Annotated in this window: 113 protein-coding genes, 2 tRNA genes and 2 pseudogenes (1 of these 117 cut by a window edge); 70 read left to right on the forward strand and 47 right to left on the reverse strand. The window is 66.4% G+C overall.

What is annotated here, in order from left to right:
- Positions 1-187: DNA translocase FtsK (locus AC1DEZ_RS23365; RefSeq protein ID WP_476780879.1), on the forward strand; the 187-nt coding region annotated here is incomplete at its 5' end.
- A gap of 21 nt (positions 188-208) precedes the next feature.
- Here the strand turns inward: AC1DEZ_RS23365 and AC1DEZ_RS23370 are convergent.
- Positions 209-979 (reverse strand): DUF899 domain-containing protein, encoded by a 771-nt coding sequence (locus AC1DEZ_RS23370; RefSeq protein ID WP_476780915.1) that lies wholly within the window; start codon positions 977-979, stop codon positions 209-211.
- A 109-nt stretch (positions 980-1088) separates the two neighbouring features.
- On the opposite strand from AC1DEZ_RS23370, the pseudogene AC1DEZ_RS23375 reads away from it, so the two are divergent.
- Both AC1DEZ_RS23375 and AC1DEZ_RS23380 read left to right on the forward strand, forming a co-directional pair.
- A pseudogene (locus AC1DEZ_RS23375) lies at positions 1089-2309 on the forward strand (helix-turn-helix domain-containing protein).
- A gap of 34 nt (positions 2310-2343) precedes the next feature.
- The gene (locus AC1DEZ_RS23380; protein WP_476780880.1) at positions 2344-2982 is read left to right on the forward strand and encodes a Vgb family protein; all 639 of its coding nucleotides are present in this window, start codon (positions 2344-2346) and stop codon (positions 2980-2982) included.
- A gap of 7 nt (positions 2983-2989) precedes the next feature.
- Here AC1DEZ_RS23380 and AC1DEZ_RS23385 read toward each other — a convergent pair whose 3' ends face one another.
- Entirely contained in the window at positions 2990-4153 is a 1164-nt protein-coding gene (locus AC1DEZ_RS23385; RefSeq protein WP_476780881.1) for an amidohydrolase, read from the reverse strand.
- A gap of 100 nt (positions 4154-4253) precedes the next feature.
- Positions 4254-5147 carry a LysR substrate-binding domain-containing protein gene (locus tag AC1DEZ_RS23390; protein ID WP_476780882.1) on the reverse strand — a complete coding sequence of 298 codons (894 nt, stop codon included), beginning with the start codon at positions 5145-5147 and terminating at the stop codon, positions 4254-4256.
- Between the two features lie 128 nt (positions 5148-5275).
- On the opposite strand from AC1DEZ_RS23390, the gene AC1DEZ_RS23395 reads away from it, so the two are divergent.
- Complete coding sequence (locus tag AC1DEZ_RS23395) at positions 5276-5980, forward strand: SDR family oxidoreductase (RefSeq protein ID WP_476780883.1); 705 nt, start codon at positions 5276-5278, stop codon at positions 5978-5980.
- 39 nt (positions 5981-6019) lie between these two features.
- On the opposite strand, the gene AC1DEZ_RS23400 is transcribed toward AC1DEZ_RS23395, so the two are convergent.
- The 9 genes from AC1DEZ_RS23400 to AC1DEZ_RS23440 all read right to left on the reverse strand — a co-directional run bounded on the left by AC1DEZ_RS23400 (position 6020) and on the right by AC1DEZ_RS23440 (position 18356).
- A complete protein-coding gene (locus AC1DEZ_RS23400; RefSeq protein ID WP_476780884.1) occupies positions 6020-7048 on the reverse strand; it encodes a diguanylate cyclase in 1029 nt (342 codons plus the stop codon).
- Between the two features lie 10 nt (positions 7049-7058).
- On the reverse strand, positions 7059-8081 hold the full coding sequence (gene cheB / locus AC1DEZ_RS23405) for a chemotaxis-specific protein-glutamate methyltransferase CheB (RefSeq protein WP_476780885.1): 1023 nt from the start codon (positions 8079-8081) through the stop codon (positions 7059-7061).
- 22 nt (positions 8082-8103) lie between these two features.
- Entirely contained in the window at positions 8104-10368 is a 2265-nt protein-coding gene (locus AC1DEZ_RS23410) for a hybrid sensor histidine kinase/response regulator (RefSeq protein ID WP_476780886.1), read from the reverse strand.
- On the reverse strand, positions 10365-11066 hold the full coding sequence (locus tag AC1DEZ_RS23415) for a chemotaxis protein CheW (protein WP_441513572.1): 702 nt from the start codon (positions 11064-11066) through the stop codon (positions 10365-10367). The genes AC1DEZ_RS23410 and AC1DEZ_RS23415 overlap by 4 nt, the downstream gene beginning before the upstream one ends.
- Positions 11066-12340: a CheR family methyltransferase gene (locus AC1DEZ_RS23420; protein WP_441513573.1), complete on the reverse strand. Its 1275-nt coding sequence runs from the start codon at positions 12338-12340 to the stop codon at positions 11066-11068. The genes AC1DEZ_RS23415 and AC1DEZ_RS23420 overlap by 1 nt, the downstream gene beginning before the upstream one ends.
- Positions 12340-12804, reverse strand: a complete 465-nt coding sequence (locus AC1DEZ_RS23425; RefSeq protein WP_441513574.1) for a chemotaxis protein CheW — start codon at positions 12802-12804, stop codon at positions 12340-12342. The genes AC1DEZ_RS23420 and AC1DEZ_RS23425 overlap by 1 nt, the downstream gene beginning before the upstream one ends.
- Positions 12805-12828: 24 nt before the next feature.
- Entirely contained in the window at positions 12829-14466 is a 1638-nt protein-coding gene (locus tag AC1DEZ_RS23430; RefSeq protein ID WP_441513575.1) for a methyl-accepting chemotaxis protein, read from the reverse strand.
- Positions 14467-14620: 154 nt separating this feature from the next.
- Positions 14621-15907, reverse strand: coding sequence for an NAD(P)/FAD-dependent oxidoreductase (locus AC1DEZ_RS23435; protein ID WP_441513576.1), 1287 nt, complete (start codon positions 15905-15907; stop codon positions 14621-14623).
- Positions 15908-16007: 100 nt separating this feature from the next.
- Positions 16008-18356 (reverse strand): molybdopterin guanine dinucleotide-containing S/N-oxide reductase, encoded by a 2349-nt coding sequence (locus tag AC1DEZ_RS23440; RefSeq protein WP_441513577.1) that lies wholly within the window; start codon positions 18354-18356, stop codon positions 16008-16010.
- A gap of 141 nt (positions 18357-18497) precedes the next feature.
- Here AC1DEZ_RS23440 and AC1DEZ_RS23445 point away from each other — a divergent pair, with 141 nt between their 5' ends.
- The gene (locus AC1DEZ_RS23445; protein WP_441513578.1) at positions 18498-19319 is read left to right on the forward strand and encodes an enoyl-CoA hydratase/isomerase family protein; all 822 of its coding nucleotides are present in this window, start codon (positions 18498-18500) and stop codon (positions 19317-19319) included.
- Here AC1DEZ_RS23445 and AC1DEZ_RS23450 read toward each other — a convergent pair.
- Positions 19283-19762, reverse strand: a complete 480-nt coding sequence (locus tag AC1DEZ_RS23450) for a MarR family winged helix-turn-helix transcriptional regulator (RefSeq protein WP_441513579.1) — start codon at positions 19760-19762, stop codon at positions 19283-19285. The genes AC1DEZ_RS23445 and AC1DEZ_RS23450 overlap by 37 nt on opposite strands.
- Positions 19763-19879: 117 nt before the next feature.
- Here AC1DEZ_RS23450 and hmgA point away from each other — a divergent pair, with 117 nt between their 5' ends.
- Positions 19880-21238: a homogentisate 1,2-dioxygenase gene (hmgA, locus tag AC1DEZ_RS23455; protein ID WP_441513580.1), complete on the forward strand. Its 1359-nt coding sequence runs from the start codon at positions 19880-19882 to the stop codon at positions 21236-21238.
- Positions 21239-21278: 40 nt separating this feature from the next.
- On the opposite strand, the gene AC1DEZ_RS23460 is transcribed toward hmgA, so the two are convergent.
- From AC1DEZ_RS23460 to AC1DEZ_RS23480, 5 genes and pseudogenes are all read right to left on the reverse strand, one after another.
- On the reverse strand, positions 21279-22733 hold the full coding sequence (locus tag AC1DEZ_RS23460; RefSeq protein WP_441513581.1) for an FAD/NAD(P)-dependent oxidoreductase: 1455 nt from the start codon (positions 22731-22733) through the stop codon (positions 21279-21281).
- On the reverse strand, positions 22730-23050 hold the full coding sequence (locus AC1DEZ_RS23465) for a (2Fe-2S)-binding protein (protein WP_441513582.1): 321 nt from the start codon (positions 23048-23050) through the stop codon (positions 22730-22732). The genes AC1DEZ_RS23460 and AC1DEZ_RS23465 overlap by 4 nt, the downstream gene beginning before the upstream one ends.
- Positions 23031-24158, reverse strand: a complete 1128-nt coding sequence (locus AC1DEZ_RS23470) for an NAD(P)/FAD-dependent oxidoreductase (protein ID WP_441513583.1) — start codon at positions 24156-24158, stop codon at positions 23031-23033. The genes AC1DEZ_RS23465 and AC1DEZ_RS23470 overlap by 20 nt, the downstream gene beginning before the upstream one ends.
- Positions 24159-24162: 4 nt before the next feature.
- A pseudogene (locus AC1DEZ_RS23475) lies at positions 24163-24484 on the reverse strand (hypothetical protein); the annotation flags it as partial.
- A 254-nt stretch (positions 24485-24738) separates the two neighbouring features.
- Positions 24739-24825, reverse strand: a tRNA-Leu gene (locus tag AC1DEZ_RS23480).
- A gap of 277 nt (positions 24826-25102) precedes the next feature.
- Between AC1DEZ_RS23480 and AC1DEZ_RS23485 the strand changes: the two genes are divergently transcribed.
- Both AC1DEZ_RS23485 and AC1DEZ_RS23490 read left to right on the forward strand, forming a co-directional pair.
- Positions 25103-26107 (forward strand): complex I NDUFA9 subunit family protein, encoded by a 1005-nt coding sequence (locus AC1DEZ_RS23485; protein ID WP_476780887.1) that lies wholly within the window; start codon positions 25103-25105, stop codon positions 26105-26107.
- 22 nt (positions 26108-26129) lie between these two features.
- Entirely contained in the window at positions 26130-26810 is a 681-nt protein-coding gene (locus AC1DEZ_RS23490) for an HAD family hydrolase (RefSeq protein WP_441513585.1), read from the forward strand.
- Positions 26811-26948: 138 nt separating this feature from the next.
- On the opposite strand, the gene AC1DEZ_RS23495 is transcribed toward AC1DEZ_RS23490, so the two are convergent.
- Positions 26949-27944, reverse strand: a complete 996-nt coding sequence (locus AC1DEZ_RS23495) for a 2-hydroxyacid dehydrogenase (protein ID WP_265058007.1) — start codon at positions 27942-27944, stop codon at positions 26949-26951.
- A 188-nt stretch (positions 27945-28132) separates the two neighbouring features.
- Here AC1DEZ_RS23495 and AC1DEZ_RS23500 point away from each other — a divergent pair, with 188 nt between their 5' ends.
- Positions 28133-28648: an SH3 domain-containing protein gene (locus AC1DEZ_RS23500; protein WP_476780888.1), complete on the forward strand. Its 516-nt coding sequence runs from the start codon at positions 28133-28135 to the stop codon at positions 28646-28648.
- Between the two features lie 18 nt (positions 28649-28666).
- Here the strand turns inward: AC1DEZ_RS23500 and AC1DEZ_RS23505 are convergent, their stop codons facing one another.
- Together AC1DEZ_RS23505 and irr are read right to left on the reverse strand one after the other, a co-directional pair.
- Complete coding sequence (locus AC1DEZ_RS23505) at positions 28667-29437, reverse strand: YbaY family lipoprotein (protein WP_441513587.1); 771 nt, start codon at positions 29435-29437, stop codon at positions 28667-28669.
- Positions 29438-29450: 13 nt separating this feature from the next.
- Entirely contained in the window at positions 29451-29915 is a 465-nt protein-coding gene (irr, locus tag AC1DEZ_RS23510) for a Fur family transcriptional regulator Irr (RefSeq protein WP_441513588.1), read from the reverse strand.
- A 292-nt stretch (positions 29916-30207) separates the two neighbouring features.
- Here irr and fabA point away from each other — a divergent pair, with 292 nt between their 5' ends.
- The 5 genes from fabA (at position 30208) to AC1DEZ_RS23535 (ending at position 33611) form a co-directional block, all read left to right on the forward strand.
- Positions 30208-30720 (forward strand): 3-hydroxyacyl-[acyl-carrier-protein] dehydratase FabA, encoded by a 513-nt coding sequence (fabA, locus tag AC1DEZ_RS23515; protein WP_441513589.1) that lies wholly within the window; start codon positions 30208-30210, stop codon positions 30718-30720.
- A gap of 111 nt (positions 30721-30831) precedes the next feature.
- A complete protein-coding gene (gene fabB, locus AC1DEZ_RS23520; RefSeq protein WP_441513590.1) occupies positions 30832-32058 on the forward strand; it encodes a beta-ketoacyl-ACP synthase I in 1227 nt (408 codons plus the stop codon).
- Between the two features lie 7 nt (positions 32059-32065).
- A complete protein-coding gene (locus tag AC1DEZ_RS23525) occupies positions 32066-32335 on the forward strand; it encodes a DUF3303 domain-containing protein (protein ID WP_441513591.1) in 270 nt (89 codons plus the stop codon).
- 142 nt (positions 32336-32477) lie between these two features.
- Positions 32478-33311 carry an enoyl-ACP reductase FabI gene (gene fabI / locus AC1DEZ_RS23530; RefSeq protein WP_441513592.1) on the forward strand — a complete coding sequence of 278 codons (834 nt, stop codon included), beginning with the start codon at positions 32478-32480 and terminating at the stop codon, positions 33309-33311.
- Positions 33312-33365: 54 nt separating this feature from the next.
- A complete protein-coding gene (locus tag AC1DEZ_RS23535; protein WP_441513593.1) occupies positions 33366-33611 on the forward strand; it encodes a DUF2188 domain-containing protein in 246 nt (81 codons plus the stop codon).
- A gap of 64 nt (positions 33612-33675) precedes the next feature.
- Here the strand turns inward: AC1DEZ_RS23535 and AC1DEZ_RS23540 are convergent, their stop codons facing one another.
- Both AC1DEZ_RS23540 and AC1DEZ_RS23545 read right to left on the reverse strand, forming a co-directional pair.
- On the reverse strand, positions 33676-34026 hold the full coding sequence (locus AC1DEZ_RS23540; protein WP_476780889.1) for a hypothetical protein: 351 nt from the start codon (positions 34024-34026) through the stop codon (positions 33676-33678).
- Between the two features lie 101 nt (positions 34027-34127).
- Positions 34128-35360 carry an argininosuccinate synthase gene (locus AC1DEZ_RS23545; protein ID WP_441471549.1) on the reverse strand — a complete coding sequence of 411 codons (1233 nt, stop codon included), beginning with the start codon at positions 35358-35360 and terminating at the stop codon, positions 34128-34130.
- A gap of 246 nt (positions 35361-35606) precedes the next feature.
- On the opposite strand from AC1DEZ_RS23545, the gene AC1DEZ_RS23550 reads away from it, so the two are divergent.
- Together AC1DEZ_RS23550 and AC1DEZ_RS23555 are read left to right on the forward strand one after the other, a co-directional pair.
- On the forward strand, positions 35607-36215 hold the full coding sequence (locus tag AC1DEZ_RS23550; RefSeq protein WP_441513595.1) for a 2-hydroxychromene-2-carboxylate isomerase: 609 nt from the start codon (positions 35607-35609) through the stop codon (positions 36213-36215).
- Positions 36216-36219: 4 nt separating this feature from the next.
- Positions 36220-37128, forward strand: a complete 909-nt coding sequence (locus AC1DEZ_RS23555; RefSeq protein WP_441513596.1) for an NHL repeat-containing protein — start codon at positions 36220-36222, stop codon at positions 37126-37128.
- On the opposite strand, the gene AC1DEZ_RS23560 is transcribed toward AC1DEZ_RS23555, so the two are convergent.
- Positions 37129-38202, reverse strand: a complete 1074-nt coding sequence (locus AC1DEZ_RS23560; RefSeq protein ID WP_441513597.1) for a M48 family metallopeptidase — start codon at positions 38200-38202, stop codon at positions 37129-37131.
- Between the two features lie 34 nt (positions 38203-38236).
- Positions 38237-38794, reverse strand: coding sequence for a LemA family protein (locus tag AC1DEZ_RS23565; protein WP_441513598.1), 558 nt, complete (start codon positions 38792-38794; stop codon positions 38237-38239).
- A 351-nt stretch (positions 38795-39145) separates the two neighbouring features.
- On the opposite strand from AC1DEZ_RS23565, the gene rpsA reads away from it, so the two are divergent.
- From rpsA to lhpI, 6 genes are all read left to right on the forward strand, one after another.
- The gene (rpsA, locus tag AC1DEZ_RS23570; RefSeq protein WP_441513599.1) at positions 39146-40849 is read left to right on the forward strand and encodes a 30S ribosomal protein S1; all 1704 of its coding nucleotides are present in this window, start codon (positions 39146-39148) and stop codon (positions 40847-40849) included.
- 192 nt (positions 40850-41041) lie between these two features.
- The gene (locus tag AC1DEZ_RS23575) at positions 41042-42331 is read left to right on the forward strand and encodes an Hsp70 family protein (protein ID WP_476780890.1); all 1290 of its coding nucleotides are present in this window, start codon (positions 41042-41044) and stop codon (positions 42329-42331) included.
- Positions 42332-42404: 73 nt separating this feature from the next.
- Positions 42405-43376, forward strand: a complete 972-nt coding sequence (gene sppA, locus AC1DEZ_RS23580; RefSeq protein ID WP_441513601.1) for a signal peptide peptidase SppA — start codon at positions 42405-42407, stop codon at positions 43374-43376.
- 28 nt (positions 43377-43404) lie between these two features.
- On the forward strand, positions 43405-43689 hold the full coding sequence (gene ihfB, locus AC1DEZ_RS23585; RefSeq protein WP_441513707.1) for an integration host factor subunit beta: 285 nt from the start codon (positions 43405-43407) through the stop codon (positions 43687-43689).
- 37 nt (positions 43690-43726) lie between these two features.
- A complete protein-coding gene (locus AC1DEZ_RS23590; protein WP_441513602.1) occupies positions 43727-44065 on the forward strand; it encodes a LapA family protein in 339 nt (112 codons plus the stop codon).
- The gene (gene lhpI / locus AC1DEZ_RS23595; protein ID WP_441513603.1) at positions 44065-45012 is read left to right on the forward strand and encodes a bifunctional Delta(1)-pyrroline-2-carboxylate/Delta(1)-piperideine-2-carboxylate reductase; all 948 of its coding nucleotides are present in this window, start codon (positions 44065-44067) and stop codon (positions 45010-45012) included. Before AC1DEZ_RS23590 ends, lhpI begins: the two co-directional genes overlap by 1 nt.
- A 39-nt stretch (positions 45013-45051) precedes the next feature.
- On the opposite strand, the gene AC1DEZ_RS23600 is transcribed toward lhpI, so the two are convergent.
- Positions 45052-45222: a DUF3309 family protein gene (locus tag AC1DEZ_RS23600; protein WP_441513604.1), complete on the reverse strand. Its 171-nt coding sequence runs from the start codon at positions 45220-45222 to the stop codon at positions 45052-45054.
- 483 nt (positions 45223-45705) lie between these two features.
- Between AC1DEZ_RS23600 and mepA the strand changes: the two genes are divergently transcribed.
- Positions 45706-46644 carry a penicillin-insensitive murein endopeptidase gene (mepA, locus tag AC1DEZ_RS23605; protein ID WP_441513605.1) on the forward strand — a complete coding sequence of 313 codons (939 nt, stop codon included), beginning with the start codon at positions 45706-45708 and terminating at the stop codon, positions 46642-46644.
- An 8-nt stretch (positions 46645-46652) separates the two neighbouring features.
- On the opposite strand, the gene AC1DEZ_RS23610 is transcribed toward mepA, so the two are convergent.
- Positions 46653-47798 (reverse strand): extensin-like domain-containing protein, encoded by a 1146-nt coding sequence (locus tag AC1DEZ_RS23610; protein WP_441513606.1) that lies wholly within the window; start codon positions 47796-47798, stop codon positions 46653-46655.
- A gap of 590 nt (positions 47799-48388) precedes the next feature.
- Complete coding sequence (locus AC1DEZ_RS23615) at positions 48389-48688, reverse strand: hypothetical protein (protein WP_441513607.1); 300 nt, start codon at positions 48686-48688, stop codon at positions 48389-48391.
- Positions 48689-48874: 186 nt separating this feature from the next.
- On the opposite strand from AC1DEZ_RS23615, the gene AC1DEZ_RS23620 reads away from it, so the two are divergent.
- From AC1DEZ_RS23620 to AC1DEZ_RS23630, 3 genes are all read left to right on the forward strand, one after another.
- Positions 48875-49858, forward strand: coding sequence for a Tim44 domain-containing protein (locus AC1DEZ_RS23620; protein WP_441513608.1), 984 nt, complete (start codon positions 48875-48877; stop codon positions 49856-49858).
- Between the two features lie 162 nt (positions 49859-50020).
- Positions 50021-50827 carry a 4-hydroxy-tetrahydrodipicolinate reductase gene (gene dapB, locus AC1DEZ_RS23625; protein WP_441513708.1) on the forward strand — a complete coding sequence of 269 codons (807 nt, stop codon included), beginning with the start codon at positions 50021-50023 and terminating at the stop codon, positions 50825-50827.
- 2 nt (positions 50828-50829) lie between these two features.
- Positions 50830-51447, forward strand: a complete 618-nt coding sequence (locus AC1DEZ_RS23630; protein ID WP_441513609.1) for an alpha-ketoglutarate-dependent dioxygenase AlkB family protein — start codon at positions 50830-50832, stop codon at positions 51445-51447.
- 63 nt (positions 51448-51510) lie between these two features.
- Here AC1DEZ_RS23630 and AC1DEZ_RS23635 read toward each other — a convergent pair whose 3' ends face one another.
- The 3 genes from AC1DEZ_RS23635 to AC1DEZ_RS23645 form a co-directional block, all read right to left on the reverse strand.
- Entirely contained in the window at positions 51511-52125 is a 615-nt protein-coding gene (locus AC1DEZ_RS23635; protein ID WP_441513610.1) for a trimeric intracellular cation channel family protein, read from the reverse strand.
- Between the two features lie 4 nt (positions 52126-52129).
- Entirely contained in the window at positions 52130-52729 is a 600-nt protein-coding gene (grpE, locus tag AC1DEZ_RS23640) for a nucleotide exchange factor GrpE (RefSeq protein WP_441513611.1), read from the reverse strand.
- Between the two features lie 114 nt (positions 52730-52843).
- Positions 52844-55612, reverse strand: coding sequence for a [protein-PII] uridylyltransferase (locus tag AC1DEZ_RS23645; RefSeq protein WP_441513709.1), 2769 nt, complete (start codon positions 55610-55612; stop codon positions 52844-52846).
- Positions 55613-56033: 421 nt separating this feature from the next.
- Here AC1DEZ_RS23645 and AC1DEZ_RS23650 point away from each other — a divergent pair, with 421 nt between their 5' ends.
- A complete protein-coding gene (locus tag AC1DEZ_RS23650) occupies positions 56034-56747 on the forward strand; it encodes an ATP-binding cassette domain-containing protein (RefSeq protein ID WP_441513612.1) in 714 nt (237 codons plus the stop codon).
- Between the two features lie 42 nt (positions 56748-56789).
- Positions 56790-57299, forward strand: coding sequence for an OsmC family protein (locus AC1DEZ_RS23655; RefSeq protein WP_441513710.1), 510 nt, complete (start codon positions 56790-56792; stop codon positions 57297-57299).
- Here AC1DEZ_RS23655 and AC1DEZ_RS23660 read toward each other — a convergent pair whose 3' ends face one another.
- Entirely contained in the window at positions 57300-58484 is a 1185-nt protein-coding gene (locus tag AC1DEZ_RS23660; RefSeq protein WP_441513613.1) for a DNA recombination protein RmuC, read from the reverse strand.
- A gap of 113 nt (positions 58485-58597) precedes the next feature.
- Between AC1DEZ_RS23660 and def the strand changes: the two genes are divergently transcribed.
- The 3 genes from def to truA are packed head-to-tail and all read left to right on the forward strand — an operon-like array spanning position 58598 to position 60918.
- Entirely contained in the window at positions 58598-59137 is a 540-nt protein-coding gene (gene def / locus AC1DEZ_RS23665; protein ID WP_441513614.1) for a peptide deformylase, read from the forward strand.
- Between the two features lie 57 nt (positions 59138-59194).
- Positions 59195-60124: a methionyl-tRNA formyltransferase gene (fmt, locus tag AC1DEZ_RS23670; RefSeq protein WP_441513615.1), complete on the forward strand. Its 930-nt coding sequence runs from the start codon at positions 59195-59197 to the stop codon at positions 60122-60124.
- A 53-nt stretch (positions 60125-60177) separates the two neighbouring features.
- Positions 60178-60918 carry a tRNA pseudouridine(38-40) synthase TruA gene (gene truA / locus AC1DEZ_RS23675; RefSeq protein WP_441513616.1) on the forward strand — a complete coding sequence of 247 codons (741 nt, stop codon included), beginning with the start codon at positions 60178-60180 and terminating at the stop codon, positions 60916-60918.
- A 7-nt stretch (positions 60919-60925) separates the two neighbouring features.
- Here the strand turns inward: truA and AC1DEZ_RS23680 are convergent, their stop codons facing one another.
- The 3 genes from AC1DEZ_RS23680 to AC1DEZ_RS23690 all read right to left on the reverse strand — a co-directional run bounded on the left by AC1DEZ_RS23680 (position 60926) and on the right by AC1DEZ_RS23690 (position 63342).
- Positions 60926-61510 carry a hypothetical protein gene (locus tag AC1DEZ_RS23680; RefSeq protein ID WP_441513617.1) on the reverse strand — a complete coding sequence of 195 codons (585 nt, stop codon included), beginning with the start codon at positions 61508-61510 and terminating at the stop codon, positions 60926-60928.
- A gap of 68 nt (positions 61511-61578) precedes the next feature.
- A complete protein-coding gene (gene dapE, locus AC1DEZ_RS23685; RefSeq protein ID WP_441513618.1) occupies positions 61579-62790 on the reverse strand; it encodes a succinyl-diaminopimelate desuccinylase in 1212 nt (403 codons plus the stop codon).
- A gap of 120 nt (positions 62791-62910) precedes the next feature.
- Positions 62911-63342, reverse strand: a complete 432-nt coding sequence (locus tag AC1DEZ_RS23690; protein WP_441513619.1) for a DUF805 domain-containing protein — start codon at positions 63340-63342, stop codon at positions 62911-62913.
- Positions 63343-63576: 234 nt separating this feature from the next.
- Here AC1DEZ_RS23690 and AC1DEZ_RS23695 point away from each other — a divergent pair, with 234 nt between their 5' ends.
- The 11 genes from AC1DEZ_RS23695 (at position 63577) to AC1DEZ_RS23745 (ending at position 72972) form a co-directional block, all read left to right on the forward strand.
- Positions 63577-64191, forward strand: coding sequence for a ribonuclease D (locus AC1DEZ_RS23695; protein WP_441513620.1), 615 nt, complete (start codon positions 63577-63579; stop codon positions 64189-64191).
- A 158-nt stretch (positions 64192-64349) separates the two neighbouring features.
- Positions 64350-65126: an LPS export ABC transporter periplasmic protein LptC gene (gene lptC, locus AC1DEZ_RS23700; protein WP_441513621.1), complete on the forward strand. Its 777-nt coding sequence runs from the start codon at positions 64350-64352 to the stop codon at positions 65124-65126.
- A 1-nt stretch (position 65127) separates the two neighbouring features.
- Complete coding sequence (locus tag AC1DEZ_RS23705) at positions 65128-65826, forward strand: LptA/OstA family protein (RefSeq protein ID WP_441513622.1); 699 nt, start codon at positions 65128-65130, stop codon at positions 65824-65826.
- 57 nt (positions 65827-65883) lie between these two features.
- Positions 65884-66732, forward strand: coding sequence for an LPS export ABC transporter ATP-binding protein (lptB, locus tag AC1DEZ_RS23710; protein ID WP_441513711.1), 849 nt, complete (start codon positions 65884-65886; stop codon positions 66730-66732).
- 162 nt (positions 66733-66894) lie between these two features.
- Positions 66895-68427, forward strand: a complete 1533-nt coding sequence (rpoN, locus tag AC1DEZ_RS23715; RefSeq protein WP_441513712.1) for an RNA polymerase factor sigma-54 — start codon at positions 66895-66897, stop codon at positions 68425-68427.
- Positions 68428-68557: 130 nt separating this feature from the next.
- Positions 68558-69142 carry a ribosome hibernation-promoting factor, HPF/YfiA family gene (gene hpf / locus AC1DEZ_RS23720; protein WP_441513623.1) on the forward strand — a complete coding sequence of 195 codons (585 nt, stop codon included), beginning with the start codon at positions 68558-68560 and terminating at the stop codon, positions 69140-69142.
- Positions 69143-69226: 84 nt separating this feature from the next.
- The gene (gene ptsN / locus AC1DEZ_RS23725; protein ID WP_441513624.1) at positions 69227-69694 is read left to right on the forward strand and encodes a PTS IIA-like nitrogen regulatory protein PtsN; all 468 of its coding nucleotides are present in this window, start codon (positions 69227-69229) and stop codon (positions 69692-69694) included.
- 167 nt (positions 69695-69861) lie between these two features.
- Positions 69862-71478 carry a fumarate hydratase gene (locus tag AC1DEZ_RS23730; protein ID WP_441513625.1) on the forward strand — a complete coding sequence of 539 codons (1617 nt, stop codon included), beginning with the start codon at positions 69862-69864 and terminating at the stop codon, positions 71476-71478.
- Positions 71475-71801 carry a hypothetical protein gene (locus AC1DEZ_RS23735; protein WP_476780891.1) on the forward strand — a complete coding sequence of 109 codons (327 nt, stop codon included), beginning with the start codon at positions 71475-71477 and terminating at the stop codon, positions 71799-71801. Before AC1DEZ_RS23730 ends, AC1DEZ_RS23735 begins: the two co-directional genes overlap by 4 nt.
- 35 nt (positions 71802-71836) lie before the next feature.
- Positions 71837-72493 (forward strand): MBL fold metallo-hydrolase, encoded by a 657-nt coding sequence (locus AC1DEZ_RS23740; protein WP_441513627.1) that lies wholly within the window; start codon positions 71837-71839, stop codon positions 72491-72493.
- Positions 72494-72636: 143 nt separating this feature from the next.
- On the forward strand, positions 72637-72972 hold the full coding sequence (locus tag AC1DEZ_RS23745; RefSeq protein ID WP_441513628.1) for a hypothetical protein: 336 nt from the start codon (positions 72637-72639) through the stop codon (positions 72970-72972).
- On the opposite strand, the gene AC1DEZ_RS23750 is transcribed toward AC1DEZ_RS23745, so the two are convergent.
- The 4 genes from AC1DEZ_RS23750 to efp all read right to left on the reverse strand — a co-directional run bounded on the left by AC1DEZ_RS23750 (position 72936) and on the right by efp (position 75374).
- Positions 72936-73415, reverse strand: coding sequence for a hypothetical protein (locus tag AC1DEZ_RS23750; RefSeq protein ID WP_441513629.1), 480 nt, complete (start codon positions 73413-73415; stop codon positions 72936-72938). The genes AC1DEZ_RS23745 and AC1DEZ_RS23750 overlap by 37 nt on opposite strands.
- Positions 73416-73661: 246 nt before the next feature.
- A complete protein-coding gene (locus tag AC1DEZ_RS23755; protein WP_441513630.1) occupies positions 73662-74177 on the reverse strand; it encodes a GNAT family N-acetyltransferase in 516 nt (171 codons plus the stop codon).
- A gap of 18 nt (positions 74178-74195) precedes the next feature.
- Positions 74196-74714, reverse strand: coding sequence for a DUF1993 domain-containing protein (locus tag AC1DEZ_RS23760; RefSeq protein WP_441513631.1), 519 nt, complete (start codon positions 74712-74714; stop codon positions 74196-74198).
- A gap of 90 nt (positions 74715-74804) precedes the next feature.
- Positions 74805-75374: an elongation factor P gene (gene efp / locus AC1DEZ_RS23765; RefSeq protein ID WP_441513632.1), complete on the reverse strand. Its 570-nt coding sequence runs from the start codon at positions 75372-75374 to the stop codon at positions 74805-74807.
- Positions 75375-75490: 116 nt separating this feature from the next.
- Here efp and epmA point away from each other — a divergent pair, with 116 nt between their 5' ends.
- From epmA to AC1DEZ_RS23780, 3 genes are read left to right on the forward strand one after another with little or no spacing between them, the layout of a single operon-like run.
- Positions 75491-76555 (forward strand): EF-P lysine aminoacylase EpmA, encoded by a 1065-nt coding sequence (gene epmA, locus AC1DEZ_RS23770; protein WP_441513633.1) that lies wholly within the window; start codon positions 75491-75493, stop codon positions 76553-76555.
- Positions 76552-77616, forward strand: a complete 1065-nt coding sequence (locus AC1DEZ_RS23775; RefSeq protein WP_441513634.1) for a lysine-2,3-aminomutase-like protein — start codon at positions 76552-76554, stop codon at positions 77614-77616. The genes epmA and AC1DEZ_RS23775 overlap by 4 nt, the downstream gene beginning before the upstream one ends.
- On the forward strand, positions 77588-78298 hold the full coding sequence (locus AC1DEZ_RS23780) for a DsbA family oxidoreductase (RefSeq protein WP_441513635.1): 711 nt from the start codon (positions 77588-77590) through the stop codon (positions 78296-78298). Before AC1DEZ_RS23775 ends, AC1DEZ_RS23780 begins: the two co-directional genes overlap by 29 nt.
- 28 nt (positions 78299-78326) lie before the next feature.
- On the opposite strand, the gene AC1DEZ_RS23785 is transcribed toward AC1DEZ_RS23780, so the two are convergent.
- From AC1DEZ_RS23785 to AC1DEZ_RS23795, 3 genes are all read right to left on the reverse strand, one after another.
- Positions 78327-79091 carry a TSUP family transporter gene (locus tag AC1DEZ_RS23785; RefSeq protein WP_441513636.1) on the reverse strand — a complete coding sequence of 255 codons (765 nt, stop codon included), beginning with the start codon at positions 79089-79091 and terminating at the stop codon, positions 78327-78329.
- Positions 79092-79305: 214 nt separating this feature from the next.
- Positions 79306-79674 (reverse strand): hypothetical protein, encoded by a 369-nt coding sequence (locus AC1DEZ_RS23790; RefSeq protein WP_441513637.1) that lies wholly within the window; start codon positions 79672-79674, stop codon positions 79306-79308.
- A 421-nt stretch (positions 79675-80095) separates the two neighbouring features.
- Entirely contained in the window at positions 80096-80311 is a 216-nt protein-coding gene (locus AC1DEZ_RS23795) for a hypothetical protein (protein WP_476780892.1), read from the reverse strand.
- 274 nt (positions 80312-80585) lie between these two features.
- Here AC1DEZ_RS23795 and AC1DEZ_RS23800 point away from each other — a divergent pair, with 274 nt between their 5' ends.
- Positions 80586-80927, forward strand: coding sequence for a hypothetical protein (locus tag AC1DEZ_RS23800; protein ID WP_476780893.1), 342 nt, complete (start codon positions 80586-80588; stop codon positions 80925-80927).
- Between the two features lie 174 nt (positions 80928-81101).
- Here the strand turns inward: AC1DEZ_RS23800 and AC1DEZ_RS23805 are convergent, their stop codons facing one another.
- Positions 81102-82889 (reverse strand): peptide ABC transporter substrate-binding protein, encoded by a 1788-nt coding sequence (locus AC1DEZ_RS23805; protein ID WP_441513640.1) that lies wholly within the window; start codon positions 82887-82889, stop codon positions 81102-81104.
- Between the two features lie 666 nt (positions 82890-83555).
- Between AC1DEZ_RS23805 and AC1DEZ_RS23810 the strand changes: the two genes are divergently transcribed.
- The 5 genes from AC1DEZ_RS23810 to AC1DEZ_RS23830 all read left to right on the forward strand — a co-directional run bounded on the left by AC1DEZ_RS23810 (position 83556) and on the right by AC1DEZ_RS23830 (position 86504).
- Positions 83556-83891 (forward strand): hypothetical protein, encoded by a 336-nt coding sequence (locus tag AC1DEZ_RS23810; protein ID WP_441513641.1) that lies wholly within the window; start codon positions 83556-83558, stop codon positions 83889-83891.
- A 143-nt stretch (positions 83892-84034) separates the two neighbouring features.
- The gene (pyrF, locus tag AC1DEZ_RS23815; RefSeq protein ID WP_441513642.1) at positions 84035-84742 is read left to right on the forward strand and encodes an orotidine-5'-phosphate decarboxylase; all 708 of its coding nucleotides are present in this window, start codon (positions 84035-84037) and stop codon (positions 84740-84742) included.
- Positions 84743-84780: 38 nt separating this feature from the next.
- Positions 84781-85068, forward strand: a complete 288-nt coding sequence (locus AC1DEZ_RS23820; protein WP_441513643.1) for a DUF1330 domain-containing protein — start codon at positions 84781-84783, stop codon at positions 85066-85068.
- 3 nt (positions 85069-85071) lie between these two features.
- Entirely contained in the window at positions 85072-85383 is a 312-nt protein-coding gene (locus tag AC1DEZ_RS23825) for a DUF1330 domain-containing protein (RefSeq protein ID WP_441513644.1), read from the forward strand.
- A complete protein-coding gene (locus AC1DEZ_RS23830; RefSeq protein WP_441513645.1) occupies positions 85380-86504 on the forward strand; it encodes an anhydro-N-acetylmuramic acid kinase in 1125 nt (374 codons plus the stop codon). Before AC1DEZ_RS23825 ends, AC1DEZ_RS23830 begins: the two co-directional genes overlap by 4 nt.
- Positions 86505-86646: 142 nt before the next feature.
- On the opposite strand, the gene AC1DEZ_RS23835 is transcribed toward AC1DEZ_RS23830, so the two are convergent.
- Positions 86647-87786, reverse strand: a complete 1140-nt coding sequence (locus tag AC1DEZ_RS23835) for a helix-turn-helix transcriptional regulator (protein WP_441513646.1) — start codon at positions 87784-87786, stop codon at positions 86647-86649.
- A gap of 97 nt (positions 87787-87883) precedes the next feature.
- Positions 87884-88855: a PfkB family carbohydrate kinase gene (locus AC1DEZ_RS23840; protein ID WP_476780894.1), complete on the reverse strand. Its 972-nt coding sequence runs from the start codon at positions 88853-88855 to the stop codon at positions 87884-87886.
- Positions 88856-88905: 50 nt separating this feature from the next.
- On the opposite strand from AC1DEZ_RS23840, the gene AC1DEZ_RS23845 reads away from it, so the two are divergent.
- From AC1DEZ_RS23845 to AC1DEZ_RS23895, 11 genes are all read left to right on the forward strand, one after another.
- Positions 88906-89688, forward strand: a complete 783-nt coding sequence (locus AC1DEZ_RS23845) for a GntR family transcriptional regulator (protein WP_441513648.1) — start codon at positions 88906-88908, stop codon at positions 89686-89688.
- 154 nt (positions 89689-89842) lie between these two features.
- Positions 89843-90448, forward strand: coding sequence for a helix-turn-helix transcriptional regulator (locus AC1DEZ_RS23850; protein ID WP_441513649.1), 606 nt, complete (start codon positions 89843-89845; stop codon positions 90446-90448).
- A gap of 116 nt (positions 90449-90564) precedes the next feature.
- The gene (locus AC1DEZ_RS23855; protein ID WP_476780895.1) at positions 90565-91359 is read left to right on the forward strand and encodes a bestrophin-like domain; all 795 of its coding nucleotides are present in this window, start codon (positions 90565-90567) and stop codon (positions 91357-91359) included.
- Positions 91360-91500: 141 nt separating this feature from the next.
- Positions 91501-93057 carry an ABC transporter substrate-binding protein gene (locus tag AC1DEZ_RS23860; protein WP_476780896.1) on the forward strand — a complete coding sequence of 519 codons (1557 nt, stop codon included), beginning with the start codon at positions 91501-91503 and terminating at the stop codon, positions 93055-93057.
- Between the two features lie 167 nt (positions 93058-93224).
- Positions 93225-94202: an ABC transporter permease gene (locus tag AC1DEZ_RS23865; RefSeq protein ID WP_441513652.1), complete on the forward strand. Its 978-nt coding sequence runs from the start codon at positions 93225-93227 to the stop codon at positions 94200-94202.
- A 136-nt stretch (positions 94203-94338) separates the two neighbouring features.
- Positions 94339-95175: an ABC transporter permease gene (locus AC1DEZ_RS23870; protein ID WP_441513653.1), complete on the forward strand. Its 837-nt coding sequence runs from the start codon at positions 94339-94341 to the stop codon at positions 95173-95175.
- 8 nt (positions 95176-95183) lie between these two features.
- Positions 95184-96791: an ABC transporter ATP-binding protein gene (locus tag AC1DEZ_RS23875; protein ID WP_441513654.1), complete on the forward strand. Its 1608-nt coding sequence runs from the start codon at positions 95184-95186 to the stop codon at positions 96789-96791.
- A gap of 119 nt (positions 96792-96910) precedes the next feature.
- Positions 96911-98200 carry an ArgE/DapE family deacylase gene (locus AC1DEZ_RS23880; RefSeq protein WP_441513655.1) on the forward strand — a complete coding sequence of 430 codons (1290 nt, stop codon included), beginning with the start codon at positions 96911-96913 and terminating at the stop codon, positions 98198-98200.
- 52 nt (positions 98201-98252) lie between these two features.
- Positions 98253-99173 carry a DMT family transporter gene (locus tag AC1DEZ_RS23885; protein WP_476780897.1) on the forward strand — a complete coding sequence of 307 codons (921 nt, stop codon included), beginning with the start codon at positions 98253-98255 and terminating at the stop codon, positions 99171-99173.
- 244 nt (positions 99174-99417) lie between these two features.
- Positions 99418-100011, forward strand: a complete 594-nt coding sequence (locus AC1DEZ_RS23890) for an ankyrin repeat domain-containing protein (RefSeq protein WP_441513657.1) — start codon at positions 99418-99420, stop codon at positions 100009-100011.
- A gap of 10 nt (positions 100012-100021) precedes the next feature.
- The gene (locus AC1DEZ_RS23895; RefSeq protein ID WP_441513713.1) at positions 100022-100495 is read left to right on the forward strand and encodes a nucleoside deaminase; all 474 of its coding nucleotides are present in this window, start codon (positions 100022-100024) and stop codon (positions 100493-100495) included.
- Positions 100496-100604: 109 nt separating this feature from the next.
- On the opposite strand, the gene AC1DEZ_RS23900 is transcribed toward AC1DEZ_RS23895, so the two are convergent.
- Positions 100605-100679: transfer RNA gene (locus tag AC1DEZ_RS23900), tRNA-Gly, on the reverse strand.
- Between the two features lie 405 nt (positions 100680-101084).
- Here AC1DEZ_RS23900 and AC1DEZ_RS23905 point away from each other — a divergent pair.
- The 3 genes from AC1DEZ_RS23905 to AC1DEZ_RS23915 all read left to right on the forward strand — a co-directional run bounded on the left by AC1DEZ_RS23905 (position 101085) and on the right by AC1DEZ_RS23915 (position 104420).
- The gene (locus AC1DEZ_RS23905) at positions 101085-102020 is read left to right on the forward strand and encodes a VOC family protein (protein WP_441513658.1); all 936 of its coding nucleotides are present in this window, start codon (positions 101085-101087) and stop codon (positions 102018-102020) included.
- A 269-nt stretch (positions 102021-102289) separates the two neighbouring features.
- The gene (locus AC1DEZ_RS23910; RefSeq protein WP_441513659.1) at positions 102290-102586 is read left to right on the forward strand and encodes a PilZ domain-containing protein; all 297 of its coding nucleotides are present in this window, start codon (positions 102290-102292) and stop codon (positions 102584-102586) included.
- 190 nt (positions 102587-102776) lie between these two features.
- Complete coding sequence (locus AC1DEZ_RS23915) at positions 102777-104420, forward strand: HAL/PAL/TAL family ammonia-lyase (protein ID WP_476780898.1); 1644 nt, start codon at positions 102777-102779, stop codon at positions 104418-104420.
- A 108-nt stretch (positions 104421-104528) separates the two neighbouring features.
- Here the strand turns inward: AC1DEZ_RS23915 and AC1DEZ_RS23920 are convergent, their stop codons facing one another.
- On the reverse strand, positions 104529-105434 hold the full coding sequence (locus AC1DEZ_RS23920; RefSeq protein ID WP_441513660.1) for a LysR substrate-binding domain-containing protein: 906 nt from the start codon (positions 105432-105434) through the stop codon (positions 104529-104531).
- 80 nt (positions 105435-105514) lie between these two features.
- Between AC1DEZ_RS23920 and AC1DEZ_RS23925 the strand changes: the two genes are divergently transcribed.
- The 5 genes from AC1DEZ_RS23925 to AC1DEZ_RS23945 form a co-directional block, all read left to right on the forward strand.
- On the forward strand, positions 105515-107041 hold the full coding sequence (locus AC1DEZ_RS23925; RefSeq protein WP_441513661.1) for an ABC transporter substrate-binding protein: 1527 nt from the start codon (positions 105515-105517) through the stop codon (positions 107039-107041).
- A 99-nt stretch (positions 107042-107140) separates the two neighbouring features.
- Entirely contained in the window at positions 107141-107785 is a 645-nt protein-coding gene (locus tag AC1DEZ_RS23930) for a dimethylsulfonioproprionate lyase family protein (RefSeq protein ID WP_441513662.1), read from the forward strand.
- Positions 107782-108735, forward strand: a complete 954-nt coding sequence (locus AC1DEZ_RS23935; RefSeq protein WP_476780899.1) for an ABC transporter permease — start codon at positions 107782-107784, stop codon at positions 108733-108735. Before AC1DEZ_RS23930 ends, AC1DEZ_RS23935 begins: the two co-directional genes overlap by 4 nt.
- Positions 108732-109625, forward strand: coding sequence for an ABC transporter permease (locus AC1DEZ_RS23940; protein WP_441513664.1), 894 nt, complete (start codon positions 108732-108734; stop codon positions 109623-109625). Before AC1DEZ_RS23935 ends, AC1DEZ_RS23940 begins: the two co-directional genes overlap by 4 nt.
- A gap of 3 nt (positions 109626-109628) precedes the next feature.
- Positions 109629-109642: the beginning of a dipeptide ABC transporter ATP-binding protein gene (locus AC1DEZ_RS23945; protein ID WP_441513665.1), read on the forward strand. 1978 nt of this gene lie beyond the right edge of the window; only the first 14 of its 1992 coding nucleotides appear in the window; the start codon lies at positions 109629-109631; the stop codon falls past the right edge of the window.

A 109642-nucleotide genomic window follows, 5' to 3' on the forward strand; every position in this document is an offset into this window, starting at 1 on the left:
AGTCGTGCTGCGCGACAAGAAGGCCTCGACCTCCTACATCCAGCGCCGCCTCCAGATCGGCTACAACCGCGCCGCCTCGATCATGGAGCGCATGGAGAACGAGGGCATCGTCGGCCCCGCAAACCACGCCGGAAAACGCGAAATCCTCGGGGAGGGCGCCCGGCCGCCGCGCGACGACGAGGATTGATCGGACAGCGCCGATCCGCGCTTACGAAGCTGTTTCGTAGCGATCGTGGTGACGCCACCAGGGACCGTCTGCCTCGTTGCGCCCCTTCGGGGCGCGATCGAGCCAGGCATACATAGCCCAGATGCCGTCCACGCCGCGCGCATAGGCGGAGTAGCTGTGGTAGATCGCGCCGTTCTCGCGGATGAAGGCGCTCATGCCGGGGCGCTCGCGGTGATAGGTCGGGACATCGGTGCCGGCCATCTCCGCGAAGCTGCGCTCAACCGGATTGCCGCCGGAGCGCCATTCGAATTTCGGCTTGTGCCGGAAGTTGTAGTCGATCCCCGTGGTGCGCTCCTGCTCCTCCGTGAAGGAGACGTTGAAGTCGAAATTGAAGCCGCTGTCGCTCGATGAGGCCCAGGGGAAGCTCCAGCCCATCCGTTCGCGAAAGGCGAGGAGTTTTGCGAGCGGCGCCCGCGATACCGCCCACAGCATCACGTCGTGGTTGGCCAGATGCGCGGTACTGCCGTTGAACCCGTCGGCGATGGCCGAGCAGGACGGGCAGCCCGCCTGATAGTCCGGGCCGAACATGAAATGATAGACGAGGAGCTGCGAGCGTCCTCGGAAGAGATCGGCGAGCGATGCCTCGCCCTCCTCGGTGTCGAAGCGGTAGTCGCGGTCGATCCTGACCCAGGGCAGTGCTTGCCGTTGCTGCGCCAGTGCGTCGCCCTGCCGCGTGTAGTGCTTCTCGGCTTCGAGCAGTTCGAGCCGGGCCGCCAGCCATTCCTCGCGCGTTCCGATACGATGTGTCGTCATCATGCTTCCCTTCTGTCGCCGGATGTCCTGCGCCGCTCGCCGCGGCGCGCCGATTGGTGCTACTGCGGAGAGAACGCGGGAAGGGAGTGACAAGTTTGGCGGGATTCCGATGGACTCGCTGATCACCGCCGCCGGCCGGGCACTCGCCTCGGGCGATCCATTGGGCGCCCTGAACCGCGTTGCCTTGCGCGACGATCCGCCCGCGCTGGCCCTACGTGGCATCGCCATGGCGCAGCTCGGCGATTTTCCGCGCGCCAAGCTCCTGTTGCGCCGGGCTACACGCGGCTTCGGGGCGCGCGAGGTCGTCGCGCGGGCTCGCTGTGTCGTCGCCGAGGCCGAGATCGCCCTGGCGTAGCGTGACCTGATCTGGCCGCCCCGCAGGCTCTCGGCGGCGGCGGCGGTGCTGGAGGCCCATGGCGACCGGATCAATGCCGCGCATGCCCGTTATCTCGACATCCGTCGCCTCGTGCTGATCGGCCGGCTCGACGCGGCCGAACAGGCGCTCGCTGCGATGGACCCCGTGCCGCTGCCTTCGCCGCTCCAGGCCGTGCATGGGCTCGCGACCGCAGGCATCGCCTTGCGCAGATTGCGTGCGGGCGCAGCCCGGGAAGCTCTGGATGACGCGCGCGAAGCGGCCGGCAGAGGCGGCATCCCGGCGCTGCTGGCCGAGGTGGAGGCAGCATCCGCGGCCCTTGAGGCACCGGCGGCGCGGCTGATCGCGAACGGCAAAGAGTGCAATCTCCGCCTTCGCGACGTCGAAGCTTTGCACTCCTCGCCCGCCCTGATCGTCGATGCTTGCCGCTTCGCCGTGCGCGACAGGCAGGTTTCGGTCTCCCTCGCGACCCGTCCGGTGCTCTTTGCTCTGGCGCGGGCTCTTGCCGAAGTGTGGCCCTCCGATGCGTCGCGCGAAGTGCTGATTGCGCGGGCGTTCGGGGCGAAATTCACCGATGAATCGCACCGCGCCCGCCTGCGTGTCGAGATCGGGCGTTTGCGAGCGGCGTTGCGGCCGGTTGCGAGGCTGGCTGCCACGCGCGGCGGTTTCGCGATGGCGCCGCGCCATGCACCCGAGTTGGTCGTGCTGGCACGCCCTGTCGAGGAGAAGCACGCGGCGGTGCTCGCCTTTCTCGCCGATGGCGAGAGCTGGTCTAGTTCGGCGCTCGCTCTGGCCCTCAGTGCCAGCCAGCGCAATGTCCAGCGCGCGCTCGAGGAACTGGCTTCGGCCGGCAAGGTGCAGTCTTACGGGCAGGCGCGCGCGCGGCGCTGGACGATGCCGGCCATCCCCGGTTTCGCGACGAGCTTGTTACTCACGGCGCCTTGGCGCGGTGGCTAGGGTCGCACCGTCGCCATCCCCACGGAGCAGAACCATGACGGTATCCAAGGCAGAGATCATCCGCGAATACGGCCCATTTCCGGGCGTCGACAAGATCCATGGCGTGAGCTTCGACGGCGAGCGGGTCTGGTTCGCCTCAGGCGACCGGTTGAACGCGCTCGATCCCGCGAGCGGGAAGGTGGAGCGCGCCCTCGACGTGTCCGCCCATGCGGGCACGGCCTTTGACGGCAGCCATCTGTTCCAGATCGCCGAGGACCGCATCCAGAAGATCGACCCTCGTACAGGCGCCGTGCTGTCGACGATTCCCGCGCCCGGCGGCGGCGGCGATTCCGGGCTGGCCTGGGCCGAGGGAGCGCTCTGGGTCGGCGCGTACCGGGATCGCAAGATCCACCAGATCGATCCGGAGACCGGCAAGACGCTGCGCACCATCGAGTCCAACCGCTTCGTCACCGGTGTCACCTGGGTCGACGGTGAGCTCTGGCACGGAACCTGGGAAGGCGAGGAAAGCGAGCTGCGCCGGGTCGATCCCGCCACGGGCAAGGTGCTGGACAGCCTCGCCATGCCGGCGGGCGAGGGCGTCTCGGGCATCGAGTCGAACGGCGACGACCTCTTCTTCTGCGGCAGCACCTCGAAGAGTACGGTCCGGGCCGTCCGCCGGCCGAAGCGGAACTGAGACCTCCTCAGCCGGGGGAGAGCCTGCGGCGGGCGATGGCGGCGTGATAGCGTGCGCCGTGGATCAGCCCGCGATCGTCGAAATCGTAGCGGGGATTGTGGAGCGGCGCAGAATCCTCGCCGTTCCCGACATAGGCGAAGCAGCCCGGCACATGGTCGAGGAAGCGGGCGAAGTCCTCCGACCCTGTCATCGGCTCGCGCGCGACTGAGACGTCGCCATCGTCGAACACCGTGCGCGCCGCGGCGAATGCCTCCTGCACCATCGTCTCGTCGTTCACCAGCGGCACGAATTCGCGGGTGTAATGCAGCTCGGCGCTGAGATTGTAGCTCTGCGCCGTGCCCTGAGCGATGATCCCCATCTGCCGCTCGATCTCGGCGCTGACCTCGGGGCGGAAGCTGCGGGCGTCGCCGAGGATGCGCGCGGTCCCGGGCAGGACGTTCCGGGTGCCGTCGGTCAGGAGTTCCGTCACCGAGACCACGGCGATGTCCGCCGGGCTCAGCCGCCGCGAGACGATGGTCTGCAGGTTGGTGACGAGCGCGCAGGCCGCGACCAGAACCTCGTTGCCGGAATGCGGCCTTGCGGCGTGCCCGCCCACGCCCTTCAGCACGATCTCGAAATTGTCCTCCGCCGACATGAACGACCCGGTGCGGGTCTGGAACTGTCCGACGGCGAGGCCGGGCATGTTGTGCAGGCCATGGACCTCGTCGAAGGGAAAGCGTTCCATCAGGCCGTCGGCGAGCATGGCGAGCGCGCCCTTGCCCCATTCTTCTGCGGGCTGGAACAGGAAGCGCACCGTGCCATCGAAGCCGCCCTCGGCCGCGAGCAGCTTGGCTGCGCCGAGCAGCATCGCCGTGTGCCCGTCATGGCCGCAGGCATGCATCACGCCGGGCGTCTGCGAGCGGTAGGGATGATCGCCCTGTTCGGCGATGCGCAGCGCGTCCATGTCGGCGCGCAACGCGATCGCGCGGTTTCCCGTGCCGCGCTTCAGCGTGCCGACGACGCCGGTGCCGCCCACGCCCTCGGCCACCTCGTCGAACCCGAATTCGCGCAGCTTCGCGGCGACGAAGGCGGCYGTCCCCGCCTCCTCGAAGCCGAATTCGGGATGGGCATGCAGATGCCGCCGCCATGACGTCATCTCGGCCTGAAGCGTCTCAAGATCGAGTTCGGGCATGGTCGCGGCCTCGCAGGTCAGTCGGTTCCATCGTTAGGGCAGGCGGCGCGAAAGAGGCGCTCCAATCCGCCTCGCGGGATGCAAGTTTCTTGCGCTGCCGTCAGCCCATTCCGGCGGCCTCGGTCAGCCAGCCGCGTACGGCTGCGACCGGCTCCGGATGCCGGGGCCGGCGCGGCGACAGGATGTAGAAGCCGGCCTCGATCGGCAGCTCGGCACCGAAGAGAGGGACGAGCCGCCCGCGCGCGATATCGTCGTCGACGAGGAAGCGGCTCGTCAGCGCCAGTCCCTGGCCGGCAATGGCGGCATCCAGCGCAAGCGCCGTCTGGTTGAAGCGGATGTTCTGGGCGGACTTCGGTGCGGCGGCGGGGAAAACGGCCCCCAGAAACGCCGGCCAGAAATCATGGCCATCATGCAGCAAGGGATAGCGCGCGAAGGTGCCGGGATCTGCCGGATCGCCGAGCTTTTCCAACAGGAGCGGGCTGCCGACGGCGATGATCCTCTGCTCATAGAGCAGTTCGGCGCTGAGCCCCGCTCCGAAGGGCGGCCGCCCGAGCCGGACGGCGAGGTCGACCGCATCGGTTCGGAAATCGGAGAGGCGGTCGGTGGCGACGATGCGCAGGTCGATGCCGGGATGGGCGTCGGTGAAATCCGGCAGGCGCGGGATGAGCCAACGCGAGGCGAAGCTCGGCGTCACGCTGATGGTCAGGTGCAGCGGCGCGGGCCGGAGTTCCTCGGTTGCGTCCGAAATCAGCTCGAAGGCCCGCCGCACGGAGGCGACGTAGCTTCGCCCGGCCTCAGTGGGCGCCAGCGTCCGCGGCAGCCGTTCGAAGAGCTTGAGGCCGAGCTCCGTTTCGAGCTGGCGGATCTGCTGGGCGACGGCGCCTTGCGTGACCCCGAGCTCCTCGGCAGCGAGGCGAAAATTGAGATGGCGCGAGGCGACCTCGAAGACGCGCAGGCCGTTGAGCGAGGGCAGGCGATGGATGCGGCCGGTCATGCGATAGTTTTTCTACAGGCCGATGCGAGTGAAACTGGTTCGTCAGGCACGGAGCGGAGTGGTAGGAAATTCGCCGGCTCGTGGAATGCGCTGCCCGATAGTGCTGCGCAGCGACAGTGGAGACAAGCATGGCGACAGAAAAAGTGGCTCTCGTCACCGCAGGCGGCAGCGGCATGGGCGCCGCCGCGGCGAAGCGCCTGGCGGCGGACGGCTTCCGGGTCGCCATCCTGTCTTCGTCCGGCAAGGGCGAAGCGCTGGCGCAGGAACTTGGAGGGATCGGCGTTACCGGCTCCAACCAGTCGAACGACGATCTGCGCCGCCTCGTCGATCTCGCGATGGAGCGCTGGGGCCGCATCGACGCACTCGTCAACAGTGCCGGCCATGGGCCGCGCGCTCCGATCCTCGAGATCACCGACGAGGACTGGCATCGCGGGCTCGACGTCTATCTGATGAACGTCATCCGCCCGGTGCGGTTGGTGGCGCCGATCATGCAGGCGCAGAAGGCTGGCGCGATCGTCAACATCTCGACGGCCTGGGCCTTCGAGCCGAGCGCGATGTTCCCGACCTCGGCCGTGTTCCGGGCCGGGCTGGCATCCTTCACCAAGATCTTCGTCGACACCTACGCGGCCGACAATGTCCGCATGAACAACGTTCTGCCGGGCTGGATCGACAGCCTGCCTGCGACGGAGGAGCGGCGCCAGAGCGTGCCGATGAAACGCTACGGGACGAGCGCCGAGATCGCCGGGGCCATCGCCTTCCTGGTCTCGCCGGATGCGGGCTACATCACCGGCCAGAACCTGCGCGTCGACGGCGGCATCACCCGGTCGATCTGAGACAGGGCGATTGCAAACCCGGCACCAGGGCTGCGCCGGCTAGCCTCCCTCGGCCGGCGCCGCCTCAGAGAATACCGCGCGGTCGCGCCCGCCGTTCTTCGCCCGGAACAGTGCGAGATCGGCCGCATTGACGAGGCCGCCAGGGCCGGTCTCGGCGCTCGGCCAGGCTGTCGCCACGCCGACGCTGATCGTCACGCGCCCGGAGCCATGGGGAATGTTCAGGTCGCGCACGCCCTGGACCATGGCCTCCGCCACATGGGCCGCGCCCTCGGGCGGCACATCGGTCAGGATCACGACGAATTCCTCGCCGCCGAACCGGGCGGCGAGGTCGGTCGAGCGGCACGCACCGTTCTGGATCACGCCGGCCACCTGCTTCAGCACGTCGTCGCCTGCGAGATGGCCATAGGCATCGTTGTAGCGCTTGAAATGATCGACATCGATCATCAGCACGGAGAGCGGGTTGCCGGTCCGCACGCCCCGTTTCCACTCGGCTGCGAGATACTCGTCGAAGTAGCGGCGGTTGCCGAGCCCGGTCAGCCCGTCGATCCGTGTCAGTCGCTCAAGCTCGAGATTGGCGCGCATGAGCTCGCGCTGGCTCTCGCGCAGCGCCCGGTATGCCTCGTCGCGCTGGAGGTGATCGATATAGGCCCGGGTGTGGTAACGGATGCGCGCGATCAGCTCGATCTTGTCCGGGAGCTTCACCAGATAGTCGTTGGCGCCGGCCTGGAAGGCCTCGCTTTTGATCGCCGGGTCTTCCTTGGTCGACAGCACGATGACCGGCACGCTGTGGAGCGCAGGGTGCTTGCGATAGCGCCGCACCAGATCGAGCCCATCCACACCGGGCATCACCAGATCCTGCAGGATAACGGTCGGTTTGACGCGCTGGGCTACTTCGATCGCGTCCAGCGGGTCCGTGCAATAGTGGAAGTCCACGTCGCCCTGATGCGTCAGCGCCCGCCGGACCGCCTCGCAGACCATGACCTGATCGTCCACGAGCAGCACCATCGCCAGATAATTGTCGACGGGGAGGTGGGCATCGGGGGAGGAGGTGGTGGGTTCGCCTGCCATGGTAAGCCTTCTAGAGCGCCGGCTGGCCGCAGACCTCGGCGAGGCGCGGCGCGATTGCGGTCAGGGGCAGAATTTCGGTGGCGGCGCCGATGGCCGCAGCTGCCTTGGGCATGCCGTAGACGGCGCTGGTCGCCTGATCCTGCGCGATTGTCAAATGGTGCTTGTCGCGCAGCAGCTTCAATCCACGGGCGCCATCCCGCCCCATGCCGGTGAGCAGCACGCCGACCGCGCTTCCGCGCCATTGTTGTGCGACACTCTCGAAGAAGGCATCGACCGAGGGGCGATAGGCGTAGTCGCGCGGTTCCGCCCGGTAGCCGAGCTCATCGGCCGAGGTGAAGACGAGATGGTCCGCGCTGGCGGCGATCAGCACGTTGCCCGGTACGGGGCGGTCTCCTTGCAGGGCAGCGCGCACCGTGATCCCGCTTTGCTGTTCGAGCCAGCTCGCGAAGCCCGGGACGAACTGCGCGTCGAGGTGCTGGACGAGAACGATCGCTGCCGAGAAGCCCTGCGGCAGCCCGGCGAGCAGGGTAGCGACGGCCGCGGGGCCCCCGGCGGAGGCTCCGATGGCGACGAGCTGCTGCGTCGAAGCGCTGCGCGGCGCCGGCGGGCGCGATTTGCGCAGCGTTCGCGGCAGGTCGCTGGCGAGGCGGCCGACCGCCGACATGCGCGCCAGCAGCGCGCCGCCTTGAGTCGAAGCGATGCCATTCGCGCCGATGACGGGGATGTCGACGGCGTCGAGCGCGCCATAGCCCATGGCCTCGTAGACGCCCGAGACATTGGCATCCACGCTGGCCGTGACGAGCAGGATCGGGCAGGGGGTCTCGGCCATGATTTGCCGGGTGGCCTCGACGCCGTCCATGACCGGCATGTTCAGGTCCATCAGGATGAGATCGGGAAGGTCGCGCCGGGCGGCCGCCACGGCTTCCGACCCGTCCATGGCGATCCAGGCGACCTTGTGCTCCGCGGTCGACGTCACGATCCGTCGCAGGACTTCGACGGCCATGGGCAGATCGTTGACCAGGCCGACTCTCATGGGAGGTCCTTCATGCAGGCGCTCATGGCTCGCCGATGAGATCTTCGACGGCGTGGAGCAAAGTCTCGTCGTGGAAGCTGCTCTTGGTCAAATAGTAATCGGCGCCAGCGTCGAGGCCTCGGCGCCGATCCTCCTCGCGGTCCTTGTAGGAAACGATCATCACCGGGATGTTCCGCAGGCCGTTGTCTTTCTTGAGCAGGGTCACGAGCTCGATTCCGTCCATGCGGGGCATATCGATATCGGTCACGACGAGGTCGAACGCGCCTGAACGGACGGCATTCCACCCATCCATCCCGTCGACTGCGACCTCGACCTCGAAGCCGCGATAGGCGAGCAGCTTCCGTTCCAGCTCGCGCACGGTGAGCGAATCGTCGACGACCAGGATGCGCTTGCGCTGCCTCTGCGCGGTGCGTTCCGCCCGGTGCTCCAGCGGCTTCAGGCGACCGCTCGAAACCAGCTTCTCCATCGAGCGGATCAGATCCTCGACATCGAGAATCAGCACGGGGGAACCGTCCTCCATGAGGGCGGCGGCGCTGACGTCCTTGACCTTGGCCAGCCGTGGATCGAGCGGACGCACCACGAGTTCGTGCTCGCCGAGGAAACGATCGACAACCATGGCATAGATGTCGTTGCCCTGGCCGACGACCACGGCCGCAAGTTCGGCCCCGGCCGAGCTGGGCTCGCCGTGACCGAGAACCTCATGCGCGGTGACGAGCCCGACCTGCCGGCCGTCGAATTGGAAATGCGGCCTGCCTTCGAGCGAGGCGATCCGTTCCAGCGGCAGTCGCAGCGCCTGCGTGATCGCGGCAAGGGGGAGGGCGTAGGGCTCCCCAGCGATCTCGACGAGCAAGGCCCGGATGACGGACAGCGTAAGCGGCAGCTGTAGCTGAAAGCGGGTGCCATGGCCGAGCCGCGAGGTGATCTCGACCTGTCCACGCGTCTGGCGCACCATTGCCTGGACTGCGTCGAGGCCAACGCCACGCCCGGAGATGTCGCTGATCGTCGGCTTCATCGAGAAGCCGGGCAGGAAGAGAAACTCCAGCAGCTCCGCCTCGCTGAGGTGGTGGACCGTCTCAGTCGTGCTGAAGCCACGTTCGAGCGTCGCTTGCCGTAAAGCGTCGAGATCGATGCCGCGGCCGTCATCCGAGACGATGATCTGCAGGAGGCCGGCATGATGCCGTGCTTCGAGGCGGATGACGCCTTCGGCCGGCTTGCCGGCTGCGCGCCGTTCCTCTGGCGTTTCGAGCCCGTGATCGACCGCGTTGCGCAAGAGATGGCCGAGCGGGGCGTCGAGCTGCTCCAGGATATCGCGATCGATGCTCGTCGTGCCGCCGACGATGTCGAGGCGAACCGTCTTGCCGAGCGCCCGCCCGATGTCCCGGACCGTGCGGGAGAAGTGCCGGACGCCGTCGTCGAAGGGCCGCATGCGGCTTGCCAGCGTCTCGTCGTAGAGCCGGCTGGCAAGATCGGTGGCCTGCCGGTCGACCACGTCGAACTCGTCGAGTCGCTCGCTCAGGATCGCCTGGCTTTCCTGCAGCCTGATCTGCACGGCCTCCAGCGCCTGCAGCGCGTGCGGATCGGTCGTCGCGGCCGGCAGCGCGGTCTGGAGGGCGTCGACGCTCCGGGCGAGCTCGGCCTGCGCTCGCCGCAGCCGTAATAGCCCGTCGTTGAAAGGTCGCAGGCGCCGGGATGCCATCAACGACTCGCCGGCGAGGCCGAGCAGGCGATTGAGGCTCTCCGCCGTGACCCGGACCATGCGGCCGCCCTGCCCGTCGTCGGACAGGGGGGGCGAGCCGGTCTCGGCAGACGTCGACAGCGTGCTGCTTTCGGTGAGCGGGGCGGTATTCTGTTCGGGCGCCGGTCCGGCGCTCTCGGGGCCATCCGGTACGCCGCCGGCGGAAGCCTGCTGTAGCGCCGCTATGAAGCTGCCGATCCGCCGCTCCGCCTCGGCTGCATCGGGGCCCTCGTCGGAGGACAGGGTTGCCAGAAGATCGATGCCCTTGAGCAGGGTATCTATGTGGCCGTGGTTAAGCCGCAGCTTTCCGTGCTGCGCTGCGACCAGGCACTCCTCCATCTCATGGGCGATCCGTACAGCTGGAGTCAGGTCGATGATCCGCGCTGCGCCCTTGAGGGAATGCGCGGCCCGCATGCAGGCTTCCAGATGCGTGGCCGCCACCGGATCGCGCTCCAGTGCCAGAAGCCCGGTCGTCAGCGCCTGAGACTGCGTGGAGAGTTCGGCGCGGAACAGCTCGAGCAGGGAGAACTCGCTGAAATCCTCGCCGCTCATGCGATGCTCCGGTCGATCAGCCCGGCCAGCCTTCCGTCGTGGAGACAGCCCACTGCCCGCCCATTCCAGGCGATGACGCCAGCGACGGCGCTCGCGGCGGCCTTGCCGATCGTGGCGGGGGCCATGCCAAGGTCATTCCGGTCGAAGCTGTAGAGCCCGTGGACCTCGTCGACTTCGAAGGCCGAGCGCCTGCCTTCGGCGCCGACCACCACGAGACGGCGGAAGGCCGTGATCCGCTCGCTTGTCCGGGGCACCGCGTCGGCATCGATCCCAAGCAGTTCGGACAGGGCGACGCAGACGAGCAACTCGCCACGGACGTTGACGATGCCGCGAACGGCGCTGCTGCGGCGGTGGGGCAGCGAATGGATTGCGCGCGGTTCGGCGATCTCCTGGCAGGCGGTGGCTGGCAGGGCGAGCCATTCCGCTCCGATCCTGAAGATCAGGACGGTCTCGAGCGCGTCCCGTTTCGCGCCGTCGCCCGCCGGCTGAGCGAAGAAGCGGGTCCATTCCTCGCGGTAGCCCTGCGGCACCGCCCGATCGAGCAGCTGGCGGGCGATCTGCGCATGGGTCGGGCAGTTGCGGCAATGCAGATGCGCCTCGAGCTCGGGGCAGGACTGGTCGCCCCGGACGCCGATCTTTCGCCAGCATTCGTTGATGCCGCTCGCGGGCTCCGGCGTGATCTCGACTGCGACGGACATCAGGTTCCGCTCCTCTTCGTCAGCCGATCGAGCCGGTTGGCGAGCGCCCTGGCGCCCGTCTCGTCACCGCGGCGTTGCAGCAGCAGCTTGAGATGCGCCAGCGCCTGGCGGTGGTCCGGCGCAAGATAGAGCGCCTTGCGGTAATTGCCCGCGGCGGCCTCCTCGGCGTTGTCGGCATCCTGGGCGAGGCCGAGCAGGTAGAAGACCTGCGCCGATGGGCCGAATGCGGCGATGTGGCGCTCCGCCGCGATACGCGCTTCGGCCAGGCGCCCGGCATTGGCGGCATTCTCGATGGCGGCAAGTCCCGTAGCCTCGCCATCGGGCGGCACGGCCGAGGCCTGCGATGCGGTCCGCAGCGGAGCCGTGAAGGGCCGATGTTTCTGTGGCGGGGCAGCGCCGGAGAGGATGGAAACCGGCGGCTTGTGGCGCGCCTGCGGTGCCGGCGCGGGGCGCGCCATGGTTTCGATGCTCGGCGGGGTAGGGGCCTTCGTAAAGGCGAATGCGCGCGGCAGGCGCGCGCCCGTGAAGCCGTACAGGGAGGGCAGGCCGGACTCTCCCGGTCCGACGAGCAGCAACCCCTCCGGGGCCAAGGCCTGACGCAGCACCGCAAGGGCGACGGCCTGCGTCTCGCGATCGAAATAGATCAGGAGATTGCGGCAGAAGATGATGTCGTACGCGTCGCGCCCGGGCGCATGCGCCGGATCGAGGACGTTGCCGAGCGAAAACCGGACCTGCCGCCGCACGAGCTCATGCGGCCGAAATTCGCCGTCGAGCGCCTCGAAGTAAAGTGCCCGGAACGCGAGGTCGCTGCCCCGGAAGGAGTTGCGCCCATAAACGGCCCGCTCGGCCAGCAGGAGGTTGCGGCTGCTGACGTCGATGGCGTCGATCGCGAAATCCTTCGGCTCGAATCCGGCATCGAACAGCGCCATCGCCATGGAATAGGGCTCTTCGCCCGTCGAGCAGGGCAGGCTCAGCAGCCGGATCGGGCGCTCCGCGCGCCGCAACTCGCGTGCCTTGCGCGCCATCGCGGCGAAGGCCTCGCGATCGCGAAAGAACCAGGTCTCCGGCACGACGACGCAGTCGACCAGTTCCTGGCGCTCGCTCTCGTTCTCGGCGAAGTATCGCCGATAGGCCTCGAGGTCAGGCTGCCCGCAAGCCGTCATGCGCCGCGTCAGGGCGTGACGGATGACGGAGGGGCCGACTGTCTCGATGCTCAGCCCGATCATCTCCCGAAGGATACGCTCGAAGTCGCCGGTGGCCGCGCCCTTCTCCATCACGGCTCTGCCGTCATCTGCCGGAACAGGATGTCGCGGATCTCCGGTGGCAGCAGCGCTTCCGCCCTGATCCACTGAATGAGGCCCTCCTCGTCGGCCGCGACCGGTCCGAGATAGGCCGGCGTCCCGGCCTCGACGCCGGAGGCGGTGAAATCGGCGGGATCGCGCGCGACGGTCTCGATGGCCCGCTCGGCGATCAGCCCGAGGAGCCTGGGATCTCCCTGTTCCGTCGGATAGTGCAGCAGGATGATCCGGGTGCTCAGCACCGGCGCGGCCGGGCGGCCGAGCGCGAGCAGGGAGAGGTCGATCAGCGGCACGGGCGTGCCGCGATAGCTGATCGCGCCGGCGACACCGGCTGGAGCGGCCGGTAGCTGCTTCACGGACAGCAGCGGCAGCACGGTCTCGACCTGCGCGGTGTCGAGCACGTAGCGATCCGCCCCGAGCTGGAACATCAGGAACAGCATCTGTCGCTCCCGTTCGGGCCTCCGTCAGGCCCGGAGCTTGAAGCGCGAGATGCTGCTGCGCAGCCCGCTCGACACCTGGTTCAGCTCGTCGATCGCCAGGGTGGATTGCTGCAGGGATTCGACGGTCTGTTGCGCGGCTTCGCTGAGCTGCGCCAGCGCCTCGCTGATCTGGCCAGCGCCGGTCGCCTGCGCCTGCATGCCGTCGTTCGCGACCTCGAAGCGCGGCACCAACCCCTGCACCTGCTCGATGATCTCCGACAGTTGCCCGCCGACCTGCTGGACATCCTGCATGCCGCGCCGGACCTCCTCGGAGAACTTGTCCATGCCCATCACACCGGCGGCGACGGCCGACTGGATGTCCTTGACGATCTGCTCGATGTCGTAGGTCGAGACGGCAGTCTGGTCGGCGAGGCGGCGAATCTCGGTCGCCACGACGGCGAAGCCGCGCCCGTATTGCCCCGCCTTCTCCGCCTCGATCGCGGCGTTCAGCGACAGCAGGTTGGTCTGGTCGGCGACCTTGGTGATGGTGGTGACGACCTGATTGATGTTGCCGGCCTTCTCGCTGAGGATCGCGAGCTTGGCGTTGATCGCGCCGGCCGCCTCCATCACCTGATGCATCGTGGCCTCCATCCGCGCGAGGCCCGCCTGGCCGCCGCCGGCGAGCGTCGCGGTCTGCTCGGCCACGGCGGAGACCTCGTCCATCGTCCGCACGAGCTCGTTCGAGGTCGCGGAAATCTCCTTGGACGTCGCGCCGATCTCCGTCGTGGTCGCGGCGATCTCGCTCGCCGTTGCCTGTTGCTCCTTCGATGTCGCGGCGACTTCCGTGATCGAGGTGTTGACCTGGATGCTCGACTTCTGGATCTGCCCGATCAGCCCGGCCAGGTCGTCGGCCATGGCGTTGACGCCATCCGCCAGCGTGCTGAATTCGTCGCGCCGCGCGAGGGCGAGCCTCTCGCTGAAATCGCCGCGCCGCATCACCTCGACAATGCCCAGCAGCTTGCCGAGCGGCACGGTGATCGCCCGGAACAGCAGATAGCCGCAGAGGATCGCGAGGCCGAGCGCGACGACGAAAGCGATGATCAGCCCGAACTCGGCGGCGCGGACGATGCGGACGATGTTGCGGGTCGAGTCGTCGGCCTCGGTCTTGTTGAACTCCATCATGGTCCGGAGGGCGCTGCCGAGCCGGGTCGCGAGCGGTTCGATCTGGTCCTTCACGATGGCGCTCTGATCGATCGCCTGCCCATTGGTGGCCGCGAGCTTCGAGGACGCGAGCATCGCGTCCTCGATCGGGACATATTGCTCGAACAGCCGCTGCGCCTCGGCGTAGTTCTTGCGATCCTCCTCGGAGTCGATGGTGGGTTGATACGCCTTCAGCAGGGAGCGCATCGTCTCCCTGCTCGCGAGGATGGCATCGCTTGCGCGGGTCCTTTCCGCCGCCGTGTCCGAAAGCTGGAATTCGCGGATGAGGCCGCGGGCTCCGGTCCAGGCCGTGGTCAGCTGCGCGCTGTAGTAGAGGCCGGGCACCGTATTGGTTTCGACGGTCAGCGCCTCGCGCTCGGTCTGCAGGAACCAGACATAGCAGAGCGCCGCGATGGCAGACATCACTGCCATCACGGCGGCGAAGCTGAGCAGGATACGGCGGCGTATCGTCAGGCTCTTCATGGTTCAATCTCTCATCGACGCGCAGTGGGCCCCGATCGCGGTCGAGCAGACGCGCGGACGGAACGCCCCGAATCATCGTTAGCGTGGAGTTATTTCCCGACTGTTGAAGAGCACCGCTACGATTCGAAGAACCGCCCTGGCGCCGATCCGGCCGTTACTGCCGGCGTTCCCGCAGGAAATCGGCTGCCTGGTAGCGCCAATAGGTCAGCTGGACCGCGGCGGTGCCGAACGGCCCGCCGTTCCAGGCGAGGCCGAATGGGGCAAACAGCTTGAACCGATCGCTCGCGCCTCGGATCGCCTCCGCGATGACGGCGCCGCCAACCGCCGTCGTGTTCATGCCGTGGCCGCCGAAGGCGGTGCAGTACCAGACACCCGGGCGATACTGACCGATCTGCGGCATCAGATGACGCGCATAGGACATCAGGCCCGACCAGGCGAGCTCGACCTTGAGTTCCGAGAGCTGCGGATAGGTTGTGACCATCTCGCGGCGCAGGAGCGCGGCGACATCGCGCGGCTCGGTCGTGCGCGTCGTGATGCGGCCGCCCCAGAGGATGCGGGAGCCGCCTTCGACCAATCGGTAGTAATCACCGGCGCGCCGGTCGTCGCCAACGCCTGCGCTGGTCCGGATGGCCTCGCGGATCAACTCCGGCGCCGTCTCGGTCAGCAGCACATAGGTCGCGATCGGCAGAAAGGCGCGCTTCAACGGCGCGAACAGGCCGCCGGTATAGCCGCCCGTGGTGAACAGCAGTTGCTCTGCCTCGATTGTGGCCTGCGCCGTGCGCAGATGCTTCACCGGTCCCTCCAGCTCGCAGGAGAGGACCGGCGAGCCTTCATGGATCACGCCGCCGCTCCGCACGAGCTCGCGAGCAAGGCCGTGCGCATAGTTCAGCGGATGGAAGTGGAAGGCGTCGTCGTCTGCCAGCGCGGCGTGGTATTTCGGCGAGCGCAGCAGCCCGCGCGTTTCCTCCCGCCCGAGATAGCGCAGTTTGCGCCCGAAGCGCTTTTCCTGCGCGTCCCGCTCCTGTTGCAGCGCCGCGCCGCCATCATGGCGCACGACCCGCATGATGCCGGGCGAGGGCGCGGCGTCGGCGATGCCGAGGCTTTCGATATTGCGCCGGACGATGCCGACGCCTTCGAGGGTCAGGCGATAGAGTTCTTCGGCCTGCTGACGCCCTGCCTGGCGCTCGATGGCCGAGAGCGAGGTCGCATAGCCAGCGCTGACGAAGCCGCCATTGCGCCCCGAGGCGCCCCAGGCGACACGCTGCGCTTCCAGCAGCACGACCGACCGTCCGGCGCGGGCCAGTTCGAGCGCGGCGGTGAGCCCTGCCAGCCCGCCGCCGACGATGCAGATCTCCGCTTTGATCTGCCCCTCGGCAGGCGGGTAGCCGTCGGCCGAAGCGAGTGTGCGGCGGTAGTAGGTATCGATATAGGTCGGGGACATCGGGGCTCGCGGCAGGCGGAAGACGATTTCGGTGGAGCGCTGTCGCGCGACCCGCTAACACCTTTCGGCACAACGGATCCGCGCTTCAAGCCGCGATGGCCTATTCCGCCGCTTCGGCGGCCGATCCGCCCGGCGGATCATAGGCCTGGATCGGCGGCAGATTGCCGTCGAAGCGCTCGACCTGCACCGTCGTCAACTGCCCGGTGCAGCCCTGCGCCAGCGCCGAGGTGCCGATATCGCGGGTCAGGACGTTCGGATTGCCGTGGACGCAGAGCGGCTTGTCCTCGGTCGGGTCGGCCGGATCGTACCAGGCGCCGGTCGGCAGCTGGACGACGCCCTTGCGAATGCCGTCGGTGAGGATGACGCCGGCAAGGCAGGCGCCGCGCTCATTCGAGATGCGGATGATGTCGCCATCGACGATGCCGCGTGTGGCAGCATCTTCCGGATGCATGCGCGCGACCTCGCGGCCGCGAAGCTTGCCCTCGCCGCTATGACCGCCGAAATCGAATTGGCTGTGTAGCCGGGTCCGCGGCTGGTTGGCGACGAGGACGTAAGGGGCAGCCGCATCGGGGATGTTCGTCGCGCCGAGCCAGGCCGGGTGCCCGAGGCAGTCCGTTTCGCCGAAGCTTGCAATGGTCTCGGAGAAGACCTCCAGCTTGCCGCTTGGGGTCCGCAGTGGCGAGCCCGCCGGATCCTGCCTGAAGGCGCGCAGATTGCCGCCATCGTCGGGTTGCTGCGGCAGCTCATAGCCTTCGCTCGCCCAGAACTCGGCGAAGCTCGGCGCCGGCAGTCCCTTCTCCGCGAGGCCAATGCGCGTGGGCTCGTAGAGATGCTCCAGCCATTGCCGCACGCTGCGGCCTTCGGTGAAGGCCTCGGCCGTGCCCAACCGCTCGGCCAGTCCGGCGAAGATGGCGTAGTCGTCGCGCGCCTCGCCATAGGGCGCGACGACCGGATGCATCGGCACCAGCAGCGGGTCGTTGGAATTGCCGCCGATATCCTCGCGCTCGAGCGTCATCGTGCAGGGCAACACGATGTCGGCATGGCGCGCCGTCGCCGTCCAGGCGAGTTCGTGGACGACGAGAGTATCGAGCCGGGCGAAGGCCTGCCGCAACCGGTTCAGGTCCTGATGATGATGGAACGGATTGCCTCCGGCCCAGTAGACCAGCTTGATCTCGGGGTAGGTCCGGGTTTGGCCGTTATAGCGATAGGTCGAGCCCGGATTGAGCAGCATGTCGGAAATGCGCGCGACCGGGATGAAATCGCTGACCGGGTTCTTCCCTTGCGAGAATGTCGGCATCGGCACGGCATTGTAGCGCCGCCCGTAATAGGCGATGGCGCCGAGCCCATAGCCATAGCCGCCGCCGGGGAGGCCGATCTGCCCGAGCGCCGCCGCGAGCACCATGCCCATCCAGACCGGCTGCTCGCCATGTGTCGCGCGCTGCAGGGCATGGGCCACGACGATCAGCGCGCGCTTGCCGTGCAGGCGCTTGGCCAGCGCCACGATCTCCTCGGCCGGCATGCCGGTGATGGGAGCGGCCCAGGCCGCATCCTTGGGCTGACCGTCGCTCTCGCCGGTGAGATAGCGCTCGAAGACCGGCCATCCGGCCGTGTAGCGCTCCAGGAAGGCGCGGTCGTGCAGTCCGTTGACGACGAGCGCGTGGACGAGCGCCAGCATCAGCGCGGTGTCACTGCCGGGGATGTTCGCAACCCACTCGGCGCCGGCCTCCGTCGGCAGGTCGCCGCGCAGCGGGCTGACCAGCACGAATTCGCAGCCGCGTTCCTGGGCGCGCTCCATCGCGCCGCGCTCGACATGGCGGCTGATGCTGCCGCCGGCCACCATGCTGTTCTTGAGCGCCATGCCGCCGAAGGCGAGCACGATCTCGCTGTGCTCGGCGATCTGCTCCCAGGAGACGTTACGTTTCACCAGATCCTCGTAGTCGCCGATGATGTGCGGCACGAGGACGGAGGAAGCGCCCGAAGAGTAGCTGTTGACCGACTTCACATAGCCGCCGGTCGAGGTGTTGAGGAAGCGGTGGATCTGGCTCTGGGCATGATGAAAGCGCCCCGCGCTCGCCCAGCCATAGGAGCCGCCGAAGATCGCGCCGGGGCCGTGGTCGTCCCGCACGCGGCGCAGTTCCCCCGCGAGTTTGTCGAGCACCGCCGACCAGGACATCGGCACGTACTCGTCACGCCCGCGGCGGTCGTCGGGACCCGGCCCATTCTCCAGCCAGCCGCGTCGCACCATCGGCCGGGCGATGCGGGCGCGGTGGCGCAGCGCCCCCGGAAAGTTCTGGATGATGTCGTTCGGGTCGGGGTCGCCCGGATGCGGCCGAACCTCGAGCTGTCCGTCCTTCATCCGCGCCGAAAACACGCCCCAATGCGAGGTATGCGGACGAAAGGCTTCGTTGTCGGTCAAAGCCTCGGGTGCCTGGCCGGCGGGGCTGGTCATCGCCGCGATCCTCGGATTGTTAGCTGGGAACGACGATCCGTCTTCGGTCGTGCCAGAACGGAGCGCAAGAAAAATCCGCCATCGAGCGATGCGCTGGGAGCAGACCCCTTCTGCTGGTCTTCATGAGCCCGGAGCGGCAGAGTGGCGGCGCATCATCTGAAAGGCGTCGGGACAATGGAGAATTCCTCGGGCGACGTGGTCGTCATCGAAAGACACGGCACCGTGCTGACGGTGACGATGAACCGGCCGAAGGTGCTGAATGTGCTCGACGAGACGCTGGCGGATGCGCTGATCGCGGCATTTGAGCCGGTCGCCGCGGATTCGGACATCCGAGCGGTGGTTCTCGCCGGCGCCGGCCGCTCCTTCATGGCGGGCGGGGATCTCTCCCGCTTCCATGCCGATCTTGCTGGGGCGCCTGCAACCGCGGGCCTGCTCATCGATCGCTTTCATGCCCTGATGCGTCTGATCAAAGCCCTGCCGCAGCCCGTTGTCGCCGCAGTGCAGGGGCCTGTCGCTGGCGGCGGCGTCGGTCTCGCGCTCGCTTGCGACATGGTCGTCGCGGCTCAGGGCGCGAGCTTTCTGTCGGCCTACACCAAACTGGGAACCAACCCGGATGGCGGCACGACATGGTCGCTCGCGCGGCTGCTCGGCCCGCGCCGCGCGCTCGAATTCGTGCTGTTCAACGAGCCGATCGATGCCGACACCGCGTTGCGCCTCGGCCTCGTCAACCGGGTGGTGCCGGATGGCGAGCTGGCGGGCGCGGCGCAGGCGCTGGCCGGGCGCCTGAGCCAGTGCAGCGTCGGCGCCAACAGGGCGAGCAAGGCCCTCATTCAGGCCGCGATGGAAGGCTCCTTCGACGCGCAGCTCGATCTGGAGAAGCGGGCCTTCATGGCCAATGCGGCTACGGCTGATTTCAGGGAAGGGATTCAGGCCTTCTTCGACAAGCGTCCGCCACGGTTCTGACGGGGCGCATCCGGGGCCCACAAGCGCGCCTCCAGCCGATCCAGTCCTCGTAGCAGCCGGGTGGCGTCCGGGCCGAGCGCCGCCAGGATCTCTTGTTCGAAGGCGAGTGCGCGCGGCACGATCTCGCCATAGGCGCGCAGCCCCGCCGCCGTCAGCATCAGGCTCTCCTCGCGTCGGTCGGCCTCGTTTTCGCGGCGGGAGAGCCAGCGGCGCTCCTCGAGCGCGCGCACTGCCCGGCTGACCTTGGTCTTGTGCATGGCGGAATGGGCGCCGACGGCCTTCGCGGTCACCGCGCCGAACTGGCCGAGCGTGGCCAGGACGCGCCATTCCGGCACCGTCAGATCGTGATGCGGCCCATAGACAGCGCGGAATTTCAGCGAGAGCGCGCTGCTGAGCCGGTTGAAGCGATAGGGCAGGAAGCGTTCAAGCGCGAGCGTCGTCATGCCTTGTTGGTTACAAAATCAACCGTTACGAAAGCAACTTATTTGACGCGCGGGTACCGGCGAACACACCGGCCCTTGTCCCTGCCGCGCCGCGAGCCACCATCGGGAGGTCGCACCATGAACGTTCAGGATCCCGCTCGGCCGCCCGCAGGCGTGCGCAAGGTCGAGAGCGCCATCCGGGCGGGCTACATGTCCGGCTTCGGCAACGGCTTCGAGACCGAGGCGCTGCCGGGCGCACTGCCGCTCGGCCGCAACTCGCCCCAGCGCTGCGCCTATGGCCTTTATGCAGAGCAGCTCTCGGGCTCGCCCTTCACTGCGCCGCGCACCACCAATGAGCGCTCCTGGCTCTACCGCATCCGGCCGACGGTGGCGCATTGGAACCAGTTCCGAAAGGCCGATATCGGGCTGTGGCGCACCGCGCCGGCCCGCGAGGTCGATCTGCCGCTCGCCCCGCTGCGCTGGAGCCCGCTGCCGATACCGTCGCAGCCGCTATCCTTCATCGAGGGCATGCACAGCATGACCACGGCCGGCGATGCCGGCAGCCAGGGCGGCATGGGGGCGCATGTCTATCTGGTCACGCGGTCGATGGTGGATGAGTATTTCTACAATGCCGATGGCGAGATGCTGTTCGTGCCGCAGCAGGGGAGTTTAAGACTCTGGACCGAATTCGGCATCATCGACATCGAGCCGGGCGAGATCGCGGTGATCCCGCGTGGCGTGAAGATCCGCGTCGAGCTGCCCGGCGAGCCGGCACGCGGCTACATTTGCGAGAACTATGGCGGCGCCTTCTCCTTGCCGGAGAGGGGACCGATCGGCGCCAACTGCCTCGCCAACCCCCGCGACTTCCTGACGCCGGTCGCCGCCTATGAGGATCGCGACGCGCTTTCCAAGATGTTCGTGAAGTGGGGCGGCAATCTCTGGGTTGCCGACATCGACCATTCACCGCTCGACGTCGTCGCCTGGCACGGCAACTACGCGCCCTACAAATACGACCTGCGCAAATATTCTCCGGTCGGGCCGGTGCTCTATGACCATGCCGACCCGTCGATCTTCACGGTGCTGACCTCGCCCTCCGAGACGCCCGGCACCGCCAATATCGACTTCGTCATCTTCTCCGACCGGTGGCTGGTGGCGGAAAATACCTTCCGCCCGCCCTGGTACCACATGAACGTGATGAGCGAGTTCATGGGGCTGGTCTATGGAGTCTACGACGCCAAGACCGGCGGCGGCTTCATGCCCGGCGGCGTCTCGCTGCACAATATGATGCTGCCGCACGGCCCGGATGTGGACGCCTTCGAGCGGGCGAGCAATGTCGAATTGAAGCCGCACAAGCTGGAGGGAACGCTCGCCTTCATGTTCGAGACGCGGTTTCCGCAGCAGGTCACCGCCTTCGCCGCTGGTTCCAATGCCTTTCAGAAGGACTATGGAGGGTACGGACACAAGCTTGCGAAGCACTTCGATCCGGACCGGCCATAGCGGGCTGGCGCGTGGCGCGCGCCGGCATGCCGGGCAGATCTCATCGCGCGACCGCCTTCACCGCAGCCTCGGTCTGCGGCAGCGCCGCCAGCTCCGCCAACGTCACCGGCTTGACCGGCGGGCGCAGGCGGTAATAGCCGACCTCGGCCGGCGTTGTTCCGCGCGTCCGGGCGATCAGCTCGACGACCGTGGGCCCGCAGAGCCGGCCCTGACACGGCCCCATGCCGCAGCGCAGGAACGCCTTCATCTGATTGGGGCCGGTGACGCCGAGGCGCGCCGCCGCATCGCGCACCTGTCCTGCGGTGACCTCTTCGCAGCGGCAGATGATGGTCTCGTCCTGCGGCGGCGCCAGAAACTGCGGTGCCGGCTTGTAGAGCAGGTCAAGGAAACGGCGGCCATGCAGCAGGCGCGCGAGTGCGGTGCGGATCGGCGTCGCCTGCCGGTCGCGCTCGGCCTCGCTCAGCTTGCCCAGCCGCGACGCTGCGCCCAAGGCCGCGATCTCGCCGCGCAGGGCCGCGCTCTCCGCCCCGCCGATGCCGGCTCCGTCGCCCGCGATGGCGATGCCCGGTACGCTGGAGGCGAACCAGGCATCGACGCGAGGCACCCAGGCATGCTGCTCTTCGTCGAAGTCATGGGCGCAGCCGGCCGCGTTGGAGAGGTTGACGCTTGGGATCACGCCCTGATGCAGCAGCAGCGTGTCACAGGCGATCGCGCCCTGTCGTCCGCCTTGCTCGAACTCGACTTGCCGTAGCTTGCCTTCGCCTTTCGCCGAAAGGCCGGTCACATCGCGCACGAATCGCAGCTTCCGCCGCGTCGCAGCCATCAGCTTGAGCCCCTTGGCCAGATAGGGCGAGCGCAGGAAGTCCGGCAGCGCGGCGAGCGCCTTCGGCCAGTTGGTGCGCGAGGTCGTGTCGAGCACGGCGACGATCTCGCAGCCGGCCGCCGAAAGCTGGCTCGCCAGCAGATAGAGCAGGGGGCCGCAGCCGGCGATGACGGTGCGTCCTGCCGGCACGATGCCGGCGCCCTTCAGGGCGATCTGCGCGGCGCCGGCGGTCATCACGCCGGGCAGCGTCCACCCCGGAATCGGGAAGGGGCGTTCCAGCGCGCCGGTGGCGAGGATGACCTGCCGGGCGCCGATCATGCGGGCCTTGCCGTCGAGCGAGAGGCCGAGCTCGAACGAGTCGGGTGCCGTTTCGTCCGGGCCGAGCGACCAGACGGTGCAGCGTGCCGCATAGGTGGCCTGCGAGCGCTCACAACGCTCGATGATCTCGGCGCCGCGCCAATAGTCCGCGCCGAGGACCGTGCGGTCCTTGACCGGCGTCGTGGTGACGGCGCGGTAGATCTGGCCGCCGGGCGCCGGATTTTCGTCGGCGAGCAGGACGGTGAGGCCGAGCCCCGCGGCGCGCGCCGCGGCGGAGAGGCCGGCCGGGCCGGCGCCGACCACCACGACATCATAGCTCTCGGCGAGTCGTTCGATGGTTTCGGCCGGAGTCATTGGCCGACCTCCGCGAGATGGCGGCGGCCATGCTGGGTCTCGATCCGCATGCCCTCAGTCAGCGTTACCAGGCAGCCCTGCCGGTTGCCGATGCCGTCGATGACGACGAGGCAGTCGAAGCACACGCCCATCAGGCAATAGGGCGCGCGCGGCGTGTCGGAGACCGGGGTCTCGCGGCATGCGACGATGCCGTTGGCGAGCAGAGCGGCGGCGACGGTGTCGCCGGAGCGGCCGGTAAGCGGCGTGCCGTCGAAGGTGAAGCTGAGTCTCGCGGCGCCGATCGCCCCCTCTCTCGCCTCAGCTATGGGCCGGAACATGGAACCTCCGCGCGGTAAAGGACGCCACCGCCTCCGGCAGCGCGCCGGAGAGGATCGCGGGGGCGAGGGTCGAGACGTGATTGGCGGCCAGCGTCACGCCGGAATGGCAGGTGACGACGAAGGCGCCGGGGCACGTTTCGGACTGGTCGTAGATCGGGAAGCCGTCGGGGCTCATCACCCGCAGGGCCGACCATGTCCGCACGACGTTGAGGCCGGCGAGTCGCGGAAACATCCTGACCGCGCGCTCGGCCATCGCCGACAGGACCGGCTGGCCGACCACAGTGTCGAAGCCGCGATCCTCGTGGCTGTCGCCGATCATGACGCCGCCCTCGTCGGTCTGGCGCACCGTGACCATGGGGTTGCTCAGGAAGGGCTCGGTCTTCTCGGTGACGATGATCTGGCCCTTGCTCGGCTTCACCGGCGCGTCGAGCCCGACCATCGGGGCGAGCCGCGCATTGCCGAGCCCGGCGCAGAGGACGATCCTGCCGGCGCGCATCTCTCCCCACGGCCCCGAAATCGCGAAGCCGCCTTCCTTCGGCAGGATACGCTCGACCGGGCTGTTAGGGCGATAGTCGACGCCGCACCGGACCGTCGCCTCGCGCAACGCCCGGAACAGCTTCAGCGAATTCACATGGCCGTCGAGCGGGGAGTAGATCGAGCCGACGACACCCTTGCCGATGGCGGGCAGGCGTCGCCTCGTTTCGGCATGGTCGAGCACCTCATAGGGGAAATCGGTCAGCGGCCGGCTGTTGTGGAGACGCCGCATCGCGTCGATGCGCTTGTCGAGTTCGGCCTCGGAGAGGCAGAGCATGAAGCCGCCGGGCTGGCTGTGCGCGACATCGATACCGGCCTCCTGGCGCAGGATGCCGGCAAGCTCGTGCCAGCTATCGGCCGAGCGGCGCGACCAGAGCGCATAGTCCGGCATGCCGAAGCCTTTGGACTGTACCCAGACCAGCGCGAAATTACCGCGCGAGGCCCGGAAGGCCGTATCGCCCTCGTCGAGGATGGCGACACGGGCGCCGCGGCGGGCGAGCCCGAGCGCGATGGCGCCGCCGACCACCCCGCCGCCGATCACGGCAACATCGGGTTCTGTGGATTTGCTGGGCACGGGATCAGCCTCTTCCGGTTCCGACGAACAGCTGGTCGAGGCCGAACAGCCTGTCCAGCGCGATCAGAGGAGCCGCGGTCAGGGCGATCAGGCAGGCGCAGACGGCTGCGATGAGCGGGTCGATATTGTCCTGGATATAGAGGAGCATCCGAACGGGCAGGATCACGATGACATGGCTCAGCACAAGCCCGAGGAATGTTCCGGAGAGGCCAATCTGCGTGAAGAAGTGCAGGAAGGCGATGCCGAGCACGACATGCAGCACCATCGATGGAGACATGAACAGCACCGTCATGGCGTCGCGGCCGGGGGAAGCGGTAGCGCGCGATGTCTGGGTCACCTCGGTGCGGCAAGCCAAGCCGACCTTGCTCATGAAGGGAGCATGCGCAGCTTGCGTTCCACCGCCCCGGTCATCCGGTCTGACGGGATGGGCTGGGCGACGTAGGCGATGGAAAAGGAATTCTGCCTAATGGGGACGCCGAAGCGCAACGAAATCAACGCTCGCCATTGTTCACGACAACGGCGAGGCATAGCCCCATAATGTCAGCTAAGGCGCTGACAAACCACCACTCTGGTAGATGAGTGGTGCCCAGGAGAGGACTCGAACCTCCACGCCCTTGCAGGCGCCAGCACCTGAAGCTGGTGCGTCTACCAATTCCGCCACCTGGGCAACGGCGGTTCGTTTACGGGGGGCGAGTCGTCCTGTCAACGGGCCCGCATCAACGAAATGCATTCGGCCGTCCGCAGCCTGTGGAAAGAGTTCCGGCCCGGAATATCGGAGTGGACGGAAAGCCGCGCGGAAAGGGGAAGGAATGCCCGAATAGCCGAGCCGTCCTCGGGCGAAAGGCCGCATGCTCAGGCCAGGTGCGCATTCGGCGCAAAAGAGATTTCCACTTTCGCGGAACATGATCTAGGAGGGCAGAAGCATTCTAAACGGAGCTCCCGCGATGGCCCTTCAAGCCCCGGCTCAGCAACTCGTCACGGTTTTCGGTGGTTCCGGATTCGTCGGCCGCCATGTCGTGCGGGCGCTCGTCAAGCGCGGCTATCGGGTGCGCGTCGCGGTGCGCCGCCCGGATCTCGCAGGCTTCCTGCAGCCGATCGGCACTGTCGGCCAGATCCATGCCGTGCAGGCCAATCTGCGTTATCCCGCCTCGGTCGCCGCCGCCGTGAAGGGGGCCGACGCCGTCATCAATCTCGTCGGCATCATGCAGGAGCAGGGGCGCCAGAGCTTTTCTGCCGTGCAGGCGAATGGCGCGCGCGCCATAGCCCAGGCCTGCGCCGCCGCCGGCATCACCCGGCTCGTCCATGTCTCGGCGCTCGGTGCCACCGCCGAATCGGCATCGGCCTATGCCCGCACCAAGGCCGAGGGCGAGGCCGCAGTGTTCGCCTCCGTACCGGGCGCGGTCGTGCTGCGGCCTTCGGTGATGTTCGGGCCGGAGGACACCTTCTTCAACCGCTTCGCCTCGATGGCGCGGATGCTGCCGGTGCTGCCGTTGGTCGGCGGCGGGAAGACGAAGTTTCAGCCTGCCTTCGTCGGCGATGTCGCCGTGGTGGCCGCGCGTGCGGTCGACGGCACGGTGCAGGGCGGGCGCGTCTACGAGCTCGGCGGCCCGGAGGTCATGAGCCTGCGCCAGATCCTCGAAGAGGTCTGCCGCGTGACCGGCCGCAAGCGCCTGCTGGCGCCGCTGCCTTTCCCGCTGGCGCGGATCATGGGCAGCGTGCTGCAGGTAGTGGACACGCTGACGCTCGGGCTGATTCCCGACGAACTGGTCCTGACCCGCGATCAGGTGACGCTGCTCCAAAGCGACAATGTCGTTTCCGCGGCTGCGGCCGAGGAAGGTCGGGACTTCGCCGGGATCGGCGTTGCGCCGACCTCCGTCGAGGCGATCATCTCCTCCTATCTCTGGCGCTTCCGCAAAACCGGCCAATTCGATACCGCCCGGGCGAACTGAGCGCCAACGCCGGGAGGCGAGGATGCCGTTCGAACTCGTCATCTACGATTGCGACGGCACGCTGATCGACAGCGAGACGCTCTACAGCGAGGTCAGCCTCGTGCTTTGCCACGAGATCGGCCTGACGCAGTGGACGATCGAGGATTACAACGCGCATCTCGTCGGGATTCCGCTTGCCGACGGCTTCAAGGTGATCGAAGCGGCGCTCGGCCGCCGGCTGCCACCTGATTTCGAGCGCAGAATCGAGGACGGCGTGGCTGCCCGGCTCGAATGCGAGCTGCGGGCGCTGCCGGGAGTACGGGAGGCGTTGCCGTTGCTCGCCGGACGCCGCTGCGTCGCATCCTCGACGAGCCTCGAGCCGCTCAGGCGCAATCTCGGCCTGGCCGGCCTCCTCGACCTGTTCGATCCGCATGTCTTCTCGGCCTCGCAGGTCGCGCGTGGCAAGCCGGCGCCCGACGTCTTCCTCTTCGCCGCCGGGCAGATGGTTGTTGAGCCGGCAAATTGCCTTGTCCTGGAGGATTCCGTGCCGGGCGTGCAGGCCGCCCGGGCGGCGGGCATGCCGGTGGTGGGCTTCACCGGAACGGCCCATGACAAGCCGCGCATGCGCGAACGCCTGCTGGCGGCAGGGGCCGCCGGCGTGATCGACACCTATCGGGACTGGCCGGGCGAGGCGGCGCGGGTCGCGGAACTCCACGCCGCCTGAGGACTTGCCTCGCAGGCTACCGGACGTCTGAGCCCTCATCGCAAGGAGGCCCGCAGGGCCGTCTCGCAGGATGTTCCAGATATCTCGGAACCTCCCGGAGCATCGCGGACGAGGGCTCGGGGAGGAACTGAGTGTGCCTCAGAGCATGCTGGGCAGCACGCGATCCGGCGGCTTGTGCCCGTCCATGAAGGTCTTGATGTTGACGATGACCTTCTCGCCCATGTCGGCGCGGCCCTCATGGGTGGCGGAGCCCATATGCGGCAGCACGACGACCTTGTGCTGGCGGGCGAGCTTGAGCAGGCGCGGATTGACTGCTGGCTCGCTCTCGAACACGTCGAGCCCGGCGCCGGCGAGTTCTCCGGCTTCCAGCATGCGCGCGAGGGCGGTTTCGTCGACGACCTCGCCGCGGGCGGTGTTCACCAGAATGGCGTCCGGCTTCATCAGCTTGAGGCGCCGCGCCGAGAGCAGGTGATAGGTCGCCGGCGTATGCGGGCAGTTGACCGAGACGATGTCCATCCGCGCCAGCATCTGGTCGAGTGAATCCCAGTAGGTCGCATCGAGCTTCTCCTCAATGCGCGGGTCGACCCGGCGGCGGTTGTGATAGTGGATCGACAGGCCGAAGGCGGCGGCGCGCTTCGCCAGCGCCTGGCCGATGCGCCCCATGCCGACGATGCCGAGGCGCTTGCCGGTGATGCGCCGGCCAAGCATCCATGTGGGGGACCAGCCGGCCCAGTCGTCGTCTGGGATGACGCGGGCACCCTCGGCGATCCGACGGGCGACGGCGAGGATCAGAGCGATCGTCATGTCGGCGGTGTCGTCGGTCAGCACGCCCGGCGTGTTGGTGACGGTGATGCCGCGCTGCACGGCGCTGGCGACGTCGATGTTGTCGACGCCGTTGCCGAAATTGGCGATGAGCCGGAGCTGGTCCCCGGCCTGCGCGATGATGGCGGCGTCGATCTTGTCGGTTACCGTCGGGACCAGGACGTCGGCGGTCTTCACGGCTTCGACGAGGGCGGCCTGCGACATCGGCTTGTCGTCGATATTGAGCCTGGCGTCGAACAGCTCGCGCATTCGGGTTTCCACCACCGCGGGCAGCTTGCGCGTCACCACGACCAGGGGTTTCTTCTTCGACATGGCGGTCACCCTTCCGTCATCCGTATTCGCCTCGGCCTTCAACCAGCCATTAACCCTGCTGGCCCAGGAATGGAGCGGTTGCGCGACCCCGTATGAGTTGTCTATGCGGCGGCGCAGCGGAACACAACTTGACCCTTCGCCGGGGGCAAGGTGCCGAGTAGAGAGAACGGCGGATGAAGGTTACGACGATGCGCCAAATCGCCCTGATCGGCGCTCTCTTCATCGGCTCGTCGCTCACCGCCGCCGCGCAGGACATGCAGGCGGGCTCCGTCACCGGGCTGCCGGTGCCGCGCTATGTCAGTCTGAAGACGGATCGGGTGAATCTGCGCGAGGGGCCGTCGAAGGAGCATCGGACACGCTGGGTCTATCAGCGCGCCGGTCTGCCGGTCGAGGTGACGGCGGAGTTCGAGACCTGGCGCCGTGTGCGCGATGCGGATGGCACGGAGGGGTGGGTGCTGCACAGCCTGTTGTCCGGGCGCCGCACAGCCCTTGTGGCGCCATGGTCTCGCAACAAGGACGAGGTGTTCCCGATGCGCGCCAGCGCTTCGGAAGATGCGAATGTCGTTGCCCGGTTGCAGGCGGGGGTCGTCACGAATGTCGCGTCCTGCGCCAACGCCTGGTGCCGCGTCAGCGTCGGCAACATCATCGGCTTTATCCGGCAGGACCGGCTCTGGGGTGTCTATCCGAACGAAAAGGTCGACTGACGCTGTTGGCTGCCGGGACTACTGCCGGGTCAGCGTCATCAACGACCGGCCGCCCCGGTCGAGCAAAGCGAGCCGCCCCGTGCGACGCTCGATGCTCCAGCGGTGAACCCGCTCCAACGTCTTCAGGAAGCGCTGCTCCTGATCCATCACATCGGGTGCGCAGGCCATCATCGTCGAGACCATGCGGGAGAACCGGATTATCCGGCCCTTGACCGTCGCGTTTCCGCCGAAGCCGTTGCAGCCGCCGCGGCCCGACACCCTGCCATCGTCAGCGATGGTGATGACGGTGGTGATCGATCCCGGTGTCTCGGTGCCACCGAGACTGGCGAGGCGCCAGCTCCCGATGGGGGATGAGGCCGGCGCGGCGGGCTGATCCTGCGTCGCCGCGCGCTGGACCCAGATTGCGGTGTCGTCCTGGCCGCCCGTGAAGACGCTGTGCCGTTCGGTCGTGATGAACAGCAGCTGTCCGCGATCGAGGATGCGCGCCTGTAGCGCGTAGCTGTGCCGCGGCTCGATCTGCCGCGAATCGAAATGCAGGGTCCACGGCGCCGGGATGCGCCGCCCGGAGACGCGGGTTTCGGCGATGGTGCGCGCCGGTGCGTCGGCCAGGGAGACGTCGAGAAGCTTGACCTCGATGATCGCACCCGGCGGCAGCAGCATGCGCTCGCGATAGGATACGGTTCCGCTCAGCGTCCGCGGCGCGGCGGCTGCGGGAAGGGCGGGAAGAGCCGCGGCGAAAGCCAGCCCCGCGAAAATCCGCCGCGAGATCAGGGGGCGGGGAGGGCGCATTTTGCTCGCCCGCTCAGCCGTCGATCTTGCGGAGCCGGACCACGACGTCGACGCGGGCGATCTCATAGCCCGCGGGCGGTGTCGGCAGGCTGGCGACGTCGATCTCCTGGGCAGGGATGTCGATCACCCGGTTCTCGCCTTCCACGACGAAATGGTGATGCTCGTGATCGGCGGTGTCGAAATAGGCCTTGGCGCCGTCGAGCGTCAGCTCGCGCAGCAGGCCCGCCTCGGTGAACTGGCGCAGTGTGTTGTAGATCGTCGCCAGCGAGACCGGGATCCGCTCCTTCATCGCCTCTTCATAGAGCATCTCGGCGCTGACATGGCGCTGACCCTTGGCGAAGAGCACCCAGCCGAGCGAAACGCGCTGACGCGTTGGCCGCAGGCCGACGCGTCTCAACTTCTGCCGGACGTCGTGGAAGGGGCAACCTTGCCGCACAACCGACCCGTCGCCCTGGTTTTGCGAAGTCAGATCGCTCATGCTAATTCTCGTTCTCATGTCTTCGTTCGCAACGGGCGCCCGCAGCTCCGCCGATTGATTGCAATCATTCCAAGGAAATGTAGGGCCTCGGCTCCACCCCCGCAAGCATGACGCAGGCTTCCTAGCAGATGATGGGCGTGCCGGCTTTGATCTGGCGCATGTCGAACGCTGTTTTTGACGTTGGCGTGTGGGTCGACGCGCCTGTGCCCTTTCGTTTCCGCTTCCCGCCGTGTTAGGCACGGCGCAGAATACGCCTTGCCGAATCCGGCCGGCGCAAAGGAGCGGAACGGGAATGCAGCGTCAGTCGTCTTTCAGCTACGAGGAGATCCTCGCCTGTGGTCGCGGGGAGCTGTTCGGGCCGGGCAACGCGCAGCTGCCGCTGCCGCCGATGCTGATGTTCGACCGCATCACCGAGATCGCCGAGGAGGGCGGTGAGCACGGCAAGGGCCTCGTCCGCGCCGAATTCGACATCAAGCCCGACCTCTGGTTCTTCGACTGCCATTTCAAGGGCGATCCGGTGATGCCGGGCTGCCTCGGGCTCGATGCGCTCTGGCAGCTCACCGGCTTCTTCCTCGGCTGGCTCGGCCTGCAGGGCCGCGGCCGTGCGCTCGGCGTCGGCGAGGTCAAGTTCGCCGACCAGGTGCTGCCTTCGGTCAAGAAGGTCGTCTACGGCGTCGACTTCAAGCGTGTCTTCAAGTCGAAGCTCGTGCTCGGCATTGCCGATGGCTGGCTAGAGGCGGACGGCAAGCGCATCTACACGGTCAGCGACATGCGCGTCGGCCTGTTCAAGCCGGAAGCGGCCTGAGGAAAAACGCGCCGCGACCTTGCGCGCAGCTGCTGCTCGGTCCATTTGCGCGGTATGAATCCAGAGCGGCGGGCCAGCCCGCCGTGCGCTGACAGCTGGAGTGAAGCGAGCATGAGACGCGTCGTCGTCACCGGGATGGGCATCGTCTCGTCCATCGGCAACAACACGCAGGAGGTCCTGGCCTCGCTGCACGAAGCGAAATCGGGCATCTCCCATGTCGCGGAATTCGCCGCGCACGGCTTCCGCAGCCAGGTTGCCGGCGTTCCCACGCTGGATCCCGCGAGCGTGCTCGACCGGCGTGCCATGCGCTTTCACGGTGGCGGTTCCGCCTGGAATCAGGTCGCGATGGAACAGGCGATCGTGGATGCGGGCTTGGAGCCGGCCGAGGTCAGCAACGAACGCGCCGGAATCATCATGGGTTCGGGCGGACCCTCGACCCGCGCGCTGATCGACGCCTACGACAAGGCCCGTGAGAGCGGTTCGTCCAAGAAGGTCGGCCCCTTCGCCGTGCCGAAAGGCATGTCCTCGACCGCCTCGGCGACGCTCGCCACCTGGTTCAAGATCAAGGGCGTCAACTATTCGATTTCCTCGGCCTGCGCGACCTCGAACCACTGCATCGGGAATGCCTACGAGCTGATCCAGTGGGGCAAGCAGGACATGATCTTCGCCGGCGGCTGCGAGGAGCTCGACTGGACGCTCTCCGTTCTCTTCGACGCCATGGGCGCGATGTCCTCCGACTTCAACGACCGCCCCGCCGTCGCTTCGCGCGCTTATGACGTGGCCCGCGACGGCTTCGTCATCGCCGGCGGCGCCGGCGTCGTCGTGCTTGAGGAACTGGAGCACGCCAAGGCGCGCGGCGCCAAGATCTATGGCGAGATCGTCGGCTATGGCGCGACTTCGGACGGCTACGACATGGTCGCTCCCTCGGGCGAGGGTGCGGAGCGCTGCATGCGCATGGCGCTGCAGGGCGTGAAGGCCAAGGTCGACTACATCAACCCGCACGGCACCTCGACCCCGGTCGGCGACGGCAAGGAGATCGAGGCGATCCGCGCCGTGTTCGGCGCCGGCGACAAGGCGCCGCCGATTTCGGCGACCAAGTCGCTCACCGGCCATTCGCTCGGCGCGACCGGCGTGCAGGAGGCGATCTACTCGCTGCTGATGCTGAACAACGATTTCATTTGCGAAAGCGCCCATATCGAGGAACTCGACCCGGCCTTCGCCGACATGCCGATCGTGCGCAAGCGCATCGACAACGCCGGCCTCGGCTGCGTGCTCTCGAACTCCTTCGGTTTCGGCGGCACCAACGCCACCATCGTGATGAAGCGCCTGGAGGCCTGAGGCCGCCATGCTCTTCATGGTGATCGAGCATTTCGATCAGGCCCGAGTGAAGGATGTCTATGCCCGCTTCCAGGAGCGCGGGCGTATGGCGCCGGAGGGTTTGCGCTACGTTGAAAGCTGGGTTGCCGCCGATCTAGGCCGCTGCTTCCAGATCATGGAATGCGACGATGTCGCTCTGTTGCAGGAGTGGGTCCTGCAGTGGGGCGACCTTGCCCGCTTCGAGATCGTGCCCGTCGCGACGTCGAAGGCGGCGGCGGGCGCGGTGCTGAAATCCTAGTTGCGCGGCGTCGCGGTTGCCGCCCGTGCAACGGGCGTGCAATCACCAGCTGCCGTTCAGGCTTGATGAGCCAGAGTTGCCGAGCGTTTTCCACTTCTCCCGCCATCCGACCAGTTCCTGAAGATCCCTTCCAGAGTGTGCCATGCTCCCGCTGATGCATAACAAGCGCGGCCTCATCATGGGCGTCGCCAACCAGAACTCGATTGCCTGGGGCATTGCCCGCACCCTTCACGCGCATGGTGCCGAGGTCGCTTTCACCTATCAGGGCGATGCGCTCGGCAAGCGCGTCCGGCCGCTGGCGGAGAGCCTCGGTTCCAACCTCGTCATCCCCTGCGATGTCGAGGACATTGCCTCTGTCGATGCGACCTTTGCCGCTCTCGACGAGGCCTGGGGCGGTGATCCCGAGCGCAACACGCTCGACTTCGTCGTCCACGCCATCGGCTTCTCCGACAAGAACGAGCTCAAGGGTCTCTATGCCGACACCTCGCGCGAGAACTTCTCGCGCACCATGGTGATCTCCTGCTTCTCCTTCACCGAGATCGCCAGACGGGCCGCAGATCGCATGCCGAAGGGCGGCAGCATGATCACGCTGACCTATGGCGGCTCGACCCGGATCATGCCGAACTACAACGTCATGGGCGTGGCCAAGGCGGCGCTCGAGGCGAGCGTGCGCTATCTCGCCGGCGACTACGGCCCGCGCGGCATCCGCGTGAACGCTCTCTCGCCCGGCCCGGTGCGGACGCTGGCCGGTGCCGGCATCTCTGATGCGCGCGCCATGCTGTCCTGGCAGCGGGCCAACTCGCCGCTGCGCAAATCGGTCTCGCTCGATGAGATCGGCGGCTCGGCGCTATACTATCTTTCTGACCTGTCGGGTGGTGTCACAGGCGACATCCACCACATCGACGCCGGCTATCACATCACTTCGATGCCGACGCTCGAAAGCCTGCGTGCCGCCGACAGCGGCAACGGGGAGTAGACGGAACCCTGCGACGGGACCATCGTTCTTTCCGGATCGGTAGGAGGACATGCGATGGCCCTGGTCAGGTACCAGATCGTCGAGCACGATGGCGGGTGGGCCTATAAGGTCGGCGACGTGTTGTCGGAAACATTCCGTTCGCATGAGGCGGCGCTGAAGGCCGCCACGCGAGCAGCGGCACGCCAGACGGTCGCTGGCCACACGGATGGCATCGTCTATCAGGACAAGGATGGCCAGTGGCGTCAGGAGTTGGCTGACGGCCATGATCGCCCTGCGACCGAAGTCATCGACGAGCCCTAGGGGCGGCGCGCTTTGCCTCCGATCCAAGCCGATCGATCGAACCGCGACGCGATCGGATGCGGCTTCAGCGCGCGGTGAAGAAGGTCAGCAGCACCTTGCTGTTCTCGCCTAGAAGGCAGAGGAAGCGGCGGGGTTTGTCGGTGCGGTCGGTCCGGAGATAGGCCTCGCCCATCACGATACGCGTAACCGGAATGGTCTCGATCTTCGATTCCGATACCGCGACCGTGGTGCCGTCGTCATCGATATAGATGTCCTTGATCGCCGGTTCCCTGGCATGCAGCGTCTGGAGCGCCGCTGCCTTGCAGGTCGCGATTTCCGGCGTCGCCGGCTTCTCGCTCTTCGGAGGGACTTCTTGTGCGAAGGCGGAAGCCGATAGTGCGGTGGAGATCAGAACGGCGGCGAGGCAGCGGAGCATGCAGGAGCACTCACATCGACAATGGAGAGTGCTGAACGCTTCAGGAGGCCGCCGGTTCAAAAGAAGAAGCCCGCCGTTGGGCGGGCTTCCGTGGGCAGGGCTCAGAGACCGAGCTTCTTCTTGCGTTGGCCCAGCGTGCGCAGGCGCAGCGCGTTGAGCTTGATGAAGCCCGCAGCGTCGCGGTGGTCATAGGCCACGGCGCCTTCCTCGAAGGTGACGAGGTCCTGATCGTAGAGCGAGTAGTCGCTGGAGCGGCCGATGACGTGGACGCCGCCCTTGTAGAGCTTGAGGCGCACGTCGCCGGTGACGAATTCCTGGCTCTTGTCGATCAGCGCCTGCAGCATCTCGCGCTCCGGCGAGAACCAGAAGCCGTTATAGATCAGCTCGGCATATTGCGGCATGATCTGGTCCTTGAGATGCGCCGCGCCGCGGTCGAGCGTGATCGACTCGATCGCGCGATGCGCCGCGTGCAGGATCGTGCCGCCGGGCGTCTCGTACATGCCGCGGCTCTTCATGCCGACGAAGCGGTTCTCGACGAGGTCCAGCCGGCCGATGCCGTTGTCGCGGCCGAGATCGTTGAGCTTGGCGAGCAGCGTCGCGGGCGAGAGCTTCTCGCCGTCGATCGCGACCGCGTCGCCCTTCTCGAACGAGACGGTGACGATCGTCGGGGTGTCCGGCGCGTCTTCCGGCGAGATCGTGCGCGAATAGACATAATCGGGAACCTCGACCGCCGGATCTTCCAGCACGCGGCCTTCCGAGGAGGCGTGCAGCAGGTTGGCGTCGACCGAGAAGGGCGCTTCGCCGCGCTTGTTCTTGGCGATCGGGATCTGGTGCTGCTCGGCGAAGGCGATCAACTGCTCGCGCGAGCGCAGGTCCCATTCGCGCCAGGGCGCGATCACCACGACGTCGGGCTTGAGCGCATAGGCGGTGAGCTCGAAGCGGACCTGGTCGTTGCCCTTGCCGGTGGCGCCGTGGGAGACGGCGTCGGCGCCGGTCTTCTCGGCGATCTCGATCAGCTTCTTGGCGATCAGCGGCCGCGCGATCGAGGTGCCCAGGAGATAGACGCCCTCATAGGCGGCGTTGGCGCGGAACATCGGGAAGACGTAGTCGCGCACGAATTCCTCGCGCAGGTCTTCGATGTAGATGTTCTCGGGCTTGATGCCGAGCAGCAGCGCCTTGTCGCGCGCCGGCCCGAGCTCCTCGCCCTGGCCGAGATCGGCGGTGAAGGTCACGACCTCGCATCGATAGGTGGTCTGCAGCCATTTGAGGATGATCGAGGTGTCGAGACCGCCGGAATAGGCGAGGACGACCTTTTTCACGCTGCTGTCAGCCATCTGTTCAATTTCCTTCTGGCAGCCCCATGGGCCGCGTTTCGGACGCAATGGCGCACTATCGCAGGGTTCGGGGCGAAGCAATCGGAACCTTCTGATCGATCCCGCGTCGTCCGGTGATGGATCGACGTGGGCGAGCGCGTCGTCCCTCCATTCCACAGGCGCCCATTCGCGGCGCTTGCGGTCGTGCTTCGGAGGGCGCAGGCTCGCCGGTGCGCGACACGAGATGACGACTTGTTCGGAGGCTGAATGCCGAATCGTCCCGTTCTGGACTTCTGGTATGAGTTCGCGTCGCCCTATTCCTGCCTGAGCGCCCTCAGAATCGAAAAGCTGGCCGAGCAGGCCGGCGTGATGTTGCGCTGGCGGCCTTTCCTGTTGGGGCCGATCTTTGCTGCGCAAGGCTTGAACACCTCACCCTTCGCTCTTTATCCCAGCAAGGGCCGCTATATGTGGCGCGACACGGCTCGGCGCGCTCGGCGGCAGGGGCTCGGCTTCGTCAAGCCCGACAATTTTCCCCAGAATTCGCTGGCCGCGACGCGGTTGGCTCTGGCTGGCCGCGATGCGGGGTGGACGCCGGCCTTCTCCAAGGCGCTGTTCCGGGCCCAGTTTTGCGAAGGAAAGAACATCTCCGAGGAGGGGGTGCTTGCGGCGGCATTGAAGGAAGCGGGCAGCGAGCCCGGCGTCGCCATGCCGCTTTCCCGCAGTGAGGAGACCAAGGGGCGCCTGCGGGCCGAGATCGAATATGCCAAGTCGATCGGCATCTTCGGCGCGCCCTTCTTCGTCGCTGGCGATGGCGAGCTGTTCTGGGGCGACGATCGGCTGGAGGAAGCGCTCGAATGGGCGCAGGACGGGCGCTGAAACCGTGATCGTCGATCGCCGCCGTCTCTTGGCGGCGGGGGCAGGTCTATGCCTGGCTCCCGCTGCGCTGGCGCGTCCGTCTTTGCCGGGCGATGCGCCGGGTTACGACACGCGCGAACTCAGCGCCGTGCCCAACGAGCCTGCCATCGGTCGCCGTTATTGGTCTCCGGGGCTGAACGAAGGCTACATTCCCCAGGGGCTGACGGTTTATCGGGACGAGATCCTGATCGCCGCCTATCGCAGCAGCGAGCGTGATCAGGAGAATGGTCCGTCCCGGCTCTTTCGCCTGTCGCGTACCGATGGGCGCTTGCTCGGTAGCTTCGCCTTGCCGGCGACTTATGGCCATCCGGGCGGCCTCGCCATGGTCAAGGACACGCTGTTCGTTGCCAATTCGGGGCGCCTGCTCGCACTCGATTTCAGGGAATCCTGTCGCACCGGGGAATGCGTTCCGCTGAAGGAGGCGCGCGTCGACAAGGCGATGGGCCCTTCGTTCCTTGCCGCATCCGGCGACAGGCTCTGGTTCGGCCCCTTCCGCCGGGAGGGCACGCCCAGCCTCCATGCCGTGCCGGTCGCGCGGGTGTTGTCCGGGAGCGAGGCGGCGATCGGCCTGGCGGATGCGGATGCGACCGTCCCGCTGCCGCTCTTCGCGCAGGGCGCAACTTTCGACGATGACGGGAGCATCTGGATAGCGCAGAGCGCCGGCAATCGACCCGCATTCCTCTCGAGGCTCGACAGCCGCACCGGCGCGGTTCTGGCGCGTTACGCGGCCCCTGGCGGCATCGAAGACCTCGGCCGCGCGCCGGATGGCAAGCTCTGTGCGGTCAGCGAGGCCGGGACGCAGCGCTGGAACCGCTGGAGCACCTTCTTCCCCGTCGTTTTCGAAGTCGACCCCGCGAAGCTGGTCGTCGCCTGATCAGCCTTGGCCGGGCGCTTGCGGCGGGCGGGACCAGGGGCCGCGTGCCACCGTCTCCTCGACCATGGTCGGCAGGTCCTGACGCTCGGCGAGCTTGGGCGGGTGCGGCGGCATCTCCGGCATGCGCCCGCCCGCTGTCTCGATCAACGCCTGCACGCGCTTGGTGACGGAAGGGTGGGTCGAGAACAGGTCGGCGAAATCGTCCGGATCGTTCTCGAAGCACATGTCCATCACGCCGGAGGGAACGCCCTCGATATCGGCCCGGCCGGAGATCTTGAGCAGGGCGGAGATCATCGCATCCGGATTCTTGGTCAGCTCGACCGCTCCGGCATCGGCCAGATATTCGCGCGAGCGCGACAGAGACAGCCGGATCAGAATGGCCAGGAACCAGGAGATCGCGATCACCGCGACACCGACGACGATCGCCAACCCGTTGCCCTTCTTGGAATCGTCCGACGAAACCCTGATCCTGCTGCGGCCGAAACCGCGGAAAACGATCTCGCCGATGAAGGAGACGACGCCGGCGATCACCACGGCGACCACCATCAACCGGACATCGCCGTTGCGGATATGGGTCAGCTCATGGGCGAGAACCGCCTCGACCTCGGCGTCGTTGAGCTGGGCGAGGAGCCCGCTGGTGACGCTGACCGTGAATTGCTTGTCGTTGACGCCGCTGGCGAAGGCGTTGAGCGCGTCGCTCTCGACGATCGCGAGCTTCGGCATCGGCAGGCCACGCGAGATGCAGAGATTCTCCAGCATCCGGTAGAGCTTGGGGTTGTCCTCGCGCCCGATGCCCCTGGCGCCGGTCACCGCGCCGATCAGCGCGACGTTGATGCGGAAGCCGACGAAGATCCAGAGGATCGTCGTCAGCGTGACGAAGGGAAACCAGGAGCGGAAGATGCGGTTCGCCTCGCCGAAGACGGTTTGTCCGCGCGGCACGCCGCCATAGCCATAGGCGATCAGCAACAGCCCCCAGGCGGTGAGATAGACGAGCAGGAAAAGCCCGGCGATCAGGAGGTTGGACCTGATCCGGTTGTTGCGCTGGTGGGTATAGAGCCCGAAGGCCTGGGCCATCGCAGCCGCTCCCCCTGCCGCCGGCAGTCTTGCGCTAGAACTTCACGCTCGGCGCGACCTCGATCTGGGCGCGTGCGGTCTCGCCGACATCGAAGAATTCGCGTTGCGTGAAGCCCATCTGCGGCGCAAAGAGCATGGCCGGGAAGGCCTGGATCGCCGCGTTGAACTCGCCCACCGCATTGTTGAAGAATCGCCGCGCCGCGGCCAGCTTGTCCTCGACATTGCCGAGATCGACCTGGAGTTGCTGGAAGTTCGCGCTGGCCTTGAGGTCGGGATAGGCCTCTCCCAGCGCCAGCAGCCGCCCGACGGCGCCGGAAAGCTGCTGCTCGGCGGCAGCCTTGTCGTGCACGCCGCTTGCGCCCTGTGCCGCGTTGCGCGCGGCGATCACCGCGTCGAGTGTCGACTTCTCGTGCGTTGCGTAGCCCTTCACCGTCTCGACGAGGTTGGGGATCAGGTCGTGGCGCTGCTTGAGCTGGACGTCGATGTCGGCGAAGGCCTGGTTGACGCGCTGCCGCATCGTGACGAGCCCGTTATAGGTCATGATCGCATAGGCGACGACGGCCACGATCAGCCCCAGAATGACCCAGCCCATGCAAAGCTCCCCTTGTGCCGGCCCCGGAGCATGCACACTGGCACGGCCGGGGACCTCGGAAAAGCGGCAGAAAGCTTGCTCTGACGGCTGGAGTGGATTACATCGCCCTTGTCCGAAGGGCCGTGATCGATCATGCGCCGGGGGCGGTCTTCGAGACCTGCTCCCGTTTCGTGCTGGAAGCGGGCTCTTTGGATACGGATCGAACCGGCGGCACGGCGCCTCCGGCCCCGATATGTCGGGGCGGGATTCCTCCGAAAGGAGAAGCTGACGGTCGCGGTCCGGAACGCAACACTAGCCCAGGCGCCCAAGCCGGACATCCGCGGGATACGCGGCCGGCTCCCAGGAGATTACATGTCTGCAGTTGAGAGCTACAGCGCGGGTCGCGAGGATTTCGCCGCCCTTCTCGAAGAGTCCTTCGCCCGCAACGAGGCGATGGAAGGTACCGTCATCAAGGGCAAGGTTGTTGCCATTGAGAAGGACATGGCGATCATCGACGTCGGTCTGAAGACCGAAGGTCGCGTCGCGCTCAAGGAATTCACCGGCCCCGGCCGTGAGCAGGAGATCGGCGTCGGCGACGAGGTCGAGGTTTATCTCGACCGGATCGAGAACGCGCTCGGCGAAGCCGTCATCTCGCGCGACAAGGCTCGCCGCGAAGAGAGCTGGGTCAAGCTCGAGAAGGCCTTCGAGGCCCGCGAGAAGGTCACCGGCATGATCTTCAACACCGTCAAGGGCGGTTACACCGTCGATCTCGACGGCGCCGTGGCCTTCCTGCCGCGCAGCCAAGTCGACATCCGTCCGATCCGCGACGTCGGCCCGCTGATGGGCCAGCCGCAGCCCTTCGAGATCCTCAAGATGGATCGCCGCCGCGGCAACATCGTCGTGTCGCGCCGCACCGTCCTCGAAGAGACCCGCGCCGAGGCTCGTTCCGAGCTCGTCGCCTCGCTCGAAGAGGGCCAGGTCATCGACGGCGTCGTCAAGAACATCACCGAATACGGTGCGTTCGTTGACCTCGGCGGCATTGACGGCCTGCTGCACGTCACCGACATGGCGTGGCGCCGCGTGAACCACCCGTCCGAGGTCGTGACCATCGGCCAGACGGTCAAGGTCAAGATCATCAAGATCAACCAGGACACGCACCGCATCTCGCTCGGCATCAAGCAGCTGCTGGCCGATCCGTGGGATGGCATCGCCGAGCGTTACCCGGTCGGCACCCGCCTCAAGGGCCGCGTGACCAACATCACGGACTACGGCGCGTTCGTCGAAGTGGAGCCGGGCATCGAAGGCCTGATCCACGTCTCCGAGATGTCCTGGACCAAGAAGAACGTCCACCCCGGCAAGATCGTCTCGACCTCGCAGGAAGTCGACGTTGCGATCCTCGAGGTCGATCCCGTCAAGCGCCGCATCTCGCTCGGCCTCAAGCAGACCCTGCGCAATCCGTGGGAGCTCTTCGCGGAGCAGCACCCGGCCGGTTCGACGGTCGAGGGCGAGGTCAAGAACAAGACCGAGTTCGGTCTGTTCCTGGGCCTGGAAGGCGACATCGACGGCATGATCCACCTCTCGGATCTCGACTGGAACCGTCCGGGCGAGCAGGTCATCGAGGAATACAAGAAGGGCGACGTCCTGCAGGCCGTCGTTCTCGATGTGGACGTCGAGAAGGAGCGTATCTCGCTCGGCCTGAAGCAGCTTGGCGGCGATCCCTTCGTGGATGCCGGCGAGTTCAAGAAGGGCCAGATCGTCACCTGTGAGGTGGTCGAGGTGAAGGAGTCGGGTCTCGACGTCAAGATCGCCGACACCGACATGATGACCTTCATCAAGCGTGCCGAGCTGGCGCGTGATCGCTCCGAGCAGCGCCCCGAGCGCTTCGCGGCCGGCGAGCGCATCGACGCCCGCGTCGTGCTCTTCGACAAGAAGGCCCGCAAGATCCAGGTCTCGATCAAGGCCCTGGAGATGGCCGAGGAGAAGGAGGCGATGGCCCAGTACGGCTCCGCCGATTCCGGCGCCTCGCTCGGCGACATCCTCGGCGCGGCCCTCAAGAAGGCCACCGACAAGAAGTGAGGTTTCGGCTGCGCAAGCGGCCGGACATTCAAGACAGCCCGCGCGGAGCGATCCGCGCGGGCTTTTGTTTCGGTCCTGCCCGTCATTCTCGGGCGGAGCGAAGCGCAGACCCGAGAATCTCGTGACCAGAGTCCGCTGGTTTCCGAGATGGTCGGGTCAAGCCCGACCATGACGCAACACGAGGAACTCGCCATGCCCCCCGCCGCCATCGGCATCGACTTCGGCACCACCAACAGCGTCGTCGCGCTGGCGGGAGCGGACGGCTCGGTCATGACGCGCTCCTTCGCCACCAAGCAGGGCGCGGTCGACGCTTACCGCTCGGCGCTGATGTTCTGGCGCGAGGGCCGTCCCCCTGAGACCCGCATCACCCATGTCAGCGGCCCCGATGCGCTCGACATGGCCCTGGGCATGACGACCGAGCATCGCTTCCTGCAGTCGCTCAAGACCCATCTTTCGAGCCGCGCCTTTCAGGAGACGCGGCTGTTCGGCAAGCTCTTCCGGCTGGAGGATCTGATCGGCGTCTTCCTGTCCGACCTGACGACGGACCTGCCCGGCCATGACGAATTGCCGCTGGTTTCCGGCCGCCCGGTCGTCTTCGCCGGCGAGCGCCCCGACGAGGAACTGGCGGTCGGCCGCCTGAAGGCCTCCTACGGCAAGGCCGGCATGGAGCAGGTCGATTTCGCCTATGAGCCGCTCGGCGCCGCCTATTGGTACGCCCGTGACCTCAAGACGCCGCAGACCATGCTGGTCGCGGATTTCGGCGGCGGCACCAGCGACTTCTCGGTGATGCGCTTCGAGCCCGGCCGCAATGGCGGTCTGGAGGCGATCCCGCTCTCCCACGCCGGCGTCGGCGTCGCCGGCGATACCTTCGACTACCGCATCATCGAGCATGCGGTCTCGCCGGCGCTGGGCAAGGGCACGGAGTACCGCTCCTTCGACAAGCTCCTGCCGGTGCCCGCGCATTACCACGCCGCCTTCGCGCAATGGCACAAGCTCTCGCTGATGAAGAGCCGCGAGACCATGGCCGAGCTCAACGCCCTGATCCGCGAGGCGGTCGAGCCGGCCAAGCTCGAGGACCTGCTGACGGTGATCGAATACGATCTCGGCTACGAGCTCTACCGCGCTGTCTCCGCAACCAAGGTCGCGCTTTCCGACAACGAGATGACGACGCTGAGCTTCAGCCAGATGGGCGTCGTCATCGAGAAGGCGATCCGCCGGACCGATTTCGAGCGCTGGATCGCCGAGGATGTCGGTGCGATCGAAGCTGCGCTTGACCGCGCGCTGGCCGAGGCAGGGCTTGGCGGAGATCGGATCGAGGCGGTCTTCATGACCGGCGGCACCTCCTATGTCCCGGCGGTGCGCCGCCTGTTCGATCGCCGCTTCGGCGCCGGGAAAGTCCATATCGGCGATGCCTTCCGCTCGGTCGCGAGCGGCCTCGCATTGCTGGCGCTCGACCGGGCGCGCGCCTCGGTCGCGGCCTAAAGGCCAAGCTCGCGCCTTGCCCGCCCGGCATGGCGGGTCTACATCACGGACCCACAGCCGCCAGGAGTGCCCGATGTCGTCCGACGCAGATCTGCTCGCAGATCGCCGCAGCCTGCGGCGCAAGCTGACGCTTTGGCGCGTGCTCGCCGTGCTCGGCGTGATCGTCGCCGCGGTGGTCGGCGGCCTCGCCTGGAGGGGCGATAGCCCTGCGAGTCTGTCGAGCGCGCATATCGCGCGCATCACCGTCTCCGGCTTCATCTCCGGCGATCGCCGCACGCTCGATCTGATCAAGTCTGTCGAGGACAGCAGCGCCGTCTCCGCCGTCGTGCTCAGGGTCGACAGCCCCGGCGGCACCACCTCCGGCTCGGAGGCATTACATACGGCGCTGCGCCAGCTTGCGGCCAAGAAGCCGATGATCGCCGTGGTCGATGGCGTCGCTGCGTCGGGTGGCTATATCGCCGCCATGGGTGCCGACCGCATCGTCGCACGCCAGACCTCGCTCGTCGGCTCGATCGGCGTCCTCTTCCAGTTCCCCAATGTCTCGCATCTGCTGGACACGGTCGGCGTCAAGGTCGAGTCGATCAAATCGAGCCCGCTCAAGGCGGCGCCGAGCGGCTTCGAGCCGACCTCTCCGGAGGCGCGCGAGGCGCTCCAGCGCGTCGTCGACGACAATTACGCCTGGTTCAAGCAGATGGTCCGCGACCGCCGCCACCTCGCCGATGCCGAATTGGCGACCGTCTCGGATGGACGGGTCCATTCTGGCCGTCAGGCGCTGGGGCTGAAGCTGGTCGACCAGATCGGCGGTGAGGCCGAAGCGATCACATGGCTCGAGCGCGAAAAGGGCGTCGCCAAGGATCTCAAGGTGCGGGACTGGCGTCGCCGCAGCGAATCCTCGTCCTTTGGGCTCTGGAGCCTGGCCGAGGCGATGGCACGTGGTGCGGGGCTGGAGGCTCTGGCGGCGACGATTGCACGGGCAGCCGACCAGCCGGTCGGCTTGCGGCTTGACGCGCCCTTGGCGCTCTGGCAGCCTGCCGCTGAAAAGTGATGTTGATACAAATGGTTATACTCCGGCGATGATTAAGTCTGAACTCGTTCAGCGGATTGCTGATCAGAACACCCACCTTTATCAGCGCGACATCGAGAACATCGTCTCGGCCATCCTGGACGAGGTTGTGAAGGCTCTCGCACGTGGCGACAGGGTGGAGTTGCGTGGCTTCGGCGCTTTTTCGCGCAAGGCGCGCTCCGCCCGCGTCGGCCGCAACCCCCGCACGGGCGATGCGGTGGAGGTCGAGGAGAAGTTCGTCCCCGTCTTCAAGACGGGCAAGGAGCTGCGGCTGCGCCTCAACGGCAAAGATTGAGCCTTAGGCCGGCCGTTCCTGTCGCACGGAGATCGCGATGAAAGCCTTCCTCAAGGCATTGGTGCTCGTTCCGGTCGCGCTGCTGATCGTGCTGTTTTCGGTGGCGAACCGTGCCCCGGTGCGGGTTTCGCTCGACCCCTTCAGCCGTGACCTGCCGGCGCTTTCCTATGAGCTGCCGCTCTTTGCCGTGGTGCTGGCGGCGATCGCCGTCGGCGTCCTCGTCGGCGGACTGGCGTCCTGGATTGCCCAGCGCAAGCACCGCAAGGCCGCGCGCCGCAACCGGCGCGAGGTCGAGGCCCTGCGCTCCGAGACGCAGGCCCTGCGCTCCGCCGTTCCCGATTCTGCCCTGCCGGCCCTGACCAGCGGACGTAATTGATGCGCCTTTTCGATGCGGCCGAGATCGACGCGGCCCTGAGCTATCCCGCACTGATCGACATTCTCGACGATGCCTTCCGCAGCGAGGTCATTGCGCCCAAGCGTGGCCAGTACGCGATCGAGCGGCCGGAAGAAGAGAATGCCATCCTGCTGACCATGCCGGCCTGGAGCGGGCCGGAGGTCGACAAGCCCTATATCGGCACGAAGATCGTCTCGGTCTTCTTCGGCAACGGCCGCCGCAACCTGCCGGGCGTGATGGGCGCCTATCTGCTGATGAACGGCGAAACCGGCGCGCCGCTTGCGGTGATGGACGGCAACCGCCTGACGACCTGGCGTACCGCCGCGGCCTCGGCCCTGGCTTCGCGCTATATGTCCAATCCGGAAGCCAGCCGCATGCTGATGGTCGGCGCCGGCGCGCTTTCGCCCTTCATCGTCAAGGCGCATCGCGCGGTCCGGCCCCTTACGGAGATCGCGATCTGGGCGCGCCGCCCTGAAGCCGCCGAGGCTGTCGTCGCCGAGCTGGCGAAGGACGGCATCGAGGCCCGCGCCACCGCCGACCTTGAAGGCGAGGCCCGCATGGCGGACATTATCTCCTGCGCCACCAACGCGACCGAACCGCTGATCCATGGCCATTGGCTGAAGCGCGAGGCGCATCTCGACCTCATCGGCGGCTTCACCATGCAGATGCGCGAGGCCGATGCGGACGCGCTGCATCGCGCGCGCGTCATCGTCGATTCCAGCAAGGCGATCGACGAGGGCGGTGATGTCGCCGTGGCGATTGCCGAGGGCAGCTACAGCGCCGACAAAGTCGCCGGCACCCTCGCCGATCTCTGCCATGGGCGGATCGCCGGCCAGATCGAGGGTGGCGGCATCACGTTGTTCAAATCGGTCGGCGTCGCGCTGGAGGATCTGGCCGCTGCCGTCGCCGTCTGGGACAACCGCGCCTGACGCCTGGGTCGTCGCGTTCCCTGCCGAACACAGGCGTACCTACGCTATCGGCGCACCGCCAATGGCTCCGAGCAGCCACAGGATCAGCACGATGACGAGCACGAGGCCGAGCACGCCGCCGAGGCCGGCGGTGCCGTAGCTGCGGTGGCCATAATACCCGCCGCCGCCGAGCAGCAGGATGACGAGCAGGACGATCAGAAGGGTGGACATGGCAATCTCCCGTAAATCGGCGCCCCTGCGGGGCGCGGTCTAGCGGGAAACGCTGTCCGGAAACCGCCGGTTCCGAAGAGATGCCCCAGGGATTATTCGGCCTTGATGCCGGCATCCCGGATCAGGCCGCCCCATTTTCTTCATTTCGGATTGCGGGGAGCTGGCCGTTTCCGCCTGGCTCCGGTCGGCGCGTTCGGGGAGCAGATCCATCTTCGACCTGGCGGCGGGGTCGGCGATCGCAGATTGGTGTCAGCCTGGATCGTCGCAATGATCGACGGCGGCGTCTTCGCTGGGCGAACAGCGCGAGCCAGGAGAATGCGTCGAAGCCCGGCACCGTCTCCGCGTCGGGCGTAAATTCCGGCGCGGTCGGCGCGCGCCTGAGAGCGTGCTCTGCGCCGCGTTGCCCCAAGGCTGCAATCCGTCGCGCCGCTTGTCCAGCTATCGTGCTTGACCGCCGTCGAAGGTCGCGGCGATTCTGCAGCCATGCACAACACCTCCCGAATCGCTGCCCTGCTTGCGTCGTTGGTTCTCCTGCCGGCCGCCAGCCTTGCACAGTCGACCGCCGATCAGGAGGCGAAGACGCGGGCCGCCAACATCGCCGCCTATCCTGACGCTGCTCGCGCGCTCTTCGGCCAGAAGACCACGCCGGCCAGCATGCAGGCGCGCGCCATTGGCTCCTATGCCCGCGGCTGCCTCGCGGGCGCCGAATCTTTGCCGGTCGATGGGCCGAGCTGGCAGGTGATGCGGCTCAACCGCAACCGCAACTGGGGCCATCCGGTCCTGATCGATTATCTCGAAAAGCTCGCCCGCGACGTGCCTCGCATCGCCGGCTGGCCGGGCCTTCTCGTCGGCGATATGTCACAGCCGCGCGGTGGTCCGATGCTCACCGGCCATGCCTCGCACCAGATCGGGCTCGATGCCGATGTCTGGCTGACGCCGATGCCGAAGGGCCGGCTCGATCGGGAGGAGCGCGAGAACATGCCGGCGGTCAACATGGCCCGTTCCGACTGGCGCGACGTCGATCCGCGCAACTGGACCCCGGCGCATACCCGCCTGATCAAAGCCGTTGCGGCCGAGCCCCGGGTCGAGCGCATCTTCGTCAATCCGGCGCTCAAGGTCGCGCTTTGCCGCGAGGCTGGAGCCGACAAAACATGGCTCGAGAAGGTCCGGCCGATCTGGGGCCACAACTATCACTTCCACATCCGCATGGCCTGCCCGGCCGGCATGGCGAGTTGCCAGGGGCAGGAGCCGCCGAATTTCGGCGATGGCTGCGGGGCGGAGCTGAGCGGCTGGGTCGAGCGCCAGCGCCAGGCGATCTTCAACCCGCCCAAGCCCAAGCCGGGTCCGAAACCCAAACCCAAGCCGCCCATGTCGCTCGATGCCCTGCCGCCGGAGTGCCGGCAGGTGCTCGTCTCGCCCTAGGTCTGGCCTCAGCGCCTCGCCGTGGTGCGCCCGGAGCTGTAGGCGAAGGGGTCGCGCTCGGGGCTGATCGGCAGAGCCTCCTCGGAGCCCTGCTGGTCGACGACGCCCCCGCCGCCGCCATCGCCGAGAACGGCCTCCTCCTCCGAGGGCTCGACCGCACCGGGCAGCGTGAGCGGCCCGCGCGCCTCGCTCGGTAAGGGCTGGGGCTGAAAGCGCCCTTGCCGCTGCCGCGCGTCGTATTGGTCCAGGAAGCGCTGCTGTGCGTCGAGGCTGTGGTCCTGGCCCCGCCCGTTGTTCGCGACCGGGTAGCCACCCTGCACGGCTCCGGGCGGCCGCAGGCCGTCGCTCGGCTGGCGCAGCAGAGGCCCGGCGGCATAGGCAGTGGCGGCCGGTGCGTTGCCGCGCTGAGACGCCGGAGCGTTCTGCGCCGAGGAGTAGGGCCTGGCCGGGTCCGGCGGCGGCAGGTTGTAGTTCGGGGTGTACTTGATGATCGGCTTGCAGATGTGCCGGCCCTTGGCGTGGCGGGCGAGGTCGATGTGGAGGTGGTCATAGTGCATCGGATCGGCGCCAGGGCCGAGTACCGTGCCGAAATAGGTGCAGGCGCCGACGAAGATCTCGCGCAGGAAGTTCTGTTCCTCGGGCGAGCCGCGCCAGCCATCCTTGACGGTGACGACGCGGCTGTCGTTCAGCCGGAAGGAGAAGACGTCGACGGCATTGCCATAGGCGTGCTCCGACGTGCGCGTCGTATAGGTTCCGTTGTTCATCGCGCGACAGGAATAGGAGCCGGCGCGGATCTCGATGACCTGCGCGCCGAGGATGTTCATGGCGGCGGGCTGCACGATCTCGGCGAACCATTGGTCGGTGGTCGCCACGACAGGGCAGGCGAGCAGGGCAGGGCTCGTCAGGCTGACGCTGCCGCTCTGCAGGGCCGTCACCTTCAGCGGCTGTTGCATGCCGCAGATTCCGGGGCCGTCGATCGCCTTGCCACGCAGGCTGACATAGCTCGAAATCTGCACCTGGCCGGCGGCCATGCAGGTTGCTTCCGCCTGGTCGCGCCAGGGAGCGCGCTGCGGCTTCTGGAATTTGCCGCAGCCGGCCAGGCCGGCTGCGGCGGCCAGTCCCAGTGCGATGAGGGCGAGTTTTGCGCGTCGCATGACCTATCAAATGCGAAGCGTTTGGTGAACGGTTTCTCAACCGGCTGCGCCCCGGCCGCCACAGCCCGATTAACTTTGGCGGGGTGGTGAATCGGTCCTTAATTCGGGCTGCGCGCGCGTTAACTATGGGCTCCCTGTGCCGCCCGGCCGAGGTTCTCAGTTGCCGTGAAGATCAGCCGGCTAGGCCCGGTGGACAAACGTGGCGCCGGCAAGGCGAGGGGCATGGCAAGACGTTTCCGTGACGTTTTGTCTTGCGAAATATCCCCAAATCTAATCAACGCTTTAAGTAAGTTTTAAGGGTGATCTAGCCTCCGCCGTCGCGCGGCCACGGTCTCGCCCCCTTGCGGCCCCCGTCAGTTCTGCTAGCTTCCGCGACAGGTCAATGACAGGAGGAGGGTGTGATGAGTATCACGCTACGTCTCGACCGATGGATCATGGGTGCGGCCTTCGTGTTCATGATGGCGATCGTTCTGGGAGCGTTCTGACGAGGTCAGTCTCGAAGTCGCTAGGACCACAAGAGCCATGAGAAGCGACGCCGCCGGGAAATCCCGGCGGCGTTTTTGTTTCGATGCCGCTGTCCCGCCCGCGCGTCAGCTTTCGGGGCAGGGGGTCTCGGTGATCTGCCAGGACATCATGTTGACCACCCTTCCGCAGGTCGCCAGCCGGCTGCCCTGGGTCGTCCGAATGCAGGAGTTCGATCCTTCCGCGATCTTGCGGCCGTTGTTCCAGCAGAAGCAGAGCGGTTCCGGCGCCTGCGCGAGGCGTGGCGGATCGAGCGCTATGGCCGGCTCGGCGGCGGCGGCCGCCTCGCTGATCAGAAGCAGCACAGCGAGGGCGAGCAGCCAGCTCAACGCCCTGTGTCGGTGAGGCCTCGGTCCGGATCCGGTCATGGCACTCTCCCTGCTTGGCGGGATGGCGCTGGAGTTTACCACGCAGGCCCGATCACGACGAATAATTATGCACTGATTTGAAAGAGTAAGAGATTTCAGTCTGTTAGCCGGGCGAGGGCTTGCGTGGATCGCGATCGCTCTCCATATTCGGAGCCGGTGGGCCCATGGAGGGCTCCGGGAGGAACAATGTCTCTGATTTCGCTCGCCCGTCGTGGACGTGCCGTCGCCCTGGTAGTCGGGGCCCTGATGCTCGTGCCGCTCGTTGCCGAAGCCCGTCCGGGCGGCGGCCGCAGTTCGGGCGGCCGGGGGTCGTTCACCAACAGCGCGCCGCCTGCGACGAATACGACGCCGGGTGGCGCCCAGCCGTTCCAGCGTACCGCTCCTCCGTCCTCGCCGGCGTCGCCCTCTATGGCTGGCCCCTCTGCCGGTGCGGCTGCGGCGCAGGCCGCCCGTCCGTCCTTCGCCCGCAACATGATGATGGGCATCGGCGCCGGCCTGCTCGGCGCCGGCCTGTTCGGCCTGCTCTCCGGCTCCGGCTTCTTCGGCGGTCTGGCCTCGCTGGCCGGCATGCTCGGCTTCCTGCTGCAGATCGCGCTGGTCGCCGGCATCATCATGCTCGCCATCCGCTTCTTCCGTCGCCGCTCCGAGCCGCAGCTCGCCGGCGCGGGCGCGCCCTATGCCCGTCAGGGCTATGATGCGCCCCAGCCTGCCGCGGCCCGCATGGGCGGCTTCGGCGGAGGCGCTGCCGCGGCGCAGCCCCAGCCGATCGAACTTACCGGCGAGGACTTCAACAGCTTCGAGCGTCTGCTCGGGGAGATCAACACCGCCTATTCGAACGAAGATGAGGCTGGCCTGCGCCAGCGCACCACGCCGGAAATGTTCGGCTATTTCGACGAAGACCTGACGGCGAATGCCCGCCGCGGCGTCGCCGACCGCGTCTCCGACGTCAAGCTGCTGCAGGGCGACCTGTCGCAGGCCTGGCACGAGGGCGATGCCGACTATGCCACCGTCGCGATGCGCTTCAGCCTGGTCAACGCGCTCTACGATCGCAAGAGCGGCCAGGTCGTCGAGGGCAACCCGGCGCAGACCCAGGAGGTCAAGGAATACTGGACCTTCCTGCGCGAGCGTGGCGGCGCGTGGAAGCTCTCGGGCATCCAGCAGGCGGCCTGATCCGCTATCGCGCGAGAAACCAGAGCGGCCGGGGCAACCCGGCCGTTTTGCTTTGCGCGGCTTTCGGGTGTTGCGCTGGCGGAGGTCGGCTTATTGCGATACTGGCCAAGTCATGGCGTCTTTGCCGTCGAAGGAGCCCGGAGCCTGCCTGCCATGAGTGACATGCGTCTCGTTGTCGTCGGAGCCGCCGGGCGCATGGGGCGGATGTTGATCCGTACCATCGCGCAGGCCGAAGGCTGCCGGCTGGTGGCGGCCATCGAGCGGCCGGGCTCCGCTGCCCTTGGAACGGATGCGGGCGTGCTCGCCGGTCTGCCTCCGCTCGGCATTGCCGTGACGAGCGATGCCGCCGCCGCCTTCGCCGCTGCGGATGGCGTGCTCGATTTCACAGCGCCGGAAGCGACAATGGCCTTCGCCGATCTCGCTGCCGAGGCCGGCATCCTGCATGTCGTCGGCACGACCGGGCTGGAGCCTGCGCATCTTGCCCGGCTGGCCGATGTCGCGCGCCGCACCCCGATCATCCGCTCCGGCAATATGAGCCTCGGCGTCAACCTGCTGGCGGCGCTGGTGCGCAAGGTCGCGGCGACCCTGGGCACGGACTGGGACATCGAGATCCTCGAGATGCATCACCGCATGAAGGTCGATGCGCCCTCAGGTACGGCGGTGCTCCTTGGCGAGGCGGCCGCGGAAGGCCGCGCCGTCGATCTGGCGCAGCATCGCGTCGCCGTGCGCGACGGCATCACCGGCGCACGCGAGCCCGGCACGATCGGCTTTGCCGCCCTGCGCGGCGGCACGGTGGTCGGCGATCACAAGGTGATCTTCGCCGGCGCGGGCGAGCGGCTCGAACTTGCCCATGTCGCCGAGGATCGCAGCCTGTTCGCACAGGGGGCGGTCAAGGCCGCGCTCTGGGGGCGAGGGAGGGCGCCCGGTCTCTACTCCATGGCCGACGTGCTCGGCCTCGATACGCTCTGACCATGACCCGCCTCGTCGTAGCGCCGGGCGTCGTCCATTGGCCGGACAAGCTCGCGCCGGTGGAGCAGGCGGCGCTGCTGGCGGAGCTGCGCGCGGTAGCCCGCAAGGCACCGTTCTTCCAGCCGCGCATGCCGAAGACGGGCAAACCCTTCTCGGTGCGGATGACCAATTGCGGCCCGCTCGGCTGGGTTTCCGACAGCAGCGGCTATCGCTATCAGCCGGAACACCCGGAGACCGGTGAGCCCTGGCCGATCATGCCGGCGCCTTTGCTGGATCTGTGGAGCGAACTCTCCGGCTATCCTCATCCGCCGGAGGCCTGTCTCGTCAATTTCTATGCGAGCAACGCGAAGATGGGGCTGCATCAGGATCGCGACGAGCAGGAGTTCGATGCCCCGGTCCTCTCGGTCTCGCTCGGCGACGCCGCGATCTTTCGCATCGGCGGCACGGAGCGCGGCGGCAAGACCACCTCGCTCAAGCTGTCCTCCGGGGATGTGCTGCTCTTCGGCGGCGAGGCGCGGCTCGCCTATCACGGCATCGACCGCATCCTCTCCGGCTCCTCGACGCTTCTGCCGGAAGGCGGGCGGATCAATCTGACGCTCAGGCGCGTGACGAAGCCCTGACCCGGAGCGTTTCGCGTGAGGCGGATGCCGGGACGTGCGAAGAAAACACGATAAAACAAAGGCCTAGAGTTTTCCGGGCAGGCCCGGGAATGCCCAGCCCCACAGCAGCGAACCGGCCCTGAGCCCGAATCCGGCTGTCAGGCCGCCCAGCATGACGACCGCGGTCGGAACGCCGAGCCCCACCAGCAGGGCAGTGACGGCCGCTCCGGCTGTCGCCGCGGTGACATAGAAATCGCGGCTCCAGAGCACCATCGGCCTGTCGCCGGCCAGAATGTCGCGCAGGATGCCGCCGAAACTGGCGGTCATGGCCCCGAGCGCCACGGCTGACAGGACCGGCGCGCCGGCCGAAAGTCCCTTGAAGGTGCCGATGACGGCGAAAAGGGAAAGCCCGGCCGCGTCGGCCCAGATCAGCACCTTGCGGCCGGCCCAGCCCTCGAGGAGCCCGGGCCGGAAATAGGCCGTCGTCCAGGCGCTGAGCGCCACCACGACGCAGACCGCGACATCGGACGGGTCGTTCACCCAGAACGCGCTGTTCCCGAGCAGGACGTCCCGCAACGTGCCGCCGCCGGCGCCGGTCACGGTCGCCAGCAGGATGAAGCCGAAGGGGTCCATCCCCTTGCGGGCCGCGACGATCGCGCCGGTCAGCGCGAAGATGGCGACGCCGGCAGCCTCGAACACGGCGTCAGTGCTTGGGTGCGTCGCCGGCCGGCGGTTCCGCAGCCTTCGGCGCGCCGGCCGAGACGCCGACCAGCGCCGGGCGCAGGACGCGCTCGCCGATCTTGTAGCCGACCTGCACCACCTTCGAGACGAGGCCCTTGGCGATCGCGGCGTCGGGCGCCTCGAACATAGCCTGGTGCAGGTGCGGGTCGAACTTCTCGCCCTGCGGGTCGATACGGCGCACGCCGTGACGTTCCAGCGTTTTCAGCAACTCGCGCTCGGTCAGCTCGACGCCTTCATGCAGTGCCTTGGTGGCGGCGTCGGCCGTCGTCAGGGCTCCCTCCGGCATGCTTTCCAGGGCGCGCCGCAGATTGTCCGAGGAGCCGAGCATGTCGCGCGCGAAGCTCGTCACCGCATAGGCCTTCGCATCGGCGATCTCGCGCTCGGTGCGGCGGCGCAGATTCTCCATCTCGGCCAGGGTGCGCAGCAGCTTGTCCTTGAGGTCGTCGCGCTCGGCCTGGAGCTTCGCGACCAGGGCTTCGGTGCCCTCGGTGGCCGCGGCCTGCTCGGGGGCATCGGCCGCGGCTTCGAGATTGGGGTCTTGCGTCGCAGGGTTCTGCGTCATTGTGTCTTCAGGTCCCTTTGTCTGGCTGGCTGCGCCGCTCCTTGCCGAGCCGGGGCCGGTCACGTCGGGGCGCTGCCGCGTTCGTGCCGGATATCGGCCTTATAGCCCGTTAAATCAAGCGCGAGCTGGCATTTTGACCTTGGTGGGTGCCGGCTTCTCGGCCTCGAGCGTGAAGACGTCGAGCAGCGCCTTGCGGATCGAGAGCTGCCGTCCTGTCGAGACGATCTTTGCATGGGTCAGGTCGGTGACGTAGAACACGTCGACCGCCTTCTCGCCGAAGGTCGCGATATGGGCCGAGGCGATATTAAGGTTGAGCTTTCCGATTGCGGTGGTGAGATCGTAGAGCAGCCCCGGTCGGTCGAGGCCGGAGACCTCCAGCACGGTGTGGCGCGTCGAGAGCACGTTGTCGATGATGACCTCGGGCTGCACCTGGAAGGTCTGGCCGCGGGGCGGCGGCGCCCGGCGCTGGGCCACCAGATCGGCGATCTTGATCTCGCCCTTCAGCGCCCGCTCGATCGCAGCCGCGATCCGCTCGGCGCGGCGCAGTTCGTCGTCATCGCGATCGAAGGCGCGCGAAACCGAGATGGTATCGAGCACGAGCCCGTCGCTGGTGGTGAAGATCTGGGCGTCGACGATGTTGCCGCCGGCCGCCGCGCAAGCCCCGGTGACGATGGCGAGCAGCCGCGGATGGTCGGGCGCGAGAACGGTAAGCTCGGTGACGCCGCGGAACTGGTCGGTCTCGACGATGGTCGCGGTGGTCCGCCCTGCCTGCTCGGCCTCGCGCAGGAAGCGGGCGTGCTTCTCCTGGCGGTCGGGATCGACCTTGATCCAGTAGGCCGGGTAATGGCGCGCAATATAGGCGTCGCGCTCCTCGCTGCTCCAATCCGCCAGGCGCTGGCGCAGCGCGTCCTGCTTCACGGTGACCCGTGCCTTGCGCTCGACGGCCGAATGGCCGCCGGCCAGCACGAGCTCGGTCTCGTAATAGAGCGTGCGCAGCAACTGGCCCTTCCAGCCGTTCCAGACGCCGGGGCCGACTGCCTTGATGTCCGCCACGGTGAGAACGAGCAACAGCTTCAGCCGCTCCAGGGTCTGCACCGTCGCCGCGAAGCTCTCGATCGTCTTGGGGTCGCCGAGGTCGCGGCTCTGCGCCACGGTCGACATGTCGAGATGGTGCTCGACGAGCCACGCCACCGTCTCGGTCTGGGCGCTGGTCAGGCCGAAGCGCGGGCCGAGCTTGCGCGCGATGCGGGCACCGGCAAGCGAATGGTCGTCCGGCCGCCCCTTGGCGATGTCGTGCAGGAACAGCGCGACATAAAGCGCGCGCCGGTTGGCGATGGTCGGCATGATCTCGTTGGCGAGCGGGTGCTCCGCCTCGAGCGCGCCGGCATCGATCTCGGCGAGAACGCCGATCGCCCGGATCAGATGCTCGTCCACCGTATAGTGGTGGTACATGTTGAACTGCATCATCGCCACGACGCGTCCGAAATCCGGGATGAAGCGGCCGAGCAGGCCGGATTCGTTCATGCGACGCAGCACAACCTCCGGCGAGCGCCGGGCGGTGAGGATTTCGAGGAAGATGCGGTTGGCTTCCGGGTCGTTGCGCAAGCCCGGCGTCACCAGCCTCAGCGATTGCGTCACCAGACGGCTTGCGCCGGGGTGGATCGCGAGATCCTCGCGGCTGGCGATTTCGTAGAGCCTGAGCAGATTGACCGGATCACGTTCGAAGGCGCTGTCGTCGATGACGTTGAGGCGCTGGCTCGTCAGTTTGAAGTCGCGATGGCCGAGGGAGCGTTCGCGCTTGCGCTTCGCCAGTGTGTCGAACAGCCGCGAGAGCGTCGCGCGCGGCTTCTGCTGGCGCGCTTCCAGCGCGGCGCAGACGATGGCGGTGAGGTCGCCGACATCCTTGGCGATCAGGAAGTAGGCCTTCATGAAGCGCTCGACGGGGGCTTGGCCGCTGCGGCCGACATAGCCGATGGCGGCGGCGACCTGGCGCTGCAGGTCGAAGGAGAGCCGCTCCTCGGCGCGCCCCGTGATGAAATGCAGCCAGCAGCGCACGCGCCAGAGGAATTCCTCCGACCGCTGGAACATCTGCAGCTCGTCCTCGTCGAAGAGCCCGGCCGCGACCAGCTCGCGCACGTCGTCGACGCGGTAGGAGTATTTGGCGATCCAGAACAGCGTGTTGAGATCCCGCAGCCCGCCCTTGCCGTCCTTGACGTTCGGCTCGACCAGATAGCGGGAGGCGCCGGCCCGTTGCACCCGCGTCTCGCGTTCGGCGAGCTTCGCCTCGGTAAAGGCGGCGGCCGTGCCCTCCACCACCTCGGCATTGAAGCGACGAGTCATCTCGTCGAACAGCGCCCGGTCGCCCACCAGGAAGCGCGCTTCCAGCAAGGCCGTGCGGATCGTCATGTCCGCCCGCGCTTCGCGCACGCAATCGTCGATCGAGCGTACGGAATGGCCGACCTTCAGCTTCAGGTCCCAGAGCGGGTAGAGCATGGATTCGACCACGCTCTCGCCCCAGGCCGTCTGCTTGTGCGGGAAGAGGAAGAGCAAATCCACGTCGGAGCCCGGCGCCAGCGTGCCGCGGCCATAGCCGCCGACGGCAACGACCGCGATCCGTTCCGATTGCGAGGGGTTGTCGGCCGGATAGAAATAAGAGGCCGCGGCCTTGTGCAGCCCGATGACGACGGCATCCATCACCGCCGAGAGCCGGTGCGCGCAGGCGAGGCCGCCGCGCGGACCCGTCAGGATTGCCTTGGCCGAAACCCGGCCGTCGTCGAGCAACTGCCGCAGCCCGGCCACGAGCAACTGCCGCTTCTCCGCCTTGTCCTTGCGCCGTGCCGCCTCGAACAGCTTCGCGATGCCCGCCTCCGGGTCGTGCAACATGTCGGAGAGGGCGAGCGTGGGCGTTGTGGAGGAGGCTGTCACGTGGGCACGGTTCCGTCGTCTGGGGCTGTTCTAGCACGCGTGGAAAGGGGACGAGAGGGTTAAAATCCACGGATGCTTCCTGGTGATTGGCCAATTGACGGTCGTGATTGTGTTGTTTGACAAGCAGAACGATCGGACCTGAAAGGCGGATGCGCGTCCTTGCGCGACGAGGCCCCGCATCAGGAAAAGGCGGCCGAAAATGCCGGCATGTGGCGGTGAGTATCGTTTGACAAAAAGGACAATCGGACCTTAGAAGAGGACACGCGCCGATTTGAGCCTCAGCTTGCGGGCGCGAAACAAATGCAGCTAAAGCGCGGGAACGACGGGACGGCCCGATGCCGTCTGCGCTCCTTCCGCCTTGTTATGGATGGAGCCAGCGATGTCGGCCGCTCTTCACGATTTCTCCCGCTCTCCCGAATACGCTCCGCCGCGCCCCAGGGCTGGCGAGGTCGTCGCCCTGCTCGGTGCGCCGGAGGTGCGTGGGGCGGCGCTGCGAGCATTCGCCGGTCTGCGGGGCGATGAGGAAGCGGCGATACCGACGACTGAGATCGGCCTGCTCTGCGCCCGGCCGCGCTTCTTTCCCTGGCTCGATCTGACCGAGAACCTGGCTTTTGTCCTCCCGAATGTGACGCCGTTCGAGCGCGAGGGCCTGATCGCCAATGTGCTGGTTCGCCTCCGCCTCTCCGGGCAGGCGAAGCAGCGGCCCGCTGCGCTCTCGCCCGAGGAGCTGCTTCGGCTCGCCATCGCCCGCCTCTTGCTGGTCAGACCGCGGCAGCTGCTGATCGACGAGCCCTTTGCGGCGCTCGATGCCGATGCGCGCGTTCGGCTCACCGCCTTCCTGCCGGAACTTTGTATGCAAGCGCGCCCCGCCGTCGTCATCGCCACGGGCTCCGTCGAGGAGGCCCTGCGCCTGGCCGATCGCATCCTCGTCCTGCCGCGGCAGCCGGGGCCGGTCGCTTTCAACCTCGACAATCTGCTGGCGCGTCCGCGCGAGGAGGGCTCCGTCGGCTTCGTCACCTTGCGTCGCGAATTGCGCCGGGCGCTCGAAAAGGAAAGCCAGCCCGCCGTGCCGCAGGTGGAGGCGGCGGCCTGAAGCGGCTACAAGCCGGCTGACCGGTTCAGAAGGATCACGATGATGGACGTCACCGCGCTGCGTGCCTTGCAGGCTCCTCTCAAGGACGAATACCGCACCAATCCTGAGGCTGCGGTCATCACGCTCAAGGCCCATGGCGAGCTCGACGATCAGCGCATCGCCTGCAAGGTCGAGACGGGCCGGGCTATCGCGCTCGCCGGCCTGCATCCCGCCTCAGGCGGCTCGGGCGCCGAGCTCTGCTCCGGCGACATGCTGCTGGAGGCGCTGGTCGCCTGCGCCGGTGTGACGCTGAAGGCGGTAGCCACCGCCCTCGAGATCGAGCTGAAGAAGGGCGTCGTCCGGGCCGAGGGCGATCTCGATTTCCGTGGCACGCTCGGCGTCGCCAAGGATGCGCCGGTCGGCTTCCAGGCCATCCGCCTCTTCTTCGACGTCGAGAGCGACGCGCCGCAGGAGAAGCTCGACACGCTGCTCAAGCTCACCGAGCGCTACTGTGTCGTTTTCCAGACGCTGAACGTGAAACCTGAGCTTTCGGCGGTGCTCAGCCGCGGCTGATCACTCCGCCGCGGCCTTCAGCTCCAGCCCCTTGGCGAAGGGCAGCTTGGGCTCGCTTTTCTCGTCCTCGAAATCGAGCGCGCCGATCTTCTCGGCGCGGCTGGTGACCTTGCCGGCCGAGGTTTTGATCTGGCCGACATCGTCCTGCGCCTGGCGGAAATGGGTATCGAGCTTGTCGACCCGCTCGCCCAGCCGGCGGACGTCGTCGAGCAGCTTGCCGACCTCGGTCTGGATGACCTGCGCCTCTTCCCGCATGCGCGCATCGCGCACCAGCGACTGCATCAGCTGGATCGCCAGCGCCAGCAGCGAGGGCGAGACGATCATCACCCGCGCCCGGTGCGCGCGCTGCACGACATCGTCGAAATGCTCGTGCAGGTCGGCATAGATCGATTCCGACGGAACGAAGAGCAGCGCGACATCCTGCGTCTCGCCGGGCAGGAAATAGCGTTCGGCGATATCCTTCACATGCACGCCGACATCGCTGCGCACGCGCTGGCCGGCGGCCTTGCGTGCGTCGTCGCCGCGTGCCTCGCGCAGCAGCGTGAAGCTCTCCAGCGGGAACTTGGCGTCGATGACGAGGCCGCGCCCGTCACCCGGCAGGGTCACGAGGCAGTCCGGCCGGCGCCCGTTCGAAAGCTGCGGCTGGAACGTGAAGAAGGCGGCGGGCAGGCCGTCGCGGACGATCGCTTCCATCCGGCCCTGGCCATAGGCCCCGCGCGCCTGCTTGTTGGCGAGCACGTCCCTGAGCGTCACCACTTCGGAGGTCAGGTCGGTCAGGTTCTTCTGGGCGGTGTCGATGACCGCGAGCCGCTCCTGCAGCTTGCCGAGGCTTTCGGTGGTCTGGCGGACATTTTGTTCGAGGCCCTGGCCAACCTTGTGGCTAAGCCCGTCCATCCGGTCGGCTACGAGCCGGGCAAGATCGCCCTGCCGCGTCGAGAGGATTTCGGCCATGGACTGCATCCGGCCGGCGAGTTCCGCCTGCTGGCGGTTCATCTCCGCGACCTTGTCGTCCATTTCGCGGGCGCGCTCGGCCGCCATCGCGACCTCAATCGCGCGGCTCCTGCCGCCACGCCAGCCGGCGATCACGGCCATGAGCAGGAGCACAAGGCTCAGGGCTGCGAAGCCGAGGGCGGCTTCGGCCCAGCTCACCGGGCGCTCCAGCAGGGTGAAGGCGATCTCGTTCATGCGCCGAGCCTAGCCGATTCGATGAGCAATGGCGAACGAAAGCGGAACAGTTTGACCGCTTGCCCACAAATGCTTATGTCCCGGGCTCAACAGCTCTTTCTCCTTGGAATCCCATGTCCGTTCGCCCGCTCGTCATCCTGCCCGACGCCCAGCTTCGCCTTGTTTCGAAGCCGGTCGCGGCTGTCACGCCCGAAATCAAGGCGCTGGTCGCGGACATGTTTGAGACGATGTACGACGCACCGGGCATCGGGCTCGCCGCCATCCAGATCGGCGTGCCGCTGCGCGTGGTGACGATCGACCTCTCGAAGCCGGAGGCGAAGGAGGGCGAGGAGCCGGAACCGAGAAAGCCGCAGGTCTTCATCAATCCGGAGGTCACCTGGTCCTCGGAGGAATTCAACGTCTATGAGGAAGGCTGCCTCTCGATCCCGGAATATTACGAGGAGGTCGAGCGTCCCGCAGAGGTGAAGGTCCGTTATATGGATCTCGACGGCAAGACGCTGGAGATCGCAGCCGATGGCCTGCTCGCCACCTGCCTGCAGCACGAGATCGACCATCTCGATGGCGTGCTCTTCATCGATCATCTCTCGCGGCTGAAGCGCGAGCGCGTCACCAAGAAATTCGCCAAGGCGGCCAAGCGCGAGCGGGCTGCGTAATCGGCAGGCTGTTTCATTCTTCCGGTGCCATGCCGGAGCTGAGGTAAAGTCGAGCGTATGAGTTTGCGCGTCATTTTCATGGGCACGCCGGATTTCGCCGTGCCGGTCCTGACCGAGATCGTCGGGCAGGGGCATGAGGTCGTCTCCTGCTACACCCGCGCCCCGGCGCAGGCCGGCCGCGGCCTCGATCTCAAGCCCTCGCCTGTGCACAAGGCGGCGGAGCGCTTCGGCATCCCGGTCTTCACGCCCGCGACGCTGAAGACGCCGGAGCAGGCCGAGATCATCGCCTCGCATCAGGCCGATGTCGCCGTCGTTGTCGCCTATGGCATGATCCTGCCCCAGGCGATCCTCGATCTGCCCGAGCTCGGCTGCCTCAACCTCCATGCCTCGCTGCTGCCGCGCTGGCGCGGCGCGGCGCCGCTCCAGCGCGCGATCATGGCCGGCGATGCCGAAACCGGCGTCTGCGTGATGAAGATGGAGGCGGGGCTCGACACCGGCCCTGTCGCCATGGTCGAGACGCTGCCGATCGGGCCCGACCTGACCGCCGGCGAACTGCACGACCAGCTCAGCATCCTCGGTGCCGATCTGATGGTGCGCGCACTCGCGGCGCTGGGCCGCGGCGGCCTGCAGTTCACGCCGCAGCCGGAAGAAGGCGTCACCTATGCCGCCAAGATCACCAATGCCGAGGCCAAGCTGAACTGGACGCTGCCGGCGCAACTGGTGCATGACCGGGTGCGCGGCCTCTCGCCCTTCCCGGGCGCCTTCGCCGAGATCGACCTCGGCAAGGGGCCGGAGCGGCTGAAGATCCTGCGCACGGCGCGCGCTGGCGGCGCGGCCGAGCCGGGCACGCTGCTCGATGACGAGGGCACCGTCGCCTGCGCCGTCGGGGCGGTGAAGCTGCTGCAGGTCCAGCGCGCCGGAAAGGCGCCGATGAGCGGGGCCGAGTTCCTGCGCGGCGCGCGGCTCGGGGCCGGCGACAAGCTTTAACGGAGCGGGCCGTTGTCCAAAAACCGCTTCGCACTTTTTGGCGGCCAGCTCTGATGCCGCGCTATAAGCTCGTCATCGAATATGACGGCACGCCGTTTTCGGGCTGGCAGCGCCAGGCGAGCGACCCGTCCGTGCAGCAGCGCGTCGAGGAGGCGGTCGAGGCCTTCTGCGGCCACCCCGTCCGGCTGCACTGCGCCGGGCGCACGGATGCCGGCGTCCACGCCACGCATCAGGTCGCCCATGTCGATATCGACAGGGAATGGCGGACCGACGTCGTACGCGATGCGAGCAATGCCCGGCTGAAGGCGCGCTTCCCGGTCAGCGTGCTCAGCGCCGAGATCGTCCCCGATGATTTCGACGCCCGCATTTCGGCAAAGCGCCGCTACTACATCTACCGCATTCTCGACAGGCGGGCGCCGCCCGCTCTCGATCGCGGCCGCGTCTGGCACGTTCCGGTGAAGCTCGACCACGAGGCGATGGACCGCGCCGCCAAGTCTCTGCTTGGAAAGCACGATTTCACGACCTTCCGCGCTGCCGAATGCCAGGCCAACAGCCCGATCCGTACGGTCGACCGGCTCGATGTCCGGCGCGAGGGCGCGGAGATCGTGGTCTACGCCCACGCCCGCTCCTTCTTGCATCATCAGGTCCGCTCGATCGTCGGCAGCCTGAAGATGGTCGGGGCGGGACGCTGGCCCGAGGAGAAGCTCGGCCAGATCCTGGCGGCGCGCGACCGTGCGCAATGCGCCGCCCTCGCGCCGTCCTGCGGGCTCTACCTCGCAGGTGTAGACTACTGAGACGGGCTCAGAACAGGCTGAACAGCCGAATCACGCCATAGTCGAGCACGATGCTGGCGATGACCAGCGGCAGCGCGATGCTGTGCCCTTCCGGGCCAAAGGCCGCACGCGCCACGCAATAGCGCAAGCGCAGCACGATCGCCGCGAAGAATGCCGCCTGCACCAGCGCCAGCTCCGGTGTCGACCACCCCAGCGCGAAGACGGCGGCGGGCACCGCCATGAGGCTGGCCGAAACGATGCCGGCCCAGTTCCAGGCGATGACGAAACTGGTGAACCGCGGCGCCTGCGCAAGCTCCGGGCGCAGCGCGATCAGCAGGGCCGGCACGGCGAGGATGGCGAGGCAGAGCGCGCCAATCACCGCCAGCACGAGCTCAGGCACGGTGAAGAGGCCGGCGCTGTTCGGCAGGCCGGCGAACAGGCGGGCCGCGGCGAGGATCGCGACGGTCGCCGGCAACATCAGCGCGAAGGCGAGGAAGGAGCGCCAGAAGCCGTCGCGGCTGAGGTCGAGTTCGGCAAGCGCTTCAGTGCCGCGGGTCATCAGATGCCAGGAACCGCGCAGCGAGCGCGCGATGTCGTCGGCGGCAAGCCTCATCACGATCTCCATTATCTGCGTTCTTAGACTTTCGTCTAACGGCGATAATGGCTCGCAGTTCCGGCGCGTCAAGCTTTATGTTGCGCTGCAAAATAGCTGGCGAGTAACCGATGCGTGATCCGCTCCAGTGCAGCGAGGTCGGCGACGGCCACGCTTTCGTCGATCTGGTGCATCGTCTTGCCGACGACGCCGTACTCGACGACAGGGCAAAAGCTTTTGATGAAGCGCGCGTCGGATGTGCCGCCGGTCGTCGACAGGGCGGGGGGCTTGCCGGTCTCGGCTTCGACGGCATCGCCGACCATCGCCACGAACGGGCCGGGCGCGGTCAGGAAGGCGACGGCGTTGGTCGGCTGGAAGCCGACCTCGTAGCGCACGGTGTTGCCCGCGGCCTCGTGCAGACGCCGCTCGATCTCGGCTGCGAGCGTCTCGGGCGTCCAGACGTCGTTGAAGCGGATGTTGAAGACGGCCCTGGCCTGGGCGGGGATGACGTTCGACGCGGGGTTGCCGACATCGACCGTCGTGACTTCGAGATTGCTCGGGTCGAAATGCTCCGTGCCGGTGTCGAGCGGCCCGGCGTCGAGCGCCGCCAGCAGCCGGACCATGCCGCGGATCGGGTTATCGGCGAGGTGCGGGTAGCCGACATGGCCCTGGATACCATGGACGGTGATCTGGCCGGTCAGCGAGCCGCGCCGGCCGATCTTGATCATGTCGCTCATCGTTGCCGGGTTGGTCGGCTCGCCGAGGATGCAATGGTCGAAGCGCTCGCCACGCTCATGCGCCCAGGCCAGCAGCTTCACCGTGCCGTTGACGGCGGGGCCCTCCTCGTCGCCTGTGACCAGAAAGGCGATGGAGCCGGGCGCATCGGGGTTCTCGCGGCGATAGCGGATCGCCGCCGCAACCATGGCGGCGAGGCCGCCCTTCATGTCGCAGGCGCCGCGCCCGTAGAGGGTCCCGTTCTCGATTGCGCCGTCGAAGGGCGCCCGTGTCCAGGCCGCCTCGTTGCCGACGGGCACGACGTCGGTATGTCCGGCGATGACGAAGACCGGGGCCTCGCTGCCGATGCGGGCATAGAGATTCTCGACATCCGGTGTGCCCGGCTCGCTGAAGACCGGGCGGTGGACTTCATAGCCTTCGGCCGTGAGCACGGCGGCGAGCAGGGCGAGCGCGCCGCCTTCCTGCGGCGTGACGGAGGGACAGCGCACCAGCGCCTGCGTCAGCGCGACCGGATCGGCGGGATCGAAGGAAAGGGCAGGGGCAGAGGCGGAGGGCGTCGTCGTCATGCCGCCGCTTTAAAGCATCGGACCAAAAAGTGGAATCGGCTCTTCGAAGAGATCCGATGCTCCGACAAAGAGTTAGATCGCACTTCCGGGCCGGCAGGACGCGCCGAGATCCGGCGCGCTTCAGGCTGAGCGGGAGCCGGCCTCGACGGCGACCAATGCCTCCGCCGGCCCGTCCTTGGCCGAAGGCATCAGGCCGAGATCGATGAAGGCGACCACCCAGGCGATGGTCGAGATCGCTTCCAGCGAAGGCCGCCAGCCGAGTGGCATGTAGAGACGCAGGTGCTCCGGCAGCACGATCGCGCAGATCAGCAGGATGCCGAAAAGCGGGCTGCCGCCCCGGTCAGTGGCGCGCTTGGCGGCCAGCGCCACCCAGGGAAACATAGCAAAAGCGTTTGTGAAGGCAAGGACGGTTCGCGCGATCTGGGGATCCGTCAGTTGGGGCAGGATCCGCTGCAAGGCAAGCAGAGTGAACGCGACGGCGGCGCTGCCGAGCCAGAAGGCCCGCAGGCCGATGCGGCCATCGAGATCGCAGAAAAGGCGAATCGGGGACATGCGTCGTGCTCCATTGTCACTCTTGTCGCATGCCTCAACGAAAGCTTGAAGCTTATAGTGAATAAAAGGTTAACGATAGGGTCGGCCAGTTGTGCCAAATCAGAAAGGGCTTGAACCAGCCATACGAGGCCGCTAGCTGCGGAAGGCGTGCCGCTCCGGCGCGGTCTGCTGCCGTTCCATTCCCGTGAGTACCGTTTAAGGGCGCCTCAGCGCGGCCCGAGTGAGGTTTCGAGCATGACCATCCGTTTTCATCGCGGCGATCTGCCTGACGGCTACGAGGCCGGTTCGAGCGTTGCGATCGACACCGAGACGCTCGGCCTCAACCCGCATCGCGATCGGCTCTGCGTGGTTCAGCTCTCGCGTGGCGACGGCACGGCGGACGTCGTCCAGATCCTGAAGAGTGGCGAGCGGCCCAAGAACCTGATCCGCCTGCTCGAAGACCCGGCCGTGCTGAAGCTCTTCCACTTCGCGCGCTTCGACGTGGCCGTGTTGCGCCACGCTTTCGGCGTGGTAACGGCCCCGGTCTACTGCACCAAGATCGCCTCGAAGCTGGTCCGCACCTATACGGATCGCCACGGCCTGAAGGATCTGGTGCGGGAGCTACTCGGCGTCGAGCTCTCGAAGCAGCAGCAATCCTCGGATTGGGGTGCGGACACGCTCAGCGAGGCCCAGCTCGCCTACGCCGCCTCCGACGTGCTGCATCTTCACGCGCTCCACGCCAAGCTCGAGGCGATGCTGGCGCGCGAGGGCCGCAGCCATCTCGCCCAGGCCTGCTTCAACTTCCTGCCTTACCGCGCCGAGCTCGATCTGGCCGGCTGGGGCGAGACCGACATTTTCGCTCACACTTGACAATTTCGAAGGGTTCTTGCGTCAGTCTGCGGCGAAGACTGGCGCGAGGGGCGCGCCCGTCCGGTCTGGAGCGGGCGGCGCGGGGGCGCGTTGCGGTTCGCCCTAGCGACACGAAAAAGCCGTGAGCGGCTGCCATTGCGCGGGGCATGACTGTGGCAATGACCTTGAACGACCCGGCGGGAAGGATTTCCGCGCAGGCGCTGAGCCGTCGCGCGGCGTTTGCCGCGGCGCGTCGCCACACCCGGGCCGTTCACATCCTGCGCACGCTTATTCCCCTGACCGCAGTGACGCTGGTGGTCGCGCTGGTCGTCGTCCCCTTTCTCAACCCGCTCCGCGGCAAGCTCGCCAATGTCTCGGTCAGCTCGGTCGGCATCACCGGCGGCAAGGTGCGGATGGAGACGCCCAAGCTCTCCGGCTACCGCAAGAATAACCGGCCCTATCAGGTCACGGCCGAGAATGCCTTTCAGGAGATCAAGAACCCGACCCAGATCGAGCTTCAGATCCTGACCGCACGCATCCAGATGGAGCGGGAGGGCTGGGTGACGGTCAATGCGAAGACAGGCCTGTTCGACACCCAGAAGGAAAAGCTCAAGCTCGTCGACGATGTGAAGGTTCGGACCGAGAGCGGCCACGACATGCAGATGAGGACGGCCGATGTCGACTTCAAATCCGGCGCCGTGACTTCGACGGAACCGGTCAAGGTCTCGCTCGGCGAGACGACTGTGGACGCCAACACGCTTGACGTGAAGAACAATGGCGAGTTGATCGCATTCGAGGGGCGGGTCCGGGTCTTCATCAGGAACGCGCCAGCAGGTACGATCGCCGGGCCCGAGCGCGAGGGCAGCACGCCGATGCCGGAACTGCTGAACGCGAATCGGGCTGCTCCGGCAGGCGACACGCCCGCCAACGATGCTGGCAACGGGAAGAGACAGTGACATGAGCACGGCAAGCCACAGTTTCCGTTTCGCCAAGGGGTTCCGCGGCGCCGCTCTGCTGCTGGCGGCGGGCGTGGTTTTGGCCGCGGCTCCGCAAACGGCGTTTGCGCAGGCCGCGCAGGGCAAGGCGCGCGGCGGCAATGCCTCGTCCCCGCTCGGCGGTCTCGGCGGCGACAGCAAGGAGCCCATCAAGATCGATGCTGACAAGCTCGATGTGCTCGACAAGGAGAACAAGGCCGTCTTCACCGGCAATGTCGTCGCGGTCCAGGGCGAGACCACGGTGCGCTGCACCGTGATGACCGTGCTCTATGAGGGACGCAATGGCGGGCAGGGAGGCGCCGGCGCTGCCAAGCCGGCAGCCGCGACTCCGGCCGCGCCGAACGGCAATGACAGCTCGATCAAGCGCATCCTCTGCAAGGGGCCGGTGACGGTCGTCTCCAAGACCCAGGCTGCGACCTCGGACAATGCCGAGTTCGACCGCGCAAACAATGTCGTGATCATGACGGGCAATGTCGCCTTGAATGACGGACCGAACATCACCCGCGGCGAGAAGCTGACCTACAATACGGTGACCGGCGTCGCGAATGTCGAGACCACCAAGGGCGGACGCGTCCAGGGCTTCTTCGTGCCGAACTCGGAAACGAACAAGCCGGACGCGACCAAGCCTGGCGCCAAGCCGGCCCCCAAGCCCACCAACTGAGCTCAACAAGCGACCGTGCCCGCAGTGACTGTCTCCGAAGCGCCTCGCCCCGCCGCCATGCCCGCACGCACCCAGGCTCCGAGTCCGGGTGGAGTCTTCGGCCGCCTGCGTGGGCTTTTTGGCAGCGGAAGGCGCGCCGCAGGCGAGGGTGCGATGCGCTCGACGGCCGCCGAGATCGGCGGGCCGGGGATTCTCGCAGTCAGCAATCTGCGCAAGAGTTATGGCGGCCGCACCGTGGTGTCGGACGCCAGCCTCTATCTGCGTCAGGGGGAGGCGGTCGGCCTGCTCGGCCCGAACGGCGCCGGCAAGACCACGATCTTCTACATGATCACCGGTCTGGTCGGGGCCGATTTCGGTGTCATTTCGCTCGAGGGCAACGACATCACCGGGCTGCCCATGTACCAGCGCGCCCGGCTCGGCATCGGCTATCTGCCGCAGGAGGCCTCGATCTTCCGCGGGCTCTCCGTTGAGGACAACATCCGCGCCGTGCTCGAGGTGGTCGAGCCTGACCGCAAGGCGCGCGAGCGTCAGCTCGACCAGCTGCTTGAGGAATTCACCATTTCGCGGCTGCGCAAGGCGCCGTCGATCGCGCTCTCCGGCGGCGAGCGCCGCCGCTGCGAGATCGCCCGCGCGCTCGCCGGAAAGCCCTCCTTCATCCTGCTCGACGAGCCCTTCGCGGGCATCGATCCGATCGCGGTGGGGGACATTCAGGCGTTGGTGCGCCAGCTGACCGACCGCGGCATCGGCGTGCTCATCACCGACCACAACGTCCGCGAGACGCTCGGCCTCGTCGACCGCGCCTATATCATCCATTCCGGCCGGGTGCTGACGGAAGGCTCGCCGGCCGAGATTATCGCCAATCCCGATGTCCGCCGTGTCTATCTCGGCGAGGATTTCCGCCTCTGATCGGCGGCGTCTGCCTCGATTTCCGTCGGTTTGTTGCGGTGCATCAAATTTCCTGCCTGCAAACGAGGCATGGGCTTTGACGCGGCGCTGAGCAGGCGCTAGGGTCTTCTCACAAGCAAGAAGCGTGCCGTGTGGCGCGCGATCGAGAAGGGCCTTTCGCGCATGGCGATGATGCCGCGCATGGAGTTGCGTCAGGGCCAGTCCCTGGTGATGACGCCGCAGCTGCTGCAGGCGATCAAGCTCCTGCAGCTCTCGCATCTGGAACTCCAGAACTTCGTCGACGGCGAGCTTGAGCGGAACCCGCTGCTCGAGCGGAACGACGGCCCGGAAGTCCCCCCAGGCGGCGGTGCGGAGGCCGAGAGCCCGCACGCCGCCGATCCCGAGAGCTTTGCCCGCGCCGAAAGCCTGCATACCCAGGAGGGCATGGAAGGCCGGCTCGGCACCGGCCTCGACAATGTCTTTCAGAGCGAGCAGCCGAGCGCGGCGCGCAGCGATTCAGGCGGCGCCGACAGTCTTCCGGTCATCGGCGGAGCCTATGGCTCCCGCGGCGGCTCCTTCGAAGACGGGCCCGAAGGCTTCGAGAGCGGGCTGACGGCGGAAGCCTCGCTGCACGACCATCTCAGTGCCCAGCTCGACCTCGCCGTCACCGACCCGGCAGAGCGCATCATCGGCCGGCACCTCATCGATGCGGTGGATGACAGCGGCTATCTCGCCGAACCCGTTCCGGACATCGCCGAACGTCTCGGCATCGGTATCGAGCGGGTGGAAGCCGTGCTGCGTATCGTCCAGAGCTTCGATCCATCGGGGGTCGCTGCACGCGACGTCGCCGAATGCCTCGCGATCCAGCTGCGAGACCGCGACCGCTTCGATCCGGCGATGCAGGCTCTGGTGGCGAACCTCCATCTCGTCGCCAAGCGCGATTTTGCCGCGCTGAAACGCGTCTGCGGCGTCGATGATGAAGATGTCGCCGACATGGTCGCCGAGATCCGCCGGCTCGATCCCAAGCCCGGTCGGGCCTTCGGCGGCGGGGCGGCGGAGACGGTCGTTCCGGATGTCTTCATCCGCGCCGCGCCCGATGGCTCCTGGCTGATCGATCTCAACCCGGACACCTTGCCGCGCCTGCTCGTCAATCAGACCTATCATGCCCGTGTTTCCAGGGCGGCGCGCAACGACGAGGAGAAGGCCTTCATCGCCGAATGCCTGCAGACCGCGAACTGGCTCACGCGTTCGCTCGAGCAGCGGGCACGCACGATCCTGAAGGTCGCCAGCGAAATCGTGCGCCAGCAGGACGGCTTTTTCGCCTATGGCGTCGAGCATCTGCGCCCGCTCAACCTTAAGACGGTCGCCGATGCCATCGGCATGCACGAATCGACCGTCTCGCGCGTCACCTCGAACAAGTACCTGACCTGCTCGCGCGGCGTCTTCGAGATGAAGTACTTTTTCTCGGCGGCGATCGCGGCGACCGGCTATGGCGAGGCGCATTCGGCCGAGGCCGTGCGCTTCCGCATCAAGCAGATGATCGACGACGAAAGTCCGGGCGACGTGCTTTCCGACGATGCCATTGTCACCAGGCTCAAGGCCACCGGCATCGACATCGCCCGGCGCACCGTCGCGAAATACCGGGAATCGCTGCGCATTCCTTCGTCGATGGAGCGTCGGCGGGAGAAGGTTGCGATGGCGGCCGCAGGGCGTTGAGCAATTTGGTTCCAAAACGCTGGCGCATCGGCGCCATGCTTCCCTTGTCACATTGACATCCCGGACTCGCGGTTCTTAGCTCTGGATGATGGCCAACCACTGGCCATGGCTAAACAAGGGGAAGCAGTCCATGAGCTTGCGAATCTCCGGCAAGAATCTCGATGTCGGCGAGGCCCTGCGCGGCCAGGCCGAAGAGCGGGTCGCTGCAGCCGTCAGCAAATATTACGAGGGCGGCTATCAGGGGCACGTCACGGTCGACAAGGACGGTACGGCCTTCCGCACCGACACCGTCATTCACCTCTCTTCGGGGATCACGCTGGAAGCCTCGGCCACCGCCCATGATGCCTATGCCAGCCTCGATAAGATGGCTGAGCGGATCGAGAAGCGGTTGCGACGCTACAAGCGCCGGCTGAAGGACCGTTCGACGGCCAACGGACGCGACGCCGGAATCGAAATCCCCAGCTATGTGATTGCGGCTCCGGATGACGATATCGAGGAGTTCGACGGTGTTTCCACCGGCGATCACCCGGTGACCGTGGCCGAAACCACCAAATCGCTGCATGTTCTGACGGTCAGCGATGCGGTCGCGGAGCTCGACATGACTGGTTCGCCCGTCATCGTCTTCCGCCATGCTGGCAATGGCCGGATGAACATCGTATACCGCCGCCGCGACGGTAATATCGGCTGGATCGACCCGCCGGCATCGCTGTCCTGAGGCCGGCGGGCGACCGCCCCGGCCCTCGAACCTGACCCATGCCGACGGCGTTTCGGCCGGCATGGGACATGCATGGACGGGCGAATGACGCTGACCGATCTCCTGAGCCCCGCCGCGGTGATTTCGCCACTACGGGCCAATGGCAAGAAGCAGGCTCTGCAGGAGCTTGCCCAGCATGCCGCCGCCCTGACGGGCTTGCCCGACCGCGAGATCTTCGAGGCGCTGCTCCAGCGTGAACGGCTCGGCTCGACCGGCATCGGCGACGGCATCGCCATCCCCCACGGTCGCATGCCGGGCATTGACCGCCTGGTCGGCCTGTTCGCCCGCACCGAAAAGCCGATCGATTTCGACGCGCTCGACGGCCAGCCCGTCGACATCATCTTCGTGCTGATCGCGCCGGAGGGCGCTGGCGCCGACCATCTCAAGGCGCTGGCCCGCGTTGCGCGCGTGCTTCGCAACCAGTCGGTGCTTGAGCAGGTCCGCAAGATTCGTGACCCCGCGGCGATCTACGCCATCCTTGCCGAGTCGGCCACTCAGGCTGCCTGCGCTTAAACTCATTAAAGACTGCTTGGACGACGCCGGTCGACGGGCTATGACGCCGGCCATACGGCGCCGCGCGTCCGGCTGGAGACCGTTCTGATCCACAGCGAGCCTGTCGGTGGAGCAGTCTCTGTCCCAAATCGAGAGCGCGGCGCTTCATCGCTTCGGAGCCGCTGATCATGGCCTATACGCATGTCGATCTCTTCCCGCTCGGGGAGGACAAGACGCCCTATCGCAAGCTCGGAAGCGAAGGCGTCAGCGTCGAGAAAATCGGGGATCGCGAGGTCCTGAGCGTCTCCCGCGAGGCGATCCGCAAGCTCTCCGAACAGGCCTTCATCGACATCAATCATCTGCTGCGCCCGGGCCATCTCGCTCAGCTCGCCAAGATTCTCGTCGATCCCGAGGCGACCTCGAACGACAAGTTCGTCGCCTATGACCTGCTGAAGAACGCCAATATCGCCGCCGGCGGCGTGCTGCCGATGTGTCAGGATACCGGCACCGCCATCATCATGGGCAAGAAGGGCCGCAAGGTCTGGACTGACGGCGACGACGAGTCGGCTCTGGGCGAGGGCGTCCATGACGCCTACCTCAAGCGCAACCTGCGCTATTCCCAGCTCGCGCCGCTCTCGATGTTCGAGGAGAAGAACACCGCCACCAACCTGCCGGCGCAGATCGACATCTACGCCGAGGGTGAGGACGCCTATAAGTTCCTCTTCGTCTGCAAGGGCGGCGGCTCGGCCAACAAGACCTTCCTCTACCAGGTGACGCCGTCGCTTCTCACCAAGGACCGCATGATGGCGTTCCTGAAGGAGAAGATCCTGACGCTAGGCACCGCGGCCTGCCCGCCCTACCACCTTGCCATCGTCATCGGCGGTACCTCGGCCGAGCAGAACCTGAAGACGGTGAAGCTGGCCTCGACCCGCTATCTCGACGCGCTGCCGACGGAGGGCTCGCCCTCGGGCCACGCCTTCCGCGATATCGAGATGGAGGAGGAGGTCCACAAGATGACGCAGGCGCTCGGCGTCGGCGCGCAGTTCGGCGGCAAGTATTTCTGCCACGACGTTCGCATCATCCGCCTGCCGCGTCACGGGGCGTCGCTGCCGATCGGGCTCGGCGTCTCCTGCTCGGCCGACCGTCAGGCCAAGGGCAAGATCACCAAGGACGGGATCTTCCTCGAGGCGCTCGAAGCCGATCCATCGAAGTATCTGCCGGATGTCGACGAGGCGAAGCTCGGCGGCGATGTCGTCAAGATCGATCTCAATCGGCCGATGAGCCAGATCCTGGCGACGCTGTCGAAGCATCCCGTCAAGACGCGCCTGTCGCTGACCGGCACCATCGTCGTCGCCCGCGACCTCGCTCATGCCAAGATCCGTGAACGGCTGGAGCGCGGCGAGGGCATGCCCGACTATTTCAAGAACCACCCGGTCTACTACGCTGGCCCGGCCAAGACGCCGGAAGGCTTCGCCTCGGGCTCCTTCGGCCCGACCACGGCCGGCCGCATGGATTCCTTCGTCGACCAGTTCCAGTCCTTCGGCGGCTCCATGGTGATGCTGGCCAAGGGCAACAGGTCTGCAGCGGTTCGGGAGGCATGCAAAGCCCATGGCGGCTTCTATCTCGGCTCGATCGGCGGCCCGGCGGCGCGCCTCGCGCAGGATTGCATTCGCAAGGTCGAGGTCCTGGAATATCCGGAACTCGGGATGGAAGCCGTGTGGAAGATCGAGGTCGAGGATTTCCCGGCCTTCATCGTCATCGACGACAAGGGCAACGACTTCTTCAAGGAGCTGAACCTCGGATGAGGCTCGCACTGACCGTTGCGACGACGCTGTTGCTGGCCGGCTCCGCGCTCGGCCAGCAGCCGCGCCCGGCGACCTGCTCGCGCGACCTCTTCCAGAACGAGGCCGGCTTCCGCTTGCAGCAGACCCGGCTCTCTGCCGCGGCTAGCGCCGATCAGGCGACTCAGTGCCGGACCTTTCGCGAGCATGTCGGCTACCTGCAGAAGGCGCGCTCGGTTTTCGCCGCCTGCCAGAGCGGGGCGGAGCGCGAACGCAATGTCGCGGAGATGGATTCCGAGCTGACGAACTACCGCGCGCTCATTGCCAATCGCTGCGGCGGGCGGTGAGGCTCTTTCATATTGCTCGAACCAAAGGCAATGGCATGACCGACCAGCCCGAAGCGCCGCTCCAGATCGCCGTCGTGCCGGTGACGCCGTTCCAGCAGAACTGCTCGATCCTCTGGGATCCCGAGACGAAGCAGGCGGCCATCGTCGATCCCGGCGGCGACGCGCCCCGCTTGCAGGAAGCCCTGAAGGAACTCGGCGTCACCCCGGTCGCGATCTGGCTGACGCATGGCCATCTCGACCATGCCGGCGGCGCCACCGAGCTCGCCGAGGCGCTCTCGCTGCCAATCATCGGACCGCATGAAGGCGACAAGTTCCTGCTCGACGGCTTGCCGGAGCAGGGCCTGCGCTTCGACATCCTCGACATGAAGGCGGTGAAGCCGACGCGCTGGCTGAAGGAAGGCGACGAAGTCTCGCTGGGAGGCCTGACCTTCTCGGTTCAGCACGTCCCCGGCCACACGCCCGGCCATGTCACCTTCTTCCAGAAGGATCTACGCTTCCTGCTGGCGGGCGATACCGTCTTCGCCGGTTCCGTGGGGCGGACCGATTTCCCCTATGGCGATCACGAGACGCTGATCTCGGGGATCAAGACGAAGCTGCTGCCGCTCGGCGACGACGTCCAGTTCCTGCCCGGCCATGGCCCGGCCAGCACGCTGGGCGAGGAACGGCGGAACAATCCGTTCCTGCTGGGTTAGCGTCAGTCTGGGAATGTGAGCCCGCATCCTTCGAGATGCCGCTCCTGCTGTAACGGCTCCTCAGGACGGGCGGCATGCGAAGCGCCCGGCCTGTGCGCTTGCCGCCCAGCGAGCAGAGAGCGTCAGCCCTCGACGGCTGTGTCGTGGCTTGGCGGGCCGCTGGCTTACCGATCGTCGGCAACTCCGGCCCGCGCCTGTCGATCTTTCGGCAGGTTCAGCTGATCGACGGAGCCATGGTCGCGCTTCTGGTCCTCGCCGGCTTTGCCTGTTTGACCGTGGCTTTCGCCATTGCCGGGATCATGGGGGCGATGCTGGCCTTTGCCGGTGCAACGGACTGGTGTGGCCTGGCCATGCTGCGCGCTGCCCTGGAACCGCGCGGCGCCATCCTCATGGCGGCGCAGCCGGTCGCTGCTGAAGCTGTCAGGCTCCGTGACGCGACACGTCACTGGCAGACCAGCACACGGCGGGAGACGACATAGCCCCACGGGTCGAAACTGCGCCGCCACACATAGTAGCAGTCATCGCCGTAATAGCTGTTGTAGTAATAGGGCGCGCCTACGCCCAGCGCGAAAGCCGGACCGAAGAAGAAGCGGTTATTGTGGAACCGCCGGTCGTGGAAGAACACCGCTTGGTTGGCAAAGCCTGGCCGGACGAAGCCGGGCCCAACGAATGCCGGGCGGGCGAAACCGGGACGTGCGAATCCGCCGCCCCGGAAGCCGCCCATCGGGACGCCGCCGCCGCGGAAGGCCATGCCGCCGCCATGGAAGCCACCGCCGCCATGGAACGCCATGCCGCCGCCACCGAAGCCGCCACCCCCGAAGCGTGCCTCGGCGGGGGCCGACCATGCGATGACGCCCATCGAGATCGCTGCCGCGGCGAAAGCCGTGGCAACCATCTTATTGCTGCTGAAGGTTGAGATCATGACGAACCTCCCATCACCTGAGCCTCGCCTTGCGCTCAATCTGCGCCTTTTGATATGAACATACAATGAACATTGATTGCGCTTCCGTTGGCCGGGCGCAAAGAAAATGCCCGCAGCGCCAAGGCGCTACGGGCATCGAAAAGCCAACGGCCATGTCCATAACGGGCGCGCGTACATCCGGCGTCACACGTTCGGCTCATGGCCGTCTTCAACGATGATGGAAGGCGGTGGAACGCCCTCGATACATCATCGTGACCCTGAAATGGGAAGCGTGGTCGCCGATTGCAAGCCCTCGGTGGAAACAGATTTGCGCCATTCGTAAAGCGCGTCCGGCTCCCCTTCCTCGTTGCGCGTGCCGTCATTGAGGTCGACGAGACGGAAGTCGTGTCGCTCATAGAAGGCCCGAGCTGCCGTGTTCCGCTGGAAGGTGAACAGGCTGAGGCGGGTGGGGCAGCGCGCCCTGGCTCTGGCGAGCAGCAGCGAGCCGATGCCGCGCCTGAAATGCCCGGGCAGCAGATAGAGCTGGTCGAGTTCCTCGCCGTCGAGCGACATGAAGCCGAGGATGCGCCCAGCCTCGCGTGCGACCCAGGTCTCTCCGCGGGCGAGCCTGACGGACTCGATCCAGTCCCGCACCTCGTCGTCGCTGTGGCAGCGGCGCAGATAGGGCAGCGCTTCGGTGCGTGAGGCCAGATAGAGCGAGGCGATCTCCCCGGCATCCCGGGGAGAGGCGCGTTCGATCGTGATCGCAGGCGCCGCGGCCATGCCCCGGCCCGTTCTCCCTCAGGCGTCGAAGACGCCGCGCAGGAAGTCCTGCTTGCCGATCTGGAAGCCGTTCTCGCGCAGGATGTCGTAAGCCGTCGTGGCGTGGAAATAGAAGTTCGGGATGGCGAAGCGGGTGAGATAGGCCTCGCCCGTCATTGTCACCGTCGCCGACGGGCCGCGCGGGAAGGTAACCTCGCGGGAAAGCCCGGCGTCGAGGGCCGCGCCATCGGCGGCCGCGACGAAGGCGAGCGTCTTGGCGATGCGCTCCTTCAACTCGGGGAAGCTCTTCTCCTCGTCGGGGAAGCGCGGGTTCTCGCCGCCGGAAAGCCGCGCCACCGCATTCTTGGCGAAGTCGCAGCAGAGCTGGATCTGGCGGGTGAAGGCCAGCATGTCGGGCGCGAGACGCGCCGTCAGGAGCACTTCCGGTTGGATCTTGCGGGTCTCGGCCTGCTCCAGGGCCTTGTCGAGAATGGCGTCGAGCGCCTTGAGCGTCTGCACGAAGCCGGAAAGGGCGGCGGCCTGGACTGTGAGCGGCATGAGAAGAAACCTCGAAACGACAACGGGCCCGGAAAGGGCCCGCTGCGTTAGCTATAGAGGAGATTGTTCCGCGGCGCGTGCCTCGGCAGATCAATCTTTCGCGCGCTCGACATAGGAGCCGTCGGCCGTCATCACGACGATGCGGGTGCCGACGCCGACATGCGGCGGCACGGCGCTGCGCACGCCGTTCGACAGGATCGCCGGCTTGTAGGACGAAGAGGCGGTCTGGCCCTTCGTCACCGGCTCGGTCTCGGCGACCTCGAGCGTGACGCGCTGCGGCAGCTCGATCGCCACGGCCTTGTCCTCGAACACCGAGAGCGAGACCTTCATGTTTTCCTGAAGATAGGGGGCGGAGTCGCCGACGACGTCCTTGTCGACATGGATCTGGTCGAAGGTCTCCGGGTTCATGAAGACGTACTGCTCGCCGTCCTGATAGAGATAGGTGAAGTCGCGGTCCTCGACATAGGCGCGCTCGACCTGCTCGGTCGTCTTGTAGCGCTGCGTCATCTTCACGCCGTCGGCGATGCGGCGCATGTCGATCTGCGTCGTCGGCGTGCCCTTGCCGGGGAAGAAGCTCTCGGCCGAGATGACGGTGCAGAGATGCCCGTCGAGCTCGAGGACGTTGCCCTTGCGGACGGAGGAAGCGATGACCTTGACCACGTGAATGTCCTTACTGGTGCGCGGCGCGCCCGCGCGCTATGCGAATTCGATTGCCGCGCAACTACCGCATTCGCGCGCGAAACGAAAGCTTTCCGACGTATCCGGTGCGAGATTCGATGAGCTCCTCCCCGACGCCGTTCTGGCGGCCCGATGTCCATGCCGACCGCCGCCCGGCGCTTCTCGCCCGCGGGCGGATCAAGGCGGCGTTGCGGCGCTGGTTCGAGGCTGATGACTTCACCGAGGTCGAGGCGGCGATCCTGCAGCTCTCACCCGGCAATGAGACGCATCTGCACGGCTTTGCCACGACGCTGGTCGACAACGCCGCGCAGTCGCACCCCTATTACTTGCACACGTCGCCGGAATTCGCGGCCAAGAAGCTGCTCGCGGCCGGCGAAACCCGCATCTTCGATTTCGCCCGCGTCTTCCGCAACCGCGAGCGCACGGCGCTGCACCACCCCGAATTCACCATGCTCGAATGGTATCGCGCCGGCGAGGACTATCAGGTGCTGATGCAGGATTGCGCGGCGCTGATGGCTGAGGCTGCCCGTGCCGCCGGCGCCACCATGCTGCGCTGGCGCGATGTCGAAGCCGACCCCTTCGCGGAGCCCGAGCGCCTGACCTTGCAGGAGGCGTTCAAGCGCCATGCCGGGATCGACCTGCTGCGCACGGTCACTGCCGATCACGATGTCGATCGGGGCGGGCTTGCCGCCGATGCGATCGAGGCCGGCATCCGGGTCGCTCCGGACGACACATGGTCGGATATCTTCAGCCGCGTGCTCTCCGAGCGCATCGAGCCGCATCTCGGCCGCGGCCGTGCCACGATCCTCTGCGAATACCCGATCAGCGAGGCCGCGCTCGCCCGGCCCAAGCCCGGCGATCCGCGCGTGGCCGAGCGCTTCGAGCTCTATGCCTGCGGCGTCGAACTCGCCAACGCCTTCGGCGAACTCACCGACCCGGCCGAGCAGCGCCGCCGTTTCGAGGCCGACATGGACGAGAAGGAGCGCATCTATGGCGAGCGCTATCCGATCGATGGCGATTTCCTGGAGGCGCTGGCGAGCATGCCGGCGGCGTCCGGCATCGCGCTCGGCTTCGACCGCCTCGTGATGCTCTGCGTGGGCGCGCGCCGGATCGAGGATGTGCTCTGGACGCCGGTCGCGGAAGCGGGCAGGGGAAGGGCATGACCGTTCACCTGCCCCCCGGCGGCCAGCCGCTGCGCAGCATCGACGCGCTCGTCGAAGCGGGGCTTGCCGCGCCCGCGCGCCGCGAGGCGCTGCAGAAGGTGGCGGAGCGCTATGCCGTCTCGGTGACATCGGCCGTCGCCGGGTTGATCGACCCGGCCGATCCGGCCGATCCGATCGCGCGCCAGTTCGTCCCTGATGCGGCCGAACTCGTGACGCTCCCGCAGGAGCTGGCCGATCCGATCGGCGACGACACCCATTCTCCGGTCGAGGGTGTGGTCCATCGCTATCCCGACCGCGCCCTGCTCAAGCTCGTCCATGCCTGCCCGGTCTATTGCCGCTTCTGCTTCCGCCGCGAGATGGTCGGCCCCGGCGGCGATGCGCTGACTGGCCAGAAGCTCGACGCCGCGCTCGCCTATCTCGCTTCCCGTCCCGAGATCTGGGAGGTGATCATGACGGGCGGCGATCCCTTCATCCTCTCCGCCCGCCGCATCCGCGAAGTGGCGAAGCGTCTGGCCGCGATCTCGCATATCAAGGTCGCGCGCTGGCACACCCGCGTCCCGGTGGTCGATCCCGGCCGGATCACGCCGGACTATGCCCGGGCGCTGCGCATTCCCGGCAAGGCGAGCTATATCGCCATCCATGCCAACCATCCGCGCGAGTTCACCGACGACGCACGCGCGGCGATCGCGACGCTCGCCGATGCCGGCCATGTCTTGTTGAGCCAGTCCGTGCTGCTCAAGGGCGTCAATGCCGATGTCGAAACGCTCGGGGCCCTGATGCGCGCCTTCGTCGAGAACCGCATCAAGCCCTATTATCTGCACCATCCCGATCTCGCGCCCGGCACCTCGCATTTCCGGCTGACGCTGGAGGAGGGGCAGGCGCTGGTCAAAAGCCTGCGCGGCCACCTTTCGGGGCTGTGCCAGCCGACCTATATCCTCGACATTCCCGGCGGTGCCGGCAAGATTCCGGTCGGCCCCTCCTTCCTCTCCGGTTGCGAGACGCCGGGCGCGGAAGCGATCGCCGAAGACCGGCATGGCGGGCAGCATCTCTATCCCGCCTGATACGAAGGACATCGACATGCAGGACAAGCTGCCGCTCGTGATCGTTTCGGACATTGCCTGTCCATGGTGCTTCATCGGCAAGACGCGGCTGGAGACGGCTCTGGAGCGCTACGGTCTCAATGAGCGCTTCGCCATCACCTGGCTACCCTATGAGTTGAATCCGGAAATGCCGGAGGAGGGCATGGATCGCACCCAGTATCTCGAGGCCAAGTTCGGTCCGGGCAAGCGCAAGGAAATCGAGCTGAAGCTGTCGGAAGCGGCGCTGGAGAGCGGCGTAACCTTCAACTGGGCGAAGGTGACGAAGAGCGTCAACACGCGCATGGCGCATATGCTGATCGCGGCCGCCTCGACGGTGCAGCGCGGCGGCGACATGACGACGGCTCTCTTCAAGGCCTATTGGCAGGACGGGCGCGACATCGGCGACATCGAGACGCTGGTCCAGATCGCCGTCGAGCAGGGTTTCGACGAACAGGCCGCCCGCGACGAACTCGCCAATGACGAGCTGCGCGAGACCGTGATCGGGCTGGAGGATCATGCCCGCAAGGTCGGCGTCAACGGCGTGCCGTTCTTCATCGTCGACGGCAAGCTCGCGATCTCGGGCGCGCAGCCGCCGGAGGTCTGGTCCCAGGCCTTCCAGCAGGTTCTGGCAGCCCATCAGCAGCCGGAGATGCCGCAGTTCTGATCTGAGCGCGGGCGATCTCGGCGCGCGGTCAGGCGCTGATCAGATGGATTACGGCGGGCGCCGCGAGCGCGACGCCCGACAGGAACAGCAGGACGAAGACGATCCGCCGCAGCGCCATCGGGGAGATGGCCGGCGGGCGTCGCCGAGCGAGATGCGTCGCCGCCATGACGACGGGCACCGCCAGCAGCCCCGAAAGCACCGATGCGGACGGAATTTGGCCTGATGCGGCCACCAGCCCGGTGCGGCAGAGCGCATTGAGCGCGAAGACCGTCACCAGCGTTTCCCGGATCGTCAACAGCGTCATCGGCTGCCGGTAGAAATGGTAGACCAGTGGCGGCCCGGAGGTCGAGAACATCCCGCCCATCAGCCCGGCGACGCTGCCGAAGAAGAGGAAGCTCGGCGCGCCGGAACGCTGCGCGAGAGGCTGCGGCTTGCGCGCGAGCTGCAGGCTGGAGACGATGATGACGAAGCCGAGCGCCAGCCGCAGCAGGTCGGCCTGGCTGTCGGCGAGCCATTCCAGCAGCCGATAGCCGATGAACAGGGCCGGCAGGCTCGCCGCCATCACCAGCCGGAATTCGCGCCAGGCAACGTCGCGCCAGCCCTTCAGCAGCATCTGCGTCGCGTTGACCAGGGTCAGCAGGCTGACGAGCATCGCCGCATCGGGCAACGAGATCAGCCCGGACAGCCCGACGCCTCCCATGGTGATCAGGCCGAAGGCGAAGCCGGTCAGCGTCTGGGCATAGGCGGCCACGCCTGTCAGTAGGAGGAAGCCGATCAGCGCGGCCACAGACATCGTCGGTCGTCTCCGAAGAAGTGAGCGTGAGCCGTAGAACATCGGCGCAGCCGCCGGAATCCATTTTCCGGCAAAGCTGATGTGCGTTGACGTGTCATGGGTCTGTCGCGCTCGCGTTGCGATCAGGCCACGCCTGGGGCTGTTCAGCTCTCCGCGAATGCGGCCAAAGGTTGACTCGCCCGGGGCAGAGCGGGCACCATCGGCCCGCTCGCGATCAATCCACAGCAGGAGCGGCGAAGATGCTGTCGATCCCGAACCGCGCAGCCGTATGCTTTTTCGGCTTTGCGCTTTCCGGCTGCATGCAGTCGATGCCGACCGCCGAGACGATCACTCGGCCGACCATGGAAGCCTTCACGCGGCTGAGCTCGTGGACGCCTTGGCGCGCGTCACCTGAGCAGCCCCCGCCGGTGGTTGTTGCGGCGCAAAATCCGCCTCCGGTCATCGAGCCGATAGAGGAGCCGCCAGCGCCTCCGCTGCGGCCGGCAATCGGGCCGCAGCAGTCAAAGCCCGTGGTCCACCGCACGCCGCAGCTGGCCTCATCGCGGACCCGGCCTGTGACCCCGGCGCCGGCCGCCGCCATCATCCCGGCCGCTGCTGTGACGCCAGTCCCAACGCCTGCACAATCGGGGTCTCCGCTGCTGCCCGCCAGAGTGAGCTGTCAGACCGCGAGCCAGCCCGGGGAGCGTGTGCGGATGGAATGCACGCCGGTCGAGTGACGGGCTGCTCGGGATTCGAGCCTCGCTCGGCCTGAAGTGTGGCCTCCGATCGGCACATGGGCGAGGGACGGGCAATTCCTCCCCAACGACGCAGTCGTTCGATAAGGAACAACCGGCGCGGTCCGGGCTTCCTAGGACATGCCTGCTCGCAAGAAACCGCCGCTGGATTTTTGGCTTTGGCTCGCGGTCATCGGGCTGGTCGCTCTTGTGGGTGCGGTATCCCTGCACTTTCCAGCGCGCATAGCACAGCCGCTCCCGACGACGGCCGGGCAAGGGTGGCGGTGATGATCAGGCCGATTGGCGATATCGCTCGACCGCCCGCCGTTTCAAATCGTCCTCGTCTTCCGCGACCGCGACGAGCGCCGCGACGATATAGGCCAGTCTTGTCCGCTCTCGCGCGTCAAACACGTCGATATCCGCCGGTTTGACGTCCTTCCACGCAGCTTCCAGCGCTGCCTGCGCCCGAGCGAGGTCGACAGGGTCGTTCAGCGATGAGAATGGCACGCTCCTGCTCCCCCCAAGTCCTCGATGCCAACAGATTTAGGAGCCGGATCGCGGTCCGCAAGCAAGAAAAAGAGTGGCGAGATCGAGGTGGATTGAAAGGTCGACGGTCACGTCACTTCGTGCGGGCCATATCTCGTCAGGCCCAATCATGAAGCGGCTGAATCGTCGACGTCGCAGGGAAGTCGGACACCTGGCGCGACAGGAAGCTCGTGCCCCGCAGCAGAGGCGGCCTTCGGTGCTGGACAGGCGCTCTGCAGGCCCGCAAGATGTCGTCATGCGGTTCACGAAGTGGGACTACATCGCGTTTCCATTTCTCGCTGCCCTGTGCATCGGGGTCTTCTACGGCGCCCTGCGGCTCGTCGGCTTCTTCGGACTCGGGGTACTGGGCCTCGTCATCGTTTTTATCATAGTCCGCATGGATTTGGAGAAGGATGGCCCAGGCGGAGTCCATCCTTCAGTGCTCGCCGAGCAGTTCAAAGCCCGCGACCGCATGTCGCGATCAGAGAAGGCCAACCTGTTCGAGGAGCAGCGGTCGCGTCTTCAGCCCCAATTCGTTGCACACGTCGTCGGCACCGGCTTTGCCATCTTGGGCTTTGGGTTTCACTTCTTCCTTTGAGGAGGCCCGGTCCCGACTTGCGATGCCCGCGTCCACTTGACCGGGCCACTCGCCGCATCGGGCGTCTCGACTCCTGCCACCCATAGAAAAGCCCCGCCGGCATGCGCTGGCGGGGCATCGATTTATCGGCAGGCCTTCACGGAGACTATCTCTCCGCGAGCGGCTGCTGAGCTCTTAGCTGCGATACCAGGCCGCGAGGTTCCAGGTATCGACGTCCCAGCCGGAATGGTCGTGGGAGAGGTTGTTCGCCGCGGCGACGACCTTCTTGCGCGACAGGATCGGCAGGATGACGTTGGCCTCGCAGAAGATCTCGTTGACCTTGATCAGCAGCGCGGCGCGCTTGGCCGGATCGAGCTCCTTCTGCGCGGCCTTGTAGGCCTCGTCGGCAGCCGGATCGGTATAGCGCGAGACGTTGCGGCCCAGCCACTTGTTCTCCTTGTTGGCGACTTCCCAGGAAACGAACTGGTTGAGGAAGCGCTCCGGATCAGGCTGCGGCTGCGTGGTCGTATACATCTCCATGTCGACATAGAGCTTGGTGTAGGTGTCCGGGTTGGCGACGTCCGACGAGAAGAACACCGACGCCGTGACCGACTTGAGCTCGAGGTCGATGCCGGCGCGCTGGCAGGCCTGCTTGATGATGGCCTGGACCTTTTGGCGCGGGGCGTTGATCGAAGTCTGGTAGACGTATTTGAGCTTCTTGCCGTCCTTCTCGCGGATGCCGTCCGAGCCCTTCTTCCAGCCGGCCTCGTCGAGGATCTTGTTGGCCTTCTCGATGTTGAACTCGTATTTCAGCTTCTGCGACTTGAACTGCTTGGGCTCGTTGACGAAGCTCGCCGTCGCGCTGCCGGCGCGGCCATAGATGAACTTCTGGATCGAGTCGCGGTCGATCAGCAGGTTGATCGCCTGGCGCACGGCCGGGTCCGACAGGGTCGGGTGCTTGGTCTTGACGCTCGAGCGCTCGCCGTCGACCTCGGTCCACGGATCGGTCGTGTTGAGGGTGATGAACTCGATGTCGCCGGCAGCCGCTGCGCTGATCTTGCCGCGTCCGCCGGTCTCCATGCGCTTGAGGACCTCGTCCTCGACCAGCGTGTCCCAGGCATAGTCGTATTCGCCGGTCTGCAGCACTGCGCGCGCCGCCGAAACCGCGTCACCGCCGCCCTTGATCTCGAACGTGTCGAAATGCGGCTGGTTCTTGACGTGGTAGTCGGTGTTGATGGTCCCGGTCAGGATGTCGCCGGGCTTGAAGTCCGCGAACTTGTAGGGGCCGGTGCCGACCGGCTTCAGGTTCGCCGGTGCCTCGCGCGACTTCGCGCCCTTGTATTCGCCGAAATGGTGCTTCGGGATGATCATGCCGGCGACGCCGACGAAGGGATCGGCCCAGAACGGCGTCGGCTTGGCGAAGATCACCTTGACGGTGAGATCGTCGACCTTCTCGACCTTGATGTCCTTGTAGGCGCCGGTGGTGTAGGCGGCTGTCGCCGGGTCGGCGGCATATTCCCAGGTGAAGACGACGTCGTCGGCGGTGAGCGGCTTGCCGTCATGCCACTTCACGCCCGGCTTCAGCTTCCAGGTGACGGTCGTGCCGTCCTCGGAGAGGCCGCCGTTGGCGCGGGTCGGCACTTCCGCCGCGAGCTGCGGGGTGAGATTGCCTTCCTTGTCCCAGCCGGCGAGCGGCTCGTAGAAGACGCGCGAGGCGATCTGGTCCTTGGTGCCGGAGGCGAAATGCGGGTTGAGCAGGGTCGGGGCCTGCCAGAGCAGCATCTTCAGCGGACCGCCGCCACCGGCCTTGGTCGGCTTGTATTCGAGCGTGGCATTCGCCATCGCCACATCGTTCCATGCCAGGATCTGGCTCGCGATCGGGGCGGCGATGCCCAGCGCAGCCATCCGCTGCATGAAGGAACGCCGCGACAGGCGGCCCTCTTTCAGGTTATCGACCATTCCCTGGATATATTGACTGCTCATAACTGACCTTCGCATTGCGCCGGCTAGATATCGACCAGAAGTAGATCAGTATCAGCCTTGTTTTTACTGCAAACAAGGCACGGTAATGCCTTGGTCGCGACTCACCTCGTAGGGCGCGTCACCTTAAGCCCACCTTAAGGCGTTTTGATGGGATGGTAGGGTTGTTTACGGCGCATGGCGGCCATCCGCATTCTCGCGGGTGTCATGCCCGATGCGGCGAAGCTCGGGCTCGGGGATGTCATTAGCGACGGAGGGACATAATCTGACGGAGAGGCAGGGCGCCAGTACCGGCAGTGGGTCGGAAATCTCGGTTCCGGCACACCGGCGGAGGGCCGCTCAGCCCTCCGCTTTTGTCATGGAAGCTTAGCTCCAGAAGCCTTCTTGATAGCTGCGAGGCGAGAACTCCTTGTCGTCCCGCTGTTCCTCGCGATCATCCCGATGCTCGCTTTGTGTCTCGCATGCGCAGTCGGAATCGTGCCGTTCCAGCATCAGATCTCTCCTTTCAGTTTGTGAGGGAGGGTGCCTTGGGCTTCACGAATATGGGCATTTATGTTGCAGCGCACAAGGCGCGAGTGACATGGGTGGGTTGCCAACAATGTTGGAACAATCCAGCTAGGACTACGTTGGTGCGGTTCGCCGCAACGCGGCCTGAGGATTGGATACCAGATGAAGCAAGCGACCTATTTTTTGACTATTGCCGGTGCCTTCGCGATCGCCGGCGCCGTGATCGCCTCGCCCGTGGCGGCCGGCGCCCAGGATTTGCCTGCGGGCGTTGCCGCCGGCCTCGATAGGCAGCCGGTCGAGTACAGCATGACCGCCGCCAAGGAGCGCAGGCTGATGATCATGCAGGAAACCATGCGCCAGCAGCAGCATGGCCGCGGTAGGCCCGGATACGGGCGCGGCTACGGCCCGCGGCCTCACCCGGGCTACGGCCCAGGCTATGGCCCCCGTCCTGGCCCGCGTCCCGGTTATGGCTATCGTCGCGGCTACGAGCGTTGGTGATCGATAGCCTCCAACTGGGGCTCCCGCGCGGAGGGAATTGACCCTCCGCGCCGCTTCCGGCGCGGGGCCGGCGCGACCCGGTGGCCTCACTTGCATCTGGCTTCGAATCGTGCGCCTTCCCGCAAAACGCAGGGAGCCGGTGGATGATGCAGAAGATCAACGATGTCCGCGACCGCCTGATCGTCGCCCTCGACGTGCCCACCGTGTGGGATGCCTACCGCCTCGTCTCGACGCTCGGCGACGACGTCACCTTCTACAAGATCGGCTATCGCCTCGCCTTCGCCGGCGGGCTCGATCTCGCACGCCAGCTCGTCACCGAGGGCAAGAAGGTCTTCCTCGACCTCAAGCTCCACGACATCGGCAACACCGTGACCGAGGGCGTGGACTCGCTGACCAAGCTCGGCGTCACCTTCCTCACTGTCCACGCCTATCCGCAGACCATGCGCGGCGCCGTCGAGGGCCGTGGCGATGCGGCCCTCAAGCTGCTCGCGGTCACGGCGCTGACCTCCTATGATGACGGCGACCTGCGCGATGCCGGCTACGGGCTGGCGGTGCGCGATCTCGTGCGCCTGCGCGCCGAGCAGGCCCGCACGGCCGGCATCGACGGCATCGTCTGCTCGGCCGCAGAGACGGAGATCGTGCGCGAGGTCATCGGTCCCGACATGGTCATCGTCACACCCGGCATCCGCCCCTCCGGCAGCGCGGCGGGTGACCAGAAGCGCACGCTGACCCCGGCCGAGGCGATCCGCATCGGCGCCGACCATCTCGTCGTCGGGCGTCCCATCATCCGCGCGGCCGACCCGCGCGCCGCGGCGGGCGCGGTCATGGACGAGATCGTCGCGGCTTCGTAAGCTCCTGCCCGGAACCGATTCAGCGAACGGATAGAACCATGCCCAAGGGATATGTCATCGGCCGCGCCAAGGTCACCGACGCGACCAAATGGGGGGCCTACGCCGCTCGTTCCACCGAAGTGATCAAGCAGTTCGGCGGCGTGCCGGTCGTGCGCGGCGGGCAGATGACGGTCGGCGAGGGCGAGGGGCGCGCGCGCAACATCGTCCTCGAGTTCAAGGATTTCGAGACGGCCAAGGCCTATCTCTTCTCGCCGGAATATGCCGAGGCCCGCAAGCTGCGTGAGGGCGCCGGCGAGATCGATCTCGTCGCCGTCGAGGGGGTCTGAGCCATGGCCGCCAAGGGCTATTGGATCGCGCGCGTCGATGTCGAGAACGAGGAGGCCTATGCCCGCTATCGTTCGCTGAACGCCGTCGCCTTCGCCAAATACGGCGCGAAGTTCATCGTCCGCGGCGGCGAATACAAGCTCGCCCGCGGTGAGGGCCGCAAGCACAACGTCGTCATCGAGTTCAAGGACGAGGCGACGGCGCGCTCCTGCTACGCATCGCCGGAATACCAGGAGGCGATGAAACACCTGAGCGCTGCCGGGAAGTCCGATCTTATCATCATCGGCGGCTATGAAGGCCCGCAGCCGGGCGAATGAGCTCGCCCGAACGCGATCTCGCATGCGGGCCGCTGACCGCGATCGGCGTGATCAGCGGCACGTCGATGGACGCCATCGACGTGTCGCTGGTGACGAGCGACGGACGCGACGCCGTCGCTTTCGGGGCAGGCGCCTCCTATCCCTATCGCGAAGAGACGCGTCGCGCGCTGCAGGCGGTCATCGCCGATGCCGAGCGAGCCTCGGCCGAGCCGCTCATCGAGCTCGAAGCCGCTGTGACTGCCGACCACCTTTCAGCCATCCGCAGCTACGTTTCCGCCCAGAACTTCGACTGGGCGAGCATCGATCTCGTCGGCCTGCATGGCCAGACCATCTATCATCGGCCGGAACGGCGCTTCACGCGCCAGCTCATCGACGGGCAGGCCGTGGCCGATGCGCTCGGCATTCCCGCCGTCGACCGCTTCCGCCATGCCGATGTCGCAGCCGGTGGCGAGGGGGCGCCTTTTGCGCCGCTCTATCACCGGGCCCTCGCGCAGCGGCTGGAGCAGCCGGTGATGGTGCTGAACCTCGGCGGCGTCGGCAACGTCACCTATATCGACGGCGAGACCGTCATCGCCTTCGATACCGGCCCGGCGAGCGCGATTCTCGATGATTTCGTCTTGCGCCGCCTTGGGCGTCCCTATGATGCGGACGGTGCGCTGGCAGCGAGCGGCCGCGTTCATGACGACCTCGTCGCCGGCTTCATGGCCAACCCCTATTTCGACAGGCCAGCGCCGAAATCGCTCGATCGCAACGATTTCCACCGCCGCGCCCAGGTCGTCGAGGCCTTGTCCGATGCCGATGGCGCGGCCACGCTTGCCGCATTCACCATCGAGAGCCTGGTGTCGGCGCTGCGCCATGTGCCGCGTGCGCCCAAGCGCTGGCTCGTCGGCGGCGGCGGACGGCTGAACCGGCATTTCATGGCGCGGCTGGGCCAGCGGCTCGGCGTGCCCGTCGACCCTGTCGAGGTTGTAGGCTGGGACGGCGACGCGCTCGAAGCGCAGATCTTCGCCTATTTCGCGATCCGTTCGGTCAAGGGGCTACCGCTCAGCCTGCCCTCGACGACAGGCGTCCCGCTGGCGATGACGGGCGGCGAGCTTCGCCGGCCCATGGCGCACAATTGAGCATGGCCGTCATGCCTCCGTCATTTGAAGGATGAGGAGTCCGGCAAGCTCTGCCTAGATGCGCGCCGGGTCAGCGGCGAGAGGAAACCTCGTCGCAGGGGGGGAGCTGGCAGGGTCGGGCCCTGCCGGGCGAGAGCCGAACTCAGCGCGGCTGAAGGGGCAGAACCGCGCTGCGCAGCAGCGAGACGAGCTGGCTTTGCTGGCGGGTGTTGGTCTTCTGGAAAATCCGCGCCAAATGCGTGCGGGCGGTCGAGATGCGCACGCCCTGGGCCATGGCCGCTTCCGTCAGAGAGAGACCGCTCGCCAGAGCGGACGCGAACTTGGCTTCGGTATCGGTCAAATCGAACAGCTGGCGCGTGCAGGCGACGATGTCGCTCGCCGTCTCAAGGCGCCTGAGCGCGATCATGATCAGACCGTGTGGCCCGTGGAGCGCCGGGGAGGGCGCCGCAGGCATGACGCAGGCCGAAAGCGAATGACCGCCGTCGCCACCATGCAGGATCATGCTTGCCTGATGGTTTGCGAGCGGATCGCGGGAGCAGTGCAGGGCTCCCTCCACCAGTTGGCGGAGCCGGCGCTGGTCGCCCGGCTGGCGGGCGTAGAGGCGCCCCTGCCGCAACCCGATCGGCCCGTCCGGCTCGGCCAGGATCTCGTCGGCGCCCTCATTGGCATAGGAAATCCGCATCTCCGCATCGAGGATCGCGATTCCGAGGGCCAGCCGGTCGAGCGCGCCGCGCGCCTCGTCGCGTTGGATGGTGACGCGGCCGATATGACGGCGCAGTTCCACCACCCGGCGGAGCACCGGGTAGAGCCTGCCCAGCAGGGCGGCGTCCTGGTCGTCGAACCCGTCCTGGCTGCGGCCGCGCTGCACGTCGAAGAACCAGAACGCCTGCCCCTTTTCCGACAAGCGGCAGGCCATGCCGCCATACATGTCCTGCGGTCGCATCCACTCCTGCCAGACGCGCGAGCGCCGCAGGGACTCTGCGCCGTAGACCTGATGATCCCGATAGACTTCCCCGAGCGGGATACCGTGCAGCGCCTGGCCCATCTCGACGAATTCCGGCGCCAACTCGCCGAAGCAATGTTCCTGCAAGGCTTCGTCGGGATTGGTGGCGTAGGCGATCCAGTCCTCCGGGTCGGGGCCGATGCTGGCGAAACAGGCTTTGGAGCCGTCGAAGAGCCGGCGCATCGTCTCGGCGGCGACCGGCATCTGCTGCTCGTCCATCGCACCGGCCAGCAGCTGGTCGATCGCGGTCATGACGGTATCGACATCGGGATGCGCCATGCCCCCCCCCAATTGCGATGGACCAAGTCTGATCTTGCCCGGGTCAGGTTAGCAGCATGGCTGGGTCGCGAAAAGTCCAAAAGCAATCCAAAGATCTTTATGCAGTTTGCGGCGGCTTCCCGCCAATGTGTGCTTCCGCGAGTTGGGTGATTTCGGCGGGCCGCGGCAGGGCATCGAAGACACCGTGCCGCGTCGTCGTCAGCGCGCCGGCGGCAGCCGCGTGGCGCAGCGCCTCGGAGAGGGCGCGCCCCTCGGCGAGGCGAACGCCGAGTGTCGCGGCAAAGGCATCGCCGGCGCCCAGCGCATCGACCGTTTCGACGGGAAAACTGGCTTGCAGGACCGGTTGCTTACCGGCCGCGACTGCGATGGCGCCGGCTGCGCCGCGGGTCAGTACGACGAGCTTCGGACCGCGTTTGAGGATCGCCGGGCCGAGTTCTACGGCGAAGCGCCCGGGCGTGGCGATGTCCGCGTTCTGCCAGCCGAATGTCGCCGCGAGGCCGCCGGCTTCGGTTTCGTTGACGATGAGAAACGAGGTCGAGCGCAGGATGTCGTCCGGCACCGGCCGGAACGGCGAGGGGTTGAGCAGGGTCGGCACGCCCGCTCGATGCGCCAGGGCGAAAGCCGCGCGGATCGGGGCGTCCGAAATCTCGAATTGCGCTGCGACCAGCGCGGCTCCCGCGATGGCTTCGGCTTTGTCCCGGACATGCGCTTCCGAAACGGCGAGATTGGCCCCCGGCGCGATGGCAAGGCTGGTCTCGCCGGCCGCGTCGACGAAGGCGACGCCGCTCCCGGTCCGTCCCTCCAGGCGCACGAGCATCCCCTCCGGCAGATCGGCGCGTGCCAGCGCCGCGGGGGCGAAGCTGGCAGCCAGATCGTCGCCGACCGCGAGGACCCCGTCCACCGCGGCACCAAGGCGGCGTGCCATGATCGCCTGGTTCAGACCCTTGCCGCCGGGCTCGATGGTCACGCGCTCGGCGGCGATCGATTCCCCCGGCCGCGGAAAACGCCCGACCTTTGCCGAGCAGGCGAGGACGAAGCTTCCCAGAATGAAGATCGGTTTGTCGAGCATAGGGTTTGATTTTCCTATCCACGAGCTGCTACGCGGGTTGTGTCACGATCATGCAACTGACGACAGTGCCCAAGCCTACCAATCCGAAGCCGCCGTTCCAGGAACTGCTGGAGCTGCGCAGCGATACCGCCAAGCCGCTCTATAAGCAGCTTGAGGATCAACTGACGCGACTGATCGGCGACGGCATCCTCCCGCCGGGCACGACCCTGCCGGCGGAACGTGAGCTGGCCGAGCGACTCAGCATCAGCCGCACCACCGTACAACGCTCCTACAATGCGCTGCGACAGCGAAAGCTGCTGAGCGCGCAGGGCCGGTTGGGGTCGATCGTGCAGGGGCCGGGGCGTCGTCTGCATTCGGGCATGGACCGGCTCAAGGGCTTCACCGAGGAGATGCACGAGCTCGGCCGGGTCCCGTCCTCCCGCATCCTCGAGCGGACGGTAGTGCAGGACCGCGCGATTGCCTCGATCTTCGGCGAGCCGTCGCATGCCAGCTTCCTCAAGCTCGTCCGTGTTCGCTCCGGCGACGACGTTCCGATGTCGCGCGAATGCGCCTGGTACAATCTGGAGCGGGTTCCTGAGCTGGCGCGGGCCGAACTGTCGGGCTCCGTCTATGCCGCCCTCGCCGCATTCGGATTCCCGCTGGTCCGCTGTGATCAGACCATAGAGGCGGCGGCCCCGAGCGACGAGGAATGCGCGATCTTCGGATTCCGGCGGCCGGTGCCCTGCCTGCTGATCAAACGGCGCAGCTACGGCGCGGACGGCGTCATGCTGGAATATGTCGAGGGCCTGTTCCGTGGCGACACCTACACCTATCGGCTGGCGCTGAAGGCCTGATTTGGCGGCCGCGCTCTTGCCAACCCCCCGGTCCGCATCTGCGCGAATTTGAACCGATCTCCATCCTCCTGCGACGAATGGAAACCGAAGCATGTGCGGGGTTGTCTCCTTGCATGTGCGCGGCGATCCCTGGATTGCGGAGATGGATGTTGCGATGTCATTCCATGTTTCGGTCATAGGCAGGGCCGATTTCTCGCCAATGCCGCCGCGCCGGCTGGCTCCGGAGGCCGCTGATGGAGCGTCGAAGCCTGTCTTCGTCATCGATGCCGGCCTGAGCATGCGCTTCAGCAATCGCTCCGCGGCCGCGCTGATGCGGAACGGGTTGGGCGACGCCGATCGTTTCACCGCCTGCGACAAGGATTTCCTGGCGCGGCTTCAGCTCTGGATGAAGCGCAGCCGCTGCGGCAGCGCGGTCGGCGAGACGCGGCTGCCGCTGGCGCTGCGCTGCGGGCGACAGGTCGCGATCGACGCCGTTCATCTGGCGTGCATCGACCTCTTCGTCCTGACGGTCGACGACCCCGAAAGCGCCATGGAGCGGAACGTCGCCCAGGTCAGCGAAGCCTGCGGGCTGACGCCGACGGAGGAGCGCATGCTGGGGCTCGTCGCCGAAGGGCTGGACACGATCGTCGCTGCGAAGCGGCTCGGCATCGCGCCGACGACCGCACGCACCCACCTCCAGCGCCTGTTCACCAAGACCGGAACGGCGCGGCAGAGCGAACTCGTCCGCTTCGTCGCCACCTATGTCGAGGATGCGCGCTGAACGCGTTCTGCAGCACGTCGGCAGTTTGATCGTCGCCGGATATTGACACCGCTGATCATCTTAAGTCTCTGAAGCAGCGTGCGTATGCCCGCACTTTGCCGGGAGCGACCGCGGCCATGCCCGAGACCGTTTCAGCCTTCACTTTCTGCCTGCTGCTGAGCGCCAGCGCGGTTCTGGGCATGAAAATGCGCGGCTGGCTGTCGGAAGAAAATCTCCCCGAGCGCACCATGGAGGCGCTGCGCCTCGTGACCAGCCTGCTCGTCACCTTTGCTGCTCTGGTACTCAGCCTTCAGCTCTCGAACGTGAAGGCAAGCTTCGACAAGGCCTATCGCGACCGCAGCGCCGACGCCGCGCAGCTCGCCCAGCTCGACGAATGCCTGCGCAACTACGGGCCGGAGGCCGACCCAACCCGTCTCGCGCTGCGTACCTACACGGCTGCGGTCATTGCCAGTACCTGGCCCCGCGAGCCGAAGCCTGTCGGAATGGTGCTGCCCGATACATCCGCCATGGCTCGCGAAGGAGCCGATCCCTCGCTCGGAGCTCTGCTCAACGGCATCGGGCGCGCCATCAGCGGCCTGCCCTCGACAGACACGCTCCGTGCCAACATCGCGGCCGAGTGCCGGTCGGCCTATCTCCAGCTGCAGCAGCGGCGCTGGGCCGTCATCGAGGATGTGCATGGGCCGATTTCGCCGCTTTTCACCAGTGTCGTGACCTTCTGGCTGATGCTGGTGTTCCTGAGCTTCGGCATTCAGACGCCGCGCAAGCGCGTCGCCGCGATCGTGCTGGCCATCGGTGTCATCTCGATCTCGACGGTGATGTTCGTGATCAGCGATCTCGAGACGCATTATGACGGCCTGTTCGGCATCCCGAGCCTGGCGATGCGCGATGCTCTGGCGGCCATGGCCCGCTGATCCGGGACCCTGCCGATCGGTTGGCGCGGCGCTTGCCAAGAGCGACGTGATCGGGTGCGATGGCACCGATCCGGTCCGCGCGGCCCGATTCAAACGATACGATCTCGGTACGAGGCAGGGGAACAGCAAATGAAGGCCAGGATGACGGGATGGCGGTTCGGCTTGGCGCTTGCGGCGTCGGTCCTCGCGCTAGGGGCGGCGCAGGCGCAGGAGCCGAAGAAGGGCGGTACGGTCCATGTCGTGGTCCAGCCCGAGCCGCCGATGCTGATGCAGGGCCTCAACCAGAACGGCCCGACCAACATGGTCGCCGGCAATATCTACGAGTCGCTGCTGCGCTATAACGAGAAGCTCGAGCCGCAGCCCTCGCTCGCCAAGAGCTGGGAAATCTCGCCGGACGCGAAGACCTACATCTTCCACTTGCAGGAAGGCGTGAAATGGCACGACGGCAAGCCGTTCACGGCCGACGACGTCGTCTTCACCCTCGACAAGTTCCTGCGCGAAGTGCACCCGCGCTGGCGSCCGATCGTCAAYGCKCAGGTCGAGAMGATCGAGAAGGTGGACGACCTCACGGTCAAGATCACGCTGAAGCAGCCTTTCGGCCCGATGATCATGACGCAGGAGGTCGCCTCCGCGCCGATGATCCCCAAGCACATCTATGACGGTACGGATTATCGCGCGAACCCCGCCAACAACACGCCGATCGGCACCGGCCCCTTCAAGCTCAAGGAGTGGAAGAAGGGCTCCTATATCCACCTCGTCAAGAACGAGGACTACTGGCTGAAGGGCAAGCCGAACCTCGACGAGATCTACTGGCAGATCATTCCCGATGCAGCCGCCCGCGCCGTTGCCTATGAGACAGGCAAGGTCGACGTGCTGACCGGCGGCTCGGTCGATGTCTACGACGTCGCGCGTTTGTCGAAGCTGCCCAATACCTGCGTGACCACCAAGGGCTGGGAGATGTTCGCCCCCCATGCCTGGATCACGCCGAACGTGCGCAACGGCATCCTCGGCAACAAGCAATTCCGCCAGGGGCTGATGTACGCGATCGACCGCGAATTCGGGAAGGACGTGGTCTGGGGCGGCCTCGGCAAGCTGCCGACCGGGCCGATCTCGTCCAAGACCAAGTTCTATTCGTCCGACGTGCCGAAATACACCTATGACCCCGCCAAGGCGAAGGAGCTGATCAAGGCCTCCGGCTACAAGGGGGAGACCATCAAGCTCCTGAACCTGCCTTATGGCGAGACCTGGAGCCGCTGGTCCGAGGCGATCAAGCAGAACCTCGAGGATGTCGGCGTCAAGGTTCAGATCGAGAACACCGACGTGCCCGGCTGGACGCAGAAGGCGTCGAACTGGGATTTCGACCTGAACTTCAACTTCCTCTACCAGCTCGGCGATCCCGCCATGGGCGTCGCCCGTTCCTACATCACGGCCAACATCGCCAAGGGCAATCCCTTCGCCAATGTCGGCGGCTACTCCAATCCGGAGGTCGACAAGCTCTTCGCCGACGCGGCGATCGCGCCGACCGACAAGGAGCGCCAGGAACTCTACACCAAGATCCAGAAGATCCTGGCCGACGAGCTGCCGGTGCTCTGGCTGCTGGAGATGGACTTCCCGACCATCTACCGCTGCAACGTCAAGAATCTCGTCACCACCGGCATCGGCGTCGACGACGGCTTCCGCGACGCCTGGAAGGAGTGAGGGCAGCTCGCCGGCCCTTCACGAACAGGCGCCTGCGCGCTTCTCGTCATGGTCGGGCTTGTCCCGACCATCCACGTCTTCAGTCGTCGGGGACGGTGTTCCAGACGTGGATGCTCGCCACAAGGGCGAGCATGACGGGGAGCTGCTGCCATCGGGAACAGGATTGAATGAACCTCGCGCAATTCCTCGCCGGCCGGCTCGTGAAGGGGATCATCGTCCTCTTCGCCATCGCCGTGCTGAATTTCCTGCTGATCCGCGCCGCGCCCGGCGACCCCGCGCAGGTGCTTGCCGGCGAGGCCGGCGCCGCCGACGCGCAATTGCTTGAGCAGTTGCGCGCACGTTTCGGCCTCGACCAGCCCTTCCTGATGCAGCTCTGGATCTATTTGAAGGGCTATCTGACCTTCGATCTCGGATTCAGCTACCGCCAGCAGCAGCCAGTGCTGAGCCTGATCATGGAGCGCCTGCCGGCGACCCTGCTTTTGACCGGCGCGGCCTTCCTCGTCTCGCTCGTCGTTGGCACCGCGATGGGCGCGCTCGCCGCGCGCCGGGCCGGCAAATGGTCGGACAGCCTGATCACCACGTTGGCGCTGATGTTCTATGCCACGCCGCTGTTCTGGGTCGCGCTGATGAGCCAGATCGTCTTCGCGCTGAAGCTGGGGCTCGTCCCCAATGTCGGCTACGAGACGATCGGCGCGAACTATACCGGTCTGGCGCGGGCGCTCGACATCGCCCAGCACCTCATCCTGCCCTCGCTGACGCTCGGCCTGTTCTTCACAGCACTCTACGCCCGAATGATGCGCGCCTCGATGCTGGAGGTCGCGGGTGCCGATTTCGTCAAGACGGCGCGCGCCAAGGGCGTCTCGCAGTCCACAGTCTGGCGCCGGCACGTCGCCCGCAACGCGATCCTGCCGGTGGTGACGCTGGCCGGCCTGCAGGCGGGTCAGCTCGTCGGTGGCGCGGTGCTGACCGAGACCGTCTTCGCCTGGCCCGGTATCGGCCGGCTGATGTTCGATGCGCTGGTCCAGCGCGACTATTCCGTCCTGCTCGGCGTCTTCTTCATCTCCTCGGCGATGGTCGTCTGCTTCAATATCGCGACCGATCTGGTCTACCGGATCGTCGATCCGCGCATCGAGGCGCACGCATGAACAGGCCCTTTCCGTCATGGTCGGGCTTGTCCCGACCATCCACGTCTTCGCTGGTCGAAGGCCGTGTTCAAGACGTGGATGCTCGCCACAAGGGCGAGCATGACGTCGAGTGCATCGTAATGTCGGAGGCGCTTTCTTGAACTTCCTCAAGCGCTTCGCCCGCAATCGCGGCGCCGTCATCGGCATCCTCATCCTGCTCGCCGTCGTCGCCTTCGCGATCCTGGCGCCGACGCTCTATCCGCAATCGCCCTGGCGCCCGGTGGCGCGGCCCTTCCTCGCGCCCTTCGTCAACGAGCGCTTCCCGCTCGGCACCGACACGCTCGGCCGCAACCTTGCCTCCGGCCTCGTCCATGGCGCACGCGTCTCGCTGATGATCGGCGTGGTCTCGACGCTGGTCGCGCTGGTGATCGGCGTGCCGCTTGGCGCGATGGCGGGCTATGCCGGTGGCTTCGTCGATGACGCGCTGATGCGCTTCACCGAATTCTTCCAGACCATTCCCTCCTTCGCGCTCGCCATCGTGCTGGTGGCGATCCTGCAGCCGCAGCTCGGTTCGATCGTGCTCGCGATCGGGGTGGTCAGTTGGCCGCCCGTGGCGCGGCTGGTGCGCGGCGAGGTGCTCTCGCTGCGAAGTCGCGAATATGTTCAGGCCGCCGTCACCATCGGCCAGTCGACGCCGCGGATCATCTTCAGTCAGGTCCTGCCCAACACCATCGCGCCGATCATCGTCATGGGCTCGCTGATGATCGGCTCGGCGATCCTGCTGGAATCCTCGCTCTCCTTCCTTGGCCTGGGCGATCCCAACCTGATGAGCTGGGGCTACATGGTCGGCGCCGGCCGCACGCGCCTGCTCGACGCCTGGTGGATTTCGTTCTTCCCGGGCTTCGCGATCTTCCTAACCGTGCTCGCCCTCAACCTCGCCGGCGAGGGGCTGAACGATGCCCTGAACCCGCGTCTGGCCAGGGGGCGGGAATGATGGCGCGAATGACCGCTCCCGCGCTCTCCATCGAAGGCCTTACGCTGGCATTACCGGCGATGGCAGACCGCGCCAACGCGGTCGAAAAGGTCACGCTCGCCATCCAGCCCGGCGAGACGCTCTGCGTCGTCGGCGAATCCGGCTCGGGCAAGTCGATGATCGCCCATGCCGTGATGGGCCTGCTGCCCAAGGCGGTGAAGCCGGTTGCTGGCGCGATCAGGCTCGCCGGTCGCGACATCCTCGCCCTCGACGAACAAGCCATGCAGGATGTGCGTGGCCGCGAGGTCGGCATGATCTTCCAGGAGCCAATGACCTCGCTCAATCCGGTCATGCGCATCTCCGACCAGATCGTCGAGACTTTCGAGGCTCATGGTCTCCACGACAGGGCAACGCGTCGGACCCGCGCCATCGATCTGCTGACCGAAGTCGGCCTGCCCGATCCGCCGCGCCTCGCCAAGGCCTATCCGCATGAGCTTTCGGGCGGCCAGCGTCAGCGCGTGATGATCGCGATGGCACTCGCGCTCGAACCGAAGCTCCTGATCGCCGACGAGCCGACAACCGCTCTCGACGTCACCACGCAGGCGCAGATCCTCAAGCTCATCGACAATCTGCGCCATCGCCACGGCACGGCCGTGCTCTTCATCACCCATGACATGGGCGTGGTCGCCGAGATCGCCGACCGCATCGCCGTGCTGGAGAAGGGCGTGCTGGTCGAGGAGGGCACGGCCGATCAGGTGCTCGGCTCTCCGCGCCATCCCTATACGCAGAAGCTGCTTGCCGCCGTGCCGTCGCTGACGCCGGCCGTGCTGCCGCCGCTGCCGGACACTGCTCCGGTCATCAGTGTCGAGGGGCTCGGCAAGACCTATCGCAAGCGCTCGCTCTTCGGCGTCGCGCGCGAGGTCAAGGCGGCCGACGACATCTCCTTCGCGCTCGTCCGCGGGGAGACGCTCGGCCTCGTCGGCGAATCCGGCTCGGGCAAGTCGACGGTCGGGCGCTGCTGCCTGCGCCTGATCGAGCCCGACCGCGGCCGCATCGCTCTGGGAGACCTCGTGCTCTCCGAGCTGAAGCCGGCCGAATTGCGCCGCCAGCGCAAGCGCATCCAGATGGTCTTCCAGGACCCCTTCGCCTCGCTCAATCCGCGCCAGACCGTCGGCCGCATCATCTCGGACGGCCCGGTCGCCCATGGCACGCCCCGCAAGGAGGCCTTAGCGCGGGCGAAGGAATTGCTGGAGCTTGTCGGTCTCTCCGCCAACGCCATCGACCGCTATCCGCATGAATTCTCGGGCGGCCAGCGCCAGCGCGTCGGCATCGCCAGGGCTCTGGCGCTCGAACCGGACGTACTGGTCGCGGACGAGGCTGTCTCCGCGCTCGACGTCTCCGTGCAGGCGCAGATCCTCAAGCTGATCAAGGACATCCAGAGCCGGCTCGGCCTCGCCATCCTCTTCGTCACGCACGACCTGCGCGTCGCCGCGCAAATCTGCGACCGCATCGCCGTGATGCAGCGCGGACGGATTGTCGAAAGCGGGCCGACAGCCGCGATCTTCACCGCCCCGCGGCACGAGTATACGCGGCAGCTGTTGGCGGCAGTGCCGGGCGGCGCGCGCTTCGGGCACTAATGGTGTTCTCGCCGTCATTCTCGGGCGAGCGAAGCGCAGACCCGAGAATCTCGTAACGAGATGACACTGGTTTCCGAGATGCTCGGGTCACCCGAGCATGACGCTGGATAGGAATACCCATGCCTCTCGATCCCGCCTTGCGTGACAAGATCCTCGCCGCCGTCGAGGCGGGCTTCGACGAGCAGGTCGCCTATACGCAGGAACTGGTCCGCTTCGCTTCGACACGCGGGCAGGAGCATACGGTCCAGGACTTCATCTTCCGCGCGATGAAGCAGCGCGGCTTCACCATGGACCGTTTCGCCATGGACAAGGAGGCGATCGCGGCCCATCCCGGCGGTGCGCCCTTCTCCGACACGCATTCCGATGCGCCGATCGTCGTCGGCATCCATCACCCGCGCGAGGAGAAGGGCCGCTCGCTGATCCTCCAGGCCCATGTCGACGTCGTCCCGGCCGGTCCCGCCGATCAATGGAAGCACGCGCCCTTCGACCCCGTGATCGAGGGCGACTGGATGTACGGCCGCGGCAGCGCCGACATGAAGGCGGGCGCCGCCGCCAATCTCTTCTGCCTCGATGCGCTCCGCCGCATCGGCATGCAGCCCGCGGCGACGGTCTATGTCGAATCCGTCGTGGAGGAGGAATCGACCGGCAACGGCGCGCTGATGACGCATCTGCGCGGCTATCGCGCCGAGGCCGCGCTGATTCCCGAGCCGGAATATGAGATGCTGGCGCGCGCCAATGCCGGCGTGCTCTGGTTCCAGTTCGAGGTGCGCGGCATCCCCGCCCATGTCCGCGAGATGGGCACCGGCGCCAACGCGATCGATGCCGCCTATCGTGTCGTCGCGGCTTTGCGCAAGCTCGAGGAACAGTTCAATATCGAGAAGGCCGGCCGCGAGCATTTCGAGGATGATCCGCATCCCATCAACCTGAATATCGGCAAGATCGAGGGCGGCGACTGGGCCTCTTCGGTGCCGTGCTGGTGCCGGGTCGATTGCCGCGTCGGCCTCTATCCCGGCGTCACCGCCAAGGAGACGGCGCAGCGCATCGAGGATTGCATCCGCGACGCCGCGCGCGGCGATTCCTTCCTCGCGAACAATCCGCCGAAGGTCACCTTCAACGGCTTCTGGGCCGAGGGCTATGTGCTGGAGCCCGGCAGCGAGGCCGAGGCCGTGCTCGCCTGCGCCCATGAGGCGGCGCTGGGCAAGCCGCTGAAGAGCTTCATGACGGCCGCCTATCTCGATACCCGCGTGCACGCGCTTTACGACAAGATTCCGGCGCTCTGCTACGGCCCGATGGGCGAGAATATCCACGCCTTCGACGAGCGCGTCAGCCTTGCCTCCGTGAAGCGCATCACCGGCGCCATGGCGCTCTTCGTCGCCGAATGGTGCGGGCTCGAAAGCATCGAGGGGTGAGTGCGGCCCGAGCATCGGACCGAAAAGTGGGAACCGGCTTTCGGAGTATCCGATGCTGAAGCAAGAAACGGGATCGTCGCGCGTCCGAGAGGACGCGGGACGATCCGGCCGGGCACTGCTGCTCGTTCCGCTGCTTGGGCTTCTCTGGGGCTTCAACTGGCCGGCCGTGCGGATCTCGCTGACCGAGATCGCGCCCTGGACCTTGCGCGCTGCCGGCATGAGCTTCGCCGGGCTTGTCCTCGTCGCGGTTGCGCTGGTGCGCGGTGTCCCGCTCGCAGTGCCCCGCGCGCAGTGGCCGCGGCTGGTCGTCGCCGGTTTCCTCTCGATCGCCGCCTTCAATGTGCTGCTCGCCTTCGCGCAGCTCGCCGCGCCGACCTCGCGCGCCGCCATCCTGACCTTCACCATGCCGATCTGGGCAACGCTGCTCGCGCGCTTCGTGCTGGGTGAGGCTTTCGACGGTCGGCGCCTGGCGGGGCTTGCGCTGGGTATCGCCGGCCTGATCTGCCTCGGCCTGCCGCTGATCCTCGCCGGACAGCTCTCTTTCGGCCTGATGCTGGCGCTCTGCGCTGCGGTGAGCTGGGCTTTGGGCACGATCGTGACCAAGCGCTGGCCGGTCTCGGCCCCGGCGCTCGCGATTGCCGCCTGGCAATTGCTGATCGGCGGCTGCGTCGCCGGCATCGGCATGCTCGTCTTCGAAGGCCTGCCCGTGCCGAAGCTGCTGTCGCCGCGCGTGCTGACGGCGTTGAGCTTCCACATCATCGGCGCCCAGGCGCTCGCCTATTTCCTCTGGTTCACGGTGGTGGCGCGCCTGCCGGCCGGCATCGCGAGCCTGGGCACGCTGATGGTACCGGCGGTCGGCGTGCTCGGCTCGGTGCTGCTGCTGGGCGAGCGACCGACGGCGACAGATTGGTTCGGCCTGGCACTGGTGATCGCGGCCTCGGGGGCGATCATGGTCCCGGCGCGTCGTGCCTGACTCTTCGGACATCCATTCGAAGAACCACTGGGCAGTATCCGCATAATTAATTTCCGGATGGGCGGCCTGGTTTCTATCTGAAGCAGGCTGCAATCTGCGTCGAGATCGGCTTCGGAGAGGTGCGCGTCGTAGAGCGCGATGCCCGGCACGGCAAGGAGATCACCGCTTGTCCAGATCGTCGCCAATCATTGCCTTCATGCTTCTCCTGCTGGCGTTCTGCCCGCGGATCGCCTTCGGACAGACCATGACAGATACGAGCCTTCACGCCGCCGCCGCCCGCGACGATACCGCCGCGATCAAGCGCCTTGTTGCCGGAGGCGCTGCCATCGACGCGCGCGATGCGCGTGGGCGCACCGCATTGCTGGTCGCGACGCATGAGAACCATGCCGACGCGGCCAAAGTGCTGATCGAGGCCGGGGCGAATGTGAACGCCAAGGACGCGATCAACGACAGCCCTTATCTCTATGCGGGAGCTCGCGGCCATCTCGCCATCCTGAAGCTGACGCTGGCGCATGGCGCGGACCTCAGGAGCACCAACCGCTACGGTGGCACGGCCCTGATCCCGGCTTGCGAGCGCGGCCATGTCGAGACCGTTCGCACCCTCATCGCCGCGGGTGTCGACGTCGACCACGTCAACAATCTCGGCTGGACCGGGCTGCTCGAGGCGATCATCCCCAGCGATGGCGGGCAGGCGCATCAGCAGATTGTTGCGGATCTGATCGCGGCCGGGGCGAACGCGAACCTCGCAGATCGCGACGGCGTCACGCCGCTCCAGCACGCACGTAGCCGCGGTTATGCCAGGATCGAGCAGATTCTGCATGCCGCCGGCGCCCGGTGAGGGGGCGATGATGAGTGAGGTCCAGCGCTTTCTCTGCGAGGCGATCGAACTCGCCAAGGCCAATATGGAGACGGGTGGCCGGCCCTTCGGTGCCGTCGTGGCGCAGGGCGGCGAGGTGGTAGCCACGGGCGTCAACGAGATCGTCGCGACGAACGATCCGACCGCCCATGCCGAGCTGACGGCGTTGCGCGCCGCGAGCCGCAAGCTGGGATCGCCGAATCTCTCAGGCTGCGTGGTCTACGCCAGCGGTCATCCCTGCCCGATGTGCATGGCCGCGATGCGGCTCGCCGGCGTGGGCGAGGTCTATTTCGCTTATTCGAACGATGACGGAGCGCCCTATGGGCTTTCGACGGCCGCGATCTATGCCGATCTCGCGAAGCCATTCGCCGAGCAGTCGATGAAGATCAGCCACGTGCCCGTCCGTCTCGGCGATGGGGCTGATCTCTATGCAGAGTGGAAGCGACGGCAGGCGGCGCCGGGCTAGGTTCAGCGTCGCGACGCTGTTCGCCCGCATCTCGCGCTTGCCGCCGGGCGGGGCCTGGCGTCGCTCGCGTCGCGAGATGTCTGAGATATGGGCCTGACCATTGAAAAGATGGAGCGGGCGATCGGGATCGAACCGACGACATTCAGCTTGGGAAGCTGACGTTCTACCACTGAACTACGCCCGCATGCTGTCTTGCGATCGAGACCCGATGCGTCGCAGCGAAGCGTTCTTAGCGTCTTGCAAACCCCGTGTCATCCCGCATTCTGCGGGTCGGAGTCGCGAGCCGGCCAAACCGTGCAGAAATTCTCGCCGGCTCTGCGGCGTCATAGGCTGCCGCGGCCGGTGCGGCCCACGATGGGGCCGGACATCGCGCGGGAATGCCGATGCGATTGAGCCGTTCGGCGGTTTTAGGCTAGCATTTTCCAACAGAGGGCGTTTCCGACGCTCCCGTCCAAATGACCGCGCCATTGTCCAAGACGTCTACCAGAAAGTGCCTTCGGATCGCCATGCGGGCGACGGATCAGAAATCAAGACGCAACCGGGCTCGTGCTTCAGAGGAGCGACACCGTTCTGGCGGAGGATCGCAGGCATGACCGGGCGAGGATTGCATCATGTCACGGCGATCGCGACGGATGCGGAGCGCAACCTCGATTTCTATTCGCGGGTACTCGGCCTCCGCTTGGTAAAGCGGACGGTGACGCATGAGGACCCCGGCGCCTATCACCTCATCTACGGCAAAGCGGATGGCGAACCGGGCGGCGCCCTTTCGTTCTTTTCGTGGTCGAGCGCGGCCGCGGCCAGCGAACGGCCAGACGGCGGCGAACGCATTTCCTTCGCCATTGCTCCGGGGGCGGTCGCTTGGTGGGAGAGACGGCTTATTGCGTCCGGCGTCTCATTCCGACGCGAGCGGGCGCCAGGCGGAGCCGCTCAACTGAGCTTCCAGGATCCCGACCACGCGCCGCTGGCGCTGGTGGCTTCGGAGCCCGCTGCCGCAGCGCTCTGGTCGCCGCCCGATATCCCAGCGCCTTTCGCAGTCAGCGCGCTGCGCGGCGTGTCACTGAGCCTGCGCGGGACGGCGCTGATGACGCGAATACTCACGGAGATTCTGGGGTTCGCCGAAATGCGGCGCCAAGCCGATTGGATAGAGTTCTCTGCGCACGGGGATGCCGGCGGCTGGTTCTGCCTCCATCGGCGGAACGATCGGCAGCGCCCCAGACTTGGAGCGGGAGCGATCCATCATGTCGCCTTCCGGGCTAGGGACGAGGCTGACCTGGCTAGCATGGCGACAGCGCTCAAGAAGCGCTTCGGAATCGACACCAGCCCGATCAAGGACCGCCATTACTTTCGTTCGATTTACTTTCGCGGCCCGGACGGACTGCTGATCGAAGTCGCGACGGACAATCCCGGCCTTCTGATCGACGAAACGCGCGAGAATCTGGGAACGCGGCTGGTCTTTCCCCCTGGCTTGCAGGACCGGCAGGAGGAACTGCTCCGCATCCTTCCGCCACTCGGCCGGTTCGGCTAGCCTCGCCGAAAGGAACCAACCTGTGTCTTCGACCTGCTTGCCAGCTATGAGCCTGCGATCCCGCGAGCTGCGATCTTGCTGTCGCAGGCGGCCCACGCCATGCCGCACTTTCAGAAAATGCGGTTTGTCATCGCCGGCATGAGCTGCCGCTTTATGCGGGGAAGGGATGCTGGTAGCGTTGTCCTATCATCGATCGCCGCCGCCGAACCCCTTGTGGATAAGGACGGGATGAGGCAGCGCTGGTCGAATGCAAACGAACCGGTTCATCCTTGAACAACGAACAGCTTGATATCAGCCCGCCCATGACGACATCCCAAACGCGCCGCTCCGAACGTCGACGGTTGGTGGAGACGGCCAAGATTCAGACGAGCAGCGGAGTCATCTACAGCTGCATCATCCGCGATATATCGGATGGGGGAGCCAAGCTGCGGGTGCCGGCTGGCCTGGAGCTGGAAGGGCAGATTCGTCTGACCTCAGCCCTCACGGGCCCCGAGCGCATTGCGCAGGTGATGTGGCAGGACTGTACCTCGATCGGAATCGCCTTCGAGAAGCTGGCCGCCAGCTAGGCCGTGCCGTTCTTCCCCGGAAACGGGAAGTCATTCCGGACAAGCGGCGATGGTCGATCGGAGGTCGGCTTGCCCTTCGGCCATCGGCATGCGCGGCGCATGAATACGATTCACGCGCACGTAATTTTTCATCATTTGCGAACGTATATCGAAATTACCAAGCTCTTTCTCTACATCATGGGGAAGAGAAATGTCAAAATATAGCCTTCTATCGTGTATTGCCGGAAGTTGTATGTTGTTGGCATCCGCGGCGCACGCTGATGTAATCTTGACGGGGCGCGATACGACGCCCGAGATGATCGTGCGGGTGGCGAGGGGAGAAAAGGTCGTCGTTCCTTCCGAGAGCCTCCAAAGAGTTTCGAAGGCGTTCGATATTTTGCTGCTCGGCGCCAAGGAAGGGCAGGACATCTACGGTCTTACGGTCGGCGTCGGCTGGAACAAGGACCGCAAGACGGTGGATGCGAAGGGCGAGCTGACGCCCGAGCTGCTGGAAGCGTCGCGCCGCTTCAACGAAGGGTTGCTGCGCGCCCATTCCGTCGGTGTCGGCCCGGACACCGAACTGGATGTTGTCCGCGCAGCGATGGCGGTGCGCCTCAACAACATCCTGACCGGCGGCCCGGGCGTGCAGAAGAGCGTGGCCGACATGCTGCTTGCATTTCTCAACGAGCAGATCACACCGATCATGCCCTCGCGCGGCTCCGTCGGACAAGCGGACATGACCCTGCTCAGCCATGTGGGATTGGCGATGCTGGGTGAAGGGGAGGTCGATTACAAAGACAAGCGCGTGCCTGCCGCCGAGGCTTTGCAGGCGGCCAAGATCGAGCGGCTGAAGCCCTTCGGCAAGGATGGCTTGGCCATCCTCAGTTCCAATGCCTATGCCGCCGGCCTTGGCGCGCTGGCGATCCATGATGCGGAGCAGATGATGGCAAGCTCCGAGATGGTCTATGCGCTGAGCCTGGAGGGGCTGAACGGGAACATCTCGCCGCTGCTCGATGATGTCGCCGCATTGAGGCCCTTTCCCAGCTATATCGGCGCAGCCAAAAAACTCAGAACCTTGCTGGCAGGCAGCTATCTCTGGCAACAGGACGACAAGCGCATCCTCCAGGATCCTTTGAGTTATCGTACGGCTCCCTACCTGTTCGGCAGCATGGCTGACAGCATTGCGCGGACCAAATCTCTCCTCCAGATCCAGATCAACTCTTCCGACGACAACCCGGGCGTCGCGCTCGGGGTACGCCCGAGCTCGGATCTGCCGCAGGCCAAGCGCGGCTATGTCGAGGGCGGCGCCGTCCTGCCGACCGCCAATTTCGACCCGCTGCCCTGGGTCATCTCCTTCGAGGAATTGGGCATCGTCCTGGCTCATCACGCGACGGCTTCGTCCGAGCGCACCTTGAAGCTGAATAACCCCCAGCACTCCAAGCTGCCTCGCTACCTCGCGGCCGGCGAGGCGCAGCATGCCTTCCTGGTCGTCGAAGCTCCGCTGATGGCGATTGCAACGGAAACCCGGGCGCTGGCGCAGCCCACCTCATTCGACTCGCGGCCCATCGCCGGCGGGGTGGAGGATGTCGGCACGAATGCTCCCCTGGTCGTCAGCAGGGTGCGTGCGCAGATCGACAACAGCTTCGCAATTCTCGGCATCGAATTGATCCAGGCGGCCCAGGCTGTGGACCTGCGCCTGGCCGAGCATCAAGACCGGCCGCTATCGGCCGCGACGACCACTTTCAAGCAGGCCTTTCGCAAGAAAGTGCCGTTCCTCGATAAGGACCGTGCGCTCTCCCCCGACGTTGCGGTGGCCGCATCCTTCTTGAAGGACTGGCAGCAACGTCGAGATTGAGCCCTTCCCGACATCGCTCGATAAACTCTCTGCCGTCACCTGGCGTGGCGGCAGATCTGTTTTGTAAAATCGATCACTGTTACGCTCGAAAGCCTAGGGGATGGCAATCTACTGGGACTGAATCCAGCGCAGAAACTCCCGAATTGGCCTTTCATTGCCGCGCCTTTGCAGATGCGCGAGATACCAGCCGCCGGGTTGCATCACATCGGCCGGCACGGGGATCGTCAGATTGCCGCTGCGCAGGTCCGCTTCGACCAGGAAATGGGGAACCACCACCAGGCCCTGGCCGTTCATCGCTGCCTCGATCGCCAGCAGGGTGCTGTCGTAGCGCGGCGCGCTCTTGTGCAGCAGGGCGGGCAAGCCAAGGCTCTGAGCCCATATCGCTGTATCCTCGGCCGCACCGGCTATCGACAAAAAGGGGAAATGCGACAAGTCCTGAGGTGATGAGATCGCCTCAGCAATCGTTTGCGAACAAACAGCGACGAGCCGTTCCTTTCTCAACAAGGTGTAACTCACCCGCGCACGTTCGGGTGTGCGGGAATAAACCAATCCGACATCGGCATGATCGGGATTGAAATCCCAATCGAGAAGGCCGGCATTCAGGCTGACTGTCACCTCCGGCGAGACTTCGTTGAAGTGATGCAGCCTGGGTATGAGCCAGCGAACGGCGACCGTGACATAGACCTGCACGGTGAGTGATCCCTTGGCCGGCGCCTCTCGGATGAGGTCCGTGGTCAGGGAGATGCGATCCAGGGCGTCCTGGATGACGGACAGATACAATGTCCCCTTCTGGCTCAATTCGACCCGCCCCGGCTTCCTGATGAAGAGCTGGGTGCCGAGATTGCGCTCGAGCGACGCGATCTGGTGGCTGATGGCGGATTGCGTGAGGTTCAGCTCCAGTGCGGCATTCTTGAAACTGCACAGCCGGCCCGCCGCTTCGAACACGCGCAAAGTGGCGAGGGGAGGGAGCGTTCGTCGGATCACGTTGGGCGCTGCCGCATGAATCTCATTCATCTAGCGGAAAATTCTTGTCATTTGCAAGACGCCGACGGGGCTCATTAGCATTCACGCAAATGACAAAAAGGGGATCGCAGATGACGAAGAAATTCGGAAAGTGCTCCATCCTGGCGCTGACGCTTGGAGCAAGCATGTTTTCGGCGGGGAATGCGGTTGCCGCGGGCAAATGCATTCGTGTGCTCGGTTATGAATCCGACGGCGAAAAGCAAACCATGGACCCGGCTGCGCTGATCGGCACCGACAGCGCCTATCACATCCGCGCCGTCTACGAGCCCCTCGTCGGCCGCAGCAATGCCATGGAGCCCATTCCGGTCCTGGCCCAGTCCTGGGAATCCAACGCCGATGCCACCGAATGGACCTTCCATCTGAGGCCGGACGTCAAATTCCATGACGGCTCGGATTTCGGTGCGGCCGACGTGGTCTACTCCTATCGCCGTCTGCTCGACCCGGCCGTTTCGCCTGGCGGATTTTCGACGCTCGCCTTCCTGGATGCAGATGGCATCACGGCGGTCGATGCCCACACGGTGCGCTTCAAGGTCAAGCAGCCGGTCGTGGAACTGCCGATGCTGATCGCCACGAAATATGCCCTGATGGTGCGGGACGGCGCCAAGAGCGAGGACCTGAAAATCAAGGGCAATGGCACCGGCCCCTTCCGGCAGGAGACCTTTTCCATCAACGGTCCGGTGCGGGTGATGCGTCGCAACGCCCAGTATTGGCGGGCCGGGCTGCCCAAGGCCGAATGCCTGCAGATCACCACGAGCCTGGAATCGACCTCGCGCCTTTCGGCCCTGCTTTCGGGCTCGGTCGACCTGTCGCTGGCGGTCGATCCGGTCAGTCTCATCACCTTGAAAAACAATCCCGCGGTCTCGCTCGCTTCGACCCCCGGCGCCACCTCGCTCTATCTTGCGGTTTGGACGGACACCGCGCCCTTCAACGATCTGCGCGTTCGACAGGCCCTGAAGCTGGTGATGGATCGCCAGAAGATCCTCGAGACCGTGCTCCTGGGTTACGGCGAAACCGGCGGCGACACGCCCATCCCGCCAAGCTCTCCCTTCGGTCTTGCCACGCCGCCCAAAGCGGCCGACGTGACGAAAGCCAAGGCGTTGCTCGCCGAAGCCGGCCATCCAAACGGCATTACCTTCGATCTCTATACGTCAGATTCCTATCCAGGCATGCTTCTTCTCGCCCAGGTCTACGCGCAGATGGCAAAGCCCGCCGGCATCAAGGTCAATGTCATCACCGCGCCCGCCGAAGGCTATTGGGACACGATCTGGCGGAAGAAGTCGGCCGTGATCTCCTACACCAGCGCACGCCCGCCGGCCGAAGCCCTGACGCTCTCGCTAAACAGCAAGTCGGAGTGGAACGAGACGCATTGGTATCGGCCCGATTTCGACGCCCTGGTCGCAAAGGCCGGACAAACCGCCGACCCGTCGCAACGCACGGCGCTCTATCGTGACGCCCAGCGCATCGTGGCCGAAGAGGGCGGCATGATCCTGCCGATCTTCACCTCGGCTGTGGCCGGGCTTCGCAAGGGCTGCAGCGGCTACGCGCCCCATGTCGACGTCAATCGTATCGACTATGCCGAACTGAGCTGCACCGAGTAGCCCCGCTCTTCGACGCCATTTCAGATCCAATCCCAGCCTCGGGAGCCGCCAGCTCCTGAGAAAGGCCTTCTCATGCCGCTTAATCGTTTGAAGACATTCATGCTCCGCTTCGCGGATGGCCTCGATCAGCCGCAACATCCGGTGGCCTCGGCCCATGCCGCTCGCCTGCGGAACCTGGCAGAGGAGCTGGCGACGAGCCGCAGCGTCCCGGGGGCACGCACGCCGATCCAGGCCGCCTGCGAAGCCGAACTGATGGCCGAAGGCGATCGCTCGCCGCTGGCAAGGGCCCTCCTTGACCTCTTGCCCTTTGTCCACGTTACGCGCAGTCCCAGCTATCTCGCCGCACCGCCCAGCTCGAGCTTTGCGGATAATTACGGCTATGCCGTCATCTGCGGCCCGCAGAACGGGCCTCCCACGCTGCTGACGGACAGCGAGATTGCCTTCGGCTTGATGTTCCTCGGCCCACGAACGCATTACCCGCTCCACCACCACCCGGCCGACGAAATCTACTATCCCCTGACCGGCCCTTCGTTCTGGCAAGCGGGAGTCTCGCCCTGGGTCCAGCGGCAGGCCGGCGAGATCATTCACCACCCCTCCTGGCTCCCCCACGCGACATTGTCCGCCGACAGGCCCCTGGTGCTGCTCTATGTTTGGGAGGGCGACCTGCACACCGATTCAGCCTTCCTGCCGGCATCGTCCGTCACGCCCGCGCCGCAGAAAGCAAAGGGGAGCGCGCTGCCATGAAGGTTCTTCGCCTCGTCTGGGCCAGGGTCTGCTTGTCGGTCTTCACCTTGTTGCTGGTGTCTCTCCTGATCTTCCTCATCCTGGAGGCCCTGCCGGGAGACGCCGCCACGCGCATTCTCGGGCGCGATGCCACCCAGAAGGCGCTCGACGTGCTGCGCCAGCAATTGCATCTCGATGAGCCGGCCTGGAGCCGGTACCTGACCTGGCTCACCGATCTCCTGCACGGCAATCTCGGAACTTCGCTCGCCACCGGCAGGCCGATCGCAGACGTGTTGGCCCCGCGCATCGTCAACACGCTGCTGCTGTCCTCGCTCGCATTCGCCATCTATGTCGTGCTCGCGATCATCCCGGCCATCGTCCAGGCGACCCGGCGAGGCGGCATCGCCGATAATGTGATCTCCGTGATCACCTTGCTGCTGCTGTCCTTGCCGGACTTCTTGCTGGCAACCATCCTGCTCTTCGTTTTCGCGGTGGCATTGCCGATCCTGCCGGCCTTGTCGACGATATCGGAGACCAGCAGCTGGGCGGACACGCTGCGCGCCATGGTTCTGCCGGCTGTCACGCTGGCCATCATGATGGCCAGCTATGCAATCCGGGTCCTGCGCGACAGCCTGATCGAGGTACTGCGCTCCGATTATGTCCGCCTGGCGGAGCTGAAGGGCCTGCGGCCGCGTGCCGTGCTTTGGCGCCACGCCCTGCCGAATGCGATCGTGCCGGCCTTGAACGTTACCGCGCTCAATCTCGGCTTTCTGATCGGCGGCGTCGTCATCGTGGAGCGGGTGTTCTCCTATCCCGGCTTCGGCACGCTTCTGATCGACGCCCTGCAACTGCGCGACATCCCGCTGATCAAGGCGACGGTGCTGATCAGCGCGGCCGTCTACATCACCGCAAATCTGCTTGCGGATCTCGGCGCCACCCTCCTGCAACCCCGCTTGAGGACAGCTTCATGACATTCATCAGGCTCGATAGCCGCCAGGGACGCCGGACGCTGCGCATCGGCGGCTGGAGCTGGCGCGACACGCCCGGCGCCTTCCGGGTCGGCACGGCGATCCTCGCCGCCCATTTGCTGTTCGCCTGTGTCGGCGCCCTGTGGACGCCCTTCGGCTATGCCGAGATGGCGACGGGCATGCCCTTATCGGGCATGTCCTGGCTGCATCCGATGGGGGTCGATCAGATCGGGCGCGATGTCTTCAGCCGGTTCATGTACGGCGCCCACATCGTGCTCTTCCTCGCCTGCGCCGGCACAATCCTCGGCATGGTCGCCGGCACGATCCTGGGCCTGGTTTCCGGCTATGTCGGAGGCTGGTTCGACGAGATCGCACAACGCCTTGTCGAGGCGATGATCAGCATCCCGTTTCTGGCCCTGGCGCTCGTCGTCATCATTGCCGCAGGTCCGTCCCTGTCGGGAAACCCGCTCTTGATCGTCTTCGTGGTCGGCCTGGTCTACACGCCTCGCATCGCCCGCATCGCCAGAGCGGCGGCGATGGAGATCGCCACGCGCGAATATGTCGCCATAGCCCAGCTTCGCGGCGAGGGCCTGTGGTCGATCGTCCTGCGCGAAATCCTCCCCAACGCCGCGAACGTCCTCTTGGTCGAGTTCTCGTTGCGCCTGAGCTATGCGCCCATCCTCATCGGGGCGCTCGGCTTCCTGGGCTTCGGCATCAGGCCGCCCACGCCCGAATGGGGGCTGATGATCAGTGAAAATCGCAATCTCCTGATTGCTTCGCCCGCAACGGTGTTCGGCCCCGGCCTCGGCCTCGCGTCGCTGGTCATCGGCCTCAATCTGTTCACCGATGGCCTGTCGCGCATGCTCGGCCAGCGCCCGATGGTTGGAGCCTGAACCATGACGAAGCTGAT

The organism is Allobosea sp. 10L422 (assembly GCF_056395345.1).

Coding starts and splice junctions, on each gene's coding strand:
- AC1DEZ_RS23370 (WP_476780915.1), bottom strand. CDS start 979: ATGACGACACATCGTATCGGAACGCGCGAGGAATGGCTGGCGGCCCGG.
- AC1DEZ_RS23380 (WP_476780880.1), top strand. CDS start 2,344: ATGACGGTATCCAAGGCAGAGATCATCCGCGAATACGGCCCATTTCCG.
- AC1DEZ_RS23390 (WP_476780882.1), bottom strand. CDS start 5,147: ATGACCGGCCGCATCCATCGCCTGCCCTCGCTCAACGGCCTGCGCGTC.
- AC1DEZ_RS23395 (WP_476780883.1), top strand. CDS start 5,276: ATGGCGACAGAAAAAGTGGCTCTCGTCACCGCAGGCGGCAGCGGCATG.
- AC1DEZ_RS23400 (WP_476780884.1), bottom strand. CDS start 7,048: ATGGCAGGCGAACCCACCACCTCCTCCCCCGATGCCCACCTCCCCGTC.
- cheB (WP_476780885.1), bottom strand. CDS start 8,081: ATGAGAGTCGGCCTGGTCAACGATCTGCCCATGGCCGTCGAAGTCCTG.
- AC1DEZ_RS23410 (WP_476780886.1), bottom strand. CDS start 10,368: ATGAGCGGCGAGGATTTCAGCGAGTTCTCCCTGCTCGAGCTGTTCCGC.
- AC1DEZ_RS23415 (WP_441513572.1), bottom strand. CDS start 11,066: ATGTCCGTCGCAGTCGAGATCACGCCGGAGCCCGCGAGCGGCATCAAC.
- AC1DEZ_RS23420 (WP_441513573.1), bottom strand. CDS start 12,340: ATGGAGAAGGGCGCGGCCACCGGCGACTTCGAGCGTATCCTTCGGGAG.
- AC1DEZ_RS23425 (WP_441513574.1), bottom strand. CDS start 12,804: ATGCTGTTCCTGATGTTCCAGCTCGGGGCGGATCGCTACGTGCTCGAC.
- AC1DEZ_RS23430 (WP_441513575.1), bottom strand. CDS start 14,466: ATGAAGAGCCTGACGATACGCCGCCGTATCCTGCTCAGCTTCGCCGCC.
- AC1DEZ_RS23435 (WP_441513576.1), bottom strand. CDS start 15,907: ATGTCCCCGACCTATATCGATACCTACTACCGCCGCACACTCGCTTCG.
- AC1DEZ_RS23440 (WP_441513577.1), bottom strand. CDS start 18,356: ATGACCAGCCCCGCCGGCCAGGCACCCGAGGCTTTGACCGACAACGAA.
- AC1DEZ_RS23450 (WP_441513579.1), bottom strand. CDS start 19,762: ATGACGACGCTCGCGCTTGAACGCTTCCTGCCCTATCGCTTCAACCGG.
- hmgA (WP_441513580.1), top strand. CDS start 19,880: ATGAACGTTCAGGATCCCGCTCGGCCGCCCGCAGGCGTGCGCAAGGTC.
- AC1DEZ_RS23460 (WP_441513581.1), bottom strand. CDS start 22,733: ATGACTCCGGCCGAAACCATCGAACGACTCGCCGAGAGCTATGATGTC.
- AC1DEZ_RS23465 (WP_441513582.1), bottom strand. CDS start 23,050: ATGTTCCGGCCCATAGCTGAGGCGAGAGAGGGGGCGATCGGCGCCGCG.
- AC1DEZ_RS23485 (WP_476780887.1), top strand. CDS start 25,103: ATGGCCCTTCAAGCCCCGGCTCAGCAACTCGTCACGGTTTTCGGTGGT.
- AC1DEZ_RS23490 (WP_441513585.1), top strand. CDS start 26,130: ATGCCGTTCGAACTCGTCATCTACGATTGCGACGGCACGCTGATCGAC.
- AC1DEZ_RS23495 (WP_265058007.1), bottom strand. CDS start 27,944: ATGTCGAAGAAGAAACCCCTGGTCGTGGTGACGCGCAAGCTGCCCGCG.
- AC1DEZ_RS23500 (WP_476780888.1), top strand. CDS start 28,133: ATGCGCCAAATCGCCCTGATCGGCGCTCTCTTCATCGGCTCGTCGCTC.
- AC1DEZ_RS23505 (WP_441513587.1), bottom strand. CDS start 29,437: ATGCGCCCTCCCCGCCCCCTGATCTCGCGGCGGATTTTCGCGGGGCTG.
- irr (WP_441513588.1), bottom strand. CDS start 29,915: ATGAGCGATCTGACTTCGCAAAACCAGGGCGACGGGTCGGTTGTGCGG.
- fabA (WP_441513589.1), top strand. CDS start 30,208: ATGCAGCGTCAGTCGTCTTTCAGCTACGAGGAGATCCTCGCCTGTGGT.
- fabB (WP_441513590.1), top strand. CDS start 30,832: ATGAGACGCGTCGTCGTCACCGGGATGGGCATCGTCTCGTCCATCGGC.
- AC1DEZ_RS23525 (WP_441513591.1), top strand. CDS start 32,066: ATGCTCTTCATGGTGATCGAGCATTTCGATCAGGCCCGAGTGAAGGAT.
- fabI (WP_441513592.1), top strand. CDS start 32,478: ATGCTCCCGCTGATGCATAACAAGCGCGGCCTCATCATGGGCGTCGCC.
- AC1DEZ_RS23535 (WP_441513593.1), top strand. CDS start 33,366: ATGGCCCTGGTCAGGTACCAGATCGTCGAGCACGATGGCGGGTGGGCC.
- AC1DEZ_RS23540 (WP_476780889.1), bottom strand. CDS start 34,026: ATGCTCCGCTGCCTCGCCGCCGTTCTGATCTCCACCGCACTATCGGCT.
- AC1DEZ_RS23545 (WP_441471549.1), bottom strand. CDS start 35,360: ATGGCTGACAGCAGCGTGAAAAAGGTCGTCCTCGCCTATTCCGGCGGT.
- AC1DEZ_RS23550 (WP_441513595.1), top strand. CDS start 35,607: ATGCCGAATCGTCCCGTTCTGGACTTCTGGTATGAGTTCGCGTCGCCC.
- AC1DEZ_RS23560 (WP_441513597.1), bottom strand. CDS start 38,202: ATGGCCCAGGCCTTCGGGCTCTATACCCACCAGCGCAACAACCGGATC.
- AC1DEZ_RS23565 (WP_441513598.1), bottom strand. CDS start 38,794: ATGGGCTGGGTCATTCTGGGGCTGATCGTGGCCGTCGTCGCCTATGCG.
- rpsA (WP_441513599.1), top strand. CDS start 39,146: ATGTCTGCAGTTGAGAGCTACAGCGCGGGTCGCGAGGATTTCGCCGCC.
- AC1DEZ_RS23575 (WP_476780890.1), top strand. CDS start 41,042: ATGCCCCCCGCCGCCATCGGCATCGACTTCGGCACCACCAACAGCGTC.
- sppA (WP_441513601.1), top strand. CDS start 42,405: ATGTCGTCCGACGCAGATCTGCTCGCAGATCGCCGCAGCCTGCGGCGC.
- ihfB (WP_441513707.1), top strand. CDS start 43,405: ATGATTAAGTCTGAACTCGTTCAGCGGATTGCTGATCAGAACACCCAC.
- AC1DEZ_RS23590 (WP_441513602.1), top strand. CDS start 43,727: ATGAAAGCCTTCCTCAAGGCATTGGTGCTCGTTCCGGTCGCGCTGCTG.
- lhpI (WP_441513603.1), top strand. CDS start 44,065: ATGCGCCTTTTCGATGCGGCCGAGATCGACGCGGCCCTGAGCTATCCC.
- AC1DEZ_RS23600 (WP_441513604.1), bottom strand. CDS start 45,222: ATGTCCACCCTTCTGATCGTCCTGCTCGTCATCCTGCTGCTCGGCGGC.
- mepA (WP_441513605.1), top strand. CDS start 45,706: ATGCACAACACCTCCCGAATCGCTGCCCTGCTTGCGTCGTTGGTTCTC.
- AC1DEZ_RS23610 (WP_441513606.1), bottom strand. CDS start 47,798: ATGCGACGCGCAAAACTCGCCCTCATCGCACTGGGACTGGCCGCCGCA.
- AC1DEZ_RS23615 (WP_441513607.1), bottom strand. CDS start 48,688: ATGACCGGATCCGGACCGAGGCCTCACCGACACAGGGCGTTGAGCTGG.
- AC1DEZ_RS23620 (WP_441513608.1), top strand. CDS start 48,875: ATGTCTCTGATTTCGCTCGCCCGTCGTGGACGTGCCGTCGCCCTGGTA.
- dapB (WP_441513708.1), top strand. CDS start 50,021: ATGCGTCTCGTTGTCGTCGGAGCCGCCGGGCGCATGGGGCGGATGTTG.
- AC1DEZ_RS23630 (WP_441513609.1), top strand. CDS start 50,830: ATGACCCGCCTCGTCGTAGCGCCGGGCGTCGTCCATTGGCCGGACAAG.
- grpE (WP_441513611.1), bottom strand. CDS start 52,729: ATGACGCAGAACCCTGCGACGCAAGACCCCAATCTCGAAGCCGCGGCC.
- AC1DEZ_RS23645 (WP_441513709.1), bottom strand. CDS start 55,612: ATGTTGCACGACCCGGAGGCGGGCATCGCGAAGCTGTTCGAGGCGGCA.
- AC1DEZ_RS23650 (WP_441513612.1), top strand. CDS start 56,034: ATGTCGGCCGCTCTTCACGATTTCTCCCGCTCTCCCGAATACGCTCCG.
- AC1DEZ_RS23655 (WP_441513710.1), top strand. CDS start 56,790: ATGGACGTCACCGCGCTGCGTGCCTTGCAGGCTCCTCTCAAGGACGAA.
- AC1DEZ_RS23660 (WP_441513613.1), bottom strand. CDS start 58,484: ATGAACGAGATCGCCTTCACCCTGCTGGAGCGCCCGGTGAGCTGGGCC.
- def (WP_441513614.1), top strand. CDS start 58,598: ATGTCCGTTCGCCCGCTCGTCATCCTGCCCGACGCCCAGCTTCGCCTT.
- fmt (WP_441513615.1), top strand. CDS start 59,195: ATGAGTTTGCGCGTCATTTTCATGGGCACGCCGGATTTCGCCGTGCCG.
- truA (WP_441513616.1), top strand. CDS start 60,178: ATGCCGCGCTATAAGCTCGTCATCGAATATGACGGCACGCCGTTTTCG.
- AC1DEZ_RS23680 (WP_441513617.1), bottom strand. CDS start 61,510: ATGAGGCTTGCCGCCGACGACATCGCGCGCTCGCTGCGCGGTTCCTGG.
- dapE (WP_441513618.1), bottom strand. CDS start 62,790: ATGACGACGACGCCCTCCGCCTCTGCCCCTGCCCTTTCCTTCGATCCC.
- AC1DEZ_RS23690 (WP_441513619.1), bottom strand. CDS start 63,342: ATGTCCCCGATTCGCCTTTTCTGCGATCTCGATGGCCGCATCGGCCTG.
- AC1DEZ_RS23695 (WP_441513620.1), top strand. CDS start 63,577: ATGACCATCCGTTTTCATCGCGGCGATCTGCCTGACGGCTACGAGGCC.
- lptC (WP_441513621.1), top strand. CDS start 64,350: ATGACCTTGAACGACCCGGCGGGAAGGATTTCCGCGCAGGCGCTGAGC.
- AC1DEZ_RS23705 (WP_441513622.1), top strand. CDS start 65,128: ATGAGCACGGCAAGCCACAGTTTCCGTTTCGCCAAGGGGTTCCGCGGC.
- lptB (WP_441513711.1), top strand. CDS start 65,884: ATGCCCGCACGCACCCAGGCTCCGAGTCCGGGTGGAGTCTTCGGCCGC.
- rpoN (WP_441513712.1), top strand. CDS start 66,895: ATGGCGATGATGCCGCGCATGGAGTTGCGTCAGGGCCAGTCCCTGGTG.
- hpf (WP_441513623.1), top strand. CDS start 68,558: ATGAGCTTGCGAATCTCCGGCAAGAATCTCGATGTCGGCGAGGCCCTG.
- ptsN (WP_441513624.1), top strand. CDS start 69,227: ATGACGCTGACCGATCTCCTGAGCCCCGCCGCGGTGATTTCGCCACTA.
- AC1DEZ_RS23730 (WP_441513625.1), top strand. CDS start 69,862: ATGGCCTATACGCATGTCGATCTCTTCCCGCTCGGGGAGGACAAGACG.
- AC1DEZ_RS23735 (WP_476780891.1), top strand. CDS start 71,475: ATGAGGCTCGCACTGACCGTTGCGACGACGCTGTTGCTGGCCGGCTCC.
- AC1DEZ_RS23740 (WP_441513627.1), top strand. CDS start 71,837: ATGACCGACCAGCCCGAAGCGCCGCTCCAGATCGCCGTCGTGCCGGTG.
- AC1DEZ_RS23750 (WP_441513629.1), bottom strand. CDS start 73,415: ATGATCTCAACCTTCAGCAGCAATAAGATGGTTGCCACGGCTTTCGCC.
- AC1DEZ_RS23755 (WP_441513630.1), bottom strand. CDS start 74,177: ATGGCCGCGGCGCCTGCGATCACGATCGAACGCGCCTCTCCCCGGGAT.
- AC1DEZ_RS23760 (WP_441513631.1), bottom strand. CDS start 74,714: ATGCCGCTCACAGTCCAGGCCGCCGCCCTTTCCGGCTTCGTGCAGACG.
- epmA (WP_441513633.1), top strand. CDS start 75,491: ATGAGCTCCTCCCCGACGCCGTTCTGGCGGCCCGATGTCCATGCCGAC.
- AC1DEZ_RS23775 (WP_441513634.1), top strand. CDS start 76,552: ATGACCGTTCACCTGCCCCCCGGCGGCCAGCCGCTGCGCAGCATCGAC.
- AC1DEZ_RS23780 (WP_441513635.1), top strand. CDS start 77,588: ATGGCGGGCAGCATCTCTATCCCGCCTGATACGAAGGACATCGACATG.
- AC1DEZ_RS23785 (WP_441513636.1), bottom strand. CDS start 79,091: ATGTCTGTGGCCGCGCTGATCGGCTTCCTCCTACTGACAGGCGTGGCC.
- AC1DEZ_RS23790 (WP_441513637.1), bottom strand. CDS start 79,674: ATGATGGCGGCGGCCGGCGCCGGGGTCACAGGCCGGGTCCGCGATGAG.
- AC1DEZ_RS23800 (WP_476780893.1), top strand. CDS start 80,586: ATGCGGTTCACGAAGTGGGACTACATCGCGTTTCCATTTCTCGCTGCC.
- AC1DEZ_RS23805 (WP_441513640.1), bottom strand. CDS start 82,889: ATGAGCAGTCAATATATCCAGGGAATGGTCGATAACCTGAAAGAGGGC.
- AC1DEZ_RS23810 (WP_441513641.1), top strand. CDS start 83,556: ATGAAGCAAGCGACCTATTTTTTGACTATTGCCGGTGCCTTCGCGATC.
- pyrF (WP_441513642.1), top strand. CDS start 84,035: ATGATGCAGAAGATCAACGATGTCCGCGACCGCCTGATCGTCGCCCTC.
- AC1DEZ_RS23820 (WP_441513643.1), top strand. CDS start 84,781: ATGCCCAAGGGATATGTCATCGGCCGCGCCAAGGTCACCGACGCGACC.
- AC1DEZ_RS23825 (WP_441513644.1), top strand. CDS start 85,072: ATGGCCGCCAAGGGCTATTGGATCGCGCGCGTCGATGTCGAGAACGAG.
- AC1DEZ_RS23830 (WP_441513645.1), top strand. CDS start 85,380: ATGAGCTCGCCCGAACGCGATCTCGCATGCGGGCCGCTGACCGCGATC.
- AC1DEZ_RS23835 (WP_441513646.1), bottom strand. CDS start 87,786: ATGGCGCATCCCGATGTCGATACCGTCATGACCGCGATCGACCAGCTG.
- AC1DEZ_RS23840 (WP_476780894.1), bottom strand. CDS start 88,855: ATGCTCGACAAACCGATCTTCATTCTGGGAAGCTTCGTCCTCGCCTGC.
- AC1DEZ_RS23845 (WP_441513648.1), top strand. CDS start 88,906: ATGCAACTGACGACAGTGCCCAAGCCTACCAATCCGAAGCCGCCGTTC.
- AC1DEZ_RS23850 (WP_441513649.1), top strand. CDS start 89,843: ATGTCATTCCATGTTTCGGTCATAGGCAGGGCCGATTTCTCGCCAATG.
- AC1DEZ_RS23855 (WP_476780895.1), top strand. CDS start 90,565: ATGCCCGAGACCGTTTCAGCCTTCACTTTCTGCCTGCTGCTGAGCGCC.
- AC1DEZ_RS23865 (WP_441513652.1), top strand. CDS start 93,225: ATGAACCTCGCGCAATTCCTCGCCGGCCGGCTCGTGAAGGGGATCATC.
- AC1DEZ_RS23875 (WP_441513654.1), top strand. CDS start 95,184: ATGACCGCTCCCGCGCTCTCCATCGAAGGCCTTACGCTGGCATTACCG.
- AC1DEZ_RS23880 (WP_441513655.1), top strand. CDS start 96,911: ATGCCTCTCGATCCCGCCTTGCGTGACAAGATCCTCGCCGCCGTCGAG.
- AC1DEZ_RS23885 (WP_476780897.1), top strand. CDS start 98,253: ATGCTGAAGCAAGAAACGGGATCGTCGCGCGTCCGAGAGGACGCGGGA.
- AC1DEZ_RS23890 (WP_441513657.1), top strand. CDS start 99,418: ATGACAGATACGAGCCTTCACGCCGCCGCCGCCCGCGACGATACCGCC.
- AC1DEZ_RS23895 (WP_441513713.1), top strand. CDS start 100,022: ATGAGTGAGGTCCAGCGCTTTCTCTGCGAGGCGATCGAACTCGCCAAG.
- AC1DEZ_RS23905 (WP_441513658.1), top strand. CDS start 101,085: ATGACCGGGCGAGGATTGCATCATGTCACGGCGATCGCGACGGATGCG.
- AC1DEZ_RS23915 (WP_476780898.1), top strand. CDS start 102,777: ATGTCAAAATATAGCCTTCTATCGTGTATTGCCGGAAGTTGTATGTTG.
- AC1DEZ_RS23920 (WP_441513660.1), bottom strand. CDS start 105,434: ATGAATGAGATTCATGCGGCAGCGCCCAACGTGATCCGACGAACGCTC.
- AC1DEZ_RS23925 (WP_441513661.1), top strand. CDS start 105,515: ATGACGAAGAAATTCGGAAAGTGCTCCATCCTGGCGCTGACGCTTGGA.
- AC1DEZ_RS23930 (WP_441513662.1), top strand. CDS start 107,141: ATGCTCCGCTTCGCGGATGGCCTCGATCAGCCGCAACATCCGGTGGCC.
- AC1DEZ_RS23935 (WP_476780899.1), top strand. CDS start 107,782: ATGAAGGTTCTTCGCCTCGTCTGGGCCAGGGTCTGCTTGTCGGTCTTC.
- AC1DEZ_RS23940 (WP_441513664.1), top strand. CDS start 108,732: ATGACATTCATCAGGCTCGATAGCCGCCAGGGACGCCGGACGCTGCGC.